We start from the raw sequence: 108,420 nt of genomic DNA, 5'->3' as shown, positions 1-108,420 counted from the left end.
TCCATTCCGGCCGGAATCTTCTCCATGAATGCCGGCGCCATAATTGCATGCGGAACATTCGGCGCGATGGATTCGGCCGCGATCTCGGGTCCAGTTTTCATAGATATAAAAGGACATTGGGGAAGCCTCCGTTTTCATCGAGGCTTCCCATTAAGAGCATTTCCGGCTGCGAAACTAGTTCAGCAAACGGATTTATTTTTCGGGCTCATCTTGTCACCCGCAAGGCCGCTTGTTGATCTATGGTGAAGCATCCACGGTGCCGCCGGAAGCCGCTGTAGAGATCATCGACCATGGCGGCCTCAGACGGGTAGAGGATATCGCCATAGGATAGCCCGGCCATCATCCCAATGAGGTCGGGAGCGTGTTCTGGATTATCCTGGAGGCATTGCTCGACCCTGGCATCCAGGATCGGCTTCCAGTTCCCGACATCAGCGGCGACGGAGCCGCTGGCCTCACGGCGAAGCCGCGCGAAGATAGTCCTGATATCGAGTTCCCGCATGGTATCCGAGTAGCCGAGGCCGCGCCGGCCGGCATCCATCATGAATCTTTCGAAATCGCTCTGGCCCGGCGTTCCTTGGATCACGTCCAGGAGATCGGGGAGCTTTGTCAGTGCCATGCCGCCAAGGCCAAGGATCACAGGAGAGAATAAGAGGAGGTCAGACCATACCATGATGATACCCTTTCATGTCGCGTCCATGTCGCGTCGAGTTGCCGGGACCGTTTTGGAACCGTTGGAAATCAAGGGGGACGTGTCGCAACGTGTCGCGGCACGAAATCGCCGAAACGGGAAATTCTTGCGGACTAAAGCTTTGAATTCGTTTGAAAAAATGCTGGCTGGGGAACCTGGATTCGAACCAGGACTAACGGAGTCAGAGTCCGTGGGTCTACCGTTAACCTATTCCCCAGCAGGCGCTGTCGCGCTGGTGGGCCGCCGAAGCAGCCGCGCGTGCCTTGTAGCCGCCGCCGGAAAATAGTCAAGCCTAAGCTGCGTTTCAATCACAGCGTTTCATAGGGGCAATTACGCCCGGGTGGCGCGCCGCACCCAATGATCCTCAGCTCTCCGTCCGGCTGTATTGCGAATGTTCGAAGAACAGCACCACGCCGAGCGCGATCAGCAGCGGGATGATCAGGTAAAACAGCCGGAACACCAGAAGTGCCGCCAACACGCCGACCGGGTCCATATCAGACAGGCCCGCGAGGAACACGACCTCGAACACGCCGAGCCCGCCCGGCGCGTGCGAGATCTGCGCAACCGAGAACGACACCAGGAACACGCCGAGAATGACAAAATAGCCGGGATTTCCGGCCGCCGGCAGAGCAAAGAAGATGATCGCCGCTGCTGCCAGAAGCTCGATCGGGCCGATCAGCAATTGCCGCGCCACGATCGGCAGCGCCGGATAGTGCAGCTGGAAGCCGGCGATTTTCAGCGGCTTCAGATGCAGCCAGCTGCCGAAGATGTAGGCGCTGATCAGGATCAGCAAAGCGATGCCGGCGGCGATCGCCAGGCCGTGGTGCGGGGCGCCGGAAAAGCGGTCGATGATCGCAGGCTCGAACACCAGCACCAGGCCGCCGACCAGAATGCTGGAGAGCACGAAGGTGATCCAGCAGATCGCCACCAGAATGCCGACGTCCTGGCCGGTCAGCCCCCTGGTGCCATAGGCGCGATAGCGGATCACGGCGCCCGAAAACACCGAGCCGCCAATGTTGTGCGACAGCGCATAGGTGGTGAAGGAGCAGAAGGTGACGAACAGCCACGAGACCTTTTTGCCGATATGCAAGAGCGCTATGTGGTCGTAGCCGGCAAGCGAGGCGTAGGCGACCACCGAGCTCAGCGCCGCCAGCACCCAGCCGCGCGTCGGGATGGCTGATATGCCGTCCCAGACATCGTCGATCGAGATGCCGCGCAACTCATGCCACAGCAACAACAGCGACCCGATGACCGCCGCGACACCGATGACCGGCCACAGATAGCGCTTCCAATTCGTGCCCCCCCAATTCATGGAGTTGTCGTCATGTGTTGCTGCCCATCGCCCAGGCGGGCGTTAAAACGTCCGCGATTCACCAATTCCCCCTCATTTCAGAAATGCCTCATTGAAGCCGGCTATTCAACCGGCAAGGGTGAGCAGCCGGTTCGCCAACGGCGAATTCGTCGTGCCAGTGGCAAGATGAAAAGGCTAGCGAACGCCGGGACGCTGCAAAGCAGCGGGGACGTGGCAGGACGCAGCCGGCAAAATTTGGCCCCTTGCTCTTGGTGATCCGGTCCGGCGCTGCTACTCTGGCGGCAACTTAAAATTTTTAAGCGCCTGCTGCGTCCGGTTTTCCGGTTCGCGCGGCGCCGGAAGGAACTGAAGTGGAAGACCACGACACCGGCGCTGGCGCGCCGGAAGTGGGCGTGTCCAGGGCTTCGCCGCCGTCAGGCGGGCCAAGCCCATCCGCCGGGCGGCCCCGCCAGGCGGGGCCTCAGTCCGGTAACGGACAGGCCGGCGAAGCCCAGCATCAGCGAGGCAAGGCGAGAAAGCGGCGCAAGCGCCGGCGTGGGCGCAAGGTTTTTGCGCGCGACGACAGCCCTCTCGCAACGGCCGCAGCGGTTGGTGCGCCGGCCTCCGTCGGCCCGGCCGCTCCAGCGCCGGTGCCTTTGCCCTCGGCGCCACAATCCCGACCGGAACAGCCAATGCATCGTCCGCCGATGCAGGAACTGCCGGTGTTTGCCGCGCTCGATCTCGGCACCAACAATTGCCGGCTTTTGGTCGCGGTGCCGCAGCGCCATGGCCAGTTCCGCGTCATCGACGCCTTCTCGCGCATCGTCAGGCTGGGCGAGGGGCTGACCGCCAATGGGCACCTGAGCCAGGCGGCGATGGACCGCGCCGTCGAGGCGCTGAAAATCTGCGGCGACAAATTGCGCAACCGCAAGATCAGGAAAGCCCGGCTGATCGCCACCGAAGCCTGCCGCACCGCCGATAATGGCGTCGAATTCCTGCAGCGCGTCGAGCACGAGGCCGGCTTGAAACTCGAGATCATCGACCGCCAGACCGAAGCGCGGCTTGCTGTCTCCGGCTGCGGCTCGCTGGTCGAGCGCGACACGCAAGGCGTGGTGCTGTTCGACATTGGCGGCGGCTCGTCCGAAATCGCGCTGATCGACCTCACCGGCCAGCGTTCGCCGCGGCTTGCCAACCACATCGTGTCGTGGACCTCGCTGCCGGTCGGCGTTGTCTCGTTGGCCGAACGCTTTGGCGGCCGCACGGTGACGCGCGAAATCTTTGCCGCCATGGTCGAGGATGTCGCGGTGCGGCTGAAGTCGTTCGACGGCCGCGATCGGCTGAGCCATGTGCTGGCCAGCCCGAAATTCCATCTGCTGGGCACATCCGGCACGGTGACGACGCTGGCCGGCGTCCATCTCGACCTCGAACGCTACGACCGGCGCCGCGTCGACGGGCTGTGGATGGACCGCGACAGCGTCGACCGCATGGTCGAAAAACTGGTCGGCTGGGATTTCCAGCAGCGCTGCGCCAACCCGTGCATCGGCGCCGATCGTGCCGACCTGGTGCTGGCCGGCTGTGCTATCCTGGAAGCCATCCGTGCGGTGTGGCCGTCGGAGCGGCTGCGCGTCGCCGACCGGGGCTTACGCGAAGGCATTTTGAGCGAGCTGATGGCCGATGACGGCGTCTGGCGCAACAGTGGGCGAGGCCGACAGTGACCAAGAAGCCGGAAAAGCCGGGCTCCGCCAGCATTCGTGTCCTCAAGACGCGGATCAAGAAGAAGAGCGGCCTGAAGGAATCGTCGCGCCGCTGGCTGCAGCGCCACATCAATGATCCCTATGTCCAGCGCTCCAAGGCCGACGGCTATCGCTCGCGCGCGGCCTACAAGCTGATCGAGATCGATGACAAGCATCATCTGCTGAAACCTGGCATGAAGGTCATCGATCTCGGTGCGGCCCCCGGCGGCTGGTGCCAGGTGGCGGCCGCGAGGACGAAATCGACGGCTGATAATCCACATGTCATCGGCATCGACTATCTCGAAATGGATGCGGTGCCGGGTGCGCCGGTGCTGCTGATGGATTTCCTCGACCCGGAAGCGCCGCAAAAGCTCGCCGAGGCGTTGGGCGGCGACCCCGATGTCGTGTTGTCGGACATGGCCGCGCCGACGACGGGTCATAAGCGAACCGACCACATCCGCACCATGCATCTGTGCGAGGTGGCCGCCGATTTCGCGCTGTCGGTGCTGAAGCCGGGCGGGCACTTTTTGGCCAAGACGTTTCAAGGCGGCGCCGAAAACGAGCTGCTGTCGATGCTCAAGAAGAACTTCCGCTCGGTGCACCACGTCAAGCCGCCGGCGTCGCGCGATGAGTCGGTGGAACTGTATTTGCTGGCGAAGGATTTTAAGGGCAGAGAGCCACCAGTGGCATCGTCATCCTAGGGCGAAGCAAGGAGCGAAGCGACGCAGCGCAGACCCTAGGATCCATGCCGTGACGTTAACGCGTTGAAAACGCGGCAGAATTCTGTGCCGCTGCATCCTTCGATCAAGATCACGGCTCGGCTTCCGGGTGATAGCGGCGGCCATAGTCGCTCAGCATCCTGGCATCGAGACGGTCGGTCTTGGCGCGCCGTCTCGTCGACTTCGCATAGTGGTGGGTGTGCGCCGGATTGTGCCGCGAGAACGGCACGCCGGCCTTGGCCAGCGCATGACGCAGCAGGCGGTCATGAACCCCTGTCGCCTCCATGACGACGAAGTCTCGACTGGGATGCAGGCCTGCCACATAGGCAGCGATCGCATCGGCCTGATTGTCGATGCGATGGTATTGACCGCTTGCCTCATCAAAAAAGTCCAACCACTGCTTTGAGATGTCGCAGCCGACATAGTTCTGCATTATCATGTCCACGCCTCTTCCTGTGGTGCGGGGTCTGCTTGGAACAGCCCCGTGCAACTGTTCAGGTTGATGGTTCACCGGTGGGAAGGGACCGAGCCATGCCACGGCCTGTCCTCAAAAAGGACGACCAGGATCCTGTCGGTCTCCTTCCCACCCCAAACATAGCATGGGAACAAAACACAGGATCCCTGGGTCTTCGCTCCGCTTCGCGTCGCTTCGCCCTAGGATGAACGAAGCGATGAGGGGCGCTCGCCCCTTACTTCCCAGCCGTGCTCACCGGCTCCAGCGTCTTCGGCGTCGTCAGCCGGCCATGTCCCGACACGGCATTGCCGGCATCCGGCGCCAGCCGCATGAATGACACGGACGCTGCCGCCGACACCGCCGCCACGATGAAGAAGGCGATGTGGAAATCGCCGAGCGCCAGCGGTCCGCCATGGAGCGAGGTCGAGACTTCCAGGATGCCGCCGGCCAGCGCCACGCCGAGCGCGATCGACAGTTGCTGGAACACCGCCGTGATCGGCGTTGCCTTGCTGGTGTCTTCAGCCGTCACCTCGGCATAGGAGAGCGCGTTGACGCCGGTGAAGAACATCGAGCGGATGAAGCCGCCGACCAGCAATATGGCCAGCATCAGCGCGTAAGGCGTCTCCGGCGTGAACAGGCCGTATATGGCGATCGATGCCGCGGCGATCAGCGAGCCCCAGATCAGCACCCGGCGGAAGCCGGCAAGCCGGAAGATCAGCGCGGTGACGAACTTCATGCCAATGGCGCCGATGGCCGAGACGAAGGTGATCATGCCCGACTGGAACGGCGTCAGCCCGAAGCCGATCTGGAACATCAGGGGCAACAGGAACGGCACCGCGCCGATGCCGATGCGAAACAGCGAGCCGCCGAGCACCGAGGAGCGGAACACCTGGTTGCGGAACAGTTCCAGCGCCAGCAGGGGATTCTTGGCGCGCCGCGCATGCAGCAGATAGAGCACGCCGGAAATCAGCCCGACCGCCACGGTGATGAGGCCGGTCGCCGGCGGCAGATAGGGCAGGGAGACCACCGACAGGCCGAAGACGACGCCGGAGGCCGCCAGCCCGCTCAGTACGAAACCGACGAAATCGAGCGGCGGCGTCTCCATCGAGTCGGTTTGCGGCAGAAAGCGCGTCGCCAGCCAGATGCCGATCAGGCCGATCGGCACGTTGATCAGAAAGATCCAGTGCCAGGTGAAATAGGTGGTGATGAAGCCGCCGATCGGTGGTCCCACAAGCGGGCCGACCAGCGCCGGCACCGTCAGCCACGACATGGCAGCAACCAGCTCGCTCTTCGGCGTCGCGCGCACCAGGACCAGCCGGCCGACCGGCGTCATCATGGCGCCGCCTATGCCTTGCAGGAAGCGCGAGACGACGAAGGCCGGCAGTGAATTGGAGATGGCGCAGCAGACCGAGCCGACGATGAACACGCCGATCGCGGCGCGAAAAATGGTCTTGGCGCCAAACCGGTCGGCCATCCAGCCGCTGATCGGAATGAAGATGGCCAGCGACACCAGATAGGCGGTCAGCGCCAGCTTGAGCGCGATCGGGCTGGTGTGGATGTCGACGGCGATCGCCGGCAGCGATGTCGCAATGACGGTCGAATCCATGTTTTCCATGAACAAGGCGACCGCCAGAATGAGCGGAATGATGCGGTTCAACGAACGCGTCCGAACTGGCCAAAAATTGCGTGCCGACCAATCCAGGCAATGAAAAGGCGGGGCAAGCGATACGAACCGGCGGTTATCACGCCTCAGGCGCGATGTCGCATTAATTTGCTGTCACTTTTGTGCGACCGCGCGCGGATAAGAGGCGTTGCTGCGTTTCTGCACAAAGGATGAAACTGGCGAAAATCGACGCTCTCCTGGGCAGGTCCGCCGAATAGGAGATGACCGGCTTTTCATCGGCGCCGCGACGTGTTACCAGCCAGCGCCAATCCTGAAAGGGAAGAAACGAGTCGGCGCTGTCCATTTCGGTCCAGCGCTTTTTTGTATTCTCCCAGCGCTTTTCGTATCCGAGGACTGGCCATGGCAAAAATCATCGAAACGTCCACCGGCGCGCTGGCGCTGACCTTTGACGACGTGCTGTTGCAGCCCGGTCATTCCGAGGTCATGCCCGGTGAGACCGACATCCGCACCCGCATCGCCACCGACATCGACCTCAACGTGCCGATCCTGTCGGCCGCCATGGACACCGTCACCGAGGCGCGGCTCGCCATCGCCATGGCGCAGGCCGGCGGCATCGGCGTCATCCACCGCAATTTCTCGCCGGCCGAACAGGCCGAGCAGGTGCGTCAGGTCAAGAAGTTCGAATCGGGCATGGTCATCAATCCGGTCACCATCGGCCCCGACGCCACGCTCGCCGACGCGCTGGCGCTGATGCGCACCTATTCCATCTCGGGCATTCCGGTTGTCGAGAATGGCGGCACCGGCGGCCAGAAGATCGGCCGCCTGGTCGGCATCCTGACCAACCGCGACGTGCGCTTCGCCTCCGATCCGGGGCAGAAAGTCTACGAATTGATGACCCGTGAGAACCTGATCACGGTCAAGGAGAATGTCGACCAGGACGAGGCCAAGCGGCTGCTGCACCAGCACCGCATCGAAAAGCTCGTCGTCGTGGACAAATCCGGCAATTGCGTCGGCCTGATCACCGTCAAGGACATCGAGAAGTCGCAGCTCAACCCGCACGCCACCAAGGATGCGCAGGGGCGCCTGCGGGCGGCGGCCGCCACCAGCGTCGGCGATGACGGCTTCGAGCGCGCCGAGCGGTTGATCGACGCCGGTGTCGACCTCCTGGTCATCGACACCGCGCATGGCCATTCGCAGCGCGTGCTCGATGCGGTGACGCGGGCCAAGAAGCTTTCCAATTCCGTGCGCATCCTGGCCGGCAACGTCGCCACCGCCGAAGGCACGCAGGCGCTGATCGACGCCGGCGCCGATGCCGTCAAGGTCGGCATCGGCCCGGGCTCGATCTGCACCACCCGCATCGTCGCCGGCGTCGGCGTGCCGCAGCTTTCGGCCATCATGTCGGCGGTCGAGAGGGCGCATAGATCCGGCGTGTCGGTCATCGCCGACGGCGGCATCAAATATTCGGGCGATCTGGCCAAGGCGCTTGCCGCCGGCGCCAGTGCGGCCATGATCGGCTCGCTGCTCGCCGGCACCGACGAAAGCCCGGGCGAGGTCTATCTGCACCAGGGCCGCTCCTTCAAGGCCTATCGCGGCATGGGGTCGGTCGGCGCCATGGCGCGCGGCTCGGCCGATCGCTACTTCCAGGCCGAAGTGCGCGACACGCTGAAACTGGTTCCGGAAGGCATTGAAGGGCAGGTGCCCTACAAGGGACCTGTGTCTGGCGTGCTGCACCAGCTTGCGGGCGGGCTAAAAGCCGCTATGGGTTATGTCGGTGGCCGCGACCTTGCCGATTTTCGCGAACGCGCCACCTTTGTGCGCATATCCAACGCCGGACTTCGTGAAAGCCACGCCCATGACGTCACGATTACCCGCGAAAGCCCGAACTATCCTGGCGGAGCCTGACCGGCAGCCAGAGCGGTACATGCTCTGGCGCCACCAGGCGACGATCGTGCTGCGGCTGGCGCGCCATGCCGGCGCGCTGTGCTTTGCCGCCGCGGCGGTTTTCATCATCATGACGCTGCTGGAATTCTTCTATTTCCGCCGGCTGAGCGGTGGCCTGCCGTCGCTCGACGTGCGCCTTGGCGGGTTCACGCCCGACGAGGGCATGGCCTGGCTGACGGCACTCGGCCGACGCGGCAGCGAGATCATCCTGGTCTGGCACTATTTGACTTTCGACCTTCTCTTCCCGGCGCTGCTGTCGCTGACCATGGTCAGCCTGATCCTGGCAACCGGGCGGCGGCTGAAGAGTTTTCGTGCCATGCCGGTGCAGCTTCAGGCACTGTTCGCGCTGGTCATCGTGCTGCCCTACACGTGCGCCGACTACGCCCAGAACATTGCGGTGGCGCGGCTTCTGTCCGATGCGCTGTCGGCCAACCCGGATTCTCTGTCTTTCGCCTCGTCGCTGATCGTCACCAAGTTCGCGCTGCTGGCGATCCCCGTCATCGTCATCGCGTTTTTGATCCTTGCCGCCCAGCGGCGCCCACAGGCATGAACGACAGAGCAGGCGCAACGCCATGAGCCAGACCGCGATTTTCTGGCCGATGCTGGCGCAGGTGTTGCTCGTCTATATCGTCTATGTCGTGATGGGCCGGCGCCGCTACGGCGCGGTCAAATCGGGCGAGGCCAAGGTCGGTCAATACAAGGTGCGCACGACCGAGCCCGGGTCGAGCGTCACGGTTGCCAACAATCTCATCAACCAGTTCGAACTGCCGGTGCTGTTCTATGTGCTGTGTCTGGCGCTGCACGCGACCAATGGCGTCAATTATCTGACCCTGGCCTTGATGTGGGTTTTCGTGATTTCCCGCTATGGCCACGCCTGGGTCCACCTCACCAGCAACAATCTGCGGTTTCGCAGCTGCGCCTTCTACGTCGGCGCGATCATTCTCTTGCTGGCATGGATCTGGTTCGCGCTACACCTGCTCGGAGCGGTGTAGGGCAGTTGTTTACCCTCCCCCTTGTGGGGAGGGTCGCTCCGCGGAGCGGAGCGGGGTGGGGGTCTACAAATCGAACACCGCGATCTTGCGCTTGTCGAACTTGATGCCGATTTCGCCGCGCACCAGCTTCAGCGCGGCTTCGCCGAACACCGTACGCCGCCATCCCTGCAGCGCCGGCACGTCTGCGGCTTCGCCTTCGGCGGCGATGCGGTCGATGTCGTCGCTGGACGCCAGCACTTTCGAGGCGACGCCTTCCTTCTCGGCGACGATCCGCAACAGCACTTTCAACAGCTCGGAGGCGGCATTGGAGCCCTCGGGCGGCTGAAAGCTCTTGGGCAGCTTCGGCATTTCTTCGCGGGGCAAAGCGAGCGCCGTGTTGACCGCGCCGAGCAGCGCCGTTGCCGTCGATGACCGTTCCCAGCCTTTCGGCGTGGTGCGCAGCTTGCCAAGGGCTGCCGCATCGCGCGGCGCCTGCTGGGCGACCTCGTATATGGCGTCGTCCTTGAGCACCCGGCCGCGCGGCACGTCACGCTCGCGCGCCTCGCGTTCGCGCCATGCCGCCACCGTCTGCACGATCGCCAGCTCCTGGGGCTTGCGCAGCCGCATCTTCAGCCGCTTCCAGGCGTCTTCGGGGTGCGGATCGTAGGTTTCGCGCGAAGTCAGCACCTCCATTTCCTCGTTCAGCCAATGGGCGCGGTTTTCCCGCTCCAGTTCGGCGCTGAGATGCTTGTAGACGTCGATCAGATGGGTGACGTCGGCCAAGGCATAATCGAGCTGCTTGTCGGACAGCGGCCGGTGGCGCCAGTCGGTGAAACGCGATGACTTGTCGAGCCGTGCGCCGGTGATGCGCTGCACCAGCTGATCGTAGGAGACGCTGTCGCCGAAGCCGCAGACCATGGCCGCGACCTGGGTGTCGAACACCGGATGCGGCACCAGATCGCCGAGATGGACGATGATTTCAATGTCCTGGCGCGCGGCGTGAAAAACCTTGACCACCGCTTCATTGGCCATCAGCCGGAAGAACGGGGCGAGGTTGATGTCGGGCGCCAACGGATCGATCAGCGCGGTGACGCCGGGCGCCGCCATCTGGATCAGGCACAGGATCGGCCAGAACGTCGTTTCGCGGATGAATTCGGTGTCGACGGTGACGAAATCCGACTTTTCGAAAGCGGCGAGAACGGACTCGAGCTCATTTTGGGTGGTGATGACGTGCATCAAATCGCTTTTTAGTAACGGGTAAGGTTCTCTTTCAATTTCAGCCGTGGGCGCTTTCGTCAAGCCGCCCGTCGGTCAAGTATCCGCCGATCCGTCGGAATCGCCATTCCTGCGCGCCAGCCGCGCGAACACAGTCGATGTGCGCAGCAGCGCTGTGAAGCGGCTGCGCTTGCCCGCCGGCACGCTGCCGCGCACCTGCATGCGGTAGAGAATGACGGCGATGAGGATGGCGTAGACCGCTGCACTGAAGACAAACAGGGCGCCCGGTCCGAAATGTTGCATCACTGCGGACGCCGCGAAGGGGCCACCAATGGCGCCGAAGGAATAGAACAGCATCAAGGCGGCGTTGATCAGCACGAACTCGCCCTTGTCGGCGCGGTCGTTGGAATGCGCCGCCGATAGCGAATAGAGCGGCATGGCGAAGCTGCCGAAGATGAAGACGATGATCAAATTGAGGGTCGGATCGGCGCCGGCGACGAAGACCAGCGCCAGCGCCGCGAACATGGCGCCGCATGTCGTGGCCAAAAGCACCGCGCGCCGATCCCAGCGGTCGGAGAGGTAGCCCAGCGGATACTGGATGAGGGCGCCGCCGAAGATGCCGACGCTGACGAAGGTGACGACATCGGCCACCGACATGCCGATCTGCTCGGCATAGACCGGCGACAGCGTGCGGAACGCGCTGTTGGTGACGCCGACGCAGATGCAGCCGAAGCAGCCGAGCGGCGAAATCCGCCAAACGCGGGCGAGATCGAGCTTGACGTCTTCCGGCGCCGTCGGGTTGGAGCGGTCGCCGAGCGACACCGGAACCAGCGACAGCGTGATCATCATCGACATGATGGCGAAGATGGCAAAGCCGCCGGGGCCGAAGATCGGGATCAGGAACTGCGCGCCGGTTACCGAGCCGATATCGACCATGCGGTAGATGGCGAGCACGCGCGCACGATCCTTGTTTTCGACGCCGGAGTTCAGCCAGGCTTCCATGACGGTGAACAGACCGGCAAAGCAGAAACCGCCGGCAAAGCGCACCGCGCACCACATCACCGGATCGATGATCAGCACCAGGAGCAGCGTACTGGCCGCGGCGATGGCGGCGAGCGCTGAAAACGTCCGGACATGGCCGACTGCCTTGAGGATGCGGGTGACTGCGAGGCAACCAAGCAGGAAGCCGGCGAAATAGAACGTGCCCATCAGGCCGATGTCGGAAGCCGAAAACCCTTCCTGCGCGCCGCGCAACGCGATCAGCGTGCCCTGCAGCCCGTTGCCGCCAAGCAGGATGCCGGCGGCGATGAGGAGCGGGATCAGCGGGCGGATGGAGGACATACGAAACCGTTGCTTAGGTGGTTCCACAGTTCTGAACCATCGATGTGGCCAATGCCAGTGGCTTATCCCGCCGCTAACAGGTGTGTGGCTTTCAGGTAGGGCCGTTCAGGCTTCGTGAGCCCTCGTCAAAGCTTCATCCGCTTGTGCGGCCGGGCGGGACGCCCTTCGGCCAAGCGAGCCGGCGGTCAGCAGGCTGAGGATGATGAACGGAATGCCGATGCCGAAGGCCGAACGGATGCCCCAATGGTCGGAGACGAAGCCGAGCAATGGCGGGCCGAGCAGGAAGGCGACGAAGGAGATCTGCGACAGCGCCGCGACATTGATTGCCGCGGAGCGGTCCGTGCGTTGGGCCGCCGCCGAGATCGCCAACGGAAAGAGCACGCTGCTGCCGATGCCAAGTAGCGCAAAGCCCAGCATCGATACGAGCGGGGCAGGCGAGAAGAAGACGAGCAGCACGCCCACCGCCATCGTCGCCAGCAGCACCCGCGCCACGACGCTCGGCGAGTGGCGGTCGACAAAGGAGTCGGCAAAGAAGCGCGTGCTCGCTTGCGAGAATGCAAACAGCGCCACTGTGAAGCCGGCGACGAAAGGGCCCGCATCGAACACGGTGCGCATGTAGATTGCCGACCAGTCGATGCTGGCGCCTTCCATCAGCATCGCCGACAGCGTCACCGCGACGAGGACGAGGATAGGCAGCGTCGGCCGCGCCAGCCTTGGCGCCGTCTCGTCATTGCCGGCGAAGCGGCTCGGCGCCGGTTCGTAACCGCCGAGAAACAGCGCGATTCCTGTCGCCACCATCGGTACGACAATCGCCAGGTGCAGTTGCGGCGATATGCCGAGATGCGCAAGCGCGGCGCCGAACAGGCCGGCGCCGAAAAAGCCAATGCTCCAGAACGAATGCGCCCGGTTCATGATCCGGCGCTTGAGCAGGAATTCGGTTCTGTCGGCCTCGACATTGAGAATGATCTCGACGCTGCCGATCATCAGGCCGACCGGAAACAGCATCAGGAATAGCGCAAGCGGCCCAGGCGCATGCACGGCAATGGCAAAGACGACCGACAAAAGCGGCACCAGTCCGAGCAGCGCGCGGCGGAAGCCGACGCCCTCCAGGATCGGCGCCGCCAGCGTCAGCGCGGTCAAGGTGCCAATCGGCGTCCCGATCAGGCTGAGCCCGAGCGTGCCGTCTCCTATGCCCATGGCATGTTTGATGTCGGGCAGCCGCGGGAAGATTTGGCCCATGGCGAACGAATAGATCGCAAAGCCGGCGTAGACCCGGTGTTGCGGAGCGAGGCGGAGGCCAAAGGTCATGACGATGCTTTCGGGGAAGAGAGCCGGAGATTGTCGTTGATATCCCCTTATCTTGCACAAACATGCAAATTGTGCAAGAACGTGCACAAAGAAAACAGGATCATGCAATGCTGACCGATGAGCGGCATCAAATCATTCGCGATCGCCTGGCCGTCGAGGGAAGGGTGCTGGCCGGCGAGCTGGCAGGCCGCTTCGGCGTTTCGGAAGACACGGTTCGCCGCGACCTCAGGGAGTTGGCCAAGGCCGGGCAGTGCCGCCGCGTCTATGGCGGCGCGGTCGCGGCCGCACCCTTCGCGGCCACGCCGGTCGGCCTGCGCGCCGGCCATGCGGTCGAAGAAAAGACGCGGCTGGCCCGCGCGACCGTGGCACTGCTTTCGCGCGGACAGACCCTGTTCATCGACAGCGGCTCGACCAATGCCGCGATCGCCAGGGCCATCCCGCGCGACCTCGATCTGACCGTCGCCACCAACTCGCTCGAAATTGCCTCCGTCCTGTCAAACCACGCTTTGGTCGAGCTGATTGTGCTTGGGGGACGGTTCGACCGCCACCTCGGCGCCTGCGTCGGCGCCGACACGCTTGCCGCTGTCGCGCAACTTGGCGCGGACCTGTTTGTTCTCGGATCCTGCGGTCTCGATGCGTCGCGCGGCGTCACGGCCTTCGATTCGGCTGAGGCCGAGGTAAAGCGGGCGATGGCCAAGAACAGCGCAGGCATCGTCATCGCTGTAACCAACGACAAGCTAGCCACAGCCGCACCCTACCGGGTCGCCAGGCCAGAGGCGATCCGCCACCTCGTGGTCGAAAAGACCGCGCCGGCCGCGATCCTCGCGGATTTCGAACGCCAGGGCGCCGAAATCCATTTGGCTTAAACGGAGCTCGGCGCGCGGGCAGTCCGGGACGCAGCATGGGCGACGAACACTTCGACATCTTCCTTTGAATAACCGAGAAGGGCTCCTTCAAGCCTCGCCAGATCATTCGATGTGAAGATGTCAAAGGCCTCTCCGCTGCGGCACATTCTGGAGATCAACAAGCTCAGTTTGCAGCGCCATTCCTCTGTCGGCAGGCAGTAGCGGCGATCTTCCACGGACGTCTCTGGATCAAAGTGGGTGAACTTCAGGATGCGGCCTTCGTCGACAAACGGTGCAAAGCCCGTGTCGCCAATATCTTCGGCGTCCATACCCGGCTCCGCCCCGAACAGGGCCATCGGCTTGTCGCCCTGAAGCATCAGTGCCAACTCGCGGCCATTATGTGGCCCGACGCCCGACGGGACTGTGCGTTTCGGCATGAAGCATCTCCAGATTGCTTGAGGACGGCACTGTCGCGAGAAACATGCCTGGCGGCAATGCGCCAAGCCTGGCAAAGACTTTATGCTGACGATCGCATAGGGCGGCGACCCAAACCCGGCTTGCCTTGACAAATCGGGCCTCCCATGCGCTTTTCGCGCAAATTTTGGACCGGGCTTTGATGCTCGACCCACAACCCAGCACCCCGGAATTTTGACATGACAATGCATCGTTACCGCAGCCACACCTGTGCCCAGTTGAGAAAGAGCGATGTCGGCTCTTCGGTTCGCCTGTCGGGCTGGGTGCATCGCGTGCGCGACCATGGCGGCCTGCTGTTCATCGATCTGCGCGACCATTACGGCCTGACCCAGATCGTCGCCGATCCGGATTCGCCCGCCTTCAAGGTGGCCGAGACGCTGCGTGGCGAATGGGTGATCCGCGTCGACGGCGAGGTCAAGGCGCGCCTGCCGGACACCACCAACGCCAACCTGCCGACCGGCGAGATCGAGATCTTTGCCCGCGAGATCGAGGTGCTGTCGGCAGCCAAGGAATTGCCGCTGCCGGTGTTCGGCGAGCCCGACTATCCCGAAGACATCCGCCTGAAGTACCGTTTTCTCGACCTGCGCCGCGAGACGCTGCACAGGAACATCGTGGCGCGCACGAAAATCATCGCCGAGATGCGCAAGCGTATGACCGATGTCGGCTTCACCGAATTCTCGACGCCGATCCTGACGGCCTCGTCGCCGGAAGGCGCGCGCGACTTCCTGGTGCCGTCGCGCATCCATCCCGGCACCTTTTACGCGCTGCCGCAGGCGCCGCAGCAGTACAAGCAACTGATCATGGTTTCGGGCTTCGACCGCTATTTCCAGATCGCGCCCTGCTTCCGCGACGAGGACCCGCGCGCCGACCGTCTGCCCGGCGAATTCTACCAGCTCGACCTCGAAATGAGCTTCGTCGAGCAGGACGACGTGCTGTCGACCATGGAACCGGTGATGCGCGGCGTCTTCGAGACCTTCGCCAACGGCAAGCCGGTGACGCAGACATTCCAGCGCATTCCTTACGATGTCGCCATGCGCAAATATGGCTCCGACAAGCCGGACCTGCGCAACCCGATCGAGATGCAGGCCGTCTCCGACCATTTTCGCGATTCCGGCTTCAAGGTCTTCGCCAACATTCTGGCCAACGATCCGAAGGCCGAAGTGTGGGGCATTCCGGCCAAGACCGGCGGCAGCCGCGCCTTCTGCGACCGCATGAACTCGTGGGCGCAGGGCGAGGGCCAGCCGGGACTGGGTTACATCTTCTGGCGCAAGGAAGGCGACAAGCTTGAAGGCGCCGGTCCGCTGGCCAAGAACATCGGCGAGGAGCGCACCGAGGCGATCCGCCAGCAGCTCGGCCTTGCCGATGGCGACGCCGCCTTCTTCGTCGCCGGCGATCCGAAGAAGTTCGTTACCTTCGCCGGTGCCGCGCGTACGCGTGCCGGCGAAGAACTGAACCTTGTCGACCGCGAGCGCTTCGAATTGTGCTGGATCGTCGACTTCCCGTTCTTCGAATGGAGCGAGGAGGAGAAGAAGATCGACTTCGCTCACAACCCGTTCTCGATGCCGCAAGGCGGTATCGACGCGCTCAACGGCGACGACCTGCTCGGCATCAAGGCCTTCCAGTACGACATGGTCTGCAACGGCTTCGAGATCGCCTCTGGCGGTATCCGCAACCATTTGCCGGAAACCATGGTCAAGGCGTTCGAGACGGTTGGCCTCGACCGCGCCACGGTGGAAGAACGCTTTGGTGGCCTCTACCGCGCCTTCCAGTATGGCGCCCCGCCGCATGGCGGCATGGCGGCCGGCGTCGACCGTGTCGTCATGCTGCTGGTCGGCGCCAAGAACCTGCGAGAGATCACCATGTTCCCGATGAACCAGCAGGCCTACGATTTGTTGATGAACGCGCCTTCGGAAGCCTCGCCGCAGCAGTTGCGTGATCTGTCGCTGCGTGTCGCGGCAGTGAAGAAGGACTGACGGCAGCGTTGAAGCCGCCCTTTCTCCCCGTCTCTATACGGGGAGAAATGTCCGACAGGACAATGAGGGGCAGCACGCATGCAGGCGATTGGCGAACGGCCTTAGCAGTTGGCGCCTTCTGACAACCGGTTCAGCATCGAACTACAATTTGCAGGCGTTGGCGCCGCCCCTCATCCGCCTGCCGGCACCTTCTCCCCGTATAGTGACGGGGAGAAGGGAGCGAACTTCGATCAGTCTTCGTTGGCCTTGACGTGGACGCCCAGCGTCTTGGTCAGGTCGGCCGGGTTGGACATGGCGCCGGCCATGATCAGCGCGAACGGCACCGCTGCCGGCGGCTCGGCCGAAATCTCGAGGCTCTTCGGATCGTCGAGGTACTTGCTCACCGCGGCCGTCACTTCGGCGGTCAGTTCGGGATTGTTGAGCTGCGCCATGCCGAACGGCACGATCGCCTTGGCCTGGTTGGCGATGTCCTTGCCCGACATGCCCTGCTGCTTGCCGACATACTCAAGCACTTTGCCGGTGAGCGAATCGTCATCGAAGCGGATCGATGCGCTGTTGAAGGAGAGCTGCTGCAACAGGCCGAGCAGGGCCATGCCTTGCGCCGAATTGTCAGCCCCTTCGGGCTGCGCCGCCATCTTCTTCTGCATCTCCTGCAGCGACTTGACGAAGTCGACCGTGTAGCCGCCGAGGCCGAAGGTCATGCCGAGCGTGCCGGCATTCTCGACCGAGATGTCGTATTTCGACAGGTCCATCTTGCCGTCGCTCGGCTGCCAGGTGCCGCCGATTTCGATATTGCCCGAGATGTTCTGGTAGCCGAGGGCCTCGATGGCTTCCTTGGATTTCGCATCGTCGACCAGGGTCAGGTCGGCGTTGAACTTTTCCGTGGTGGCGGAAAACTCCATCGCCTTGCCGTCGGCCGGCGGCGTGATCTGGACAGCAAGCCCATCCACCGAGAAGGCGGTCTTGTCGGCAACCTTGACCGTCAGGCTTTCGAGTTCGGCCGACTTGTAGATCATCATCGAGCCGAGCGGGCCTGTAGCGCCCTCAGCCGGGATGTTGGCGTCGTGGATGACGAAGGGGGTGAGGTTGAGCGTGACGCCGTCCTTGCTGTGCTCGAAGGCCGAAGTCGTGATGGTCGCGACATCGAAGCCGCCATTGGCTTCGGTCACGCCCTCGAGCTTGACGTCGCCGATCGGCAGCGCCTCCTTTTCGGCCGCCGGTTTGACCGACACGCCCTGCAGCACCATGCTGGAATTGTCGCCGGTAACGCCGGTCCAGGTGATATCGACGCCCTGGACGGCAAGTGCGGCCTTCAGTCGGTCGGCAACCGCCGTGTCTTGCGCAAAGGCGGCATTCAGCGGCAGCGTCAGCAAAAAGGTCGAAAAAGCAAGTTTCTTGAGTGTCGAACGTTGGATTGTCATCGCGAGTTCCCTGAGAGAGTCCTGAAAAAGTGTTTTCTCAATTCTACGCCATCACCATTCCGTGACGAACTGGACGGGAAAAAGGCGCTTTCCCGCAGAGTTGTCGAAAATCACGGCGAAAGGCAAATCGGAGCGGGAGCCTTCGCCCGATGCGGTGAATATGTCATGAAGGTCGGGCTCCCCTGCGTACCGTCTCCTGCCTTAGAGAAGGCGTGTAACAGATTGATGTTGGTTGGCAACAGCACTGCTACCGCTGCTGTTGCACAGGGACGGCAAGGGGGAACATGAAGTCCGTCACATCCATTGTCGGACCTTGAGCCGCCCTCGTAAGCCCAAAGGCTGCAAAGTGCGGATTTCCGCAGCCCCGCCTTGCCGCGAATCACCCGCTCGGCTAGTCCAGCCGCATGGGAAAAAGGATTTTGCCGCCTGAAAATGGCGGTGGTGACCACATCGAACCGGTCGATCTGAAGAAGGCGCTGGAAGAGCGCTATCTCGCCTATGCGCTGTCGACCATCATGCACCGGGCGCTGCCTGACGTGCGCGACGGGCTGAAGCCTGTGCATCGCCGCATCATGCATGCGATGCGGCTGCTCAGGCTCAACCCCGACCAGGGCTTTGCCAAATGCGCCCGCATCGTCGGCGACGTGATGGGCAAGTTCCATCCGCATGGCGACCAGTCGATCTACGACGCGCTGGTGCGCCTGGCGCAGGATTTCTCCATGCGCTATCCCCTCGTCGACGGGCAGGGCAATTTCGGCAATATCGACGGCGATAACGCCGCCGCCATGCGCTATACCGAGGCGCGCATGACCGAGGTGGCGAGCGATTTGCTTGCCGGCATCACCGAGGACGCCGTCGATTTCCGGCCAACCTACAACGAGGAGGACGAGGAGCCCGTAGTGCTTCCCGGCGCCTTCCCGAATCTGCTCGCCAACGGTTCCTCCGGCATTGCGGTCGGCATGGCTACCTCCATCCCGCCGCACAATGCCGCCGAGCTTTGCGACGCAGCGCTGCAGTTGATCGAGCAGCCGGACGCGCCGGTGACAAAGCTGATGGAGTTCGTCCAGGGGCCGGATTTCCCGACCGGCGGCATCATCGTCGACAGCCGCGCATCCATCCTGGAGGCCTATGAGACCGGCCGCGGCGGTTTTCGCGTGCGCGCCAAATGGGGCCAGGAGGATCAGGGCAGGGGCACCTGGAGCATCGTCGTCACTGAAATCCCCTACGGCATCCAGAAGGCCAGGCTGATCGAGAAGATCGCCGAGCTTTTGATCGCGCGCAAATTGCCGCTGCTTGAGGATGTCAGGGATGAAAGCGCCGAGGACGTCCGCATTGTGCTCGTACCGAAGAGCCGTTCGGTCGATCCCGGCATTCTGATGGAATCGCTGTTCAAGCTGACCGAGCTCGAAAGCCGGTTTCCCCTCAACATGAACGTTTTGTCGCGGGGCAAGGTGCCTAACGTCCTGTCGCTGAAGGGCGTGCTGAAGGAGTGGCTCGACCATCGGCGCGATGTGCTGATCCGCCGCTCGAAGCATCGGCTTGGCGAGATCGAGAAGCGGCTGGAAATCCTTGCCGGCTACCTGATCGCCTATCTCAACATCGACGAGGTCATCAGGATCATCCGCGAGGAGGATGAGCCCAAGCAGGTGATGATGGCCCGTTGGTCGCTCACCGACACCCAGGCCGAAGCCATCCTCAACATGCGGCTGCGGGCCCTGCGCAAGCTGGAAGAGTTCGAGATCCGCAAGGAGTTCGACGGTCTCACCACCGAGAAGAAGCAGATCGAGGCATTGCTCGCATCCGACGCCAAGCAATGGTCGACGATCAAATGGGAAGTCACGCAGGTTCGCGACAAGTTCGGCCCCGAGACCGAACTCGGCAAGCGCCGCACCCAGTTCGCCGACGCGCCGGAGCATGATCTGACCGACATTGCGCACGCCATGATCGAGCGCGAGCCGGTCACCGTGGTGGTCTCGGAAAAGGGCTGGCTGCGGGCGATGAAAGGCCATCTGGCCGACCATTCCACGCTCACCTTCAAGGAAGGCGACAGCCTCAAGCTCGCCTTCCATGCCCAGACCACCGACAAGATCCTGGTCTTCACCACCGGCGGAAAATTCTACACCATCGGCGCCGACCGGCTGCCGGGCGGCCGCGGCCATGGCGAACCGATCCGCATCATCGTCGACATGGACAACGACCAGGACATCGTCACCGCCTTCGTCCACGACCCGAAGCGCAAGCTGCTGCTCGTCTCCTACGATGCCAATGGTTTCGTCGTGCCGGAGGAGGAGGTCGTCGCCAACACCCGAAAGGGCAAGCAGGTGATGAACGTCAAGGCGCCCGACGAGGCCAAGGCCTGCGTCCCGGTGTCAGGCGATCATCTCGCCATTGTCGGCGAGAACCGCAAGATGCTGGTGTTTGCGCTCTCCGAAATTCCGGAGATGGGCCGCGGCAAGGGCGTTCGCCTGCAGAAATACAAGGATGGCGGTCTGCTCGACCTGAAACCTTTCACGCTGGCGAGCGGCCTGTCGTGGCAGGATTCCGCAGACCGCACCTTCGTCAGGTCGCGCGAGGAGCTGGCGGAATGGATCGGCGCGAGAGCGTCGGCCGGACGGATGGTGCCGAAGGGATTCCCGCGGACCGGGAAATTTGGTTGAATCTGCTGATCTCCCCCCAAGTGGGGGAGATGGCCGGCAGGCCAGAGGGGGGCGCTGTCCCGCCAGCGCATCAAATGGTCATGGCTCGCCACTCGGTCGCAACTCTTGGGTCTTCAATGTCGGGTGCCAGGCTGGCGATCCTTCGCGCCCCCCTCTGTCCTGCCGGACATCTCCCCCACAAGGGGGAGATTGGCAGCTTCACCAACCATTTGGACTATCGTCACGATTGCGGCACTATAACAGTGCATAAACGCCGTGTAGGCTGGGGAGAATTGACCGTTTGAAGGAAGCGAAGATCCAGAAGCCTGAGCGTCAGCAGCGCCTGTTCGGCCTGTCGACTCCGTTGCGATCAGCCGTTATTCCGCCGCTGTCGGCGGCGCGCTGGCTGTTGGTGCTGATCGTTGCCGCCGGCGTCTATTTCTTCCACGGGTTCCTGTTTCCCGTGCTGGCAGCCCTCGTCATTGCTTTTGCCAGCTGGCCGCTCTACCGCCGGCTGCTTGCCGGTGTCGGAGGCAACCGCACGGTCGCCGCGACGCTCGCCATCCTGTTCATCCTCGCCTTCCTGGTGGTGCCGATAGCGCTCGCCGGCACCTACGCCATCAACGAGGTCCGCGAATGGGTCGGCTGGGCGATCGAGACCAACAGGCACGGCGCGGTCACACCGCACTGGATCACCTCGCTGCCTGTCGTCGGCGAGTGGCTGAACGAACAGTGGATCGACAATTTCGGCCATCCCGGCGGCATCGGCGAGCTGATCCAGCTGGTCAGCGGCGCCAATATCGGCAGCATCTATCGCGGCGTGCTGGCTGCCGGCGGCAGCGCCTTCGGCCTGTTGCTGACGCTGCTGTTCATGATGATCGCGCTGTTCTTCGCCTACCGCGACGGCGAACACTTTGCCAGCCAGATCGACCGGCTCGGCGAACGCATCCTGCCGACGCGCTGGGAGCGGATTTCGCGCGTCGTGCCGGCGACCATTTCCTCGACCGTTACCGGCATGACCGTGATCGCCATCGGCGAGGGGCTGGTGCTCGGCATCGCCTACTGGCTGGCCGGGGTGCCGTCGCCGGTGACGCTGGGCGCATTGACCGGCGTGATGGCGCTGATCCCCGGTGGCGCGCCGCTGTCGTTTACGCTTGTGTCGATCTACCTCGCCGCCAGCGGCTCGCCGATGGCGGGTCTGGCGCTGTTCATCTGGGGCGCAGTGGAACTGTTCATCGTCGACAAGACCTTGCGCCCGAAGCTGGTCGGCGGGCCGATCAAGCTGCCCTTCCTGCCGACTTTTTTCGGCCTGATCGGCGGCGTAAAGACAATGGGCTTTCTCGGCCTGTTCATCGGCCCGGTGCTGATGGCGCTGCTCGTCGCGATCTGGCGCGAATGGCTGCGCGAGGTGGAACTGGCCGAAGACACCGTTCCCGACGCGGCGGCCGAGCTCGAAGGCGGGCCGCCGCAGATCGAGATTGTCGCCGGCCCGGCGAAGAAAAGTCAGGCTGGGTAAGCGACGGCGAGCGCTGCCCGGCGCTTGCGCCCTTCATGCAACTGCCACAGGGAATGGGCAACCAGCGTGACGATCAGGATCACGCCGCCGATCAAGCTGTTGCGCGACGGCGTCTCGGCAAAGATCATCCATATCCAGACCGGCGCCAAAACCGTTTCCAGGAGATAGAACATCGCCACTTCCGGGCCTGAAATGTATTTCGGCCCGTTGGCTAGGCAGAAGAAGGCGAACGGCATGATGACGGCGCCGTTGAAAACGATCCACCATGGCGCTTCCACCTGGAAACCGGTCCTGGAGACCATGAGCGCCGCCAGCCCGAACGGCAGCAGGACGCCGGTCAGCGCGGTGAATCCCATATCCCTGCCGCTGGCGCGTGAAACGGTGATTGCGCAGGCAATCGCCAAGGCCGAACACAGCGCCATCACATCGCCGAACAGATTTCCCGTGCCGACGGAATCGCCGACGATGATCGCGATGCCGACGATCATCAGCGCCATTGCCGCAAGCGTCAGCGGCTGCGGTCGCTCCTTCAGGAACAGCCACGACAGCAGCGCCGAGAACATGGTGGAGAAGGCCAGGATGAAAACCAGATTGGCGGTCGAGGTGTTGTAGACGGCAGTGATGAAGGCGATTGCGCCGAGCCCGTAGAGGGTGGCGACGACGAGCCCCGACCAGCCGGGTATCAGCTGCGGAGCATTCTTGCTGAACGAGCGCCAGATGGCCCATACGATCAGCCCCGCCACGAAGGTGCAGCCGGTGCGCAGCAAAAGGATCGTCCAGGCTTCGCCATGGGCGAGCCGGATCAGGGGAATGTCGATGGTCAGCGCCAGCCCGCCAAGCGCGGTGAGCAGAAGTCCTTTGGTTTGGGCATTGTGAGAGGACATGCAACGGCTTTCGCAATGATTTGAGCAGATGCCGGTCGGCGCAATCGCCCCGCCAACGGGCGGAAGACCAGCATCGTCTCGGCTGAAAATGTTTAGATCAGGATCTGGTAAGAAGAAAAATCAGCGCGTGACCGCTTCGTGGTCGTAGCGTTCCCAGCCCTTCGGGCCGAGATGCTCCTGCGGCATGAAGCGCATTTTATAGTTCATCTTGCGCGAGCCGTTGACCCAGTAGCCGAGATAGACATGGGGCAAGCCCATGGCCCGGGCGCGGGCGATATGGTCGAGGATCATGAAGGTGCCGAGCGAGCGGTCCTCGAACTCGGGATTGAAGTAGGAATAGACCATCGACAGGCCATCGGCCATCTTGTCGGTCAGCGCCACGGCGATCAGCTCGCCCTGGCCCTTGCCGGTGATAAATGTGTCGGGGCCGCGGCGCCGGTATTCGATCACCTTGGTGTCAACATGGGTATCCTCGACCATCATGGCGTAATCGAGCACCGTCATGTCGGACATGCCGCCGCGGCGGTGGCGGGCGTCGAGATAGCCGCGAAACAGCGAATACTGCTCGGTCGACGGCTGCGCGTCGTGCATGGCGCCGATGAGATCGGAATTGCGCTGGATCACCCGCTTCATGTTGCGGCTGGCGGTGAACTCCTGCGTCAGGATGCGCACCGAGACGCAGGCGCGGCAGGTCTCGCAGGCGGGACGGTAAGCGATGTTCTGCGAGCGCCGGAAACCGCCTTGCGTCAACAGGTCGTTCATCTCCGGCGCCTTGTCGCCGACCAGATGCGTGAACACCTTGCGTTCGAACTGGCCCTCAAGATACGGACACGGCGATGGCGCGGTCAGGAAGAACTGCGGCGACTGGGTCGGATGGTGCGTCATCGAACCTTGGGAACACTCCTGCGAATCGCTCTACCTTTGGCTTGGCTGGCGAAAAATTCAACAGGATTGTGAAGGCGGGGTTGAACGGACCCCTTCACATTTGCGCACAAATGCCTGTTGGCGTCGGTTGAACGCCGGTTCAACGGTCGCTGCGGCTGACGACGGTGCCAAGCAGCAGGTCGTGCAGTGTGCGCTTGCGATCGGAAAACAGCGTCACCAGGAGGACGAGCGGCGTCAGGATGACCGTGCTCGCCCAGAACAGCACCGAATGGACAACGGCGGTGAGGCCGTCGATACGGCTGCCGTCGAGACGATCGAGCCGAATGCCCATCATCTTCATGCCTGATGTGGCCTGGTAGCGACCGCCCAGCGTGTTCCAGATGTAGAGAATGGCGACCGCCGGCACGAGGATGGAATACAGCGCCCAGCCAAGACCGAATGTCAAAAGGCCAAGCACGGCCACCAGGATCGCGAACGGAATGGTGAGCAGCGCCACGATGCAATAGTCGATGATGAAGGCCAGGATGCGCCGCGTGCGCACACCGTCATAGGCCCTGACGTCGTCGAGCCTGCTGGTGATGATTTCGCCGTCAAGTACGCGCGCGTTCATGTCATGTCCTCGTAACAGGCGCCACGCTAGGGTGCGCCGCCACTGAAATGGTGAAGACCGCGGGCGGAATCAAGATCGGTTCGTCCATCGGTCCGGGTCGGCAGTGTGACGCGGTTGAGCCGATTGAATTTGGTGGACGGATGGCGTTAGCTTGCTGCGGCGCAACAAGACGCCGAGGGGACGGGGTTACATGGATTACGACATGCTGGTCATCGGCAGCGGCCCTTCCGGGCGCCGCGCCGCGGTGCAATCGGCAAAGCTCGGCAAATCGGTGCTGGTGGTCGACAGGGGCCGGCGCCTCGGCGGCGTCTCGGTGCACACCGGCACCATCCCGTCGAAGACGCTGCGCGAGACGGTGCTGAACCTGTCCGGCTGGCGCGAGCGGGGCTTTTACGGCCGCGGCTACCGGGTCAAGCAGGACATCTCCATCGCCGACCTGGTCGAGCGGCTGCACAAGACGCTCGACCACGAGGTCGAGGTGCTGCAGCACCAGTTTATGCGCAACGCCGTCAAAAGCGTCCGCGCCATGGCGAAATTCGTCGGCCCAAACAAGGTCAGCCTGACGGCAGACAATGGCGACTACTCGGAGGTTGGTTTCACCAATGCGCTGATCGCGGTCGGCACCAGGCCGCACCGGCCGCGCGACGTGCCTTTCGACAAGATCCGCGTCTTCGACAGCGATGAGATGCTGGAACTCGACCATCTGCCGCGCACGCTGACGGTGATCGGCGCCGGCGTCATCGGCGTTGAATATGCGACGATCTTTTCGGCGCTCGACGTGCCGGTGACGCTGGTGGAGCCGCGCAACACCATCCTCGATTTCGTCGACCGCGAGATCGTCGACGACTTCATCCACCAGATGCGCGACCGCGGCATGACCATTCGCCTCGGCAGTACGGTCAAGGAAATCGTCTCAAAACCCGACTATGCCGAAGTGACGCTCGCCGATGGCCGCACCATCCGCTCCGAGATCGTGCTTTACGCCGCCGGCCGCAGCGGCAATCTCGGCAGCCTCGGCCTCGACGTGGTCGGCATCGAGGCCGATTCCCGGGGCCGCATCAAGGTCGATCCGCAGACCTTCCAGACCAGTGCGCCCAACATCTATGCCACCGGCGACGTCATCGGTTTCCCCAGCCTTGCCTCGACATCGATGGAGCAAGGCAGGGTGGCCGCCTGCCACGCCTTCGGCGTGCAACTGCCACCGCCGCCGGAAACCTTCCCCTATGGCATCTACGCCGTGCCGGAAATCTCCACCGTTGGTCAGTCGGAGGAGCAGGTGCGTGAGAGCGGCGCTGCTTATGAAGTCGGTCTGGCGCGGTTCCGCGAAACCTCGCGCGGCCACATCATGGGCGTCAACTCCGGCTTTCTGAAGCTGCTGTTCTCGGTCGAAACGCGCCGCCTGCTCGGCGCCCACATCGTCGGCGAAGGCGCCACCGAACTGATCCATATCGGCCAGGCGGTGATCAACCTCGGCGGCACGGTTGATTTCTTCGTCAACAACACCTTCAACTATCCGACGCTGGCCGAAGCCTACAAGATCGCCGGGCTCGATGCCTGGAACCGGATGGGACAGGGCTAGGCGACGAGCATCTGCTCAGCCGTTCCGCCGGGCGCCGATGCGGTCTACCAAGGTCTCCTAGCCTGCCTGGCGTGCGACCAATGCTGGTCCCGCAAGCCATTGCCGGACGATGGCGGCATCCGGGTCGCCGATTTCGTGACCTGAAGGCACGATGCGCGCATCGACCTCGGCGCCATGTTTGTTGAGCAGCGTCACCAGTGGCGGCGCAAACGGCCCGTAGGTCTCGTCGGCGGCACCGGCGACAATCAGGACGCGCGTTCCGGTCAGATTGGTTGCCGGCGCATCGTCAAGCACGGGCATTGCTCTCAGCAACGCCGCTTTTCGGACGAGGCCGGAGTTGAGCAGCATCAGGCTGGAAACCAGATTGGCGCCGTTGGAATAGCCGAGGAAAGTCGCCCGGGCGAGGTCGAGCCCGTGGCGCTTTGCGGCCTCGCTTGCGAAGGCGGCAAAGTACGATGTTTCGGCACGGATGCTCGCCTGTTCGAAACTGGTCGGCGTGATCCGCTCGAACCAGCGGAAGCCGTCTTCTTGGCGGATGCGGCCACGCACCGCGACCAGCGTGGCGTTAGGGGCGATCTGCCTCGCAATCGGGACCATCGTCGTTTCGTCGACACCCGATCCGTGCAGTAAAAACAGGCTCTCGCCGCCGGCATTCTCCGGCTTGAGGAGGCGGTAGGGAAAGGCCAGATCCTGGTGCAGAAAGGCGTTCTCGTCGCTATATCGATGCACGCTCATATCTCGTTGTTTTCACGGAGACATTGGTCCTTTGCCAGCTTCAAAACGGAATATTTTCACGCTCCGCCAAATGTGATTGCAACAGGCTCATTTCAGACCGTTTCTGCGCCGATATGCTCCCTGCGGGAGGAATCGAAGCGGTGTGCGCCGATGGTCGCATCCCGGCATGAACAACGCGAGCATCCTTGCTCTCCTTTGAGGCCTTTTGTCGATGACCCTGCCAGTCCCGCCCGATCGCGCCCCGCGTATCGCCGATCGCGCTCCGCGTATCGCCGATCGCGCTCCGCGTATCCCCGATCGCGACACGCGCATTGACGTGTTCCGTGCGCTCGCACTCCTGACCATCTATATCGACCACGTGCCGGGCACCGTCTTCGAAACGCTGACCTACAAGAATTTCGGATTCTCGGACGCGGCGGAAGCCTTCGTGCTGATTTCCGGCATGTCGGTCGCACTCGCCTATGGCAACAAGTTCCAGCCGGGCGGCCGGCTACTGGCGACGTTGAAGATGTGGCGCCGGGCCGGCGTGCTTTACAGCGCCCACATCGTCACCACCATGGTTGTGATGGCGTTATTCTGCGCCGCGGCGGTGTTCGGCCGGCGGCCGGAACTGCTCAAGCTGATCAACATCGAGCCGCTGATGAAGAACACGCCGGAGGTCATGATCGGCATTGTCACGCTCGGCCACCAGCTTGGCTACAACAACATCCTGCCGGTCTATGCGGCGCTGCTGTTGATGGCGCCGCTCTTCCTGCTCTTCGTCAGCTACCGGCCGCTGCCGGCGCTGGTCTTTTCCGGCGCGCTGTGGCTCGTCGCCGGCCTCTGGCAGATCGCGCCGCCGAACTATCCCGAGCCCGGCTTCTGGTTCCTCAACCCGCTGTCCTGGCAATTCCTGTTCAACATCGGCCTTGCCGGCATGCTGCATGTCAGGCGCGGCGGCACAATTCCCGTCAATCGTTGGCTGGTGGGCGCCGCGGCGACCTATGTCGCGGCAGCGGCGGTCTGGGTGCACAGCCCGCTCTGGGGCGAGATAACGTGGTTTAACCTGCCCGTGGTGATCGGCGGCTTCGACAAGACGTTCCTGTCGCTGCCGCGGCTCCTGCACATATTGGCGGTGAGCTATCTGATCGTCGCCCTGCCGGCTTTCTCGAACCTGTTCCGTCTCAGCCCGGACCATCCGCTTGCCCTGCTCGGCAAGCGCTCCTTGCCGGTGTTCCTCGCCGGCACGCTGATCGCCATGGCGGCGCAGGTGATGAAGCTGATCAATCCGGGCGGCTTTGCCTATGACGTCTTGCTGATTTCGGCCGGCATCGCCATGCAATTCGCGCTCGCCTTCTATCTTGAGTGGCTGTCCGGCATCGGCTTGGGCAAAAAGCCGGTTCGCAAAGAAGCGCCAGCCGTTCACCAGACCTTCGGCATGCCCGCGATGCCAAGGCTAAGCCGGTGATCCCACATCAGCCGCCTAGCTAGCAGGCGAGGGGCCGGACGACCCCCGCACCACAAGATCGACCGGCAGCAATTGCCGGTGCTGCGAGCCGTCATTTTCGAGGATCGCCTTGACGGCCAGCCGGCCCATCTCGGCGATCGGCTGGGCGACAGTGGTTAGTGGCGGCTCGGAGTCGGCGCCTTCCGGCACGCCGTCGAAGCCGACGATTGACACATCGCCCGGCACGGCAATGTTACGCTCGCGCAGCCAGTCGAGCGCATGCAGCGCGATCTTGTCCGACATGGCCAGGATTGCCGTCGGCGTCTGCGGCAGCGCGAAAATATGATCGAGGCCGGCCCGCACGCTCGCCTCGTCATTGAGGGTTTCGTAGATTGGCACTTGCGAGACGTCGATGCCGAAGCGGGAGAGCTCGCCGAAATAGCCACGCAGACGGTCGCGTGTGCCCGAGTAGAGGGATGTCGTCTCGACTTGCTCCTGCGTGACGGGACCAAAGCCAGCGTCGGCAGATTCCAGGGCGAGTACGGCAAGGCTGCGATGGCCGAACTCGGCCAGATGGCGCGCCGCCAGACCCGCGCCGGCGACGTTGTCGACGCCGATCGCAGCGACCGCCTCATTTTCCGAATCGAGATCAAGCGCCACGAAAGGCAGTTTGCGTTCGCGCGCCAGTTCGACCAGCCGCGACCCACCCTCGATGCAGAACACGATGAAGCCGTCGACCAGGGCGCTCTGGATGTTCCAGGCGAGCTGCTCGCTGTTGGCGGCCGAGACCAGCGAAATTCCGGCGCCGGTGGCGTCGCAGGCCTGCGAAATGCTGGCCATCATGACGCGGGCAAAGGGATCGTCGAAGAAATAGGACAATGGTTCTGCCGTTGCCACGCCGATGGCGTTGACCTTGCCGGCGCGCAGCAGCCGGCCCTTGGGATCCGGGCCGGCATAGCCCATCGCTTCCGCCGCCGCCTTGACCCGCTCGCGGACCTCTTCGCGCACGATTTCCGGGCGAGCGAACACGTTGGACGCGGTACCGTGCGAGACCCCGGCCGCCTTGGCGATGTCGGCAAGCCGCACTGGTCTCGTCTTGCCGGAGGTCAATGCCGTCATTTTCGTCTCCTGAACCGGAGCCTGTTTAGCACTTTCGTTGGATCGGTTCAAATTTTCCCTTGATCGGACGGCGGAGAGAGTCTATATTTGAATCGATCCAAGGGATTCACCAAGTACAACTTGGATCGATTCAAGAGGAGGGTGCCATGCATCCCGTGAATTATCTGTTCGAAGACATCTATGGCAATGATTGGGGCATAGTCTCCGACGCCGGCACCCGCAAGCGCCGCGACAAGGTCGGGCCGTGGAGGCGTGACCTGCAATACCTTGTGAAACGCAAGCGCAGCTGATCGGCCCCGGCATTTTCGTGCCAGCTGATTGGATCGATTCAAGTGCTTAAAGAGGAGACGAACATGCATCCCGTGAAGCATCTGTTCGAAGACATTTATCGCAACTACTGGGGTATCTCGCCTGCCACGGAGCAGCCGGAAAGGCGGCGGCCGACCAAGTCTGCCAAGCGCAACCGCGACCTGCTGCCGCAAAACCGGCAGGATTAAGCCTCGTGTGATATCTGATGGGGCAGGGTTCTTGGCTCGTCAGGACCGTTGCCGCACGAGCGCCGAGGCCGCGATCACCAGCCAGCCCGCGATGAGCAAGGTGCCGCCGATCGGCGCCGACATTGGGAACAGCCGCGATCCCACGAAATCCCGTGCCAGCAGATCGCCGCAGAACAGAACAAGCCCGACGAGCAGCACCAGGCTGCCGATCCGCAAGATCCGGCTTGCGCCGGCGAGGCCGACGGCCAAAAACACCGGCGCATGCATGAGCAGGAAGGATGCCGCAGTGCCGACGAAGGCGCCGCCGAGATGCGCTGATGCCGCCGACAGCGCCACGCCCGCCGCGCCGGCAATGCCGCCGGCGAAAACGAGGATGCGCGCGCTGTTTGCTGGTGCTGACTCGGCGATGCTCATGTCTCGGGCTCCGTGATTGACGATAGGCGGCGCAACCTCTCTGTCAGGATTTTTCCGATATCGCCAGCATGTCGCGCGTGCGGCGCGCCTGGGCCAGCCAATTATACGCGGCACCGCCCGCCATCAGCACCGACGTGCCGAGAAACACCGCGCGCATGCCGAAATGGCCGCCGACGAAGCCTCCCAGCAGCGGACCCGCGACCTGGCCGACATATTGCGCCGAGATTGCCAGGCCCAGCACATTGCCGCCGACCCCATCGGGAACATTGTGGCGGATGACGCTGGTGATGCAGGGCAACAGCCCGCCCAGCACCAGACCCATAAGGAACCGCAGCCCGACCAACTGCCAGCTCTCGGTGACGAAGGCCTGCGGTATCAACAGCAGCGCCGAGACGGCCAGCGATGCGACGATGACGTTCCAGTGGCCGATGCGGTCGGCGAGCTTACCCAGCCGTGACGCCGACAGGATGGCGCCGAGTGCGGCCGCCGACATGACGACACCTGAGACCAGGGTCACCCGGCTTGCGTCCGCGACCAGTTGCTGGACGTAAACGGTGATGATCGGCTCGATCGACATGTTGGCGAAGGTGAACAGCATGCCGGTCGCCAGCATGGCCACGACAGGGCGTTTGTCGGGGATCTGCGCCCAACTTCCCTTTGGTTTCTCCTCGCGTTTTGCCTGTACTGGCGGGCGAGGCATCTCCTTTATCAGGAACGTCGTCGCCAGCGCCGCCAGGAAAATGACGCCGCCCGCGATGAGGAAGGTGGCGCGAATACCGATCAATGGCGGCAGCGCGCCGCCAAGCAACGGGCCGACCAGGGAGCCTGCGGTGATGCCGGCCGACAGCACGCCAAGCGCCCAGCCGGAGCGCTCCTTCGGCGTCTGCATGGCGACAAGGATCGTCGAGCCTGAGGAATAACCGCCGGCAAAGCCGATCAACAGGCGCAAAAGCACCAATTGCCAGACGGTCTGCACCATGCCGGTCAGCGACATGCAGATCGCCATGCCGAAACTGGCACGCACCAGCATCACCTTGCGGCCATAACGGTCACCCAGCCGTCCCCACAGTGGCGCGACAAGGGCGGCGGCAAGGAAGGTGGCGCCGAAAGCGATGCCGGACCATTGCACGATCGCCGCGTGGCCCACGGCGCCCAGCTGTTCGACATAGAGCGGCAGGAACGGCAGCAGCAACGTCATCGCCACAAGCGTGCTGAACGATCCGGCAAAGCACACGAACAGGTTGCGCCGCCAATGAATGTTGTAGGTGGAAGGCGCTTCGGCGGCCCGCGCTGCACTGTCCTGCGGCATGTCCTGTCCTGTCCGCTTGCTGCGGATACCATTTTGGGATACCAATTTGGCACCCTCATGGACGCAAAGCCCGGCTGCTGTCAATCAGGCGCCCTCAATGTGATCGGCAAGACCAATGGGCAAGGCCGATCGCCAGCAATGGAAGCAACTATGTCGCAGATGCAGATCGTCGAAAAAGCGCTTCGCGAGATGATCCTTGGCCTCGAGGTCGGTCCTGGCGAGCGGCTGACGGAGCGCTGGATCGAGAGCCGCTTCGGCGCCTCGCGCACGCCGGTCAGGGCAGCCCTGCTGCGGCTGGAGACGGAAGGGCTGATCTGCCGCGACGGGCGCGGTTGGACCGTGTCGCCGATCAACCTTGCCGAACTGGAACAGATCGCGGTGTACCGCGAAGCCGTCGAGGTCGCGGCGGTCAGGCTGACTTCGGCGCTGGCCGACAGGAGCGCAGCCGATGTCATCAAGGCGATGCTGGACTCCTGCGACACTGCCACGCCGCGCGAGGAATGGCACCGCGTCGGCATGGATTTCCATATCGAACTGGCGCGGCTCTCCGGCAACGAGTTCCTGTTCCGGGCCGTGCGCGATGCCATGACGCGCCTGTCGCGGGCGCGCTGGCTGGAGGTGCGCGACGAGGCAGCGCTCGGCCGCGCCTGGAGCGAGCATCACGCCATTCTGGCAGCGGTGCGGGCCGGCGATGCCGATGCGGCGGCGGCGCGACTTTCCGCCCATATCGCCGGCAGCCGCGCCCGCCTGGTGACGTCGTTGCACAATGACCGGCGCGGCCTGCGCGCCAGGGGTTTTGCCGTCGTCGCCGCTTGATACCGGTCACGAAAACGAAAGAACGCCGTCGCGATCCGCTTTCGGCCTCGCTTCGCGGACGCCGATGGCGTAAGAGGCGGCCATGGAAAACAACCGATTTGAAACACCCGTGACCGTTAAGTCGGGCACGGAGGGAAGCACTCAGCTCTTACGTACGGTGCGCGAGGCTTCCGATTACCTGCTCAACAGCTGGCCCGGCAAGCGCAGCCCCAAGCACCGCGAAGCGCTGCAGGCCTGCCATGACGCGCTGGCCGGCGACAAGCCGGCGATGATTGCAAGACGCGCCTTCATCGCCGCCGCGCGCGAGGTCAACGTCTTCGTCAGCGACAAGGCCCCGGCCTGATCACATCGGCCTGATCAGACCGGCATTTTGCCAGGATCCGGCCCGTTTCGCGGGCCGGTGATCCTGTCTTGCCTATTTTTCTGTCTCGGTGTCGGTTTTGGAACTTGCCTCGTTCTCAGGCTCGGCGCGCTCCTTGGCCGCGACCTTGGCGGCGAGCTTCTCCGCCTTCTTGGCGGCCTTCTGCCGGTCGCGCTCTTTGCGTTCCTGACCGTAATTCGGTGGTCGAGCCATATCGTTTCCTTTCGCTGTGCCTGATCCTGCCTAGAAGCATTGGCCGGCAAACACAACAGCGCCGCGAGGGCAGATGCCAGCGGTTGTGGACTTGCGTGATGGCGAACACAATGGTTTAGAAAAGGCTGCGGGACAGTTGCTGGAGCCGCCGCCGACCGATTTCGAATCAAAACGACCGATGGCCACGCTTCAAAGAAACGCACAGAAGCTGATCTACTATGCGCGCAACGCCATGCGCGACATCGCGCCGCCGGTTCTTTTCCGGCGCCGGCTCGGCCGGCTGCTCGATCAGGCCAGGCTTTCCGACGCATCGGTCCGCCAGCGGCTCAATTACTACAACACGCTGCGGGAGCCTTTTAGCCCCAGCCCCGAGGCCGTGCCGGTCAGCCGGCTGCCGTCGGACCGCAGCATGTACTATTACGATCTGAAGGAGTTCACCCGTTATTTCGACCCAGATCTGCGCATCGACCTGGAATTCGGCGACGTCATCGAAGTGCCGAAGATGCCGTCGATCGTCAAGGACCGGCCGATAGCGGGCGACAACGGCAACGGCGTCCTGTTCAAGCTGAACAAGTTCCGTCATTTCTACATGCCGGCCGACGATGTCGCCTTCGCCGACAAGCATCCGCTCGTCGTTTGGCGCGGCGAACTCAACAATCCGATCCGCACCTTGTTGCTGGATGCAGCCCGCAATCTGCCGTTCTGCGATGTCGGCACGCCGAGGGCGACAGCACCTGCGGAATACCGCAAGCCCTATCTCAGCATCGATCAGCAGCGCCGCTACCGCTACATCATCTCGCTCGAAGGCAATGATGTCGCGACCAATCTGAAATGGATCATGAGCTCGAACTCGCTCTGCCTGATGCCGCCGCCGACTTACGAGACCTGGTTCGCCGAGGGGCAGCTCGAGCCCGATGTCCATTATGTGCCGCTGGCGCCCGACTTCAGCGATCTGGCCGAGCGGGTGCATCATCTCGAGCAGCATCCGGCCGAGGCCCAGCGCATCGTTGCGGCGGCCAACGCCTATTGCCGCAAATTCGCCGACGAGCGGGCCGAGCAGGCGATCTGCCTGCTCGTGCTCTACAAATATTTCGTGCTCAGCGGCCAGATCGAGCCCGATCCGCAGGTCTGGCGGTTTATCGCGGGCTAGCGGCTTCCGGCGCCCTTAAGTCAGATGACGCTGCGGTCCATAACCAGATCGGCCGGGCCGAAGCGGTCCTTCGCCGTAAACTGCTGGTGCCAGTAGGGATAGAGCACCGGCGGCCGGCTGACGGCATCGAGACGCTGGCGTTCATCAAAGGACAGCGTCAGGCTTGCCGCGGCGAGATTGTCTTTCAACTGGGCCTCGTTGCGTGCGCCAATCACCAGCGAACTGACGGCCGGCCGGCCAAGCAGCCAGGCCAGCGCCACCTGGGCCGCCGAGACGCCGCGAGTGGCGCCGATGTCGACCAGCACGTCGACGATCCGCCACAGCCGGCCCTCGTCGCGGATCGGCGGTTCCGACCAGCCGCCGATCTGGCGCGCCGTCGGACTGTCGCGGCGGTATTTGCCCGACAGCAGGCCGCCGGCGAGCGGGCTCCACACCAGCACGCCAAGGCCCTGGTCGACCGAGATCGGCAAGAGCTCATACTCGGCCTCGCGTGCTTCCAGCGTGTAGTGGATCTGCTGGGTGACGAAACGCGGCTGGTGCTGGCTGTCGCTGATGCCGAGCGCCTTCATGACCTGCCAGCCGGAATAGTTGGAGCAGCCGACATAGCGGATTTTGCCCTGGGCAACCAGCGTGTCGAGCGCGGAGATGGTTTCCTCGAGCGGCGTCGCGCCGTCCCATTCGTGCAGGAAATAGATGTCGATGACATCGGTCCTGAGGCGCTTCAGGCTCTTCTCGCATTCGCGGATCAGATGATGGCGCGACAGGCCTTCGTCATTGGGGCCCTTGCCGATCCGCATGCGCGCCTTGGAGGCGATCAGCACGTCGTTCTTGCGCTTGCCGCCGAGCGCCTCGCCGATGATCTCTTCCGACAGACCGTTGGAATAGACATTGGCGGTGTCGATGAGATTGATGCCGGCATCGATGCAAGTGTCGATGATGCGCGAGGCCTCCGCGAGATCGGAATTGCCGACGGCGGCGAACGGCCCGCTGCCGCCGAAGGTCATGGTTCCCAAGGTCAGCGCCGAAACTTTCAAGCCGGAACGGCCAAGCGTGCGGTATTCCATGTCAGATCCTCGTAGTTTTGGGGGGGAGGCGGTTTTAGCAGGAAAGGGCGGGGAAGCCCGAAGGGGTCCGCTATTTGTAGGACAATTTGAGCGGCTTGTCGCCATCCCAGGGCGATGGATCGGCAATGCTCGCTGGTTTGCAGTGATGACCGGCTGGCCGGCGGCTTGCAATAAAACCGTCATTGGCGGCCTATATCGAGTCGGCTCAGGGTTTCATGCCAGCCGGCAAGCGGAGCAGTGGAAATGACCGAGTTGAAGCAGAATTCTCCGGCCAGGGATTGGCTGGAAGCCGAACTCGCCGACATGCTCGACGAGGACTATGAGCTTGAAATGTCGGAGCCGGCGCTGTCGCTGGAGATCTCCAAGATCTACAAGAACGCGCATCCGCCGTCGATCGACCGCATGCAGTATTTCCGCGACCTGATCGGCTTGCAGTCGGAACTGATCAAGCTGCAGTCCTGGGTCGCCTACCACAAGAAGAAGCTGGTGGTGGTTTTCGAAGGACGCGATTCCGCCGGCAAGGGCGGCGTCATCAAGCGCATCACCCAGCGCCTCAACCCGCGCATCTGCCGCGTCGTGGCGCTGCCGGCGCCGACCGAGCGCGAAAAATCGCAGTGGTATTTCCAGCGCTACGTGCCGCATCTGCCGGCCGGCGGCGAGATCGTGCTGTTCGACCGCTCCTGGTACAACCGCTCCGGCGTCGAGCGGGTGATGGGCTTTGCCGAACCCGATCAGGTCGAAGAGTTCTTCCGCGACGTGCCGGAGTTCGAGCGCATGTTGGTCCGCTCCGGCGTCACGCTGGTCAAATACTGGTTCTCGATCACCGACGAGGAACAGCAGATGCGCTTCATGATGCGCATCCACGACCCGATGAAGCAGTGGAAGCTGTCGCCGATGGACCTGCAGTCGCGCGTGCGCTGGGAGCAGTACACCAAGGCCAAGGAAGAGACGTTTGCCCGCACCAACATCCCAGAGGCACCGTGGTACATCGTCGAAGGCAACGACAAGAAGCGGGCGCGGCTGAACTGCATCGACCATCTCCTCAAACAACTGCCCTATGAGGACGTGCCGCACGAAGAAATCACGCTGCCCGAGCGGGTGTTCAACCCGGAGTACGAGCGCCAGGTCCTGCCGCGCGAGCTTTACGTGCCGGAGAAGTATTGAGCACTTTTCCTTCTCCCCGTTTCACGGGGAGAAGGTGCCCGAAGGGCGGATGAGGGGCAGCGCCGGCATCGACGAATTCACAGCCGTCGGACGCTGCTAACCTCCAAAAGCAGCGCTGCCCCTCATTGCCTGCCGGGCATTTCTCCCCGTAGAACGGGGAGAAAGAAGCCTGCGCCTATCACTTCGCCACTACACCCGCTTGATCGTCACATGCGTGGCGAGCGCTGTCGCCACCTGCTCGGTGCACTGGTAACCCAGCTTCAGCATATCCAGCCCGGCAAACAGGCTCTCGCCCCTCCCGAGCAACACCGGCGACACCGCCAGATGCAACTCGTCGATGAGCTTCTCTTGCAGATATTGCCGGATGGTGGAAACGCCGCCGCCGACGCGGACATCCTTGCCGCCGGCCGCGGCCTTTGCTTGTTCGAGCGCGGCGTGGATGCCGCCGGCAACGAAGTGGAAAACGGTGCCGCCTTCCATCACAATGGGGTCGCGCTTGTAGTGGGTCAGCACGAAGGTCGGCACGTGATAGGGCGGGTTGTCGCCCCACCAGCCTTTCCAGCTCTCGTCTGGCCATTCGCCGCGGATTGGGCCGAACATGTTGCGGCCGAGGATCCAGGCCCCGACATTGTCGAAGCTGCGGACAGTGAACCGGTCGTCCACATCGGTGGTGCCGCCATCCTTGCCGACCATCTCATGGAAGGTGCGGGTGCCGGTCATCCATTTGTGCAGATATTCGCCACCAACGCCGAGCGGATTTTGCAGGTCCTGGTCAGGACCGGCGCCGAAACCGTCGAGCGACAACGTGAAGGCATTGACGCGAAGTTTGGACATGGAGCCTCCCTTTCGGTGACCAGTTGTGATTTGCAATCAGTATTCAAACTGATTGCATTTTGCAACTAGTATTTTTAGAGGCAAGCCGATCTGTGGAATGCGCAGGGACCTCAAGCCGCCACGCGCTTCGGCATCACCGCAAACGGGCTGAGCCCAAGCCAGATCTGCATCTTGCCGGCGACGTCGAGATCGCCGGTCAGGCTGATCTTGTCGCGTTCCTTGTGAACTGTCGTCAGCCCCATCCAGATCGAGGTCATGGTGCACAGATCGGTCGAGACGTAGAGATCGACGTCGAAGCCCGGATCGTACCAGCAAAGATCGACCTCGCCCTGCTTTTCGACGATCAGCCACCACGATCGTTTTGACGCCGGCAGGTCATGGTACAGGAATTGTATCACAGTGCGCCCGTCCGGCAGCGGACTGGGGTTCAGATTGCGCCGCATGTCCCACATCAGCAGCGACGGATCGAGGTTTTTGAGCGACAGCCTGGCCTCGACCCATTTCTGGCCCCAAAACCCCATCGCCTCGACAACCGGGCGCAAATCCCGGCCCGCCTCGGTCAGCCGGTATTCGAACACGCCCTTCTCGGTCGCGATCTCGGTCCGCTCGACGATGCCTCCCGCTTCGAGATCCCTAAGCCGTTGCGACAGAAGGGTTGGCGACATTTTCGGCACGCCGCGGCGCAAATCGTTGAAGCGGGTCGATCCCGCCACCAGTTCGCGCAGCAGCACCATGGTCCAGCGTGTGCAGAGCAGCTCGGCGGCCATGGAGAGCGGGCAGAATTGCTTGTAACCGGCTTGTGTCATGTGGTGAGCTCCAAAAGATGTTGCCGGACCTTATTCAGAAAACCTGAGTTCAGCCAGTACAGAAGCTGTACTGGCACCCCGGTACAGTTCTGTGACTGGAGCGGTCCGGCGCCGCCATGCGAGGCAGCGGTCACGTCACCGGGCAGTCCGGTGCCGATCCATGAGGAGTTGGACAATGACCGCTTACGTGATCGCAGACATCAAGGTGAAGGACGACAAATGGGTGCCGGCCTATGCCGCTTCGGTGCATGACCTCGTCCACAAGCATGGCGGCAAGTATCTCGCCCGCAGCGGCAATGTGAAGACGCTGGAGGGCAAGCCGCTCGACACCAGCCTGATCGCCATCATGGCGTTTCCGTCGGCAAAGGCAGCCGAAGCCTTCACCAACGATCCGCAATACGCTCCGTTTGTGGCGGAGCGCCGGAAGGGCAGCGACAGCCGCTTCCAACTGATCGACGATACCGATCTCGCTGGAACGATCCCTTATTTGCCGAAGGCGTGAGGAAAAGCCGGAACCCGGTGTATCAGGGTTCCGGCTAACCCTTCAGCATTTGCGCCACTTCGGGCGCGAAGCAGGTGGACGGGTACTCTCACGCGATTTAGTCTTGAACTCGAAAGTCGGTAAACTGAGCAGGCGCGCACGTGACCATTATTTCACTCATTGCAAAACTGTTTGCCAACCGGAACCGCCCGCAGAATAGGCCAGCTCAAGTCCCAGAGCGGGTTTTCCGCAAAGAGGCGAAATTCAAGAAACATGGAAAATTCTTCCAGATCGGACCGACATATCGCGGCGGGTCCCATTGTCTTCAGCTGGAAAACGCCCAAGCTTTGGTGCCGCCACCCCGCATACTGCTCGGGCCGACGGAGTTTGGGGGATACGGCTTTCCTGAGTACCCGGAGACGCCCAGGCTACGGCCTGAAGCGACAGCCTATTGCAGGCCACCAAAAGACTTAGAAGATTTTCATTGTTACTGGCTTGTATCCGAGCGCCTGAAGGAAGTTCTGCAGTCAGTCGACCCCGATGGGGTCGTGTTTAACGACTGCGACGTATTCTATTTGAGCGGAAAGCCGATCGAACCAAAGCACTACCTTTGCGACATCGTTCGCAAGATTGATGCCGTTGATCTCGAATCGTCGAAGTTTAGGCTTTTGATCGGCGAGAATGGAGGCGTCCACTACGACCGCGCCGGAGGCGCGTGCTTCTATTTCAAGGAGGAGATTGTTGGCGATGCGCATATCTTCAAACAGAAGAACATGGGCATCGTCATTTGCACCGCCAAATTGAGAGAAGCCTGTGTCGAAGCAGGCATCAAGAAGCCCGACTTGTTCCAAGACATGTCGGTTTGCGGGCGTGGTCGGCTGGACTTCGAAACAAGAAATGTCAAAGAGAGTTATGTGCTGGAGTGAATTTATCCCTTCAGCATTTGCGCCACTTCCGGAGCGAAGTAAGTCAGGATGCCGTCGCAGCCGGCGCGCTTGAAGGCGAGCAGGCTCTCCAGCATTGCCTTTTCGCCGTCGATCCAGCCATTGGCGGCCGCCGCCTTGATCATCGAATATTCGCCTGACACCTGGTAGGCGAAGGTCGGCATCTGGAACTCGTCCTTCAGCCGGCGGATGATGTCGAGATAGGGCAGGCCGGGCTTGACCATCAGCATGTCGGCGCCCTCGGCGATATCCTGCTCGGCCTCGCGCACCGCTTCGTCGGAATTGGCGTGGTCGAGATAGTAGGTCTTCTTGTCGCCCTTGAGCAGGCCGGCGGTGCCGACCGCCTCGCGGTAGGGGCCGTAGAAGGCGGAGGCGAATTTCGTCGCATAGGACATGATCGCCACATCCGAAAAACCGTTGGCGTCGAGTGCGTCGCGGATGGCGCCGATGCGGCCGTCCATCATGTCGGACGGCGCGATGATGTCGGCGCCGGCCGCTGCCTGGATGACGGCCGCGGCGGTCACCTGTTCCACTGTCTCGTCATTGACGATGATGCCGTCGCGCAAGATGCCGTCATGGCCGTGCGAGGTGAACGGATCGAGCGCGGCATCGGTGATGATGCCGATCTCGGGCACTGCGTCCTTGATGGCGCGGGTGGCGCGGTTGATGATGTTTTCCGGGTCGAGGATGTGCGATCCCGTCTGGTCGCGCAGGCTGAGTTCAACATTGGGGAAGGTGGCGATCGCCGGAATGCCGAGCTTAGCGGCCCGCTCGGCCTCCTTGACGGCGAGGTCCAGCGACAGGCGGAAGACGCCGGGCATGGCGGCGATCGGCTCGCGCGTGTTCTTGCCGTCGATCACGAAGATCGGCCAGATCAGATCGTTCACCGTAAGCCGGTTTTCCTGCACCAGGCGGCGCGACCAGTCGGCCTTGCGCATGCGCCGCAAGCGGCGGCTGCCGGTGATCTCGTCGACGCTGCGTGCGCCGAGCTTTGCCGGCGCGAATTTGTTGCTCGTCGCGGGGGTGAATTTGTTCATCGCAAAAACTCCGGGTCGAGGCGGCTTTTACCACGAGGCCTTGCCGCTGACCAATGCGACACGATTGTGCCAGCCGATGACGCGGTGCTTACGGCTTTGGCGGCCACGCCAGTTCTGGGCCGGTTTTGAAGAACGACACATTGTTGGTGAAGGTGCTCTCCGGGGCGAGCCGGATCAGGCGCCCGTCCGGATGGCCGATGTCGGCGACATTGTCGATGAACCAGCGGTTCCAGGTCGCCTCCGGGCCGAGATATTTGTGCAGCAGCCGTTTGAAGCGGTTCGGCGCCATCGGCTCGATGGTGGCGGAGCCGCGCAGGCCGAGATGCAGCAGGATGCCGGCCTCATTGTCGAAATGGACGATCTCCACGGCGCAGCGCGGGTCACGTTCGAGGTGTTTGACAGCACTTGCCCCGGTCGAGCCGAGCAGCCAGATTGCAGCGTCCTCCCAGATGAACCACATCGGCGCGTTGCGCGGCGCGCCGTCAGGCGTCACGGTCGCCAGATTTGCCATCAGCGGGCGGCTGAGAACATCATCCGGGTCGAACTTTTTCGCATCTCCCAGCCATGGCTCGGCGCTGCGGTTTCAAGCGTCATGCGTTTGTCCCTGCATCAGAAGAAAGGCTGTTTCGCCCGGCAATTCTGCGCGCTTTTCTGCGGGGGGCAAAGCACGGTTGCGTTCCCTTGCGAAAATCCAAACCGCGCCCGCCGGTTGACGCACCCATGCGCCACCTTTAGCACTTCAGTCCCGCAGGCGCGGGGAGGGATTCTCTGACGATGGATTTTGGCGGCGGCGACGAGATCCGCTTCGAACGGTTGGGCAAGGCGGGCGTCGTCACGCTGACGCGGCCGCAGGCGCTCAATGCGCTGACACATCGCATGATCAAGGCGCTGGACAAGGCGCTCGACGCTTTTGAGCGCGATACCGGCGTCGATGTCGTCATCGTCAAGGCCGAGGGCAGGGCGTTTTGCGCCGGCGGCGACATCATGCACGTCTACGAGGCCCGCGCCGGAAAGCCGCCGGTCGAGTTCTTCGCCGACGAATACCGGCTCAACGCCCGCATCAACAGTTACAAAAAGCCCTATGTCGCGCTGATCGACGGGATCGTTATGGGCGGCGGCGTCGGCATCTCTTTCCACGGTTCGCAGCGTGTGCTGACCGAGAACGCCCAGTTCGCCATGCCCGAAGTCGGCATCGGTTTCTTCCCCGATGTCGGCGGCAGCCATCTTCTGCCCGACCTTGGCGGCAGCTTCGGCATGTATCTGGCGCTGACCGGCAACCGCATTCGCTATGGCGATGCGCTGTGGTCTGGCCTGGCCACCCACACCATCAAGGCCGCCGACCAGGCTGCCTTTCTCGATCGGCTCTGCGCCAATGGCGATCCGGAATCGGTGCTGCGCGGCTTTTTCGTGCCGGCCAGGCGGGAGACCGGCCAGCCGGTGCTGGAAGCCATTGCCCGGCATTTTTCCCAACCCTCGCTCGCCGAAATCCTCGAGAGCCTGGAGCGGGCGGCAGGCGCCGACGAGTTTGCCGCCAAGACGCTGGCCACCATCCGCACCCGCTCGCCGACCAGCCTCAATGTCGCGTGGCGCCAGATCAGCGCCGGGCTGACGCTGTCGATGGAAGCCTGCATGAAGATGGAGTTCCGCATCCTCAACCGCATGCTGGCCGGGCACGACTTCTATGAAGGCATCCGCGCCGTCCTCGTCGACAAGGGTTCGACGCCGCAATGGCGGCCGGCAAGCCTGGCCGAGGTTGACGCTGCTTCGGTGGACGCCTATTTCGCGCCGCTCGAACGGGAGCTCGAACTGTGAGCGAGGTCACGTCGCGGCGTATCGTGCTGCAGCCCTCGGGCGTCGAGATCATCTTCGCCTGGTTCCAGCGCGTCATAGCGGGCTACTGCCTGTTGTTCGGCATCCTGTACTGGATCCGGCTGATCGGCTTTTATCCCGGCCCGCTGTGGCGCTTCGACCTGATGCCGGTGCACTGGCAGGTCGTGGCGGTGATGCTGGCCGTGTTCTTCCCCTTCGCCGCCGCCGGCCTGTGGATGCTGGCGTCGTGGGGCCCGGTGATCTGGTTCATCTGTGCTGTCACCGAGACCATCATGTATGCCGGCTTCCCCGATCTGTACGGCCACCGGCCGCTGATCGTCTTCTCGCATGCCGCGGTCGCGCTGCTCTACATCGCCTTCCGCATCGTCATCTGGATGCGCAAGCGCCCCGCGCGCGCCTGAAACGCCGCCCCGCAGCCATTGGCTAAATCTTTAGGTTAATTATCCTTGCTCGGGTGACCGTTCGTTAAGCGTCTTGCGAAACCTATTACCGGTAAGCTCTTGTTAGCCCTAGCGTTTAAGTCGAATTTTATGAGTATTCGATAGTGTCGCAATCAAGGTGAAAAACAAAAAATCACCAGGGCGACAAACGAGAGGCAAAGACAATGATCAATTCGCGTCCGGCGGCGAAGACCGCCAACGTATCCGACGATCGCCGCGAGGCTATCCGTTCGCTTTACATGGAATCGCTGCAGCTGGTGGAGCGTCTGCATCGCCGTCTGCTTGACGTGATCAAGGACGAGTTCGACCGCAACGGCCGTTCCGACATCAATGCCATCCAGGCGCTGCTTCTGTTCAATATCGGCAATTCCGAACTGACCGCCGGCGAGCTGCGCTCGCGTGGCTACTATCTCGGCTCGAACGTCTCCTACAATCTGAAGAAGCTGGTCGATCTCGGCTTCATCAACCACCAGCGCTCGCGCATCGACCGCCGTTCGGTCCGCGTTTCGCTGACGCCGAAGGGCAATGAAGTGGCGGAAGTCGTCGCCGGTCTCTATGAGCGCCATGTCGGCTCGATCGAACAGGTCGGCGGCATCAACAGCGAAGAGTTCAAGCAGATGAACCGCGCGCTGCAGCGCCTCGACCGCTTCTGGAACGACACGATTGCCTACAGGATGTAATCAGCGGGCCATTGAATAGCAGCTGCGCCGGAAGAAGCGCGGCCGGAGGCAAGTCTCAGCCAACAGGCCGGTGCCGAAAAGCACCGGCCTTTTCTTTTTCGAGCCGCCTGCGCTTCCAATTCGGCGCAAAGCCACGTTGCCGCCATATTCGCGGTGGAAGCGAGGGGTGTGGGTATGCGGCGGCGAAAGCTGTTCGCGCGCCTGTAAGGTCGCATCGCCGTCCGCTTTTGACGGCCAGGTGACGCAGGTCATGGTTGGCTAATTGTTAACAGTGCCAACTTTAAAGTGCGGGCGATATCGCCCAACATCGAGCACGTAGCCGAACGCTGCAACAGCCAAACGCTACAAGCCAAACACGACAAGAATGTCTGGAACGTCCATGAGAACCAGCCGCCGCTTTTTCCTTTCTGGAGCCTCCGCGCTCGCCGTCGCCATGGTTGCCAATGCCGCCAGCGCGCAGGATGTCATCGACGATATCCTGAAATCTTCGGCCCGCGGCAATTGGGACGACCAGTTCGACGCCCGCGCCTCGGAAGGCGGCAAGGTCGCCTCGACGCTGCCGATCTTCAGCCTGCAGACGGTCGCCTTCACCGAACAGGCGGTGGCGCAGTATCAGAACATCGTCGCCCAGGGCGGCTGGGGCGAGGTGCCGGCGACCAAGAAGCTGCAGCTTGGCGTCGACGATCCGGACGTGGTGCCGCTGCGCAAGCGGCTGATGATTTCGGGCGACCTGGCGCAGAGCGCCGGCATTTCGACGTCGTTCGATTCCTACGTCGACGCCGCGGTCAAGCGCTTCCAGGCGCGCCATGGCCTGCCGGCCGACGGCGCCATGGGCAAATACACTTATGCGGCGATGAACGTTTCGGCGCAGATCCGCCTCGGTCAGCTGCAGACCAACCTGGAGCGCCTGCGCGAAAAGGCCGGCACGCTGGGCAGCCGTTATGTGCTGGTCGATATCCCGGCGGCACAGATCGAGGCGGTCGAGAACGATCGCGTCGTGCTGCGCCACACCGCAATCGTCGGCAAGATCGACCGCCAGACCCCGGTGGTCAATTCCAAGATCAACGAGATCATCGTCAATCCTTACTGGAACGCGCCGGTCTCGATCGTGCGCAAGGACATCATTCCGCTGATGCGGAAGAACCCCGACTATCTCAAGGACAGCCACATCCGGCTGTTTGCGCCTGATGGCAGCGAAGTCGATCCGATGACTGTCGACTGGTCGACGGATGATGCCGCAAAATACCGCTTCCGCCAGGATCCGGGTTCCGGCAACGCCATGGCCTCGGTGAAGATCAACTTCCCCAGCCCCGACGGCGTCTACATGCACGATACGCCGCAGCAAAGCCTGTTCGGCAAGATGATGCGCTTCGATTCCTCGGGCTGCGTGCGTGTCCAGAACGTGCGCGACCTCGTCACATGGGTCCTGCGCGACACACCCGGCTGGGACCGCCAGCATTTCGAGGCGACCATCAAGACCGGCGAGAACACGCCGGTGCAGGTCGTCAACCCGGTTCCGGTCCACTTCCTCTATGTGTCGGCCTGGTCGACGGGTCCGGGCGTCGTGCAGTTCCGCGACGACGTCTACGCGCTCGATGGCGCCAGCGAACTGCAGATCACCTCTTCGCTCTAAGCGGCTGATCTCCTTCAGGAAAGGCCACCGCAAGGTGGCCTTTTCCGTTCGACATCCCAACAGAAGAAGACTGGTGGCCGCCAGCCATGCAGGCCATGAACACTGCCGGACGTTGCGCCGCAGGCCCATCTGGACGGACTAACGGCAATTGCGCATGGTCCTCAAAACAGCCGGAATCGCGCCATGCAGGTCGCAATCTTCATCCTCGCCGTGCTGGTCTTCGTCGCTCTTTCCGGCGCACTGGTGCGGTTGGTTCGGGTGCCGCTGCCGGTGCTGCAGATTGCCATCGGCGCCGCGCTCGCCTGGCCGGTGAAAGGCATCCATGTCGAGATCGACCCCGAACTCTTCCTGCTGGTGTTCATCCCGCCGCTTTTGTTCGGCGATGCCTATGGAGCGCCCAAACGCGAGCTGATCGCGCTGCGCGGACCGATCCTCGATCTGGCCATCGGGCTGGTCTTCTTTACCATTGTCGGCTTCGGTTATGCCTTGCACTGGTTGGTGCCGAGCATCCCGCTGGTCGTCGCCTTCGCGCTCGCTGCCGTGCTGTCCCCGACCGACGCCGTGGCGGTGTCCTCGATCGTCGACAGAAGCCTGGTGCCGGCGCGGCTGATGCATATTCTGGAAGGCGAGGCGCTGCTCAACGACGCCTCGGGCCTGGTCATGTTCCGCTTCGCCGTCGCCGCCGCCGTGACCGGCAGCTTTTCCTTCGCCGATGCATCGCTGAGCTTCTTTTATGCCGTCGCCATCGGCATCCTGGCCGGCATCGCCGCGTTGTTCATCGCCGCCAGGCTCCTGCAGCTTCTGAATCGCATCGGCGGCGTTCCGGCCGAGGCGCAGGTTCTGGTCATGGTCCTGCTGCCCTTCATTGCCTATCTCGTCGCCGAACATCTGCATGCCTCAGGCATTCTGGCGGCGGTCACCGCCGGGCTTTTGACCGGCGGCTCCGGCGTCTTCCGCTTCCTCGGCGTCTCGGCGCGCATGCAGACGATCTCGCTGTGGACAACCTTGTCCTTCGTCTACAATGGCGCGCTGTTCATCGTGCTCGGCATGCAGCTTCCCGAAATCATTCGCCGCGTGCCGCCCGAACTGACTGGCCATTACCCGATCATCCAGCCGGTCGCGACGGTGATTGCGCTGACGCTGTGCCTGATCGCGCTGCGCTTCCTCTGGATCTGGGTCGGCGACATCGCGGCAGGCCTCAAGGCAAAATGGGGAAAGCGCAAGGCCGAGCCGTTCGGGATGCGTGTGCGGCTTGCCGGCTCGGTGGCGGGCGTGCGCGGCGCGATCACGCTGGCCGGCATCCTGTCGCTCCCGCTCGCCATGCCGGACGGCTCGCCTTTTCCCGCGCGCGACCTGGTGATCTTCCTCGCCGCCGGCGTCATCATCTGTTCGCTCGCCATCGCCAGCGTGGCGCTGCCGAAGATAGCGCGCGGGCTGGTCGAGCCGGGCGAGGATGGCAGCGCCATCGAGGAGCGTCTCGCCCGCATCGGCGCCGCCAAGGCGGCCATCGCCCGCGTCGAAAGCATGGCGGGCGCCAGCGACGACGACCAGGGCGAGGTGCCCGGCGCCAGGCTTGCCGCCGCCGAAAACATCGTCGCCGGCTACCGGCGCCGGATCGCCACTTCGGACGAGGCCGACGACGCCCGGGCAGAGGCCCGCGAAGCCGGGCGGCTGGAGCTCGAAATGCGGCTTGCCGGCATCGAGGCCGAGCGCATCGCCGTGCGCGACATGTTAAGCAGCGGCGCGATCAACGACCATACGGCGCGGGCGCTGTTTACCGAGATCACGCTCACCGAAGCCTTGCTGCAGGGGCGGCAGGAGCGAAAATAGCGGTTCAGGGCCGCTCTGGCGCAATCCGGCCAGCAAATTTCGCGCTGCAAACGTGGCGAGGCGAAAACAACTGTGTTAATGGCGCGGCAATGCATGTCGCCCGGAACCGTGCAGCGGTTTCGGGGCAGCGATATGCATAGATAGATGCCCCGAACCGAAGGATTTCAGGCCATGGCAACTGCAGCGGCAGCGTCGAACAAGTTCGAATCCTTCTTCGAAACCACGCTGGAAGATGCCGATCCGGAGATCTTCGGCTCGATCCGCAACGAGCTTGGCCGCCAGCGTCACGAGATCGAGCTGATCGCCTCGGAAAACATCGTTTCGCGCGCCGTGCTCGAGGCGCAGGGCTCGATCATGACCAACAAATACGCCGAGGGTTATCCGGGCAAGCGCTATTATGGCGGCTGCCAGTTCGTCGACGTCGCCGAGGAACTCGCTATCGAGCGCGCCAAAAAGCTGTTCGGCTGCAACTTCGCCAATGTGCAGCCGAATTCCGGCAGCCAGATGAACCAGGCGGTCTTCCTGGCGCTGCTGCAGCCGGGCGATACCTTCATGGGCCTCGACCTGAACTCCGGCGGCCACCTGACGCACGGCTCGCCCGTCAATATGAGCGGCAAATGGTTCAAGGTCGTTTCGTATGGCGTGCGCAAGGACGACCATCTGCTCGACATGGATGCGATCGAAAAGACCGCGCATGAGACCAAGCCGAAGCTGATCCTGGCCGGCGGCACCGCCTATTCGCGCATCTGGGACTGGAAGCGCTTTCGCGAGATCGCCGATGCGGTCGGCGCCTATCTGATGGTCGACATGGCCCATATCGCCGGCCTGGTTGCCGGCGGCGTGCATCCGTCACCGCTGCCGCACGCCCATGTCGTGACCACGACCACGCACAAATCGTTGCGAGGCCCGCGCGGCGGCATGATCTTGTGCAATGACGAGGACATCGCCAAGAAGATGAACTCGGCGGTTTTCCCCGGCCTGCAGGGCGGCCCGCTGATGCATGTCATCGCCGCCAAGGCGGTCGCCTTCGGCGAGGCGCTGAAGCCGAGCTTCAAACTCTATGCCGAGAGTGTCGCCGCCAACGCGAAGGCGCTGGCGTCGAGCCTCAAGGAAACCGGCCTCGACATCGTCTCCGGCGGCACAGACAACCATCTGATGCTGGTCGATCTCAGGCCCAAGAACGCCACCGGCAAGCGCGCCGAGGCAGCGCTCGGGCGCGCCAACATCACCTGCAACAAGAACGGCATCCCGTTCGATCCGGAAAAGCCTTTCGTCACCTCTGGCGTGCGTCTGGGCACGCCGGCCGGCACCACGCGCGGCTTCGGCCAGGCCGAGTTCCGCGAGATCGGCAAGCTGATCGCCGAAGTGCTGGACGGGCTGAAGGTCGCCAATTCCGACGAAGGCAATGCGGCGGTCGAGGCGGCGGTGAAGGCAAAGGTCGTGGCGCTGACCGATCGTTTCCCGCTCTATCCCTATCTCGGTTGACCACCAGCGGCGCTTCGTCTTTTATCCCGCGCTCTGCGCCGCTTGCTGTCCGGGCGGCGCGGCCTGTTGGAGATCTGACGATGCGCATGTTCCGTCCTGCCGTTCTGGCCTTCATCGGCTCGCTTGCCGCTTTCACCGCGTCAGGCGCGATAGCCCAGGAGCAGACGCAGCCGGGCACGGATATCCCGGCCACCAACACCTTTGGCAGGTGGACCACCATCATCGATGCGCTCGACACCGGCCAGGATTCGCACAAGACCTGTGCGGCCTCGACAGCCTTTGTCGACGGCAACGGCAATGCCGGCACGCTGACGCTTTCGATCTCGACTGGCGACGCCCTGCCGCCCGATGCCTATCCGGCGATCATGTTCACCATCGCCAACAAGGAGCTGCCGACCGGCAAGAAGATCGCCGCGACCTTTGGCGACCCCGGCGTCAAGGTTTCCGCGACCGTCTATTCCAATGATGCCGGCCGCCCGAGCTGGACCGTCGACAACCAGGCCAAGACCAGTCTCGCTTTGTTGCGGGCCATGCGCCAGGTCATCTCGCTCGATGTGACGTTCGGCAAGCAGGCTGTCGCCAGCATCCCGATGGATGGCTTCACCAAGGCCTACCGCAACCTCGGAACGTCCTGCGGCTTCCCGACCAAGGACGTCGCCCCCTGACATATCTGGCGCGGCTGGCAATTTTCCTCCCGCCTCGCTATCTCTGAGGGCGCGAGCGGCCGTTGCCGAACCTTTGCCGTCCCGGCAAAAACCTCTAAGCCTATCGTTCCGCCAGAATCGCCAACCCGAAGGCTCTCCATGCGCTGTCCCTATTGCCAGTCCGAAGATACGCAGGTGAAGGATTCGCGCCCCGCCGAGGATGGCGCCGCGATCCGCCGGCGGCGCGTTTGCCCCGATTGCGGTGGCCGTTTCACCACCTTCGAGCGCGTCCAGTTGCGCGACCTCGTGGTGGTCAAGAAGTCCGGCAGAAAGGTGCCGTTCGACCGCGACAAGCTCTTGCGTTCGGTGGAGATCGCGGTGCGCAAGCGCAATGTCGATCCCGAGCGCATCGACCGCGCCGTCACCGGCATCGTGCGCCAGCTCGAAAGCTCCGGCGAGACTGAAATCGCCTCGGGCGAGGTCGGCCGGCTCGTCATGGAAGCGCTGAAGTCGCTCGACGACGTCGCCTATGTCCGCTTCGCCTCTGTCTATCGCAATTTCCGTGAGGCCAAGGATTTCCACGATGTGCTGGGTGAGCTCAAAGGCGACGAGCTCAAGGGCGACGAGCTGAAGAGCGAAGAGGACGCCGGCTGAGCATGGCAACCCAAACGTCAGGGAAGGCCGATCAGCAGGCTCTCGATCGCGGTTTCATGGCGGCAGCGCTGAGACTCTCGCGCCGAAATGCCGGCCGCACCTCGACCAACCCTTCGGTCGGCACCATCATCGTTCGCGACGATGGCGCCGGGCCGATGATCGTCGGCACCGGCGTCACCGCTGTTGGCGGCCGGCCGCATGCCGAGACCGAGGCGCTGGCTGAAGCCGGCGAGTTGGCCCGCGGTGCCACCGCCTATGTCACGCTGGAGCCCTGCGCCCACCATGGCCGCACCCCGCCTTGCGCCAACGCGCTGGTCAATGCCGGAGTGGCGCGGGTCGTCGGCGCCGCCAGCGATCCCGATCCGCGCGTCTCCGGCAAAGGCTATGCCATCCTGCGCGCCGCCGGCATCGAAGTGGTCGAAAAGGTGCTGGCCGAGGAAGCCGCCGAGCAGATGGCCGGCTATTTGATTCGGTCCCTGAAAAAGCGCCCGGAAGTGATTCTGAAGCTTGCGCTTTCCAGCGACGGCAAGATCGGCAGGCACGGCGCCGGCCAGGTCGCGATCACCGGCGATATCGCCCGCCGCGAAGTCTATCTGATGCGCGCCGAAGCCGATGGCATACTGGTCGGCATCGGCACGGCGCTGGAGGATGATCCGGCGCTCACCGTGCGGCTGCCGGGGCTGGAGAACCGCTCGCCGGCGCGCATCGTGCTCGATCGCCAGATCAGGCTGCCGGAAGCCTCGAAGCTGGTCTCCGGCACCGACCGAGTGCCGCTCTATGTCGCCGCGAGCCTGGGGGCCGATCCGCTACGGCGGTCGGTGCTGGAGCGTGCCGGTGTGCGCTTCATCGGCACCGAAACCCATGAAGGCGGCGTGGCCTTGCCGGAACTGCTCGAGGATCTCGGCGCGCTCGGCATGGCCAGCGTTCTGGTCGAAGGCGGCGCCAAGGTGGCCAGCGCCTTCCTCGCCGAAGGACTGATCGACCGCATCGTGCTGTTCCAGGGGCCGGAAGCGATCGGCGAGGGCGGCATTGTATCGCCCGTCGACGCCAACCATATCCCGGCAGGCTTCCGCAAATTGCGCGAGATGCGCTTCGGGGAAGATGTCTATGCGGAATGGATAAGGGACCTCTAGGGATCAGCATCGATGTTTACCGGAATTGTCACCGATATCGGCACCGTCGCGGCCGTCAAGCCGCTGAGCGAAGGTGTCGGCCTGCGCATCGACACTGCCTATGATCCCGCGACCATCGCCATTGGCGCCTCGATCTCTTGCGGCGGCGTCTGCCTGACGGTCACGGCTTTGCCCGACGATGGCTCGAACGCCCGCTGGTTCGAGGTCGAAGCCTGGGAAGAGGCACTCAGGTTGACCACGGCGTCGGGCTGGAAATCAGGCACCAGGGTCAATCTGGAGCGGGCGCTGAAGATCGGCGACGAGCTCGGCGGCCACATCGTCTCCGGCCATGTCGATGGCATGGCCGAAATCGTCGAACGCAAGGACGAGGGCGATGCGGTGCGCTTTACGCTGGAGGCGCCGCGCGAACTGGCGAGATTCATCGCGCCAAAAGGCTCGGTCGCACTTGATGGCACCTCGCTTACCGTCAACAAGGTCGAAGGCACCCGTTTCGACGTGCTTTTGATCCATCATTCGCTGACCGTGACCACTTGGGGCGAGCGCAAGGTCGGCGACAAGGTCAACCTCGAGATCGACACCATGGCCCGCTACGCCGCGCGCCTAGTCGAGGCGGCGAAAGAGGGGCTTTGATGGCCGCAAGACTCACAATCGAACAGAAAAAGCGGCTTACGCGCGAAGCAATGGCCGATGTAGTCGGGGGTCGTGTAGTGGATCACGAAGCTGTTCTCGTCTGGGCTGAAAGCCTCTGCAGCGAGTGCCCGCTACCGACGCCCAGCCCAAAGACGCGCTAGGCCAGGCTTCGCCTCCAGCAATCTTCCGCTTGCGATCAAACCGGCTTCAGCCTAAGTCACCGGCTACCCCCGGAGACATTTATGGCTGGCACATCCCAACACGGCAAAGCGTTCATTCGCCCGAAGAAGAAGGCCCACCTTCTGATCATCGAGGCGCGCTTTCATGACGATCTTGCCGACGCGCTGCTCGACGGCGCGACGAGCGCGCTCGACGAAGCTAGCGCGACCTATGACGTCGTCACCGTTCCCGGTTCGCTGGAAATTCCAGCCGTGATCACTTTTGCGCTCGACGGCATGGGCGAGGGCGGCAAGGACTATGATGGTTTTGTCGCGCTCGGCACCATCATCCGCGGCGACACTTATCATTTCGACATCGTCGCCAATGAATCGAGTCGCGCGCTGATGGATCTCTCGGTCCAGGAAGCGATTGCGATCGGCAACGGCATCCTGACCACCGAGAACGACGCGCAGGCCTGGACGCGCGCCAAGCGCTCGGAGGGTGACAAGGGCGGCTTTGCCGCGCGCGCGGCGCTGACCATGATCGCGCTCAAAGAGAAGCTGGGAGCGCAATCGTGAGCGAACCCGCTTCGCCCGGCCAGCCCGCGATACGCCACGCCAACAAGCGTGGCGCCGCCCGTCTGGCCGCCGTGCAGGCGCTTTACCAGATGGACGTGGCCGGCAGCGGCGTCTTCGAGATCACCGCCGAATACGAGGCGTTCCGGCTCGGCAAGGAAGTCGACGGCGCGCTTTATCGCGAGGCCGACGCGCAGTGGTTCCGCGCCATCCTGGCCGGCGTCGTCGAGAACCAGACGACCATCGATCCGATTATACGCCAGGCGCTGACGGAAGACTGGCCGCTGTCCAGACTCGATTCGACGTTGCGCGCCATCCTGCGGGCTGGCGTCTACGAACTGATGAAGCGCGACGACGTGCCGGTGGCCGTCATCGTTTCGGAATATGTCGACATCGCCAAGGCCTTCTACGAGGAAGACGAGCCGAAGCTGACCAACGCCGTGCTCGACCGTGTGTCGCGCCGGGTGCGGGGCGAGGGGCGCGGCAAGGACGCATTGTGACCGGCACCGTCCCCGGCGCAGCAAGGGAAGCGCGCCGCACGGCGATCATCCTGGCGACGTCGCAGGCGATTATCGGTTCGGCCGCGCCGATTGCCATTTCCATGGGCGGGCTGGCCGGGCAATATCTGCTTGGCCCCGATAAGTCGCTGGCAACGGCGCCAATCACCGGCTTCAACATCGGCGTGGCGCTCGGCGCGTTGCCGGCCGCGGCCATCATCCGCTGGCTCGGCCAGCGCGGCGGCTTCATGACCGGCACCATCGTGACCGCGCTTGGCGGCGTCATCTCCACGCTGGCACTGTTCCACGCCAGCTTCTGGCTGTTCGCTTTCGCGCTGCTGGTGATCGGCGTCGGCGGCGCCTTCGTCCAGCAGTTCCGCTTCGCCGCCGCCGATAATGCTCCGCCCGAATTCAAGGCGCGCGCCATTTCCTTCGTGCTGGCCGGCGGCGTCATCACCGCGATCCTCGGGCCGCAGATCGTCATCTTCACCCGCGAATTGCTGGCGCCGGTGATGTTTGCCGGCTCGTTCGTGGCCATTCCGGTTCTGGCGGCGGCCGGCGCCATCATCCTGTCATTCCTGCGCATCCCGGCCAAGGCTCCCGGCCACGCGGAAGTCGCGTCAAGCGACGCCCGGCCGCTGTCCGATATCGTCACCCGGCCGCGTTTTGTCGCGGCGCTGTTTTGCGCCGTCGGCAGCTATGCGCTGATGAGTTTCGTCATGACCGGCGCGCCGCTGGCCATGGTCGGCTGCGGCCTGTCGACAGACGACGCCACGCTCGGCATTTCCTGGCATGTGATGGCGATGTTTGCGCCGAGCTTCTTCACCGGATCGCTGATCCATCGCTTCGGCGCCGAACGCATCGTCGCCACCGGCCTGGTCCTGCTCATCGGCTGCGCCGCGGTGGCATTGTCCGGCCTGCATTTGTGGCAGTTCTGGACGGCGCTGATCCTGCTTGGCCTCGGCTGGAATTTCGCCTTCATCGGCGCCACCTCCATGGTCGCCGACAGCTACCATCCGTCCGAAAAGAGCAAGGTGCAGGGCTTCCACGACTTCGTCCTGTTCGGCTCCGTCGCCTTCGCCTCGCTAATGTCGGGCGCCATCTACAATGCCTGGGGCTGGGAGATGCTGAACTGGCTGGTTTTCCCGGTCGTCGCCCTGTGTTTCGTCGCCCTTGGCGCGCTCAAACTGACCGGATCGCGCAAAGCCCGCGCCTGATCCGGTTCTATCTTTGGCTTGGCACGACCTGTCAGCATGGCGCCGACCGAATCGCGGCGACCGCACAAAATTATTGCGTCTGTACCCATTGTTATGAAACCGTGTGCCCCGACGGGGCGTTGAAGCCATGCTCATATGCGGCCACCGCATTTCGGTCCAAAGCAAGGGGTTTTCACAATGTTTTCAGTCAAGATTCTGGCCGGCGCGGCGTTGGCGCTCGGCATCACGGCCGCCTCCGCCAATGCCCAGGTGGTCGTCTCCTCGAAGATCGACACCGAGGGCGGCGTGCTCGGCAACATCATCCAGCTTGTGCTCAACGCCAACAACATCAAGACCACCGACCGCATCCAGCTCGGCGGCACGCCGGTGGTACGCAAGGCGATCACCGCCGGCGAGATCGACATCTATCCCGAGTACACCGGCAATGCCGCTTTCTTCTTCGAGAAGGCCGACGATCCGGTCTGGAAGGATGCCGCCAAGGCCTATGAGACCGCCAAGAAGCTCGACTATGACGCCAACAAGATCGTCTGGCTGTCGCCGTCACCGGCCAACAACACCTGGGCGATCGCGCTGCGCAAGGAGGTTGCCGAGACCAACAAGCTGGCGACCCTGACCGACTTCGGCAAATACGTCGCCGGCGGCGGCACGGTGGTTTTGGCGGCGTCGGCTGAGTTCGTCAATTCGGCGGCAGCCCTGCCGGCGTTCCAGACCACTTACGGCTTCACGCTGAAGCCGGAGCAGTTGATCACGCTTTCGGGCGGCGACACCGCCGCGACAATCGGTGCTGCCGCCAACCAGACCAACGGCGCCAACGCCGCCATGGTCTACGGCACCGACGGCGGCATCGCGCCGTCCGGCCTGGTCGTGCTCGCCGACGACAAGGGCGTGCAGCCGGTCTACCAGCCGGCGCCGATCATCCGCGAAGCGGTGCTGAAAGAGCATCCGGAGATCGAGACGCTGTTGAAGCCGGTGTTCGCCAAGCTCGACCTCGTCACGCTGCAGGAACTCAACGGCCGCGTCCAGGTCGGCGGCGAGCCGGTCAAGGGTGTCGCCGAGGACTTTTTGAAGAAGAACGGGTTTTTGAAGTAGTCAGCGCATAGCTGATCGTGACGCTGGTGCGAGACACCCCTCTCTGGAAGCTGCTGATCTCCCCCCTTGCGGGGGAGATGTCCGGCAGGACAGAGGGGGGTGCTGTCCCGCCGACCTCACAACCGGTAGCAGGTGCGTGCCTCGACAGGGTTGCTTCCGAACAGGCCGACGCTCGAGAGCTGACGATCCTTCACACCCCCCTCTGGCCTGCCGGCCATCTCCCCCGCAAGGGGGGAGATCGGACTTCGCGTCGGCTTGCACCGATCACCAGCGTAGTCTGCGCAACGTGGAAAATCGCTCCTCATGAGGGGCATCCATGACCCTGCGTTTCGACAAGCTCGGCATGGTTATCGCGGCGATCGTTGCCTATGCGGCGTTTCTGGCTCCGTTCGCCACCTTCCGCGCCAATCGTATCGTTCCCGGTCAGGCGCGCTCGATCCTGGAGGCGCTGCCGGCCACAGTCGGGCCGCTACTGCTGGCGATCGTCGTCGTGGCCGCAATTGTTGCCTTGCTGAAAACCCCGCTTGTCCTGCGCCTGGCCGCAAGCGTCGTGGCGCTCGCCGCCCTTGCCATCCTGATCGGTGTCGCCGGCACCTTCCTGACGCCGGCCGGCAACACCTTCGCCCGCATCTCGCCGGCTTCCGGGTTCTGGCTGTTGATCTTTGCCTTCACATTGTTGCTCGCCGACGTGCTGACCAGGCTCAATCTGTCGCCACCGGCCCGCGTCGGCGTGCTCGTCCTCGCGGCGCTGGCCATCGGCTTGTTGCTGATATCGGGGCAGTGGGACAGCCTGTCGATCCTCAAGGAATATGCAAACCGCGCCGATAGTTTCTGGGCCGAAGGCTCCAAGCACATCACGCTGGCGCTGGGGTCGCTGGCGGCGGCGGTGATCGTCGGCCTGCCGCTCGGCATCCTGTGCCACCGCGTCGAACGGTTGCGGGCCGGCGTGCTCAATGTGCTCAACATCGTCCAGACCATACCCTCGATCGCGCTGTTCGGCCTGCTGATCGCGCCGCTGGGCTGGGTCGCCGCGCATGTTCCGGGTGCCGCAGCGCTCGGTATCAGAGGCATCGGCACCGCGCCCGCCTTCGTGGCTTTGTTCCTCTATTCGCTGCTGCCGGTGGTGGCCAACACCGTGGTCGGGCTTGCCGGCGTACCCCGCGCGGCCAATGATGCAGCGCGCGGCATGGGCATGACCGATGGCCAGCGCCTGTTCGGCGTCGAGTTTCCGTTGGCCTTTCCGGTGATCCTCACCGGCATCCGCATCGTGCTGGTGCAGAACATCGGCCTGGCCACCATCGCCGCACTGATCGGCGGCGGCGGCTTTGGCGTCTTCGTCTTCCAGGGCGTCGGCCAGACCGCAATGGACCTGGTGCTGCTCGGCGCCGTGCCGACGGTGGCGCTGGCCTTCGCCGCGGCCATCATCCTCGACGCAGTAATCGAGATGACCGCCACCAGGCGCAGGGTTGAAACGGCATGATCGAGATCGAAGGCATTACCAAGCGCTATGACGCGACGACCGTGGTCGACGACGTGTCCATGGTCGTCGAGCCGCGTACGGTTTGCGTCATTGTCGGTACCTCCGGTTCCGGCAAGACGACGCTGCTGCGAATGATCAACCGGCTGGTCGAGCCGACCGCCGGCGTCATCAAGCTCGACGGCAACGACAACCGCACGCTGCCCGGCTACGAGCTGCGCCGCAGCATCGGCTACGCTATCCAGGGCCACGGCCTGTTCCCGCACCGCACCGTTGCGCAGAACATCGCCACCGTGCCGGTCCTGCTGGGCTGGGACAAGGACCGCATCAAGGCCCGCGTCGATGAGTTGATGACACTCTACCAGCTCGACCCCGAGGCCTATGGCCCGCGCTACCCGCACGAACTGTCCGGCGGGCAACAGCAGCGTGTCGGCGTCGCCCGCGCGCTCGCCGCCGAGCCCAATGTGCTTCTGATGGACGAACCGTTCGGCGCACTCGACCCGATCATCCGCACCAAGGCGCAGGAGGACCTGCTGGCAATCCAGAAGCGCTTCGGCACCACCATCATCCTCGTTACCCACGACATGGAGGAGGCGGTCCACATGGGCGACAAGATCGCCGTCATGGATGCCGGAAAGCTGGTGCAATACGCCAAGCCGGAAGAGATCCTGGCGCGGCCGGCGAACGCCTTCGTCGAAACCCTGGTCGGCGCCAGCGAAAAGCCGTTCCGGCTCTTGTCGCTCGGCCGCGTGCGCGACGCCGTGGAAAAGGGGACTGCCGAAGGCGAGGCGATCCCAGGCGACGCCAGCCAGCGCGACGCGCTGGCCGAGCTTCTGTGGTCGGGCCGGCCGGCGCTGCCGGTCAAGGGCGAAGACGGCAAGCTGCTCGGCCGCGTCACCGTCGACGGGCTGGTGAAGCGCGCGGCGAGGCCGGCATGAAAGGGGCCGGTCTAAAAGCCTGGCTGCCTTCGCTGCTCAGGCTTGCCCTGGTGGTGCTTCTCATAGCCTTCGTCACCAATCCCGGCTGGTTCGAGCCGCTGTTGAAGCCGCTGACCGAAAACAATGCGCCGGCGATCTACAATCAGGGCAGCCTGCTGACGCTGACCCTGCTGCATCTCAGGACCGTGCTGATCGCTACCGTCGCCGCAACCATCGTTGCCGTGGCGCTTGCCATCCTGGTGACCAGGCCGGCGGGCGCCGAATTCCTGCCGCTGTCGCGCAGTCTGGTGAACATCGGCCAGACCTTTCCGCCGGTGGCGGTGCTGGCGCTGGCGGTGCCCGCCGTCGGTTTCGGCGAGAAGCCGACGCTGATTGCGCTGTTTCTCTACGGCCTGCTGCCGATCTTCGAGAACGTGCTGACCGGCCTCACGACACTGCCCGGCAACATCATGGAGGCCGCGCGCGGCGCCGGCATGACGGGCTGGCAAAGGCTGATCAAGGTCGAATTGCCGCTGAGCGCGCCGATCATTCTGGGCGGCATAAGGCTGTCGGTGGTGATCAGCCTGGCCACGGCGACGATCGGTTCGACGGTTGCCGCCAAGACGCTGGGCGAGGTGATCATCGCCGGCCTGCTGTCCAACAATCTCGCCTTCGTCCTGCAAGGCGGCCTGATCGTCGCGGCGCTGGCGGTGCTGATCTATGACGGACTGTCCGCCATCGAGCGCTACACGGCGCGCAAGATGGGGCAGGAGACTGGCGACTGACCTTCGCTGGACTGCGGGCAAAGCATTGACTGACGCGGCGTCATTTCAATCGATCTAATAGCAGGGCATCGGCAATGGGAATGTTGTGGCCTAAACCTTTTGGCTGAAAGCGGGGCAAAAACCGAACAATATCTTGACGTTCCGAGCCCTGTTTCGCATACACCGCTGCGAAGGACGGATTCCGCCTAGGCTTATCCGCTCCCCGCACCAACGGCCCAGGGAGGGGTTCTTTTGGGCCATCAATCGAGGAAAATTCGGCAATGACCATCATTTCTGCCGTCATCGCCTGCGGCTTGCTTTCAATCCTTTACGCCATCTGGGCGACACGATCGGTTCTTGCAGCCGATCAGGGCAATGCACGCATGCAGGAAATCTCCGCCGCCATCCGCGAAGGCGCGCAGGCCTATCTGGCGCGCCAGTACACCACCATCGCCATCGTCGGCGTGGTGGTGCTCGTGCTCGCCTGGTGGCTGCTTTCGATCACCGCCGCGGTCGGCTTCCTGATCGGCGCCGTGCTTTCGGGCGCCGCCGGTTTCATCGGCATGCACGTCTCGGTGCGCGCCAATGTGCGCACCGCGCAGGCGGCGTCCAACAGCCTCGCCGCCGGTCTCGACATCGCCTTCAAGTCGGGCGCCATCACCGGTATGCTGGTGGCTGGCCTGGCGCTGCTCGGCGTGTCGATTTACTACTATATTCTGACCGGCCCGATGGGCCTGCAGCCCAATGACCGCATCGTCATCGATGCGCTGGTTTCGCTCGGCTTCGGCGCTTCGCTGATCTCGATCTTCGCCCGTCTGGGCGGCGGCATCTTCACCAAGGGCGCCGACGTCGGCGGCGATCTCGTGGGCAAGGTCGAAGCCGGTATTCCCGAAGACGATCCGCGCAACCCGGCCACCATCGCCGACAATGTCGGCGATAATGTCGGTGATTGCGCCGGCATGGCCGCCGACCTCTTCGAGACCTATGCGGTGACCGTCGTTGCCACCATGGTGCTGGCTGCCATCTTCTTCGGCGGAACCGCCGCTCTGGGTGCGGCGATGCTCTATCCGCTCGCCATCTGCGGCGCCTGTATCCTGACCTCGATCGTCGGCACCTTCTTCGTCAAGCTCGGTTCCAACGGCTCGATCATGGGCGCCCTCTACAAAGGCCTGATCGTCACCGGCCTGCTGTCGATCGTCGGTCTCGGTGTCGCTACCTCGGCAACCGTCGGCTGGGGCGAGGTCGGCACCGTCGCCGGCATGACCATCATCGGCAAGAACCTGTTCATCTGCGGCCTGATCGGTCTCGTTGTGACCGGTCTTATCGTGGTGATCACCGAATACTATACCGGCACCAACAAGCGCCCGGTGAACTCCATCGCCCAGGCCTCGGTGACCGGTCACGGCACCAACGTCATCCAGGGACTTGCGGTGTCGCTCGAATCGACCGCACTGCCGGCAATCGTCATCGTCGGCGGCATCATCTCGACCTACCAGCTCGCCGGCCTGTTCGGCACGGCGATCGCGGTCACCACCATGCTCGGCCTTGCCGGCATGATCGTCGCCCTCGACGCCTTCGGCCCGGTCACCGACAATGCCGGCGGCATTGCCGAAATGGCCGGCCTGCCCAAGGAAGTGCGCCACTCCACCGACGCGCTCGACGCGGTCGGCAACACCACCAAGGCGGTGACCAAGGGCTATGCCATCGGTTCGGCCGGTCTTGGCGCGCTGGTGCTGTTTGCGGCCTATTCGAACGATTTGAAGTTCTTTGCCGCCAATGGCGACAAATATCCATACTTCCAGGGCATGGGCGATGTCTCCTTCGACCTCTCCAATCCCTATGTTGTCGCCGGCCTGATCTTCGGCGGCCTGATCCCGTACCTGTTCGGCGGCATCGCCATGACGGCGGTCGGCCGCGCGGCGGGCGCCATCGTCGAGGAGGTGCGCAAGCAGTTCCGCGAGGACCCGGGCATCATGGCCGGCACCTCCAAGCCGAACTATGCCCGCGCCGTCGACCTTCTGACCAAGGCGGCGATCCGCGAAATGATCATCCCCTCGCTGCTGCCGGTGCTGGCGCCGCTCGTCGTCTATTTCGGCGTGCAGCTGATCTCGGGCTCCAAGGCGTCCGCCTTTGCGGCACTCGGCGCCTCGTTGCTCGGCGTCATCGTCAACGGCCTGTTCGTCGCCATCTCGATGACTTCGGGCGGCGGCGCCTGGGACAATGCCAAGAAGTCGTTCGAGGACGGTTTTGTCGACAAGGACGGCGTCAAGCACCTCAAGGGCTCCGAAGCGCACAAGGCTTCGGTCACCGGCGACACGGTTGGCGATCCCTACAAGGACACCGCCGGCCCGGCGGTCAACCCGGCAATCAAGATCACCAACATCGTGGCGCTTCTGCTGCTGGCCGTGCTCGCGCACGGCTAAGGCAACGCCACTGCTTCAGGAACAAACCCGCGGGAGCGATCCCGCGGGTTTTTTGTTTGAGATTCACGCTGGGGTCTGTTCAAACTTCACCCGGCTCGCTGCCGGCATCGCCACGCTTGCTGTAGCGATCGAGCAATTCGCTCACGCCGGGCTCGCGCTCAGGCATCGGCGCCAGGCCACGCAGGCGCCGCAGCTTGGCAAGGAAGGCGCCTCGCTTATACTTGCGGCGGAAGGCGCGGGCGCGGGGATGGATGCCAAGAGCCGCCATCAGCCTGCGCCTGAGATAACTCGATGCCGCCAAGCGAATGGGTTCGCCCGCGCAGCCAAGGATTTTCACGCGCAAGGCGTCCGGCGTCTGCATGGCGTCCAGAAGATCCTTCTGTTCCTGCGCATTGTCGCCGAGATAGGAACCCTTGCGTATGCCGGAATGCAGCTTGATCACCGTGAGGTGTGGCATCGTCGCGATCACCGCGCCTTTTCGCCATGCCCGAAACAGCCAGTCCTGCGAGCTTTCGCAAAAGCACTGGCTGGCGGGTCGCCAAAGTCCGAGCAGGCTGAACGAAGCGCGGCGAAACATGTGTGCCGAGCCAAATCCTTCCGTCGTTACCGGATCGTAAAAACCGTCCTTGCCCGACCCGAAGATCGAATTGACGAGATCGCCTGCCGCCGATGGCGGCCCAATGACGGCGCCGCGCGCCAGCACCACGTCGGCGCCTGTGGCGTCGATCCAGCCGGTCGTCGCCGCCAAATGGTCGGGAAACCACAGATCGTCGTGGTTGAGCAAGGCGACGAAGCGGCCACGCGCCCTGGCAAAGCCGATATTGTTGGGACCGGACTGTTCGCCGAAATTGACGGGAAGATCGATGTAGACGATGCGGGCATCGTCAAATTCAGCGACAACGGCCGCCGTATCCGGCCTGCAATCGTCCCCGATGACCAAGGCTTCCCAGTCTTGCAACGTCTGGCGCATGACGCTGGTCAATGCCTGCCGCAGCGCTGCCGGCCGGTTGTGCGTCGCGATCACGATCGAGACCAGCGGTTCGCCGCCGGCCTGGTCGCGCTGCGCCGATGCTTCCACGCTACACCAGTCTGTAGGGAATGTGGTCGGTGTCTGGCGGCAGGCGCCAATGGTCGGGCTGATCGTAGGCATAGGCCTTGTCGACGAGATTGAGCAGCACCGCCGTCTCCGCTCCGAGCGAGACAACACCATGCCATATGCCGGGCGGAATGATGACGACCGCCGGGCGCAGCGGGCCGATAATCTTGTGCCAGACGGCGCCGAAGGTCGGCGAGGCCTTGCGTCCGTCAAACAGCGAAATGCGAACGCTGCCGACGCAGCAGAACAGCCGGTCGGTCGTCACCGCATGGGCATGCCAGCCCGTCACCGCGCCGGGATACAAGGTGCGTTGGAAGACCTGGCCGACCGGCTCCGAATCGAGCTCCCACTCCTCGCGAAAGATCTCGGTCAGATAGCCGGTGGAGGTTGCGACCGGCCTGATCTCCTTGACCCTCACGCCATCGATCGTCACCTGCTCGATGGGCATCCAGTCAGGCGTGACCACTTGGCTGTCAGCCGTTCCGGTCGCCATCCAGCCTGTCGGTTTTGTCCGGGTTTTTTCCGGCACGGATGCTCCTCCCAATTCAGCGTGATGCGCCATTGGCCAGCACGGTCTGATACGAATTTGACCGGTCGCTGGCAAGTACGCGTCAAGGTTTGCTGATGGGTTTCGATCTCACGGCACTTGATGTTTTGATGCAATCGGAGGGCCGCATTGCCCAAAACATCGTTCCGTTCTGCCCAAGCCCGGACCGTTCGCCTGCTTTAATACCCCGGCCATGGCCAGGACATTGCGATCGACGCGGTGTCTGCTCGCCCTCGCGGCGATTTCGGGCAGGGAAAGGCATTTCGGCAGGAAAAGACATGGACATGTTTTTGATGACGGCTTCGCTTGCGCTGGCTGGAATTATTGCCGGCATCTACGTCTCGGGCGTAATCCATGATTTTCGCATCGATGATCTTACCGCCGGCCAGTACATGGCCATGCATCAGATGCGCGACCGGACGTTTACCCGCGTGATGCCGTTCGTCAGGCTGACGACGCTGGTGCTGATCGCGGCGATGGCGATGTTTGCGGTCGATGCCGGCCTGCCGCGCATCCTGACCATCGTCGCCGCGGCGCTGGTGGTGCTCGACATTGGCTTCACCGTCAGCCGTCAGGTGCCGCTCAACAAACAGGTGCAGAGCTGGACGCCGGTGACCATCCCCGATGATTGGGCGCAGACGCGCGACAGCTGGGCGGCCAACCACAATTTGCGCCTTGTGCTTGGACTGGCCGAATACGCCTGCCTGTTTGCCGCGGTCATCCTGACGCTCAGCCGGTGATTCAGTTTTTACGGAACGCCGCGGCATGGGTCGGCACTTCTGCCGGCCGCCGCCGTTGAAAACAGGAGTATTGCCATGCTGCATCACGCTTCATTCAACGCCCGCGATCCGCAGGCCGTCGCCAGCGTCCTTGCCGAAATGCTTGTCGCCACCGCGGTTCGTGCGCCGTCGCCGCCATTTCCTGAGGGCGCATGGTTTGTCTGCCTCGGCGACGATTTCGGCTCGCTGATCGAAATCCTGCCGTGCGGCACGGTTCTGGACCAGCAAGCGCCGCTCGGCATCGGCTTCGACCCGAACATGCGCCTGCGCTCCGGCTCGCATGTGCTGCTCAGCACGCCCAATTCGACCGAAACCATCCAGGGCATTGCCGCCCGCATGGGCTGGCATAGCGAGCTGATCGATGCCCGCCTGTTCAAGGTGCTCAAGGTCTGGGTCGAGGACGAAACTGGTCGAATTCCTGACGCCCGAGATCGCACCGCTATACCGCGCGACATTCGCCTGGGGCGGCATGGCGACACTCGACGCCAAGCTGCGCGAGCTGGAGAGCCAGATGGCGGCAGCGCTTGCCGCCAAGGCGGCGAACCAGTCGGGCCGCAAGGATGAGCAACTGGCCGATACGATGAGTCCGTGAGCCCCGACGCCTTCCGATGAGAGCTCCTGGACGGCCGCCGAGGTCAACCGGCGCCGGTGTTGTCGCCGGCTTCCGCCTTCAGCCAGTTGATGAACGATCTGGCAGGCTCCCAGGCGGAGATGGACGGGTGGACGACGACGTAGTGGTTCCAGTTCGTCGGTATGTCCGTCGTCAGGAGGCGGACGAGCCTGCCGGTCCGCAAATCGCTCTCGACCAGCGACTTCCTCGCGATAGCGACGCCCAGACCGCTCGCCGCCGCTTCGACCGCCAACAAGGTGCCATTCAGATTCATGCCGTCGCCAACCGTATCCAGCGGCAGATTGTTTCTCTCGAACCAGTGGCGCCAATTGGCGCCGCTCTCGTCATTTTCGGCCGTCGTGTCGAGGATGCGGAACAGTCGCAGCACATCGTGCTGGTCTCTGACCGGGCCGTTGGCGGCGAGATAGTCGGGACTGACGACAGGAAAGATCGCATCTGCCATCAGCCATTCGGTCTCGACGGCCGGATAGTGTCCGCCGCCGAAACGCAATGCGATGTCGACTGTTCGCTGCGAAAGGTCGACGACTGCAAGATCCGCATTGATGTCGATCTCTGTTTCGGGATGCTTTTTGCGAAACCTGTGCAGGCGCGGGGCCAGCCAGCGTACGGCATGCGAAGGAATGGCAGTGACCCTCAGCCTCGTGCGCTCGTTGCGCGCGACACTCGCGACCGTGCTCTGGATTTCCAGCAATGCGCGTCGCACGCCCGCGGACAATCGTTCGCCTTCAAGCGTTAGTTCGACGCGGCGGACATGGCGGGTGAACAGAAGCACGCCGAGATCGGCTTCGAGATCGGCGATGCGGTGGCTGAGCGCGCTTGGCGTAACATTCAGCTCATCGCCGGCGCGCTTGAAGCTGCCCAGCCGGGCAATGACCTCGAAAGCACGAATGGATTCCAGTTGTGGAAGCCGTCTTGTCATTTGCCGTTACCCGATCCTGCCCATGGGTTCCTTAGCATGAATGAACAAAGCTCATCCATAGCTTCGTAAATAGTCTTTTGTCCAAGTGCGCAAATCATTGTAGCCATCCAGTGCCCCCCGATTGCCGCCGTCGGATGAGAGGCCGTTCATGGAACGAGCCTCGACTACGAACGACAGTGAAATGAAGACAATCGCTTGGGAGTACCCCATGACTATTCGACCCCCCGAGTTTGCGTATGCGCGCTTTTCGACCGCCATGTGGCCGCGAGCGGAATGGCGAAACGTCTATTGCGACCTGTTGCGCCGGATGGTGACCGACATGGATTTTAACGTCACGGAGGAAAAGCTCTCCGTCGACGCGACCATCCTGCGGCTGCCGGGCGTCGGCATTGCCGATTCGAGGACCACCGCCTTCCGCACCATCCGTTCCAGCGCCATGGCCAAGGGGACCGATGACTACATTTTCTTCATGTGTCTGGAGGGCGCTGCCACCTTCTCGCATCTCGGCCGCGAGGCCAGCATCGAGGCCGGCCAGGCAATCCTTCTGTCCTCCTCTGATCCGCATGTGATCGAGCGGGCGATGTCGCGTCATCTCTTCATCACCATCCCCAAGGCAGCGCTCGGGCCCATGGCTGCGAATGCGGATGCCGCCCTGATGACGCCGATGTCATGCGTGGGCGAAAAGTTCTTGCTGCTGACCAGCTATGTCCGTCTGCTGATGCAGGAGCCGAACCTGGCCGCGTCCGAATTGCGCTGGCTTGCCGCCAAGCACATACAGGACCTTGTCGCGGTCGTGATCGGGGCAACGCAGGACGCCACTGAGGTCGCCGCAGGCCGCGGCATACGCGCCGCGCGGCTGCGCGCCATCAAAGCCGATATCGAAAGCAATCTGGCTTCCGGCGATGTCGGGTCCGACGCGCTGGCCGGGCGCCACCGCGTCAGCGCGCGCTATATCAGAAAGCTGTTCGAGGGTGAGGGTACCTCGCTGTCGCAGTTCGTGCTTGGCCGGCGGCTGGCGCTGGTTTGCAGCAAGCTATCCGACCTGCGCCTGGCACACCGCACCATCGGCGCCATCGCCTTCGACGCCGGCTTCGGCGATCTCTCGACCTTCAACCACGCCTTCCGCCGGCATTTTGGCATGACGCCTTCGGAAGCGCGGCAGAGTGCGGCTGTGCACCGCGCCTCGCTGGAGCCCGGCGGCCGAACAGGCCACGCGCGGCAAAGCGCGACGGGTGTTGCGGCCGCATGACCTCAAAACAAAAGCCCGCAGGATCGCTCCCGCGGGCTTTTGGTCGCCTGAGATGGTGTCGCTTCGGGGGAAGCAAAAATCTGAGGAAGGCGGTCGCTTCTTAGGCGCCGCCGCCAGGAATGGGGGGCGCCAGCTTGCTGGCGCCTTTGATGATCTGGCTGAGGAAGTTCTGGTCCTTGCCGCCGGTCGGCGTGGTGCGCGAGATGAAGTCGAAAATCTTGCCGTCCTTCAGACCGTAATTGGCAATCTGGGTGACGCGCCCGTCCTCGCCAAAATAGACCGCGAGCACTTTCTGGTCAACCAGGCGCGGCTTGTCGAAAGCGACATAGCGCTTGCGCGTCTGCGAAATGTAATAGAACGCCTCATTGTCGAAGGTGGCTTTCGTCGATGGCGTGCCGAGCGCCAGAAGCACCTGTTCGCGGCTGGAGCCCACCGGCACCGAATCGACCGCCTGCTGGTCGATAACATAGCCCTGCGTCAGCGTCTCGCTAGGGTTAAGGTCGCCGAACATCTTGGACGAATTGCAGCCCGACAGCGCGGAAGCCACCAGCACCAGCGAAACCGCGGCGGTGGCCCCAGGCAGAAAAGTCGACTTGAATTTCAGCGCGCGCAACAACAACTCCATTAGCTGGCCGCAACTTGCGCTGGGCGGCAAAACCGGTAAACCAGCTTGCTTGCCGATGCAACAAGGCCCATTCAAACAATCGGTCCCCAGGAGACCACCCTCAATGTTCCAGCGCCTTTTTGGCCGCGAACGCAACGCCAACCGCGCTATCACCGAGGCGCTTTACGCACAAATCGTGGCGGCGGCGCGGCAGACCGTGTTTTATTCCCACTGGAATGTGCCGGATACGCCGCTCGGCCGTTTCGAGATGCTGTCGCTGCATATGTTCCTGTTTCAGCACCGGCTGCGCGGCGAAGAGGGCGTCGCGCATGAGGTCGCGCAGGTGCTGATCGACGAGTTCTTTCTCGATGTCGAGCATTCGCTGCGGGAACTGGGCGTTGGCGATGTCGGCGTGCCCAAGCGCATGAAGAGGCTGGCCAAAATGTTCTACGGCCGTACCGCCGCCTATGACGACGCGCTGGAACGCAGCGACCGCGACGCGCTTGCTGCCGCCCTGGCGCGCAATGTCAGACCCGATGCCGGCGCCTGGCCGCAAGCCCTGCCGCTGGCGTCCTATGTAATCGATGCCGCAAGGCAGCTTGAAGCACAGCCGTCCGAATCGGTCGTTTCCGGTGCCGTGGCGTTTCCCGTCGCGAAAGCGGAGTAAGGAGGGGAGACCAAGATGAAACATGTGGACACGCCTAGCCCGGTCTCATTCGCGGCCAATGTCGGCCGCCTGCCGCACAAAGGTTTGCAGGTGGTGATCGACGCCGACGCCGCGCAGCGCGTAATGCTTGGGCGCGAGCACGAGCTGCTTTCTGTCGAAAACTACCGTGCTGAGCTTTTGGTGGCGCCGTGGAAGCGCAATGGCGTCAAGGTCAGCGGCCGCGTCGAGGCTGATATCACCCAGGCCTGCATCGTCACCCTTGAGCCGGTCGCGGCCCATATCGACGAAGAGGTCGAGGCGCTGTTCCTGCCGGAGCAATCCAAGCTCGGACGGCAAGGGTTCGAAGGCGGCGGCGAGATCCTGCTCGACGCCGACGGGCCAGACGGCCCGGAAACATTCTCCGGCGACACGATCGACGTCGGCGCGCTCGCCGAACAGTTCTTCGGGCTGGCGATCGATCCTTATCCGCGCAAGGCAGGCGCCTCGCTCGATGCCGCCGGCCCGAACGAGCCCGTCGAGAATGAATTCCAGCAAAAGCTGCGATCCTTGCTTGGAAAATCCTAAAACACGAAGCGATCGGAGAAAAGCCGGTTGTGCGGGAGCCCAAAACCGCTATTTTCGCCGAACCTTCGCGAGCCCCCGAATTTCGCGAGTTTAGTATTTCTTTCGCGGGCCATGTGCCCTGGCCCAAGCTAGTGAGATAAAGACCGCGTGATCAGGATTTCCATCGATGCCATGGGTGGCGATCACGGGCCAAACGTGGTCATCCCGGCACTCATGACGGTCGCCGTCAGGCGTCCCGACATCCGCTTCGTCATATATGGGCGCGAGGAATTGGTGCGCCCCGAACTCGCCAAATTCCCCAAACTGGCCGAGGTCAGCGAGTTCCACCATTGCGAAGTCGCGGTCAGGATGGACGACAAGCCGAGCCAGGCGCTGCGCCACGGCCGCTGGAAGTCGTCGATGTGGAAGGCTGTCGAAGCAGTCAAGAGTGGCAGCGCGCAGGCCTGCATTTCGGCCGGCAATACCGGCGCGCTGATGGCGATGTCGAAATTCTGCCTGCGCACGATGGCGACCATCGACCGTCCGGCGATCGCGGCGATCTGGCCCACGATGCGCGGCGAGAGCGTGGTGCTGGATGTCGGCGCCACCATCGGCGCCGATGCGCACCAGCTGATCGACTTTGCCATTCTCGGCACCGGCATGGCGCGCTCGGTGTTCGGCATCGACCGGCCGAAAGTCGGCCTGCTCAATGTCGGCGTCGAGGAGATCAAGGGACAGGAAGAGGTCAAGGAAGCCGGGCGCATGCTGCGCGAGGCCAACATGGCCTCGATGAATTATCATGGCTTCGTCGAGGGTGACGACATCGGCAAGGGCACGGTCGACGTGGTCGTCACCGAAGGATTTGCCGGCAACATCGCGCTCAAGACGGCAGAAGGCACTGTGCGCCAGATCTCAGGCTATCTGCGCGCCGCGATGAACCGCACGCTGATGGCCAGGATCGGCTATGTCTTCGCCAAGGGCGCTTTTGACCGCCTGCGCGAAAAGCTCGATCCGGGCCGCTCCAATGGCGGCGTTTTCCTGGGTCTGAACGGCATCGTGGTAAAGAGCCATGGCGGCGCCGATTCGGACGGTTTCGCGGCGGCCATCGAGCTTGGCTACGATATGGTGCGCAACAATCTGATCGACCGCATCGAGGCCGATCTCGACCTGTTCCATGCGCGCAACCCGCATGCCCAGGCAAGCAGGAAATCCGACGCCACCGTCGACGAAAAGGAATAGGAAAGAGCTTTGATCAGATCAGTCGTGCGCGGCACCGGTGCTGCGCTGCCCCGCCGCATCATGAAGAATGCCGATTTCGAAGGCATGGTCGAGACCTCGGACGAGTGGATCGCCCAGCGCACCGGCATCCGCCAGCGCCATATCGCCGCCGATGACGAGACGACGGCATCCCTGGGCGAGGCGGCGGCGCGCGCAGCGCTCGACAATGCTGGTCTTAAGCCTGCCGACATCGACCTGATCGTGCTGGCGACCTCGACGCCCAACAACACCTTTCCGGCGACCGCCGTCGAGATCCAGAACCGGCTCGGCATGCATCACGGCTTTGCCTTCGACCTGCAGGCGGTGTGCTCGGGCTTCGTCTATGCGGTGACCACCGCCGACCTCTACATCAGAGGCGGCCTCGCCAAGCGCGTGCTGGTGATCGGCGCGGAGACCTTTTCGCGCATCCTCGACTGGAGCGACCGCTCGACCTGCGTCTTGTTCGGCGACGGCGCCGGCGCGCTGGTGCTGGAAGCGGATGAGGGCACCGGCGGCATTGCCGACCGTGGCGTGCTGGCGATGAGCCTGCGCTCCGACGGCGCCCACAAGGACAAGCTTTTCGTCGATGGCGGTCCCTCGACCACCGGCACGGTCGGCCATCTCAGGATGGAAGGCCGCGAGGTGTTCAAGCACGCCGTCGGCATGATCACCGACGTTATCGAGGCGACGTTTTCGCAGGCCGGCATAACCGCCGACGACCTCGACTGGTTCGTGCCGCATCAGGCCAATAAACGCATTATTGACGCTTCGGCCAAGAAGCTCGGGATTGCTGAGCAAAAGGTGGTGGTCACCGTCGATTTGCACGGTAACACCTCGGCTGCTTCCGTGCCGCTGGCGCTTTCGGTGGCTGTCGCCGACGGTCGCATCAAGAAGGGTGATCTCGTGCTCCTGGAAGCGATGGGCGGCGGCTTCACCTGGGGCGCGGTTCTCGTTCGCTGGTAAGTGCCGAACGGTCCGGTTTCGGTCCTTGACCTTGCCGGATCAATTACTTAGGCTCTGCCTTTACCTGTATCGATTTATGGTTTTTGAACTGATGGGACGGTCGCATGGGGGGAAAGACACTTACGCGCGCCGACCTTGCCGAAGCTGTTTACCGTAAGGTCGGCTTGTCACGCACTGAATCGGCAGAACTCGTCGAAGCGGTGCTGGACGAAATCTGTGAAGCCATCGTACGCGGCGAGACGGTGAAGCTGTCGTCCTTCGCCACCTTCCACGTCCGTTCCAAGAACGAACGCATCGGCCGCAATCCCAAGACCGGCGAGGAAGTGCCGATCCTGCCGCGCCGGGTGATGACCTTCAAGTCGTCGAACGTGCTGAAAAGCCGTATCCTGCGCTCGCACCAGAACAGCAAGGCCAAGGGCGGCAAATAGGTTCTGCCGCAGGCTTCGGTTGAAAACGCCGGGCCGTTTTGACGCCGGGCTTGAATATTGTTTCATAAACCGCTGAAATGATACCCGATTCGGCAGACTGGGCCGGATCGCCGTCCAGCGTGAGGATTTCGCCCATGGACAAGAGCCCCGACGCTTTCCGCACCATCAGCGAGGTCGCGGAGGATCTCGATCTGCCGCAGCACGTGCTGCGCTTCTGGGAAACCCGTTTCAACCAGATCAAGCCGATGAAGCGCGGCGGCGGCCGCCGCTACTACCGGCCGCAGGATGTCGAACTGATCAAGGGCATCCGCCACATGCTCTACGACCAGGGTTACACGATCAAGGGCGTGCAGAAACTGCTGCGCGAGAACGGCAACCATTTCCTGGTCGCCATCGGCAATGGCGACATGGCTGCCGTCGAAGCGATCTCGCAGCGCAGGCAGGCCGATCAGGTGCCGCTGACGCCAGCCGCCCAGCCGCGCGGCATGGATGACGAGATGCTGGTCGGTCAGCCCAAGGTAAAACCCAGCCGCCGCTTTTTCGGCCTGGGCAAGACCGAGGAGGAAGGTCCGGTCCAGCCCGGCGCATCGAAACTGTCGCGCGACAACCGGGCCTTGCTGCAGGAGGCGCTGTTTGACCTCCTGGAGTGCAAGCGCCTGCTCGACCAGGTGCGCTAACCTTTCCGCTGTCTCGGGCAAGCAGACCGGAACCGGTTCTGCGGCCATGCGTTTGGCCTTCTCTCAAAAAGAAGGAAAACAATCATGGTATCGCTTTCGACCCTCTCCGATCTCGATCTCGAAAAGCAGGTCGCGACCCTTTCCAAAGAGCTCGCCGCGTTGCGCAAAGTCGTGGCCAAACGCGGCGGTGCTTACTACGAGGACGGGCGCGATGCCGCTTCGGACTATTATGGGCAGCTTGCCGACCTTGTCAGCGATGCGTTGCCGGCGATCAGGAAGCAGGGCAGGGCGATCGAAAAGACGGCGCGCGATCGTCCGGCAACAGCCGCTGCTGTTGGGTTGGTCGTGGTCGGCCTTCTCGCCAGCCTGTTGCTCAGCCGGCGCTAAAACAATTCACGAAAACAAAAAGAAAATGGCGGCCGTCCCGCGGACGACCGCCATTTCCCTGATCTGCGGCCGATTACTTGGCGAGCTTGATCTTGGCCTGCGGCGAAACCTGCGCGGTCTGGCTGCACTTGCCATAGACAGTGCCATTCTTGTCCGTGGCGTCGGTATAGGTGCCTTTGCACTCGATCGAGAGCACCAGGCAATGACCGGAGCCCTTGCAAACCGCGCCGCCGTCGCCCGTGGGATGCGTGCCGTTGGCGAAAGCCGAGGTCGGAACGGAAGCCGAACCGAAGGCCGAGACCATGAGGGCCGCGGCGAGCGTGATGCGCTTGAAGTTGGTCATTTGAGCATTTCCTTCTCTGGATCGAGGATCGCCACCATGGCGTCCTTCTGTGTTGGGATCGCCTTCTCGGCGTCCATGCCGGTTAGTGCGGCCTCCAAAGCAAAGGTTCATGCGTGGTTCGAATTTTCTTCGCCTTTTTTTGCGACGTCGATTTTTAGCCTTCGCCAACGGACGGCGCCTGGCGGGGCGGGCATCGATCATGCATTTCGCGTGAAGGGCGCTGACGTAGCAGCGCGGCATCCCATGCGAAGGTCACACGGTGGCGTGCCCAAATGGCCAGCCAAGACCGAGTCCGCCCCCAGCTCTTGTCAGGTGGCGGCAGCAGTCATTGCCGCCACTTGGCACCGCGCTTTCTGCCACTCCCGGCTGCGACTATAACGCCAGTCCAAAGGTACCGGCGGAGGAGACGGGCGTGGTCGCAAATTACATCGACGAGTTCATCATGTTCTGCGCTGGGTTGTGGATGACAGGCGTTGGTTTTGGGCTGCTCCAAAGTCCTTTTCAGGCCCAGCAAGGTCAGCAGCCATGGTGGCTGCAGGTCGCGAAGCATTTCAAATGGATGGGGCCGCTTTTGATTTTGATCGCAATAGTGCTCGCGTTCGCGGCGCCGTCCTAGCGGGTTCCGACGGCATTGAGAGACCCGGGGTGTCCTGCAGCTGGCTACCGCTGTGTTGTCGGCCTTGCGCCTGATACGTTCGTTGGGTGCGCTGTGGTTGCTCGCATTCTGGCGCATGGGCGCCATCGAATCCTGCCTTCAGCTTTTCCACGTGTCGCCTGGCAAAAATCAACGGGAAGGCGGCCTTGACGAGGACTCCAGGGCCAGCCTTCCCGTTGGGCAAGTCGGCCGTGTCAGGCCTTCTTGGCCTCCACCTTGTGGTGGTGGCGGTGGTGATGGTGATGGCGGTGATGCTTGTTGTGATGATGATGATGGTGGTGATGCTTCTTGTGCAGCGGTGCTGCGTCGGCGCTGCTGGCGCCGATGAGGGGCAGAGAGACAGCCAGGGCAAAAGCCAGCCCGAGAGCCGACAGGAGGGACTTCTTCATGACTTCGTTTCCTTTTCTGCGCGGGCTGAATTTGGCCGTCACCGAGCAAGATCGGTGCCGGTGAACCCCGCAGTCATGACTATCGCCTCCGAACTTTTCGACAGTTTTTCCGGACTGTAGAATTTTGTTTCTGGATTGTGTCTGGCGGCTTCGTCGGCAACTTACATCGGCGGAATGACGCCGTTGGTGCCGACAACGACCCGGCCCGCGGTCAGCTTGCCGTCGCTGCCGCGCTCGGCGTTGACGAACACCACAGCGCCAGGCTTGAGGTCGGCGGGCGTCGCCGGCGCGAAGGTCACCACCGGCGTCGTCTGCGGGATCGCGATCTGCTTTTTCTGGCCATTGTCGTAGGTCAGCGTCACCGTGCGACCTGCAATCTCGGTGACATCGGCGACCGTGCCGTTGGTCATCCGGCTGTTGGGCTCGAGATCCCACGGGCGGTCGCCTTCGCCGGCGCCCTTCAGCGCGGCCGGGAAGATCACCACCTCAAGCGCGCCGCTGCCGCCATCGGCCTTCGAAACAGAGGCAATGCCGAGGAAATCGCCTTGCTTGATATCCCCGGCATCCGCCTTGGCGACGCCGGAAATCTTCCACCCTTCAGCCAGCGCGATGGCGTCGGTAGCGCCTTCGCGGGTCTTCACCGTCAGCGTCGCTCCGGCAAAGGCGGTCACCGTGCCGCGAATGCGCACGGCCTCGGCGGCTTGCGACGCGACCATGCTCGCGCCGGCGAGGCCTGAAATCGTGGCGAGCACGATGGCTGATGTCTTGAATGTCATGGATCTGATCCTCTTGGGAAAAGCTGGCCCGATGCGGCTGCCAGCAACATCAGGCTAACGCGCGAGCGGCGCAAAACCCCTGAACACTTCGGCGTGCGGCCCTTCAAAAGAACTTGATTGGGAGATCGGGGCGGAGATCCTATATGTGCCCTGGCGCCTGCGGTTTTGACGCCGGTTCACGATGCTGTGACGGTCGGTTTGGGCCTTGGCAAATCGCCGTCAAGCGGGCATTGTCCCGGCTCTCAGGCAACACCCTATCATTTGATCCAAAACTCTTTAGCCCCATGGAGTTGCCAATGCCCCAAACTGCAAAACACGAACCCTTCTCCAGGCTGGCGGCCGATGTTGCGGCCGATGTAGCGCTTGAGCACCCCGGCCTCAAAGCCATCCGGGAGACAAAGGGATACAGTATTGAAGAGCTTTCCCTGACCTGCGGTCTGTCGACCAGCGAGATTGCCGACATAGAGAGCGGCAAGGACACCGATCCGACAAAACTTCGCCGGATCGCCGCAGCATTGCAATTGCCGGAAACGGCCCTGATCGATGCCCCGGCGCCCACGGCGCCTGTGGAAAACCGGTCCGTTTCATAAACAACGGCCAAGCGTCGTTCAACAAGCCCGCCATGGTTTGCCCTGGCGGGCTTGTTGCATTCGCCCAACGGCGAATGTCACTTCTTGCTCGGATCGTCCGCCGGGTTGACGTAGGTGATCGCGAACGGCCCCTCGCCATGAACCTGGACGATCGTAGCGCTTGTCGTCCAGGCGTAATGGTTCATTCCCTGTGGGGCTACGCCGAAGCCGCCGGCGGTCAGTTCGATGCCTTTGGTCTCGTCGAGCTTGTCGCCCATGCCGATATGAAAATTGCCGGAAATCACCGTCACATATTCCGAGGTGGGATGGTTGTGCGCGGCAATCCTGTAGCCGGCCGGCAGCTTCAACCGCAGCACGTAGATGCCATCCTTCGAGGGGTCCCCGGCGATGACAGCCATGTCCGCGCCGGCGGGCAGGACAGCAGGAGCAGGGCCCCATTCGATGGCGTCCGCGTTTATCGGCATGTCGTCGGCAAGCAGCGGCGCCGTCCCGACAAGCAGCAGCGCCAGAGCCGAGGCGAGCTTGAGCATGATGATCTCTCCGGTTGGTCGTGGGAGCACAGCATCAGCGCCGGCCCCATTGCGACCTACCAAGGCAGCAGCCCGAACACATCTCCCGCGCGGGGGATGCGCCTTCCATTGCCGACATGCGGCGCGACCCGCCCGGCCTGGTACCGCTGCAGCCGTCGAGGGGGCGGGGAGGTTGCCGCCGACCGAGCGTGAAGCTATCCAGTGTGAACGCTAACCGCATTTTCGAATGGGACAATGCCGAGATGAGCCTTGAATCCGTGCGCGCCTTCCTGGCTGCCCATGCGCCCGATGTCGAAGTGCTCGTCACCGAAGCGAGTTCGGCGACGGTGGCGCTGGCGGCTGAGGCGCATGGCGTGGAGCCGGCGCAGATCGCCAAGACCATCTGCCTGCGCGTTGGCGGTGAGACCATGCTGATCGTGGCCGGCGGCACGTCTAGGCTCGACAACCGCAAATTCAAGGACCGTTTCGGCGGCAAGCCGCGCATGCTTGACGCCGACGAGGTTGTCGCGATTACTAGCCATCCCGTCGGCGGCGTCTGCCCATTCGGCCTGCCGGCGCCGCTGCCGGTCTATTGCGACGTCTCGCTGCGCGCCTTCGATGAAGTCGTGCCCGCGGCCGGCGCCACCAACGCCGCGGTGCGGCTGAGCCCTGAGCGCATGGCACAGATTGTCGGCGCCGAATGGGTCGATGTGTGCCAAGGATGAATGTTGGTGATTTGAGAAGCAGGACCTTTGGGGGCAAGTCCTGTCTAAAAATGGTCGGAGTGGCCGGATTCGAACCGACGACCCCTTGACCCCCAGTCAAGTGCGCTACCGGGCTGCGCTACACTCCGGACCGCGCAAAGCCATATATTTTCAAGGGTTATGGTGCAAGCGCTAAAACGGCGCGCCGGACCTGAAAGTCGCCAGGCATTCGGCCTTGTCGCCGCAACGGCAAGGCGATATGGCTCGCCCAATATCGATACGAAGGATTGCGTGTGGCAAATTCCTGTTTTTTTCTGGCGGCCGACGCCAAGTATTTTCCGTATGCATGCTTGGCGGCGCGCAGAATTCTGGATGTTTCGGGAGACGCAACGCCAGGCTTCATCCTGCATTTCGGCGCACGTGATGCCGATATGCGTGTTGCTGAACGCCTGCTGAAGAATCGCCTCCGCATAATGGACGTATCGGCGCTTTTTGCGGACGCCGGCCATACTTTCCGGCCAAGCAATGTCGGCACCTTTGTTCGGCTCTTCGCCGACCAACTGCCTCAGTTCGCGGACTATGACCGCATCGCCCATGTCGATTGTGATGTCCTGTTCAATCGAGATATCGGCGACCTGGTGGGCCAGACACTTCATGCTCCGTTGCTGGCCGCTCACGATGATTACATGTATTTCCGCCCGGGCTATCGGGACAAACTGTCGATGCAGCCGGGGGCGCCTTATTTCAACGCCGGCATCATCGTCTTCAACATGCCGCCGGTGCGTCAACAGGGACTTTTGCACCGCGCCAGGGATGTCGCCGTTGCCGGGCAGATGAACGATCAGAACGCGCTGAACATCGTCTTCGAGGGTAAGTGGCAGACGATGCACCCGAACTGGAATTTGATGTCCAACGATACGAAGGAATTCCGCTTCGCCCAAGCCTATGCGCGGCATTTCGCCGGCGGCAAGCCATGGGGGAGCCAGGTCGACGTGGAGCCCGAGGCGCTTGCCGTCTGGCGCGATCTGGCAAGGGATACGCCGTGGCTTGAGCCCTTCCGGCAGCGTATTCCCTTCGAGCGGGGCGTCATGAGGCGGTTCGCCCGCAGGTTCGACGGCATGATGGGGATGTTGCCGAACAAGGATCGGTATCGGCGGCGAGCACGGTATGACGGCAGCAAGGTGCATAAGATATATGCCGAGCATGCTGACGCCGGGGCGATGGCTGTGCAGTTTCCGGAAGTACTCGGCGGATTCGACTGAGAGCCGAAACGAGCACTGACGGCTGAGGAATCAGGCAGCGGGTGGTGTGACATGTCGCAAAAATCGTGTTTCTTTTTCGCCGCAGACCAGAAATTCTTCCCCTTTGCCTGTCTGGCGGCACGCCGCGCGCTGGACGTCTCCGCCCCCGTCGACGGCTTTATTCTGCACACCGGTATTATTCCCGCCGAAGACCGGGCTATCGGCGAGCGCTTGCTCGGGGGGAGGATCGGCATCATCGACGTAACGAAGTTCATGGAGGCGACGAACTTCAATCGTGGAACGCATCCCACGCTTGCGACCTACATCAGGCTGTTCGCCGATCAATTGCCTCAATTCGAGCCATACGACCGCATCGCCTATTCCGACGCCGATGTGCTTTTCAACCGATCGATAGAAGACCTCTGCAACACCCCGCTCAACGCTCCGCTGCTGGCCGCACACGACGAGCAGACCTATTTCGACGCAAAGTATCGACAGCATTTGCCGATGCAGCCAGGGGCGCCGAAGTTCAATGCCGGCGTGCTGGTGTTCAACATGCCGCTGGTCAGGCAGGAGGGGCTTCTGGAGCGTACCCGGCAGTTGGCCTCCGAGCAGGTTTACGGAATGGATCAAGGTGCGTTGAACGTGGCTTTCGAGGGCAGGTGGCAGACGATGCACCCGTTCTGGAACGTGATGACCAACTACACCAGCCAGATCCCTTTCACCCGCTGCTACGCCCGCCACTTCGCCTGGGGCAAACCTTGGGACCGTCCACCCATCGGGGTCGAGGTCGAGGCCATGGCGATCTATCGCGATCTGGCGAAAGGCACGCCCTGGGCCGGCCGTTTCAGCAGCAACTGGCCGGTCAAGAGAGGCATATTGAAAAACCTCGGCCGCAAGTTCGACGCCATCAGCGGGATTTTGCTGAACGACGAGAAGCGCAAGCGACGGGCGCGGTTCGACGCCGAAAAGGTCAGCGCTATCTTCGCCGATCACGCCGACAAATCGATGCTGGCAGTGCAATACCCCGAGCGGGTTGCCGGCATCGCGAGATAGAGGAAATCCCGACAATCCGTCAGCAGGGCGGGGTCTTCCGAACTCGGCGGCGTTTCCGTCGGTTTAGCTTGCCGCCACCGCCCGCAACCCGCGCTGATGCCTGTATTCCAGCGCGATCGCGCCCCAGATCAGGCCGAGCAGCAGGTAGACATGGCGCCAGTGGTCGATGTCGATGAAGGTGCCGAGCCCGATATTGCCGATGAAAGCGACGTAGGCGCAGAGCAGATAGGGCTGCCATGGCCGGTCGCGCAAAAGGATGCGGAAGCCGGCCGCGATCGTCCACAGCGTCAGCGACAGGAACGAGACGAAGCCGAGCCAGCCATAATCCATCAGCGTCTTCAGCCAGATGTCGTGCGTGTCTTCGCCGAAAATGGTGCCGAATACCAGCGGGCCGATGCCGAGCGGATGTTCGAGCGCCATCTCGAAGCCGATCGTGTAGCGGGCAAAGCGGCCAAGGCGCGCCGTGTCGTAGCTCTGTTCGAGCTGGGCGCGGCTGGAAAACATCTCGCCGACGCCGGGCAGCTGCAGGATGACGATCATGGCGACCACCAGCAGGGTGACGGCGGCAATGCTCATGATGATGACGCGCAGCCGGAACTTGCCGCTGTTGCTTTGCAGGAACAGGGCGCCGGTGAGCAGGATGGCCGAGACGGCGAACATGCCCCAGGCGCCGCGCGAGAAGGAGAAGAAAATGCCGGCGGTGATGATCAGCAGCGGCACCGCCAGAAGCGGCATGCGCGTGATCGAGCCGGTCAACAGGAGATAGAGCAGATAGATGCCGGGCAGCACCAGGAATGGTCCGAACACGTTCGGATCCTGGAAGGCGCCCTGGGCGCGGTCGTATCTGGTGAAGATTTCAGCGCCGGGGAAAGCGTGGAAATAGCCGGCAATGCCGAGCAGCGAGGTCACCACCGCGGAGACGACATAGGCGATGAAGATCAGCCGGTAGAGGCCGGGCTGCACCGCCGTCACCGACGAGAAGAACACCGCGGTGAACGCAAGAAACAGCGAGACGGCGAGATAGAGCGGTGTGTTGGCGAGATCGGCCATCTGCGTCATGGCAATCATGCCGCCGATGTTCATCGTGATCAGCAGCACGAGCAGCGGCACGGCGGCGCGCGATATGCGCAGGCCAAACAGCACCCACACCCCGATCAGCCCGACCATGAAAAGATCGTAGGGCGCCGGCTCGTCGATGACGAAGCCTGACAGGAAGACGCCGAAAAACACCGCGCCCGACGATATCAGCGCGATCAGCTTGGCATTGACCGCAGCCTGCGGCAAATCATGGGAAATCGCGCTCAATAGGCGTTTTCCGTATTGAGCAGCCGCAGCGGCGTCATGAGCAGGATGCGCAGATCGAACAGCATCGACCAGTTCTCGATGTAATAGAGGTCGTATTCCGTGCGCATGCGGATCTTCTCATTGGTGTCCATCTCGCCGCGCCAGCCATTGATCTGTGCCCAGCCGGTGACGCCGGGCTTGACCTTGTGGCGGGCGAAATAGCCGTCGACCACCTCATTGTAGAGAAGGTTGTGCGACTGCGCGGCAATCGCATGCGGGCGCGGGCCAACCAGTGACAGCGTGCCGAACAGCGAGTTGAAGAACTGCGGCAGCTCGTCGATCGAGCTCTTGCGGATGAAGCGGCCGACGCGGGTGACGCGCGGATCGTTCTTGGTCACCGTCTGCTTGGCGGTCGGGTCCGACCGGTCGGTATACATGGAGCGGAATTTGTAGACTTCGACGATCTCGTTGTTGAAGCCGTGCCGCTTCTGCTTGAACAGCACCGGACCCTTGCTGTCGAGCTTGATGGCGATGGCCGTCGCCAGCATCACCGGTGAGAACAGGACAATGCCGATCAGCGAGAAGACGATGTCGAAGGCGCGCTTGGCGACCGAATCCCAGTCGTTGATCGGCCTGTCGAAGATATCGAGCATCGGCACCGAGCCGATGTAGGAATAGGCGCGCGGGCGAAACTGCAAAGCGTTCGAATGCGCCGAGAGCCGGATGTCGACCGGCAGCACCCAGAGCTTCTTCAGCAGCTGCAGCACGCGCGTTTCGGCAGTCAGCGGCAGCGACACGATCAGCATGTCGATGCGCGCGATGCGAGCGAATTCCATCAGCTCCGAAATGGTGCCGAGCTTGGGATAGCCGGCCACGATCGGCGGCGAGCGCTTGTCGCCGCGGTCATCGAAGATGCCGCAGATGCGGATGTCGTTGTCTGGCTGCTTCTCGACCGAGCGGATCAGCATCTCGGCCGCCTTGCCGCCGCCGACGATGACGGCGCGGCGTTCCATGCGGCCGTTGCGCGCCCAGCGCCGGATCAGCTTCGACATCACCAGCCTGAGGCCGAACAGCAGAAGCAGGCCGACGACAAACCAGGTGCCGAACAGCAGACGCGAATAATCCTCCGACATTTTCATGATGAAGGCCGTCAACGCCATCAGCGCGAAGGTGCCGGCCCAGACCATCAGCACGCGGCCGAGATTGGAGATCGGTCGCATCAAGGCGGAGATCTGGTAGCAATCGCTGACGTCGAGCAGCACCACGGCCACGAATGACGCCGCGGCAATGGTCAGCGGATATTGCCAGGCGAGATAGTTGAAGAAGCCGACAAAGTGGAAGTAGAGCGCGAGCCCCGACAGGAACAGCAAGCCGAATTCGACGATGCGCAATACGCCGCTGACCATGACCGGCGACATCGTATCGCGCCGGTATTGCGAGGCGACCTGGCGGGCAACACTGTTCATGCCGCCGGGCGTGGGGCTCTCGGCAGGACTGTCGAATTTGCGCACCGCATCGGCCGAAAAGCGGCGCGTGGGGTCGGTCTCGTTCATCGGGTTTCCCACAAGCTTCCGCGATGACGATAGCAGAAAGAGAGCTAAAAAAACCTTGAGAACAACTTGTGGTTTTGGACGGTCGTCTATCTGTTGAGCGCGGCGAAATAGGCCTTTTCGATTTCGGCGGCCATCACATCGGCGCCGAATCGCGCCCTGAGCCTGGCGGTGTTGGGCATGACGCGCCGGTAGGCGTCGAGATCGCGCAGCGCTTCACCCACCTTGTCGCCGAGTTGGCGCGGATCGGGACGGATCAGGGCAGGGGATCCCTCACCGAAGATTTCGGGAATGCCGCCGACGGCCGTGGCGATCATCGGCCTGCCGGCGGCCAGCGTCTCCAGCACGATATAGGGCATGGCTTCCGCGCGCGACGGCACAACCACGAGGTCGGCCAGTGCAAAGGCCTCCCTGGCTGGCATAGGCGGCAAGAAGCGGACCTGTTTTCCGAGGCCCAGCCGTTTCACCTGCGCATGGTAGCGCGGCAGGTCGTCGCCATCGCCGACCATGACCGCGGTCAAGCGGCGCTCAAGCTGGGACCCGGCCAGCACCAGCGCGTCGATGAAAATGTCAGGCCCTTTGAGGTCGCGCATCATGCCGATGTAGAGCAGGTCGGCCGCGTCGGGCTGTGCGACCACCGGTTCGAACTCGGCGGCGCGCAGGCCGTTATAGACCAGCGTGTTCGGGATAGGCGGTTCGCCGACCTTCCTGCGATAGGTGCGCCGCTCATAGTCGGAGACGAACAGCAGGCAGTCGGTGAAGCGCGCCATGAAGCGCTCGAGCGCGAAGAACAGCTTCCCGGTCGTCGTCGTTTCATCATAGTGGAGGGAGCCGCCATGCGGCGAATAGAGGCGGGCTACGCGAGACCTAGATACCCGCAACAATGAGCCGAACAGACGGGCATAGGCGCCACCTTTGGCGCCATGTCCGTGCAACACGTCCGGCTGCAATTCCTTGATGATCCTGTAAGTGCGCCAGGCCGAGGCGAAGTCGCCCGGCCCGACATGGCGCTGCATCGGCGTGCGATGGATGCCGAGCGCCAGGCTGTCCTTCATCTGGTCGAACAGGCGTTCCTCGTGTTCGCCGCCGGTGGTCGAATCGCAGACGATGCCGACAACATGTCCGGCGGCGAGCTGGGCCTCCGTCAGGTCGCGCACATGCCGGAAGATCCCGCCGACGGGTGAGCGAAAGCAGTGGACGATCCTGAGCTGGTCCGCCACGTTGATGTCAGAACAGGCGTTCGCGAACGTAGACCGTGTCGCCCGGCAGCAGCGGATCGGAGGTAACCACCCGGCCTGTCATCACCTTGCCGTTGATGTCGCGGGTGATGTCGACGCTTTCCTGGTTGGCGCGCGGCGAGAAACCGCCGGCAATCGCGATGGCCTTCTGCACGGTGAGGCCCGGCACGTAGGAATACTGGCCGGCGGCGCCCACTTCGCCCATGACGAAGATCGGCCGGTAGCGATCGATCTCGACCGACACGTCGGGGTCGCGCAGATAGCCTTGGCGCAGTTTGTCGGCGAGCGCTTTTTCCAGCTGCTGGGCCGTGTGGCCGCGCGCCGGCACCGCGCCGACCAGCGGGAAGGACATGTAGCCGGACTGATCGACACTGTAGGTGTTGGTCAGACCGTCCTGTTCGAACACGGTGACGCGGACACGGTCGCCGGCGCCGAGCCGATAGGGCTGGTCGAGTACCTCGTGGAAGGCCGCCGGCGTCGGCCGGTAGCTGGAGCAGCCGGCGAGCATCGACACGGCCAGCAGAGCGCGAAACAGACCAGCAGCGCTTTTCATGATCGGACACACACCTTCGTCGCTATGGCCGCCAGGACACGGCGGCAAACCTTAAGGATCTGGGTTCGTTATCATCCTGTTAGGGTTAATGGCCGGTAAAGGGACGCGGCCGATTTGGCGCCAATCGACAAAAAGCCGTATAGTTTTGCTGGCTTTGTTTACCGGATGTCAGCAAACCCTAACAGCTGCTTACCGCGATCTTAACGGCTGAGTTACCATAGTTGTTTACGCTACCATCTAGCCTCATGTTCCGGAGCAGGAATGCATGTCCGACCAGTCCGCGGCCGCAGATGTCGATGTCGACCTGAGACAGCTCTTCGCCAGCCTGGCGCGGAACTGGCTGCGCATTCTTGTGATCACGCTTCTCGTCACTGGTCTCGCCTTCGCGTTCGCGTGGCTTGCCACGCCGCATTACAAGGCGACGACGCAGCTGAAAATCCAGTTGAGCGAATCGGCCTATACGCGGCCTGCCGGTACCAATGAAGACGACAAACCTGTGCTCGATGCGGAAGGTGTAGCAACCGAGGTTCAGGTCATTTCCTCGTCCGACATTCTCAATAAGGTGGCTGGCAATCTGCATCTGGGCGACAAGCCCGAGTTCAACGATGCGCTCGGCATGTCGCCGGTAGCCCGACTTCTTGTCATTGCCGGACTGAAAAGTGATCCGGCAGAGATTCCGCTCGAAGAGCGCGTGCTGACTAAAATGCGCGACAAGCTAAACGTCTATGGCGTGGAGAAGACGCGTGCCATCGCCGTCGAATTTTCCTCGGAAGACCGCCAGCTTGCCGCCGATATTCCGAATGCCATCGCCAAGGCCTACATGGCCTATCAGGCGGATGCCAAGACCACGTCGAACGCGGCCGCGACCGCCTTCCTCGGGCCGGAGATCGAGGAGCTGCAGAAGCAGGTCAGGGATGCAGAGGCCAAGGTCGCGGCCTTCCGCTCCGCTCAGTCGGACCTGTTGATGGCTGGCAACAATTCGGTGCTGGCGACCCAGCAATTGTCCGAACTATCGAGCGAGCTGTCGCGTGTGCGCGCCAGCCGCGCCTCGGCTGAGGCAACGGCCGAAAGGGTGCGCCAGGCTTTGCAGAATGGCGGTTCGCTGGACGCTGTACCCGAAGTGCTGTCTTCCGATCTGATCCAGCGGCTGCGTGAGCGTCAGATCGAGCTCAGAACCAACATCGCCGATCTTTCCACCACCTTGCTCGACAACCATCCCCGCCTGCGGGCGATGAGGTCGCAGCTTGCCGATCTCGACGGCCAGATCCGCAACGAAGCGCAAAAAATCATGCGCGGGTTGCTGACGCAGGCGCAGACCGCCCAGGCGCGCGAAAACCAGCTGATATCCGACGTCAACAAGCTGAAAGCGGCGTCGTCGCGCGCCGGCGAGGAGCAGGTCCAGCTGGATGCGCTGCAGCGTGAGGCGAACGTCCGGCGCCAGCAGCTTGAATCCTATATGGCGAGCTTCCGCGAAGTGTCCTCGCGCAAGAATTACCTGCCGGTCGATGCCAGCGTGTTTTCCGAGGCGCGCGTGCCGTCGGAACCCTATTTCCCCAAGCTCGTGCCGATCGTCGGCGCCGCCTTAGTCGGCTCGCTGCTGCTGATGTCGGTCATCACGCTGCTGCAGGAGCTGTTTTCCGGCCGCGCCATGCGTCCGGCCCCAGGGGCGCGCTTCGAGCGTATCGAGCAGGTTGCGATGTCGGCAATGTCGGCGCCGGTCGTCCACCCGGAACCGGCTCCTGAGGTCGTGGAAGTGGACGATCAGCCGACGACCGTGGAGTCTGAACTGGTGCCAGAGCCCGAGCCGGCTCCTTCAGTGCTGGAAGGAGCAGCGGCTGCCGGTTCCGAACCGCAAGCCGAACCTGTCCGCTCCAGCCTTGGCGAGATCGATGTCGAGAAGGCGGCGGAAAAGCTGATCGCCAGCGGTGCTGCGCGCGCCATCTTCGTGTCGCCCGAAGGCGATGAGGCGGCTGCATCGGCAGTGCTGGTAGCGCGCGAAGTCTCCGACGCTGGCCTGCGCGTGCTGCTGCTCGATCTCACGGCGTCAGGTGCCGCCTCGCGGCCGATGCTGGACAGCGGACTTTTCCCCGGCATCACCAATCTGCTGGCTTCGGAAGCGCAGTTCAGCGACGTCATCCACGCCGACCTCTATTCGGACTGCCATGTCGTTCCCGTCGGCACCGCCGATCCGGTTCGCGCCATGCGCGCCGCCGACCGGCTGCCGATCATCATGCAGTCGCTGACCACCGCCTATGATCTGGTCATCGTCGAATGCGGACCGGCCGATGCGCAAGGCATCAGCCGACTGGTCGGCGACAGCACCGAGGTCTTCATGTCCATGCTGCAGGCGGACGATGAGGTGGCGCAGGCCGCCGTCGAGCTGATCGAAAGCGGCTATCCCGACCTCACTCTGGTGACGCCGATCGGCCACGAGACGCCGGGTAACCCCGTGCCGGGACGACGTAGCGCCGCCTGAGACATCAGACAATTCGACTTAGGCGGCGCTACTACGGATCGGCTCGTCCATCGCCCGCCGGCTCCCGAAAAACCAAGCCTGTCAGTCGGCGCCGGGATCTACCCCAACTCCAGGGTCGTCACGCCAAATATTCGGCGCGAGTCGACCTTCGGAGGCGGGCCCTTGTACATGCGCGTGGTGGTGAAGGTCGGCCTGAAACCAATTGCTGAAAGCGCCGTGGTGAAATCGAAATTTTCGGCAGGAACGTCGATATGCAGGTCGCCACCTTCGCATGCGGCAGCCAGACTGCCCATGAGCTGCATCGCCGTCTCGGTGTCGTCGGCAAACAGCGGGCCGATCTTGTAACCCGAACGGCAGGGACGAGCCACGGCGTAGCCTATGGTGCCGAGTGAACTGATCGCGGCGAACCCGCAATGCGGCGGCTGCGCCCAGCGGTGCAGGAAGGCTCGTCGAGGCGCGGGGAAACAGCGGGCGTCATAGACGATGATGTCGGGCACGAGTTGCGTGGTTATCATGCGCACCCCTTCGCTTCGGACGGGCGGGGTCGCGATACGGCCGCTGAAGCGGATGGTTTCGTACGCCGAGCTGAATCCCGTGCGGCGATAATTCGCCAGCTGCGCGGCGACCCCGTCGAGGCCGACCGTTCGGCCGGCCAGCCTGGCCATGCCCGCATTCCAGACTGCTTTGCCATGGCCTTTGCCGCGCATGTCTGGTCGGCAGATGTAGAGACCGATGAAACCGAAGTTGCCGCCATAGGCGACAGCCGAGATGGCGGCGGTCATCTCGTTGTCGACAAAAGCGCCGATGAACCCTTCAGGATCGGTTGGCCGGAACGCCGCGGCATCGTCAAGGCCAGGGTTCCAGCCTTCAGCCGCCGCCCAGTCGATGAGAACGGTCAGTTCCGGCGGAGACAATGCGCGGACGGTAGGCTTCATAGCGTTCACTCCGCGGCGACCACCCCCGGCGAGAAGGATTTCAGCACGCCGCGATAGGGCTTGGCCAGCGGACTGGCATAGGAGCCGCGCTTCGAGGTCGACAGGCCCAATGCGATCAGCGCCTCGGCCTGTTTGAGGGCGGCGCCGACGCCGTCGATGACGGGCAGGTCGAACTCTTGCTGCAACCGGTGTGCCAGGTCGGCCATGCCGGCGCAGCCGAGCACGATGGCCTCGGCGCGGTCTTCCGCTATGGCGCGGGCGATCTCGGCGCGCAGTTTCTCGACAGCGCCGGAAGCAGCGTCTTCAAGCGAGAGTACGGGAATGTCGGCGGCGCGCACGCGGGCACGCCCGGCCATGCCATAGCGCTGCACCAGCCCCTCGACAGGGACACGCGAGCGTTCGGTGGTCGTCACCACTGTGAAGCGCTGGGCAATGTAGGAGGCGACACTGAGTGCGGCCTCGCAGATGCCGATGACCGGAATGGAGGCCATGGCGCGTGCCGCATCCAGGCCGGTATCGTCGAAGCAGGCGATGATGGCGGCCTGAGCCCCGGCACGTTCGCCGGCGGCGATCTCCATCAAAAGGCCGGGCACGGCCAATGCCTCGTCATAATAGCCCTCGATCGAGGCCGGGCCCATCGAGGAGGTGACCGCGATCACCTCGGTCCCGGCGCCGGCAACGCCGCGCGCCGCCGCCGCGATCGTCTCGGTCATGCTCGCCGTCGTGTTGGGGTTCACCACCAGTATCTGCACAATCAAACCCTGGCCCGCCTGCGGCCAACATAGAGGATGGCGCCCAGTGTGGCCAGGATCACCAGGAAGGAGAACACGGTGGTCACCGTGCCCAGCGCGTAGAGCACCGGCGTCGTGACATTGGTGGTCATGCCGTAGATCTCGAGCGGCAGCGTGTTGAAGGTGCCCGACGTCATCAGCGTGCGGGCGAACTCGTCATAGGACAGCGTGAAGCCGAACAGGCCGACGCCGATCAGGCTCGGCGCGATCATCGGCAGCACGACATGGGCGAAGGTCTGCCAGGAGTTGGCGCCCAGGTCACGCGCGGCTTCCTCATAGGCGGGCGAGAAGCGGTTGAAGACGGCGAACATGATGAGCACGCCGAAGGGCAAGGTCCAGGTCAGGTGCGCGCCGAAGGCCGATGTGTACCAGGCTGGGCGGAAGCCGACCTGCTGGAAGACGACGCCGATGCCGAGCGAAATGATGATCGAGGGTACTACGAGGCTGGCGACCGCCAGGTAGAACAAAGCGGTGGCGCCACGAAATTTTTGCCGGAAAGCGAGCCCCGCCAGCAGCGACACGACGACGGTGACGATCATCACCATAAGGCCGAGCACGAGCGAGCGCTTGAAGCTGCCGCCGAAATCGCCGACCGCCTGGCGCTCGAACAGATTGGCGAACCAGTGCAGCGACACGCCATTGAGCGGGAAGGTGAGGCCGCCGGTCTCGCCTTGGAAAGAAAGGATCAGGATCGCCGACAGCGGGCCGTAGAGGAACAGCACGAACAGAGTGAAGAAGACCGCAAGCACATAGAATTCGAGGGTGCGTTTTTCGTGGCTCACCTCAAAGCTCCTTGCGGATGTCGACGATGCGCAGGATGCCCGCGACCATCAACAGTACCAACACCAGCAACACCACGGCATTGGCGGCGGCTGCGGGATACTGCAGCAGCGACATCTGGTTCTTCATCATCAGTGCGACCGACGCGCTCTGGCCGCCCGACATCACCTGCACAGTGGAGAAATCGGCCATCACCAGCGTGACGACGAAGATGGTGCCGATCGCCATGCCGGGCTTGGCCAGCGGGATGACGACGTTCCACAAGACCTGCCAGCCGGACGCGCCGGCATCGCGCGCGGCCTCGACCAGCGAGCGGTCGATGCGCATCAACGTGTTGAAGATCGGCGTTACCATGAACAGCGTGTAGAGATGCACCATGGCCAGCACCACGGCGAATTCCGAATAGAGCAGCCATTCGATGGGTTTTGGCACCAGCCCCAATTGCACCAGCGTCGAGTTGATCAACCCGTTGCGGCCAAGCACCGGGATCCACGAGATCATGCGGATGATGTTGGAGGTCAGGAACGGCACCGTGCAGACAAGGAACAGCACCATCTGCATGGCGGTGGTGCGGATATGGAAGGCGAGGAAATAGGCGACCCAGAAGCCGATGAACAAGGTCAGAGCCCAGACGATGGCAGCGAATTTGATGGTGTTGAGATAGGTCTTCCAGGTGACCCATGATCCCAGCACGTCGGAATAGTTCGTCGTCAGGAAATCCGGATACATGGCGGCGAAGTCGTAGTCCCAGAAGGAGACGACGACGATCATGATGATTGGCAAGAGCAGGAACGCACCGAGGATGAGCGCCAGCGGCGCCGATTGGAGGTAGGGCGTGACGGCACTGATGGAGAAGCGGCGGTGTCTGGCGGGCTTGGCTGCTGCGATGGCGGGGCTTTCGAGCGCGACTGTCATTGGGAAAATCCTCCGTGTGATCGCGATGACTTGCGATCCTTCGCGCCCCCCTCTGTCCTGCCGGACATCTCCCCCACGAGCGGGGAGATCGAACTCTCATAACGGCCTTCGCCAAACTCCAACGTTGCTAACGAAGAGCCGGCCATGACGCTGCCAATCTCCCCCCAAGTGGGGGAGATGTCCGGCAGGACAGAGGGGGGCGCGAAGGATCGCAACATCACAGTGAACGCGTCCGCTCTACGCCGCGATGAACTCGTTCCAGCGCTTCACCATGTAGCGGTCCTCGTCCATGACCGAGTTCCAGCAGGCGACTTTGCCCATACGCTCTTCGAACGAGCCGCCGTCGCGCACGGCGCCGGCCTTTTCCATGACGGTGCCGTCCGGCGCCTTGATCTCGCCCTTGGCCGGCTTGCCTTCGATCCAGTAGCCCCATTCGTCCTCGGACATGAACTTCTTGGCCGAGACCATATTGGCGGAATAGTAGCCCTGGCGGTTGAGATAGCCGCCGACCCAGCCCGACGTATACCAGTTGATGTATTCGTAGGCCGCGTCGAGCTCGGCGCCTTTCAGATGGGCGGCAAGTCCAAGGCCGCCGCCCCATGAACGATAGCCTTCCTTGAGCGGCTGGAAGCGGCAGGCGATGCCCTTGGAGCGGACGGCGGCGACGGCCGGCGACCACATCGACTGGATGACCACCTCGCCCGATGCCATCAGGTTGACGCTCTCGTCGAACGACTTCCAGAAGGCGCGGAACTGGCCGGCCTGCTTGGCCTTGATGAGGAAGTCGATCGTCTTGTCGATCTCTTCCTTGGTCATGTTGCCCTTGTCAGCATATTCGATGCTGCCTGTGGCCTCCATGATCATGGCCGCATCCATGATGCCGATGGACGGGATGTTGAGGATCGCGGTCTTGCCCTTGAAGGCCGGGTCCATGATGTCGGCCCAGGTGGTGATGTCGCGGCCGACGAGGTCGGGCCGGATGCCTAGCGTATCGGCGTTGTAGATCGTCGGCACCATGGTGAACCACTTGGTCGGCGCCTTGGCGAAGGTCTTTGAGTCCTGCGCTTCGACATAGCCGACCGTGTGCGGCGCGGTGCCCTGGGCAATGATGCTGTCGGGCGTCAGCTTGCCGGTTTTGAACAACGGCACCAGTTCGTCGTAGTATTTCAGCTTACTGACATCCATCGGCTGCAGCACGCCGCTCGGGAACACCTTCTTGCAGATCCAGTATTCGATGTCGGCGATGTCATAGCTGTCGGGCTGGGTCACGGCGCGCTGGGCGGCCGCGTCCGAATCGGTCGCCGTCATTTCCAGCGTGATGCCGAGGTCGGCCTTGCACTTGTCGGCGATCGCGTTCAGGTTCGACACGCCGGTGCCGAACTGGCGCAGCGTGATGTTGGACTGCGCCCAGATGGTCGGGAAGCCTGTAATGGCGCCCGAGCCTGCGGCGAGGCCGACGGCGGCCGCACCTGTCTTGAGCAACGAACGGCGCGAAATTCCGGTCTTTGTTTCTACTGTTTTTGTCATTCCTATTCCCCTGTTTTGTTTTGCTTCGTTGAATTCATGAATGAAGGCGGCCGAGGACGATGGCGTCCTCGGAATCCCAGGCGAGCGGTACGGCGTCGCCAAGGGCGACGGGTTTGGCGAAGAAGTCGGAATCGTCGATGATAACGGTGAAATCGTCGATGCCGCCGCCGGTGACCGACAGCTTCACCGTGGCGCCGCGATATTCGATGTTGGAGACGATGCCGGTGAAGCCGAGGCCGGGAGAGGGTGCTTCGCCGATGCGCACATGGTCGGTGCGGATGGCGATGTCGATCGGCGTGCCCACCTCCTGGCCCGCCTCCCGGCCTTGCCCGCGGGCGGCGAGCGAGGCGCCACCATTGACGTCGAAGACGACCATGCCGTCGCGCGCGCCGGTAACCCGGCCGGAGATGACATTGTGGTCACCCATGAAGCGCGCGACGAAGGCGGTGGCCGGCCTTTCGAACACATCTCGCGGCGGCGCCGCCTGTTCGATGCGGCCGTCATTCATCACCACGATCAGGTCCGCCAAGGCCATGGCCTCTTCCTGGCTGTGGGTGACGTGGACGAAAGTGATGCCAAGCGAGGTCTGCAATTTCTTCAGCTCGGCGCGCATGCGTATCTTCAGGAACGGGTCGAGTGCCGACAGCGGCTCGTCGAGCAGCAGCGCCTCGGGATCGGTGATCAGAGCGCGGGCGAGTGCAACACGCTGCTGCTGGCCGCCGGAAAGCTGCGCCGGCCGGCGCGTCGCATAGGCCTCCATCTGCATCAGCTTGAGCATGTCGAGCGCCTTGGCACGGCGCTGCTCCTTGTCGACGCCCTTCATCTTCAGGCTGAAGGCGACATTGTCGACAAGGTCGAGATGCGGAAACAGCGCATAGGACTGGAACATCATCGCCGTGCCACGCTTTGCCGGCGGCAGGTCGGTGACGACAATGTTGCCGAGGCGGACATCGCCCGACGAAATGCTTTCGTGGCCGGCGATCATGCGCAGCGTCGAGGTCTTGCCGCAGCCGGAGGGGCCAAGCAGGCAGCAATAGGTGCCTGCCGGTATTTTCAGGCTGATGGCCTCGACGGCAGTCGTCGTTCCGTACACTTTCGAAACGGAGACGATGTCGATCTCGGCGGCTTTGGACATTCAGGCTTCCCCGTTTGGTCGCATTAACCAATGCATTATGCGTGCCAATCGGCGGCAATCGGCCCAAGCGTTTGAATCGACAGCGAAATCGGGGTTCTTGCCCACTGCCTAGCCGGTAGGCTATCTTGTGCATTGCACAAATTATGGGCGATTGTGCGCGATCTGCACAAGAATCGTATGCAATCTTTTTTGGCTTCGTGTCCACTTTGCCTCTCGTGCGCAGGCGACGAGTCGCGCTAGGAGAGGCTGGGAACCATCATCGCCATGAACATTGCCGATCAGATCCATTCCGCCGACAGCGCCAACCAGGATCGCGCCCAGGCGATTCGCGACAATCTGCGGGACGCCATCGTCGACCGTCGGCTGACGCCCGGCACCAAGCTGTCGGAAGGCGAGGTCGGCACGCTGTTCGACGTCTCGCGCACCGTCGCGCGCGCGGCGCTGCAGATGCTGTCCTTCGAGGGGCTGGTGCGTACCGAGCGCAACCGTGGCGCCTTCGTCGCCAACCCTTCGCCCGAGGAAGCGCGCCAGGTGTTCGCATCGCGCCGGCTGATCGAGCCGGGCATAGCCATTGCCGCCTGTGGGCGGGTCACAGCCACCGATATCGCTGCGTTCCGCGCGCAGCTCGACGAGGAAGGCCGCTTCATCGCCGAGCGCGGCCCAACCGCCCGGCGCTCCGAAATCAAGGCGTCGGGCGATTTCCATCTGCTGCTCGCCTCCGTCGCCGGCAATGCCATCCTGCAGCGCTTCATGGAGGAGCTGGTGGCGCGTTCGTCGCTGGTCATCGCCCTTTACGGACGATCCGGCGTGTCGGCCTGCGGACACAGTGAGCACACGGAAATGGTCGGCGCGCTGGAAAGCGGCGATTGCGGGTTGGTGAGCCGGCTGATGCTGCACCATATCGACCACATCGAGGCAGATCTCGACCTGCGGGTCAGGGCCGGCCCGGCGCTCCGCGAAGCGCTGAATTTCTGAACGCTAGTTTTCGTCGTCCGTGGGAGCGGGCGCTGCCTGTCCGGCGGCCTTGCGGCGCAGCATCTTGGTCAGCTTCCAGACCGTCGGGTTGTTCTTGATGAAGGCTTTCGCCCGTGCGCCCTGCCGCAGCGCCGACGCCAGGGCGCGTCCCTTCAGCGTCAGGGGCGCCAGCACCTCGAAATGCTGGGTCTCGATATCGCACCAGAGCCGCTTGTAGGGCTCGTCGCCGACCGAGAAATCATAGACATCGAAGCCTGTTTGGCAGGCTTCCTCGATGATGTCGAAGAAAAGGAAATCGCCGGGGCTGGTGTGGCCGAGATCGTCCTCGGCGATGGCGCCGAATTCGCAGATCAGGCGTTTGCCCGAGCGGCTCGAGCCGGTGATTGCACGCAGCTTGCCGGCCACTTCGAGCCCATGCAGCACAAAGGCCGGTTTCTCCTCGGCCAGCGCGCCGGCGAAGAGGGCACGGAAGAAAGCCCGCACCTCCGGCTCGCCGAAGACATTGGCGATGCCCATCTTGGCGAAGCGGAACTCCTTCATCTCGAAGAAAGCGTCGAGCAGCCGGTTCACGTCTTCGGGTGTCTGCGCCTCGATGCGGCGATGAACGCCGACCGCCTCGAATTTTCGTGTCTGCGAACGGTGCTTCTTGCGCTTGCGCTTGCCGCCCACACGCGACAGCAGCGCATCGAAACCACCGTCGAGATTGACGGCGAGCGACAGGTTTGGGCTCGGAAAGTTGGAGAACGCCACCAGCGGATTGGCAACGCCATCGAGGTCGGGCAGAAGCCTTTCCAAGGCAACGAGATCGATGTCGGGACGCGCCTTGCCGATCGCCGTCACCAGCCTGCGGATCCCCCCAGCATCTGCCTTTGCCAGCCATGCCGGATCGGCGGCGGCGAAATTGCCGTTGGCATGGCGCCCGCCCATGAAGCGGGCGACGCGGAATGGACCAGTTCGCGTGATTTCCAGTGCCAGTGCAAAGACCGGCCTGTCCTCGATTGTCAGCGTGGCAATGACGGCATCGGGATTAGCCTGCGCCGTCCAGGCACGAACCCAGTCCGCGCTTTGCGCCGGCGCAAACAGCGCCGAACGGCAGAATTCGCCGTAAGAGGCGAGCGCGGCAGCATCTGCGATCGACACCGACAGACTGGTCTGGTCGGCAGCCGGCGTGCGCGCAGACGCCTTGCTTGCGGCGAGCCGATTGCCGTCAAATGACGCGGTGGCGTCAACCATACCTCAATCCTTAAGGCGTATTCGTCGCGATCAGGAGTTCGCGTCGGCGCGTTCCGTGCTTGGATCGAGCCTAGGCGCAAAAGGTGAATGAATGATCGACGGTGGTGAGGCAGTTCGGAAACTGGCGCTTAATATCGCCCGCTTTACCGGCCTTGCACCGCTGGCCAAGCCGTTTGTCGGCGGCATTGGCGCCATCCTCATGTTGCATCGGGTCACCGCCACGCCGGAGAAGCCGGACGGCGTTAACCGCCACCTCAACATCGCCCCGCGATTCCTCGACGCTCTCGTCGCCGACATGAAGTCGAGGGGCTATGCCTTCGTCACCCTCGACGAGGCGATCGAGCGCATCAAGGCCGGCGGCAAGGACGGCCAGTTCGCCACCATCACCGCCGACGACGCCTATCGCGACAACATGACCGAAGCGCTGCCAGTGCTGGAAAAGCACGACGCGCCGATCACCATCTATGTCGCGCCGGGTCTGATCGACGGCAGCGCCGATTTATGGTGGGACGTGGTCGAGGATATCGTCAACGCGCGGGAGCGTTTGACGCTGGCGACGCCGAAGGGGCCGGTGACCATCGACTGCTCGACCCACGGCAAGAAACTCCACGCCAATGCGCGTCTGCATGCCTATCTGACGCTCGAGGTGCGCGAGGAGGATCAGCGCGCTGTGCTGCGCGATCTGGCGCGCTCGAACGGCATCGACCTCGATGGCTTGCGCCCAAGCACGCTGATGACTTGGGACGATATCCGCGCCGTGGCCGGGCACAGGCTGGTGACGATCGGCGCGCATACGGTCAACCACCGCAATCTGAAGCGGCTCGACGAAGGCGATGCGCGCCATGAGATCGTCGACGTCAGGCGCCAACTGCAGGCGCAGCTCGGCGAAGACCCCCGTCATCTCGCTTACCCCTATGGTTACGCCAGCGCTGTCGGCTGCCGCGAAGTGGGCTTTGCCCGCGACGCCGGCTTCGCCTCGGCGGTGACCACTCGCCACGGCGTGCTGCACGCCGAGCACGCCGGCTTCCTGCACGCGCTGCCGCGCATTTCGATCAACGGCCGCTACCAGAGCGTCGCCCATATCCGCACCATGTTGTCGGGCTTAACGACGCCGCTGGCCAATGCCGGCAAAATGGTGGTCACCATCTAACCTGGGGCGGGCTCTTCAGCCTTTCGGCGGCGGCTCCAGGATCAGCCATTTGATGATGCCCATCGCAGGCAGCACCCAGAACAGGCCGCTGAACAGGAAGAACAGGAAGTGCACCAGCGGGCTGGATTGCGACAGCTGCGCGACCGCTATGATCGACGCGACCAGCGCATAGATGATGACCAGCGCCACCAGCAGGAAAGTTCCGATCAGCTTTTTCAGGCGGATGGGCATGAGCGTTCTCGTTGATCGCCTCCGCTTAGGCCCAACCGCGCGCCTGTGCAACCCGGGAGATGCGGCGCGACGGCGTGCCGCGCCGTCCGGTCTTGTCAGCCGGGTTGCGATGGTTCACCAATCCGCCACGTCAACCTGCCGGGACCAACCATGGCCGCCATATCAGCCGCCGCGCCTTACATTGACCGCGATCGCGACTTGAAAAATCGGGCGCTGGTGCGCGGCTGGCTGTATGTCGTGCTTCTGGTGCTGTTTGCGCTGGTGCTGGTCGGCGGCGCCACCAGGCTCACCAATTCCGGCCTGTCGATCACCGAGTGGAAGCCGATCCACGGTGTGATACCGCCGCTCAATGACGCGGAGTGGCAGGAGGAATTCCAGCTTTATCAAAAGATTCCGCAATATGCCGAGCTCAACAAGGGCATGAGCCTGGACGCCTTCAAATCGATCTTCTGGTGGGAATGGGCGCACCGCATCCTGGCGCGCAGTGTCGGCCTGGTCTTCGGCCTGCCGTTGCTGGTCTTGTGGGCGACGCGCCGCATCGAGCGCGGCCTTGGGCCAAAGCTGGTCGGTATTCTGCTGCTTGGTGGCCTGCAAGGCGCCATCGGCTGGTGGATGGTGGCCTCCGGCCTGGTCGACCGCGTCTCCGTCAGCCAGTACCGGCTGGCGACGCATTTGACGCTTGCCGCCCTGATCTTCACTGCCACCATGGTGGTCGCGCGCGGGCTGGCGCCGCATTCGGAGCCTGCCGCCGGCCGGTCGACGCAAAGACTGGCCGGTTTCATCGTGCTGCTGGCGCTGGTCCAGATCTATCTCGGCGGGCTGGTCGCAGGGCTCGACGCCGGCCTGAGCTACAACACCTGGCCGCTGATGGACGGCAAGATCATCCCCGGCGAGCTGCTGCTGCTCGAACCGGCCTGGCGCAATTTCTTCGAGAACCCGAAGACGGTGCAGTTCGTCCACCGGCTCGGCGCCTATACGGTCTTTGCCATCGCGCTCTGGCATATGATAGCGACGCGCCGGCGGCTGCCGGGCACGACACACGCACGCCGCGCAACGCTGCTGTTTCTGCTGGTGCTGGTGCAGGCCTCGATCGGCATCGGCACGCTGCTGATGCAGGTGCCGCTGCACATGGCGCTGACCCATCAGGCCTTCGCGCTGGTCCTGCTGGGATTTGCCGCCGCCCACTGGCGCGGCAACAAGGGCGCCTATCCACTGCCAACGCGGCCGCCCATGAACGCAGGTACATCGTCTACGGTGTCTTGGCCGTCGCAATAATCTATTTCGCGAACGAACTGCCTCGCTACGTCTAAAGCGCGAGGCTGCGCCGGTCAGAAGCTGAGCCGCACCTTTCGGATCACTCCCGCAACCGACAGCTCGCGGTTCTCGTCGACCGCATTCTCGTCCTCATGATGCCATGCGGCCGACAGGCAGCCATAGGCGATGGCATGGTCGAGAATGGCAGCCGGCGTCTGGCCGAGTATCCTGGCGAAGATCTCAGCCATATGCGCGATGCGCTCGGGATCGAGGCAGAGGTCGTCGCGCCCCAGTGGGTTGTAGAACAGATTGGCGGCGTCGAAGCCGGGATCGCCGAGCACGCCCTTCGGGTCGATCGCCAGCCAGCCGCGCGCACCGTGCAAAATGTTGTCGTGATGCAGGTCGCCATGCAGCGGCTTGACCGCATGCGGGGCATCGAGCAGCCGGTCCGCGATTTCGGCGGCCTCGATATAGAGGCTGTGCTCTCCGGCGTCGCGATCGGCTCCGGCCTTTTTGAACAGGCTGGCAAACCGTGTCCGCAGCGGCTGCAGGTCCGGCGGGGCAGGGTGTCTTGAGGGCGAGAACAGTCTCCCCATCAACTCGGCCGCGATTGCGGTCGCGGCGTTGTCGCCTTCTTTGGCCAGAACGTCGGAAAGCAGGGTGTCGCCGGCATATTCGAGCAGCATGCGGTGGCCGTCCCGGCCAAGCAGCCGCACCGCGCCTTCGCCGCGCCGCCATGCGAGATAGTGCTCGCCGCGCAACTCGTCCTCGACATCGTCGAATGGTTTGAGCGCCTTGACGATGGCCGGCGAGCCGTCCTCACGCCGCACCTTCCAGATGCGGCTCGAAAACGTCTCCGCAATGAGCTCGGGCGCGCTGATCTTCCAGCGCTTTGGAAATGCAGGCGCGTCCATTCAGAGCGTGATGCCGAAAAGTGTTAAGCGGTTTTCGGGCAACATGCTCTCTCCAACTGAATTAAAGGCCGAGCATCAGATCCATGTTCTGAACGGCAGCACCCGAGGCGCCCTTTCCGAGATTGTCATAGACCGCAATCAGCAGCGCCTGCGCCCTGTCGTCATTGGCAAAGACATAGACCTTCATGCGGTTGGTGCCGTTATAGACCTCGGGATTGATCTCGGGCAGGCGCTCCACGTGCTCGTAAGGAGCTACCTCGACCACGCCGCCCTTGATGGCGGCAAAATGGTCGGCGATTGCCGCGTGCAGTTCGGCGCCGACCGGCACATGGTCGAGCCCGCCGAGCTGCAGCGGCACCACTGTGATCATGCCTTGGGCGAAATTGCCGACCGCCGGCTGCATGATCGGATCGTGCGACAGCTTCGCATAGGTGCGCAGCTCCGGCACATGCTTGTGCTGCAGGGTCAGCCCATAGACCTGGAATTCAGAGGCATCCTCGCCCTTGGCGACATAGTCCTCGATCATCGGCCGGCCGCCGCCCGAATAGCCCGAAATGCCATTGACGGTGATCGGGAAATCCGCCGGCAGCAGGCCGGCGGCGACCAGCGGCCGCAGTGTCGCGATCGGTCCTTGCGGCCAGCAGCCGGGATTGGCGACGCGTTTTGCATTGGCGATGATCTTGGCCTGGCCCTTTTCCATCTCGGCAAAGCCATATTCCCAGCCCTCGGCTACGCGATGCGCCGTGGAGGCGTCGATCACCTTGGTGGTGTCGTTGGCAATCAGCGATACGCTTTCCTTGGCAGCCGCATCCGGCAGGCACAGGATGGCGACATCGGCTGCATTGAGGAACTCGGCGCGCGCCGCCGTTTCCTTGCGGCGCTCGGCCGGGATCGAGATGATCTCGAGGTCGCCGCGCTCGGCCAGCAGCGCCCGGATCTGCAGGCCGGTGGTGCCGTGTTCGCCATCGATGAAGATTTTCGGTTTCATGTGCCCGTCAATTCCCTGCTAATTCAGGCCTATATGCCCTGGCCATGGTTTGCCGCGCCATGGTTGCCGCTGTTCAGCTCTTCCGCCCGCGCTTTTCGCTCGGCCACCAGGCCGAGATAGTGCATGGCCACCATCGAGCCGGCGATCGCCGTTATATCGGCGTGATCATAGGCCGGCGCAACCTCGACGACGTCGGCGCCGACAATATCGACTTGGCCGAGCTGGCGCAGCGTCGACAGGATTTTCGCCGAGGACGGTCCGCCGGCAACCGGCGTGCCGGTGCCGGGCGCAAAGGCCGGGTCGAGGCAGTCGATGTCGAAGGTGAGATAGGTCTTCCTGCCGCCGGTGCGGTCGACGATCGCATAGGCGATGTCGGAAGCCCGCATCTCCTCGATCTCGTGACCGTAAAGGATCTTGATGCCGAACGTATCGGGGGCATGCGTGCGGATGCCGATCTGGATCGAACGATCAGGATCGATGATGCCCTCATTGACGGCGCGCCCGACGAACGAACCGTGGTCGATGCGCTTGCCATCGTCAGGCCAGGTGTCCTGATGCGCGTCGAACTGCACCAGCGCCAGCGGCCCATGGATGGCGGCATGCGCCTTGAGCAGCGGCCAGGTGACGAAATGGTCGCCGCCGAGCGACAACAGGAAGGCACCCGATTTCAGGATCTTGGCCGCCTCGCGCTCGATCGTGCCTGGTGTCTTCTGGTGATTGCCCGAATCGAGCAGGCAATCGCCATAGTCGATGACGGCGAGATGCTCGAACAGGTCGCGCGAGAACGGATATTGCGGGTCGTTGTCGAGGATCGCCGAGGCGCGGCGGATCGCCTGCGGCCCGAAGCGCGCGCCCGGCCGGTTGGTGACGGCGGCATCGAACGGAATGCCCCACACGACGGCGTCCGCGCCCTTTGCATCCTTGGTGTATTTGCGCCGCATGAACGAGAGCGCGCCGGCATAGGTCGGCTCGAAGGAAGGCCCCGTCTTGGAGCGGGCGGTGAACGCGTTGTCGATGGTCTGGTTCGCCATTACGGGTCCTTCTTTGTTCATCGGGCTGCCACAACTACAGAACCGGCACGCAAGATGCCAGTCACAGCTTGGCGAAGGACTTGTATCGCCAAGGTGCAAGGCCCGGCGGCTTCCTCTCCGGCGGCTGCGGCGATGAACTGGCGGTGCAGGCCGGCATGCCGGCCGAGACCACGGTTTCTGGGCCGAACGCGGCGCCACCATCATCCAGACCGACGAACCGAAGGCTGCCATTGGCTGGCTGGGGGCCAACGGGTTTAGGGTGCCTTATGTGGATGAGGCGAAGCCGGCCGAGCCGCGAATACGGCGAGTATCAATTAGTAATCGTACGTCGGCGCCATCACCCCACCCGGCGCTGCGCGCCGACCTCCCCATCGAGGGGAGGTAGGGCGTTGGCGCTTTAGATTCCGACAGTCGTAGCGATTGCGAGGCATGCAAGGCTGCCGCGACCTCCTACCTCCCCTCGATGGGGAGGTCGCGCCGAAGGCGCGGGTGGGGTGACAGCGCCGCCCGCAAAATCTTCACGCCGCTTTCGCCACCCCATCCAATTCCCTTAGCACATCGGCCGACAGCTCCAGTTCCGCCGCCGCCAGGTTCTCTCTCAAATGCCCGATCGACGACGTCCCCGGGATCAGCAGGATGTTCGGCGAGCGGCGCAGCAGCCAGGCGAGCGCAACCTGCAAGGGTGTGGCGCCGAGCCGCGCGGCCACATCCGACAAGGTCGACGACTGCAGCGGGCTGAAACCGCCGAGCGGGAAGAACGGCGTGTAGGCGATACCGGCGCGCGCCAGTTCATCGATCAACCCGTCGTCGTCGCGATGCGCCAGATTGTACTGGTTCTGCACGCAGACGATCTCGGCGATCCCACGGCCTTCCTCGACCTGCGCTGGGGTGACGTTGCTCAGGCCGATATGGCGCACCAGACCCTTGCGCTGCAGTTCGGCAAGCGCGGTCAACTGCGGCTCGATCGAGCCCTCGGCGGGACCCATCACCCCGAACATGATGCGCAGATTGACGACATCCAGCACCTCAAGACCGAGATTCCTGAGATTATCGTGCACGGCCTGCTCAAGTTCCTTGGCGGAATAGGCAGGCAGCCATGAGCCGTCGCTGCCGCGCCGCGCCCCGATCTTTGTGACGATGACGAGGTCTTGCGGATAGGGCGCCAGCGCTTCGCGGATCAGCTGGTTGGTGACATGCGGGCCATAATAGTCGCTGGTGTCGATGTGGTTGACCCCGGAGGCCACCGCTTCGCGCAGCACTGCAATGGCCGCGTCATGATTCTTCGGCGGACCGAAAACGTGCGGGCCGGCAAGTTGCATGGCGCCGTAGCCGAGCCGTTTCACGGTGTGGCTGCCGAGGGTGAATGTGCCGGATTTTTGGATGGTGGACATGGTCGGTCTCCTTTGAGGAGGCGAAGATAGACGCTGCTCAACCTCGGGATAATAAGGTACAATCCGTACAGCTTGTGCGGAATGGCGAACAATGATGGATCTTGGCGATCTGAATGCTTTCGTGACGGTGGCGCGTGCCGGCGGTTTTCGCGAAGGGGCTCGCGCCGGCGGCGGCAGCGCGTCGGGCCTGAGCGAAGCGGTGCGCCGCCTGGAGACGCAGCTCGGCGTCAGGCTGTTCAACCGCACCACACGCAGCGTTGTTCCAACCGACGCAGGCCTCAGCCTCTTGGGAAGGCTTGGCCCGGCGCTGTCGGAGGTGGAGGCGGCCCTCGACGTGGTCAATGGCTTTCGCGACAGGCCGGCCGGTTCGCTGCGCCTCAACGTCCCGGTCAGCGCCGCGCGGCTGATATTGCCCGACATCGTTCCGGGCTTCCTCGCCGCCTATCCCGGCATTCGGCTGGAGGTCATCGCCGATGAGAACTTCGTCGACGTGTTGGCGGCCGGCTGCGACGCCGGCATCCGCTATGACGAGCGACTGGAGCAGGATATGATCGCGGTGCCGATCGGACCGCGCGTCCAGCGCTTCGCCACTGGCGCCAGCCCCGCCTATCTCGAGCGCCATGGGCGGCCGCAGCACCCGAGCGACCTGCTTGGCCATGCTTGTCTGCGCGGTCGTTTTGCCAGCGGTGCGATGCTGCCGTGGGAATTCGAGCGCGACGGCGAGGTGGTGCGGGTCGACACGACGGGGCCGTTGATCGTGCGGATCGGCGGGGCGAGCGATCTTGCCGTCCATGCGGCCATTGCCGGCAGCGGCATCGTCGCTCTCTTCGAGGGCTGGCTTCGCCCTCACTTCGAAAGCGGCGCCCTGGAGCCCGTGCTCGAACCTTGGTGGCAGAGTTTTCCCGGACCATTTCTGTACTATCCCGGACGGCGTCTGGTTCCAGCGCCGCTACGGGCGTTTATCGATTACATCAAGGCCGGCAAGTTCTGAGACTTGAACCGAGGCCGGCGCCATCACCCCACCCGGCGCTTCGCGCCGACCTCCCCATCGAGGGGAGGTAGGGTGCCGCGCTTTTATGGTCGAACTGGTTTGCTAGCCGCTGGACCATCGTGGATTGTCCGGGCGGCAAAACTGCCGCGACCTCCTACCTCCCCTCGATGGGGAGGTCGGCGCGAAGCGCCGGGTGGGGTGACTGCCGAGACCCAAAAGAAAAGGCCGCCCGGAGGCGGCCTTTCGATGTCTGGAACGTCGCAGCGCTTAGCGCTTCGAGAACTGGAAGGAACGACGGGCCTTCGCCTTGCCGTACTTCTTGCGCTCGACGACGCGGCTGTCGCGGGTCAGGAAGCCGCCCTTCTTGAGCACGGCGCGCAGTGCCGGCTCATAGTAGGTCAGCGCCTTGGAGATGCCGTGACGAACGGCACCGGCCTGGCCGGACAGGCCGCCGCCGATGACGGTGGCGACGATGTCGTACTGGCCGGCGCGGTTGGAAGCGATGATCGGCTGGTTGAGGATCATCTGCAGGACCGGACGCGCGAAATAGGTCGCGAATTCCTTGTCGTTGACGACGATCTTGCCCGAACCCGGCTTCACCCAGACGCGGGCGATGGCGTTCTTGCGCTTGCCGGTGGCATAGGCGCGGCCCGACTTGTCGAGCTTCTGGACATGCACGGGTGCTGCCGGCTGGGTGTTGGTGTTGCCGGTGGCGGCGCCCAATTCTGCGAGCGAGGAAAGCTCAGCCATCTTATGCAACCTTCTTGTTCTTGGCGTTCAGCGCGCCGACGTCGAGGGTGACGGGCTGCTGGGCGACATGCGGATGTTCCGCGCCTGCATAGACGCGGAGGTTCTTCATCTGGCGACGGCCGAGCGGCCCGCGCGGGATCATGCGTTCGACGGCCTTCTCGACGACACGCTCGGGGAAACGGCCCTCGAGCAGCTGGCGCGCGGTGCGCTCCTTGATGCCGCCGGGGTGACCGGTGTGCCAGTAATAGACCTTGTCGGTGAACTTCTTGCCGGTGAACACCACCTTGTCGGCATTGATGACGATGACGTTATCGCCGTCGTCGACATGCGGGGTGAAGGTGGGCTTGTGCTTGCCGCGAAGATGATTGGCGATGACAGTGGCGAGACGGCCGACGACGAGACCCTCGGCGTCGATCAGCACCCACTTCTTCACCACATCCGCAGGCTTCTGCGAAAAGGTTGCCATGGATTTCTGCTTTCGATTTTGACCTTCCGAAGAAGGCGTTTCTTGTTGCTTGGATTGGCGACAAGGCACTTGCCCGCCGCCAATAACAAAACGGCGGCCTTTGCGGGCCGCTGCTTCGTGACGGCTTATAGGCGAGGGGAGTGGGCACGTCAAGGCGCAGGAAACGCACGTCTGCTCGCAAAGTGTAATAAAAACAAAGGTTTGACCAAAAGGTATTATTTTACCACATCGGCGGCGCGCTTCGGCGGGATCGAATAGGTGCCGGTCGCATGCGCTACCGTGTGTTCCCTCGGTCCGCCGACGATGTCGATATCGAACACCATCAGGCTCTTGCCCAGCTTCAGGACGCGGCAATGGCCGTCGATCGGGCCGGCCTCGGCCTTGCGGACGAAATTGATGTTGAGGTTGACGGTAACCGAAAGCGCATCCGGCCCGGCATGGCTGAGCACGCAGACATAGCCGCCAATGTCGGCCAGCGTGAACAGCGAGGGCCCGGACACCGTGCCGCCGGGCCGCAAATGCCGCTCGTCGGCATTGAGCCGCACCGTGCAGCCGCCCGGAAACACATCGAGCGCCTCATACGACGTGAACTCGTCGTTGAGCTGCGGGTAGACGCTGGCCATCAGCGCATTGACTTCAGCCGCCGTCAGCACCGGCTTGAGATTATCCTGGGCGGGCATGTCGGTCTCTCGTTCTATGCCGGGCCTGTATGAACGCAATGATGCGCTTCTGGCAACACCTTGGCGCAAGCGATGGGTGTTGATGAAACTCGATCCGATATTAGATAGTCTGGCGGCGCCCGGCGGAATCGCGGAGACCCTTGTCATGGCCGAAATCCTTTCGATCAAACCTGTTGCCATAGACGGGCCGGTCATCGCCGGGCTGGACAAGGGCGTGCTGCGCCTGACGCTCGCCAATCCGCCCGCCAATGCCTTGTCGCTTTCCGTCATGGCGGCATTGAGCGCCGAGCTCGACCGTGCCAAGGCCAACAAATCGGTCCGCGTCATCGTCTTGGCGGCCGCCGGGAAAGTCTTCTGCGCCGGTCACGATCTCAAGGAAATGACTGCGCGCCGCGCCGACGCCGACAAGGGCAAGGGGTTTTTCGAGCAGACATTTTCGGCTTGCGCGGCGTTGATGCAGCAGATCGTGCGCCATCCGCTCCCGATCATCGCCGAAGTCGATGGCCTAGCCACCGCTGCGGGGCTGCAACTGGTTTGCAGTTGCGACCTCGCCATTGCCTCGCATGAAGCGACCTTCTGCACGCCGGGCGTCAATATCGGCCTGTTTTGTTCGACGCCGATGGTGGCGCTGTCCCGCAACGTGTCTCACAAGCACGCCATGGAAATGCTGCTCACCGGCGAGACCATCGATGCCGCAACCGCCAAGGAATTCGGCCTGGTCAACCGCGTTGTGCCGCGCGAATACCTGAATCAGATCGTCACCAAATACGCGCAAACCATTGCCTCCAAATCATCTCTGGTGGTCAAGACCGGCAAGGAAGCCTTTTACGCGCAGGCCGAGATGGGGTTGGCGGACGCGTATGCCTATACCGGCCGCGTCATGGTCGAGAACATGCTGGCCCGCGACGCCGAGGAAGGCATCGGCGCCTTCATCGGCAAGCGCAAACCGGAATGGACGGACGAATAGGTTTTCGATCCATGGAACCGCGCATCTCCATCATCACCATCGCCACCGACGATCTCGAGCGCGCCGTGCGCTTTTACGAAGGCATGGGCTTGAAGCGCCACGCCGGCATCACCGATGGCGCCGCCTTCTTCCAGATGGGCGGCGCCATTCTCGGCCTGTTCCCGAGGCCAAGCGCCGAGGAGGATTCAGGCATTGCCTTCGCCGCAGCACCGTCGGCGGTCTACCTCGCCTACAACACCCGCTCCGATGCCGAAGTCGACGACGTGCTGGCGGCCGCCGAGAAGGCCGGCGGCACAATCGTCAAGCCGGCCGGCCGTGCCTTCTGGGGCGGCTGGTACGGCTATTTCGCCGATGCCGACGGCCATGTCTGGGAAGTGGCGCACAATCCGGCCTTCCCGATCGCGGATGACGGCACCATCTCGCTGCCGGACTGAGCGTCCGCATGGGCTATCGCAAGCAACTGACCCGGCTTAAGGCGCCCTATCTCAAACGCATCCTGATTGACCCCGAGCGCGTGGAAGATTGGGACAAGTATCCCTGGAACCTGCCGCTGTTCCGCGGCCGCGAATTCGAGCTCGAATTCACCACGCCGATCACCATCATTGTCGGCGAAAACGGCACCGGCAAATCGACGCTGCTGGAAGCGATCGGCGCGGTGGCCGGTTACGACGAAGCCGGCGGCGGCAAGGGCTACATGCCCGTCGACCACTCCGGCGCCATCGACGAGAGTGGTGCAGCGCTTGCCGACACGTTGCGCGGCCACTGGCTGCCGAAGGTCACAGCGGGTTGGTTCTTCCGCGCCGAATCTTTTTACACGGTTGCCCGCTATCTCGATCAGGCGGCGCTGGAATCTGGCGGGGCGCCGCCGGATTTCCTGTCCTGGTCGCATGGTGAAGGGTTCATCCGCTTCTTCGAGGAGCGCTGCCGCCGGCAAGGTATCTACATCCTCGACGAGCCCGAAAGCGCGCTGTCGCCATCGCGGCAGATCGAGCTGCTGAAGATGCTGCGGCGCATGGACCGGTCCGGCACGGCTCAAGTGATCATGGCGACGCACTCGCCGCTGCTGATGGCCTGTCCGGGCGCGCGGCTGTTCCGCATCAGCCGCTTCGGCCTCGACCCCACAGATTTCACCGATACCGATCATTTTCGCATGATGCGCGACTTCTGCACGGACCCGCAGTCCTTTATGGAGGAAGCACTGAGGGAGACCGACGAGTGAATCACGATAGCTACGACAATGCCTATATCGGCGGCATCCTCAATTCTGTGAAGACCATCGCCATGGTCGGCGCGTCGGCCAACGATGTCAGGCCGAGCTTTTTCGTGCTGAAATATCTGCTGGCCAAGGGCTTTTCGGTGTTTCCGATCAATCCGGGGCAGGCCGGCAAGGAAATCCTCGGCCGCATGACCTATGCCAGCCTTGCCGATCTGCCGGAGCCGGTCGACATGGTCGACATCTTTCGCGCCTCTGCATCGGTGCCCGGCATTGTCGATGAGGTGCTGAAGCTCGACCCCTTGCCGAAGGTGATCTGGATGCAGCTTGGCGTGCGCGACGACGAGGCGGCCGCGCGTGCCGAGGCGGCCGGTATCAAGGTGGTGATGAACCGCTGCCCGAAGATCGAATATGGCAAGCTGTCGGGCGAGATCGGCTGGACCGGCGTCAACTCCGGTGTGCTGTCGTCGAAGAAGCCGCTGATGCGGTCGGGATTCCAGAGTTTCGGTGTGCGCCAGAAGTAAGGCAGTGAATGGTGAATGGTGAATAGAAGGATTTTCCTGGAAGCCGGGTAAAGCCGCATATGAGCGGCTTGCAATCAAGGTGGGACTGGCCGACTTTGCGACCACCATTTATCGCTCACCATTCATCATTTCACCATTCACACGTTTACCGCTCAGGGAGGTTTTCGATGACCCGCACGCCCGGTTTCAACACGCTCGCCGTCCATGCCGGCGCCAAGCCCGACCCGGCAACGGGCGCACGCGCCACGCCGATCTACCAGACGACCTCCTTTGTGTTCGACGATGCCGACCATGCCGCCTCGCTGTTCGGGCTGAAGGCCTTCGGCAACATCTACACCCGCATCATGAACCCGACCCAGGCGGTGCTGGAAGAGCGGATCGCGGCGCTCGAAGGCGGCACGGCTGCACTTGCCGTTGCTTCCGGCCATGCCGCACAGGTGATCGTGTTCCACAATCTCATGCGGCCTGGCGATAATTTCGTCGCCGCCACAAGGCTTTACGGTGGTTCGATCAATCAGTTCGGCCATGCCTTCAAGAATTTCGGCTGGGAGGTGCGTTGGGCCGACACCAACGACATCTCCACTTTCGAAAGCCAGATCGATGGCAAGACCAAGGCGATCTTCATCGAGAGCCTGGCCAATCCCGGCGGCACCTTCGTCGACATCGAGAAGATCGGCGACATCGCCCGCAAGCACGGCTTGCCGCTCATCGTCGACAACACGCTGGCCTCGCCCTATCTGGTGCGGCCGATCGAGCATGGCGCCGACATCGTCGTCCATTCGCTGACCAAGTTCATCGGCGGCCACGGCAATTCGATCGGCGGCGCCATCGTCGATGGCGGCACGTTCGACTGGTCGAAATCCGGCAAATATCCGATGCTGTCGGAGCCGCGCCCCGAATATGGCGGCCTTGTCCTGCACGAAACCTTCGGCAATTTCGCTTTCGCCATCGCCGCGCGCGTGCTTGGCCTGCGTGACATCGGCCCGGCGATTTCGCCGTTCAATGCCTTCCTGATCCTGACCGGGCTGGAGACCTTGCCGCTCAGGATGCAGCGCCATTGCGACAATGCGATCACCGTAGCCGGCTGGCTGTCCAACCACCCCAAGGTCGCCTGGGTCAACTATCCCGGCCTGCCCAGCGACAAGAACAACGCGCTGCAGAAGAAATACTCGCCGCAAGGCGCCGGTGCTGTCTTCACCTTCGGCCTGAAGGGCGGCTACGAGGCCGGCATCAAGTTCGTCGAGGCGCTCGAACTGTTCTCGCACCTCGCCAATGTCGGCGACACCAAGTCGCTGGTCATCCATCCGGCATCGACCACGCATCGCCAGCTTTCCGACGAGCAGAAGGTCAAGGCGGGTGCGGGACCGGACACGGTCCGGCTTTCCGTCGGCATCGAGGATGTCAACGACATCGTCGCCGACCTGGAACAGGCTTTGGCCAAGGTTTGATTTTTTTAGTGAGTAGTGAGTAGTGAGTAGTAGTCGGTATTCACTAGTTAGCAGTGATTAGTGATCAGCCACCCGCTCGAGGGAGCGCTTTCCGCTCACTACTCACTACTAACTACTAACTACTCACTACTCACTAGTCACTACTCACTGCACTACTCACTAGTCACTAATCTGTTGGAGGCAAACCCTGTCCGCGCATTACTTGGCAATATCGACCGACAGCGTCGACGCCGAACATGGCGCCCCGGCGCCGGATCGTCTGATTGCGGGCGATCCGAAGTTCCGCACCTGGAATGTCGAGGAGCGCGATGGCCGCCTCTATGCCGGCATCTGGGAAGCGACGCCGGGCAAATGGCGCATCGAATATGACGAATGGGAGTTCTGCCACATCCTGTCCGGCGTCTCGGTGGTTGCCGAGGATGGCGGCGAGGCGCGCACGGTGCGCGCCGGCGACAGCTTCGTGCTCAGGCCAGGCTTCAGGGGCAGCTGGGAAGTGCTTGAAACGACCCGCAAGGAGTATGTGATCAAGCTCTGACGCTCGCGGCGCAAGGGTTCTGGCCCAGCGATCCGATCTCGACATAGTGTATGACTAAGTCATACACTATGCTATAGTGTGGGGATCGGAAGGATGCGACCATGCGAACGACCCAACCGCTGACCATCACCCTGCCGCACGACCTCGCGCAGATGGTGAAGGATAAGGTTTCCTCAGGCAAATACGCCAGCGAAAGCGAAGTTATCCGCGATGGCTTGCGCACCCTGGTAGCGCGCGACTCGGCCATGCAGCGTTGGCTACTGGAGGAAGTGGTGCCGACCCTTGAGGATGCTCGCGCGCATCCCGAGCGCCTTTTGACGGCCGAAGAGGTACGCAAGAACCTTTCGGACTACGCTCGAAAAGTCACTGCCAGGCCGCGCACCGGTGCATGAAATATCGGGTGAGGTTTCACGCCGCGGCACAGCAAGACATTGCGGAGTTGCTGACCGAACTGGCGCCAAGGGCGGGCGTCGATACGGCGCTGAACTTCGTCGGACGTATTGTCGACTTGCCTGAGTTTTGAAACGTTTCCCGAGCGGGGAACACGTCATGACGAGATTGCTCCTGGCTTGCGCACCGTTGGCTGGCGCCGTCGCGCTACCATTGCATTTGAATTCACCGGTGACACGGTGATCATACTGCGGATTCTCTACGCAGGGCGTACGCTTGAGCTTCCCGGCGAGGATTGAGCCAAGGGGCTGGTTGCCGCCTGCGTAGAACCCCCATCCTCGCGTCAGAACCCGACGGCGAGCTTTTCCAGCCCATGAAAATGATAGGTGTCGCGGAAGCGCGGCTGCTCCGCAAGATGGAGTTGCGGCTGCCGCTCGAACAGGGTTTTCAGCGACACCTGCAATTCCAGCCGCGCCAGCGGCGCACCAATACAGAAATGGATACCGGCGCCGAACGAGACATTCTTCTGGTCTGGTCGGC

General features: G+C 63.1%; 117 protein-coding genes, 2 tRNA genes and 1 pseudogene (1 of these 120 cut by a window edge). 66 read left to right on the top strand and 54 right to left on the bottom strand.

Features of this window, described 5'->3' with window-relative positions:
• Positions 1-205 precede the first annotated feature (205 nt).
• From NLY43_RS04300 to NLY43_RS04290, 3 genes are all read right to left on the bottom strand, one after another.
• Entirely contained in the window at positions 206-670 is a 465-nt protein-coding gene (locus NLY43_RS04300) for a hypothetical protein (RefSeq protein WP_023711561.1), read from the bottom strand.
• A gap of 161 nt (positions 671-831) precedes the next feature.
• Positions 832-905, bottom strand: a tRNA-Gln gene (locus NLY43_RS04295).
• 147 nt (positions 906-1,052) lie between these two features.
• Complete coding sequence (locus NLY43_RS04290) at positions 1,053-2,000, bottom strand: lysylphosphatidylglycerol synthase domain-containing protein (RefSeq protein ID WP_023682434.1); 948 nt, start codon at positions 1,998-2,000, stop codon at positions 1,053-1,055.
• A 350-nt stretch (positions 2,001-2,350) separates the two neighbouring features.
• On the opposite strand from NLY43_RS04290, the gene NLY43_RS04285 reads away from it, so the two are divergent.
• Positions 2,351-3,694, top strand: coding sequence for a Ppx/GppA phosphatase family protein (locus NLY43_RS04285; RefSeq protein WP_023711560.1), 1,344 nt, complete (start codon positions 2,351-2,353; stop codon positions 3,692-3,694).
• Positions 3,691-4,413, top strand: coding sequence for an RlmE family RNA methyltransferase (locus tag NLY43_RS04280; RefSeq protein WP_023711559.1), 723 nt, complete (start codon positions 3,691-3,693; stop codon positions 4,411-4,413). Before NLY43_RS04285 ends, NLY43_RS04280 begins: the two co-directional genes overlap by 4 nt.
• A 109-nt stretch (positions 4,414-4,522) precedes the next feature.
• On the opposite strand, the gene NLY43_RS04275 is transcribed toward NLY43_RS04280, so the two are convergent.
• From NLY43_RS04275 to NLY43_RS04265, 3 genes are all read right to left on the bottom strand, one after another.
• Positions 4,523-4,870, bottom strand: coding sequence for an IS110 family transposase (locus NLY43_RS04275; protein ID WP_023711558.1), 348 nt, complete (start codon positions 4,868-4,870; stop codon positions 4,523-4,525).
• Positions 4,871-5,120: 250 nt separating this feature from the next.
• Positions 5,121-6,542 (bottom strand): MFS transporter, encoded by a 1,422-nt coding sequence (locus tag NLY43_RS04270; RefSeq protein WP_023711557.1) that lies wholly within the window; start codon positions 6,540-6,542, stop codon positions 5,121-5,123.
• 109 nt (positions 6,543-6,651) lie between these two features.
• On the bottom strand, positions 6,652-6,852 hold the full coding sequence (locus NLY43_RS04265) for a hypothetical protein (protein WP_023711556.1): 201 nt from the start codon (positions 6,850-6,852) through the stop codon (positions 6,652-6,654).
• Positions 6,853-6,908: 56 nt separating this feature from the next.
• Between NLY43_RS04265 and guaB the strand changes: the two genes are divergently transcribed.
• Genes guaB through NLY43_RS04250 form a run of 3 tightly spaced genes read left to right on the top strand, consistent with a single transcriptional unit; the run spans position 6,909 to position 9,442 of the window.
• Complete coding sequence (gene guaB / locus NLY43_RS04260) at positions 6,909-8,411, top strand: IMP dehydrogenase (RefSeq protein ID WP_023711555.1); 1,503 nt, start codon at positions 6,909-6,911, stop codon at positions 8,409-8,411.
• Positions 8,412-8,430: 19 nt separating this feature from the next.
• On the top strand, positions 8,431-9,000 hold the full coding sequence (locus tag NLY43_RS04255; protein WP_023673033.1) for a hypothetical protein: 570 nt from the start codon (positions 8,431-8,433) through the stop codon (positions 8,998-9,000).
• Positions 9,001-9,022: 22 nt separating this feature from the next.
• Positions 9,023-9,442: an MAPEG family protein gene (locus NLY43_RS04250; protein ID WP_023711554.1), complete on the top strand. Its 420-nt coding sequence runs from the start codon at positions 9,023-9,025 to the stop codon at positions 9,440-9,442.
• Positions 9,443-9,505: 63 nt separating this feature from the next.
• On the opposite strand, the gene rnd is transcribed toward NLY43_RS04250, so the two are convergent.
• The 3 genes from rnd to NLY43_RS04235 form a co-directional block, all read right to left on the bottom strand.
• Positions 9,506-10,657 (bottom strand): ribonuclease D, encoded by a 1,152-nt coding sequence (rnd, locus tag NLY43_RS04245; protein WP_023708785.1) that lies wholly within the window; start codon positions 10,655-10,657, stop codon positions 9,506-9,508.
• A 75-nt stretch (positions 10,658-10,732) separates the two neighbouring features.
• The gene (locus NLY43_RS04240; RefSeq protein ID WP_023711553.1) at positions 10,733-11,977 is read right to left on the bottom strand and encodes an MFS transporter; all 1,245 of its coding nucleotides are present in this window, start codon (positions 11,975-11,977) and stop codon (positions 10,733-10,735) included.
• Positions 11,978-12,082: 105 nt separating this feature from the next.
• Complete coding sequence (locus NLY43_RS04235) at positions 12,083-13,285, bottom strand: MFS transporter (protein ID WP_023711552.1); 1,203 nt, start codon at positions 13,283-13,285, stop codon at positions 12,083-12,085.
• A 107-nt stretch (positions 13,286-13,392) separates the two neighbouring features.
• Between NLY43_RS04235 and NLY43_RS04230 the strand changes: the two genes are divergently transcribed.
• Positions 13,393-14,151: a DeoR/GlpR family DNA-binding transcription regulator gene (locus NLY43_RS04230; protein WP_023689527.1), complete on the top strand. Its 759-nt coding sequence runs from the start codon at positions 13,393-13,395 to the stop codon at positions 14,149-14,151.
• Here the strand turns inward: NLY43_RS04230 and NLY43_RS04225 are convergent.
• A complete protein-coding gene (locus tag NLY43_RS04225; protein WP_023682422.1) occupies positions 14,148-14,567 on the bottom strand; it encodes a hypothetical protein in 420 nt (139 codons plus the stop codon). The two genes, NLY43_RS04230 and NLY43_RS04225, sit on opposite strands and share 4 nt — an antisense overlap.
• 222 nt (positions 14,568-14,789) lie before the next feature.
• On the opposite strand from NLY43_RS04225, the gene aspS reads away from it, so the two are divergent.
• Entirely contained in the window at positions 14,790-16,577 is a 1,788-nt protein-coding gene (gene aspS, locus NLY43_RS04220) for an aspartate--tRNA ligase (protein WP_023682421.1), read from the top strand.
• A 230-nt stretch (positions 16,578-16,807) separates the two neighbouring features.
• On the opposite strand, the gene NLY43_RS04215 is transcribed toward aspS, so the two are convergent.
• A complete protein-coding gene (locus tag NLY43_RS04215; RefSeq protein WP_023682420.1) occupies positions 16,808-17,998 on the bottom strand; it encodes an aq_1923 C-terminal domain in 1,191 nt (396 codons plus the stop codon).
• Positions 17,999-18,402: 404 nt separating this feature from the next.
• Between NLY43_RS04215 and parC the strand changes: the two genes are divergently transcribed.
• Positions 18,403-20,655, top strand: coding sequence for a DNA topoisomerase IV subunit A (parC, locus tag NLY43_RS04210; RefSeq protein WP_023673024.1), 2,253 nt, complete (start codon positions 18,403-18,405; stop codon positions 20,653-20,655).
• Between the two features lie 280 nt (positions 20,656-20,935).
• Positions 20,936-22,150 carry an AI-2E family transporter gene (locus NLY43_RS04205; protein WP_023682419.1) on the top strand — a complete coding sequence of 405 codons (1,215 nt, stop codon included), beginning with the start codon at positions 20,936-20,938 and terminating at the stop codon, positions 22,148-22,150.
• Here the strand turns inward: NLY43_RS04205 and NLY43_RS04200 are convergent.
• From NLY43_RS04200 to NLY43_RS04190, 3 genes are all read right to left on the bottom strand, one after another.
• Positions 22,138-23,034: a DMT family transporter gene (locus NLY43_RS04200; RefSeq protein ID WP_023682418.1), complete on the bottom strand. Its 897-nt coding sequence runs from the start codon at positions 23,032-23,034 to the stop codon at positions 22,138-22,140. The genes NLY43_RS04205 and NLY43_RS04200 overlap by 13 nt on opposite strands.
• A gap of 120 nt (positions 23,035-23,154) precedes the next feature.
• Entirely contained in the window at positions 23,155-23,919 is a 765-nt protein-coding gene (locus NLY43_RS04195; RefSeq protein ID WP_023711551.1) for an arginyltransferase, read from the bottom strand.
• Between the two features lie 139 nt (positions 23,920-24,058).
• Complete coding sequence (locus tag NLY43_RS04190) at positions 24,059-24,529, bottom strand: RDD family protein (protein WP_023682416.1); 471 nt, start codon at positions 24,527-24,529, stop codon at positions 24,059-24,061.
• 190 nt (positions 24,530-24,719) lie between these two features.
• Between NLY43_RS04190 and sthA the strand changes: the two genes are divergently transcribed.
• Positions 24,720-26,108: a Si-specific NAD(P)(+) transhydrogenase gene (gene sthA, locus NLY43_RS04185; protein WP_023682415.1), complete on the top strand. Its 1,389-nt coding sequence runs from the start codon at positions 24,720-24,722 to the stop codon at positions 26,106-26,108.
• A 57-nt stretch (positions 26,109-26,165) separates the two neighbouring features.
• On the opposite strand, the gene NLY43_RS04180 is transcribed toward sthA, so the two are convergent.
• A complete protein-coding gene (locus tag NLY43_RS04180) occupies positions 26,166-26,837 on the bottom strand; it encodes an alpha/beta hydrolase (RefSeq protein ID WP_245260287.1) in 672 nt (223 codons plus the stop codon).
• Between the two features lie 217 nt (positions 26,838-27,054).
• Here NLY43_RS04180 and NLY43_RS04175 point away from each other — a divergent pair, with 217 nt between their 5' ends.
• Entirely contained in the window at positions 27,055-28,290 is a 1,236-nt protein-coding gene (locus tag NLY43_RS04175; RefSeq protein WP_023711549.1) for an OpgC family protein, read from the top strand.
• Between the two features lie 15 nt (positions 28,291-28,305).
• Here the strand turns inward: NLY43_RS04175 and NLY43_RS04170 are convergent, their stop codons facing one another.
• Positions 28,306-29,388 (bottom strand): LacI family DNA-binding transcriptional regulator, encoded by a 1,083-nt coding sequence (locus NLY43_RS04170; protein ID WP_023711548.1) that lies wholly within the window; start codon positions 29,386-29,388, stop codon positions 28,306-28,308.
• A 146-nt stretch (positions 29,389-29,534) separates the two neighbouring features.
• On the opposite strand from NLY43_RS04170, the gene NLY43_RS04165 reads away from it, so the two are divergent.
• Together NLY43_RS04165 and NLY43_RS04160 are read left to right on the top strand one after the other, a co-directional pair.
• Complete coding sequence (locus NLY43_RS04165; protein WP_023711547.1) at positions 29,535-29,678, top strand: hypothetical protein; 144 nt, start codon at positions 29,535-29,537, stop codon at positions 29,676-29,678.
• 63 nt (positions 29,679-29,741) lie between these two features.
• Positions 29,742-29,885: a hypothetical protein gene (locus NLY43_RS04160; protein ID WP_023673014.1), complete on the top strand. Its 144-nt coding sequence runs from the start codon at positions 29,742-29,744 to the stop codon at positions 29,883-29,885.
• Positions 29,886-29,924: 39 nt separating this feature from the next.
• Here the strand turns inward: NLY43_RS04160 and NLY43_RS04155 are convergent, their stop codons facing one another.
• Positions 29,925-30,299, bottom strand: a complete 375-nt coding sequence (locus NLY43_RS04155; protein WP_023711546.1) for a DUF423 domain-containing protein — start codon at positions 30,297-30,299, stop codon at positions 29,925-29,927.
• Between the two features lie 43 nt (positions 30,300-30,342).
• Positions 30,343-31,608, bottom strand: a complete 1,266-nt coding sequence (locus NLY43_RS04150) for a multidrug efflux MFS transporter (protein ID WP_023711545.1) — start codon at positions 31,606-31,608, stop codon at positions 30,343-30,345.
• 150 nt (positions 31,609-31,758) lie between these two features.
• On the opposite strand from NLY43_RS04150, the gene NLY43_RS04145 reads away from it, so the two are divergent.
• Positions 31,759-32,424, top strand: coding sequence for a GntR family transcriptional regulator (locus NLY43_RS04145; RefSeq protein WP_023693245.1), 666 nt, complete (start codon positions 31,759-31,761; stop codon positions 32,422-32,424).
• Positions 32,425-32,506: 82 nt separating this feature from the next.
• Positions 32,507-32,767 carry a DUF982 domain-containing protein gene (locus NLY43_RS04140; protein ID WP_023682408.1) on the top strand — a complete coding sequence of 87 codons (261 nt, stop codon included), beginning with the start codon at positions 32,507-32,509 and terminating at the stop codon, positions 32,765-32,767.
• Positions 32,768-32,839: 72 nt separating this feature from the next.
• On the opposite strand, the gene NLY43_RS04135 is transcribed toward NLY43_RS04140, so the two are convergent.
• Positions 32,840-32,998, bottom strand: coding sequence for a hypothetical protein (locus NLY43_RS04135; protein WP_023673009.1), 159 nt, complete (start codon positions 32,996-32,998; stop codon positions 32,840-32,842).
• Between the two features lie 178 nt (positions 32,999-33,176).
• On the opposite strand from NLY43_RS04135, the gene NLY43_RS04130 reads away from it, so the two are divergent.
• Entirely contained in the window at positions 33,177-34,148 is a 972-nt protein-coding gene (locus NLY43_RS04130) for a glycosyl transferase family 90 (protein WP_023700560.1), read from the top strand.
• A 20-nt stretch (positions 34,149-34,168) separates the two neighbouring features.
• Here NLY43_RS04130 and NLY43_RS04125 read toward each other — a convergent pair whose 3' ends face one another.
• Positions 34,169-35,212, bottom strand: a complete 1,044-nt coding sequence (locus tag NLY43_RS04125; RefSeq protein WP_023700559.1) for an aldo/keto reductase — start codon at positions 35,210-35,212, stop codon at positions 34,169-34,171.
• Between the two features lie 243 nt (positions 35,213-35,455).
• Between NLY43_RS04125 and ppk2 the strand changes: the two genes are divergently transcribed.
• Positions 35,456-36,376 (top strand): polyphosphate kinase 2, encoded by a 921-nt coding sequence (ppk2, locus tag NLY43_RS04120; protein WP_023682405.1) that lies wholly within the window; start codon positions 35,456-35,458, stop codon positions 36,374-36,376.
• A gap of 189 nt (positions 36,377-36,565) precedes the next feature.
• Here ppk2 and NLY43_RS04115 read toward each other — a convergent pair whose 3' ends face one another.
• Positions 36,566-37,210 carry a dihydrofolate reductase family protein gene (locus NLY43_RS04115; RefSeq protein ID WP_023697456.1) on the bottom strand — a complete coding sequence of 215 codons (645 nt, stop codon included), beginning with the start codon at positions 37,208-37,210 and terminating at the stop codon, positions 36,566-36,568.
• Between the two features lie 110 nt (positions 37,211-37,320).
• Positions 37,321-38,016 carry a winged helix-turn-helix transcriptional regulator gene (locus tag NLY43_RS04110; RefSeq protein WP_023697455.1) on the bottom strand — a complete coding sequence of 232 codons (696 nt, stop codon included), beginning with the start codon at positions 38,014-38,016 and terminating at the stop codon, positions 37,321-37,323.
• Positions 38,017-38,191: 175 nt separating this feature from the next.
• Here NLY43_RS04110 and NLY43_RS04105 point away from each other — a divergent pair, with 175 nt between their 5' ends.
• Positions 38,192-38,518: a DUF1330 domain-containing protein gene (locus NLY43_RS04105; protein ID WP_023673003.1), complete on the top strand. Its 327-nt coding sequence runs from the start codon at positions 38,192-38,194 to the stop codon at positions 38,516-38,518.
• A 140-nt stretch (positions 38,519-38,658) separates the two neighbouring features.
• Positions 38,659-39,423, top strand: a complete 765-nt coding sequence (locus tag NLY43_RS04100) for an imm11 family protein (RefSeq protein WP_023713510.1) — start codon at positions 38,659-38,661, stop codon at positions 39,421-39,423.
• Between the two features lie 2 nt (positions 39,424-39,425).
• Here the strand turns inward: NLY43_RS04100 and hemB are convergent, their stop codons facing one another.
• Both hemB and NLY43_RS04090 read right to left on the bottom strand, forming a co-directional pair.
• Positions 39,426-40,478 carry a porphobilinogen synthase gene (gene hemB / locus NLY43_RS04095; RefSeq protein ID WP_023673001.1) on the bottom strand — a complete coding sequence of 351 codons (1,053 nt, stop codon included), beginning with the start codon at positions 40,476-40,478 and terminating at the stop codon, positions 39,426-39,428.
• A gap of 88 nt (positions 40,479-40,566) precedes the next feature.
• Positions 40,567-40,989, bottom strand: coding sequence for a pyridoxamine 5'-phosphate oxidase family protein (locus NLY43_RS04090; RefSeq protein WP_023673000.1), 423 nt, complete (start codon positions 40,987-40,989; stop codon positions 40,567-40,569).
• 263 nt (positions 40,990-41,252) lie between these two features.
• Between NLY43_RS04090 and NLY43_RS04085 the strand changes: the two genes are divergently transcribed.
• The 3 genes from NLY43_RS04085 to ldtR all read left to right on the top strand — a co-directional run bounded on the left by NLY43_RS04085 (position 41,253) and on the right by ldtR (position 43,428).
• The gene (locus tag NLY43_RS04085; protein WP_023672999.1) at positions 41,253-42,290 is read left to right on the top strand and encodes an enoyl-CoA hydratase/isomerase family protein; all 1,038 of its coding nucleotides are present in this window, start codon (positions 41,253-41,255) and stop codon (positions 42,288-42,290) included.
• Positions 42,287-42,709 (top strand): DUF6163 family protein, encoded by a 423-nt coding sequence (locus tag NLY43_RS04080; protein ID WP_023672998.1) that lies wholly within the window; start codon positions 42,287-42,289, stop codon positions 42,707-42,709. The genes NLY43_RS04085 and NLY43_RS04080 overlap by 4 nt, the downstream gene beginning before the upstream one ends.
• Positions 42,710-42,912: 203 nt before the next feature.
• The gene (gene ldtR / locus NLY43_RS04075) at positions 42,913-43,428 is read left to right on the top strand and encodes a transcriptional regulator LdtR (RefSeq protein WP_023672997.1); all 516 of its coding nucleotides are present in this window, start codon (positions 42,913-42,915) and stop codon (positions 43,426-43,428) included.
• Here the strand turns inward: ldtR and NLY43_RS04070 are convergent, their stop codons facing one another.
• Positions 43,429-43,680, bottom strand: a complete 252-nt coding sequence (locus NLY43_RS04070; protein ID WP_023711543.1) for a hypothetical protein — start codon at positions 43,678-43,680, stop codon at positions 43,429-43,431.
• A gap of 127 nt (positions 43,681-43,807) precedes the next feature.
• Between NLY43_RS04070 and NLY43_RS04065 the strand changes: the two genes are divergently transcribed.
• The 15 genes from NLY43_RS04065 (at position 43,808) to NLY43_RS03995 (ending at position 60,555) form a co-directional block, all read left to right on the top strand.
• Positions 43,808-45,061 carry a L,D-transpeptidase family protein gene (locus NLY43_RS04065; RefSeq protein ID WP_023711542.1) on the top strand — a complete coding sequence of 418 codons (1,254 nt, stop codon included), beginning with the start codon at positions 43,808-43,810 and terminating at the stop codon, positions 45,059-45,061.
• Between the two features lie 183 nt (positions 45,062-45,244).
• The gene (locus NLY43_RS04060) at positions 45,245-46,891 is read left to right on the top strand and encodes a Na+/H+ antiporter (protein WP_023700554.1); all 1,647 of its coding nucleotides are present in this window, start codon (positions 45,245-45,247) and stop codon (positions 46,889-46,891) included.
• A gap of 171 nt (positions 46,892-47,062) precedes the next feature.
• Positions 47,063-48,376: a serine hydroxymethyltransferase gene (gene glyA / locus NLY43_RS04055; RefSeq protein ID WP_023669349.1), complete on the top strand. Its 1,314-nt coding sequence runs from the start codon at positions 47,063-47,065 to the stop codon at positions 48,374-48,376.
• Between the two features lie 80 nt (positions 48,377-48,456).
• The gene (locus NLY43_RS04050; RefSeq protein WP_023689508.1) at positions 48,457-49,041 is read left to right on the top strand and encodes an invasion associated locus B family protein; all 585 of its coding nucleotides are present in this window, start codon (positions 48,457-48,459) and stop codon (positions 49,039-49,041) included.
• 138 nt (positions 49,042-49,179) lie between these two features.
• Positions 49,180-49,674, top strand: coding sequence for a transcriptional regulator NrdR (nrdR, locus tag NLY43_RS04045; RefSeq protein ID WP_023669351.1), 495 nt, complete (start codon positions 49,180-49,182; stop codon positions 49,672-49,674).
• Between the two features lie 2 nt (positions 49,675-49,676).
• Entirely contained in the window at positions 49,677-50,807 is a 1,131-nt protein-coding gene (gene ribD / locus NLY43_RS04040; protein WP_023711541.1) for a bifunctional diaminohydroxyphosphoribosylaminopyrimidine deaminase/5-amino-6-(5-phosphoribosylamino)uracil reductase RibD, read from the top strand.
• Positions 50,808-50,819: 12 nt separating this feature from the next.
• Positions 50,820-51,437 (top strand): riboflavin synthase, encoded by a 618-nt coding sequence (locus tag NLY43_RS04035; RefSeq protein WP_023682392.1) that lies wholly within the window; start codon positions 50,820-50,822, stop codon positions 51,435-51,437.
• A gap of 242 nt (positions 51,438-51,679) precedes the next feature.
• Complete coding sequence (gene ribH / locus NLY43_RS04030; protein ID WP_023682391.1) at positions 51,680-52,174, top strand: 6,7-dimethyl-8-ribityllumazine synthase; 495 nt, start codon at positions 51,680-51,682, stop codon at positions 52,172-52,174.
• Positions 52,171-52,671, top strand: a complete 501-nt coding sequence (gene nusB, locus NLY43_RS04025) for a transcription antitermination factor NusB (RefSeq protein WP_023682390.1) — start codon at positions 52,171-52,173, stop codon at positions 52,669-52,671. The genes ribH and nusB overlap by 4 nt, the downstream gene beginning before the upstream one ends.
• Positions 52,668-53,885: an MFS transporter gene (locus NLY43_RS04020; RefSeq protein ID WP_023682389.1), complete on the top strand. Its 1,218-nt coding sequence runs from the start codon at positions 52,668-52,670 to the stop codon at positions 53,883-53,885. The genes nusB and NLY43_RS04020 overlap by 4 nt, the downstream gene beginning before the upstream one ends.
• 177 nt (positions 53,886-54,062) lie before the next feature.
• Positions 54,063-54,974, top strand: a complete 912-nt coding sequence (gene osmF, locus NLY43_RS04015; protein WP_023689505.1) for a glycine betaine ABC transporter substrate-binding protein OsmF — start codon at positions 54,063-54,065, stop codon at positions 54,972-54,974.
• Positions 54,975-55,290: 316 nt separating this feature from the next.
• The gene (locus tag NLY43_RS04010; protein WP_023689504.1) at positions 55,291-56,454 is read left to right on the top strand and encodes an ABC transporter permease; all 1,164 of its coding nucleotides are present in this window, start codon (positions 55,291-55,293) and stop codon (positions 56,452-56,454) included.
• Positions 56,451-57,389, top strand: a complete 939-nt coding sequence (locus NLY43_RS04005; RefSeq protein WP_023689503.1) for an ABC transporter ATP-binding protein — start codon at positions 56,451-56,453, stop codon at positions 57,387-57,389. Before NLY43_RS04010 ends, NLY43_RS04005 begins: the two co-directional genes overlap by 4 nt.
• Positions 57,386-58,153, top strand: coding sequence for an ABC transporter permease (locus tag NLY43_RS04000; protein ID WP_023689502.1), 768 nt, complete (start codon positions 57,386-57,388; stop codon positions 58,151-58,153). Before NLY43_RS04005 ends, NLY43_RS04000 begins: the two co-directional genes overlap by 4 nt.
• Positions 58,154-58,413: 260 nt before the next feature.
• The gene (locus tag NLY43_RS03995) at positions 58,414-60,555 is read left to right on the top strand and encodes a sodium-translocating pyrophosphatase (RefSeq protein WP_023689501.1); all 2,142 of its coding nucleotides are present in this window, start codon (positions 58,414-58,416) and stop codon (positions 60,553-60,555) included.
• A 79-nt stretch (positions 60,556-60,634) separates the two neighbouring features.
• Here NLY43_RS03995 and NLY43_RS03990 read toward each other — a convergent pair whose 3' ends face one another.
• Positions 60,635-61,633, bottom strand: coding sequence for a glycosyltransferase family 2 protein (locus NLY43_RS03990; RefSeq protein WP_023700548.1), 999 nt, complete (start codon positions 61,631-61,633; stop codon positions 60,635-60,637).
• A gap of 1 nt (position 61,634) precedes the next feature.
• Positions 61,635-62,180, bottom strand: coding sequence for a dTDP-4-dehydrorhamnose 3,5-epimerase family protein (locus NLY43_RS03985; RefSeq protein WP_245264036.1), 546 nt, complete (start codon positions 62,178-62,180; stop codon positions 61,635-61,637).
• A gap of 296 nt (positions 62,181-62,476) precedes the next feature.
• Between NLY43_RS03985 and NLY43_RS03980 the strand changes: the two genes are divergently transcribed.
• Together NLY43_RS03980 and NLY43_RS03975 are read left to right on the top strand one after the other, a co-directional pair.
• Positions 62,477-62,938, top strand: a complete 462-nt coding sequence (locus tag NLY43_RS03980) for an anthrone oxygenase family protein (RefSeq protein WP_023700546.1) — start codon at positions 62,477-62,479, stop codon at positions 62,936-62,938.
• Positions 62,939-63,013: 75 nt separating this feature from the next.
• Positions 63,014-63,541, top strand: a complete 528-nt coding sequence (locus NLY43_RS03975; protein ID WP_023700545.1) for a hypothetical protein — start codon at positions 63,014-63,016, stop codon at positions 63,539-63,541.
• Between the two features lie 71 nt (positions 63,542-63,612).
• Here the strand turns inward: NLY43_RS03975 and NLY43_RS03970 are convergent, their stop codons facing one another.
• Entirely contained in the window at positions 63,613-64,527 is a 915-nt protein-coding gene (locus NLY43_RS03970; protein ID WP_023700544.1) for a LysR substrate-binding domain-containing protein, read from the bottom strand.
• Between the two features lie 208 nt (positions 64,528-64,735).
• On the opposite strand from NLY43_RS03970, the gene NLY43_RS03965 reads away from it, so the two are divergent.
• Positions 64,736-65,776 carry a helix-turn-helix domain-containing protein gene (locus NLY43_RS03965; RefSeq protein WP_198032064.1) on the top strand — a complete coding sequence of 347 codons (1,041 nt, stop codon included), beginning with the start codon at positions 64,736-64,738 and terminating at the stop codon, positions 65,774-65,776.
• A gap of 100 nt (positions 65,777-65,876) precedes the next feature.
• On the opposite strand, the gene NLY43_RS03960 is transcribed toward NLY43_RS03965, so the two are convergent.
• Positions 65,877-66,389, bottom strand: a complete 513-nt coding sequence (locus NLY43_RS03960; protein ID WP_023669368.1) for an outer membrane protein assembly factor BamE — start codon at positions 66,387-66,389, stop codon at positions 65,877-65,879.
• A gap of 115 nt (positions 66,390-66,504) precedes the next feature.
• On the opposite strand from NLY43_RS03960, the gene NLY43_RS03955 reads away from it, so the two are divergent.
• The 7 genes from NLY43_RS03955 to NLY43_RS03925 all read left to right on the top strand — a co-directional run bounded on the left by NLY43_RS03955 (position 66,505) and on the right by NLY43_RS03925 (position 71,302).
• Positions 66,505-67,047, top strand: a complete 543-nt coding sequence (locus NLY43_RS03955) for a ubiquinol-cytochrome C chaperone family protein (protein WP_023700541.1) — start codon at positions 66,505-66,507, stop codon at positions 67,045-67,047.
• 15 nt (positions 67,048-67,062) lie between these two features.
• Positions 67,063-67,611, top strand: a complete 549-nt coding sequence (locus tag NLY43_RS03950; RefSeq protein WP_023711539.1) for a YceD family protein — start codon at positions 67,063-67,065, stop codon at positions 67,609-67,611.
• Positions 67,612-67,758: 147 nt separating this feature from the next.
• Positions 67,759-68,829, top strand: a complete 1,071-nt coding sequence (plsX, locus tag NLY43_RS03945; protein WP_023700539.1) for a phosphate acyltransferase PlsX — start codon at positions 67,759-67,761, stop codon at positions 68,827-68,829.
• A gap of 9 nt (positions 68,830-68,838) precedes the next feature.
• Positions 68,839-69,810 (top strand): beta-ketoacyl-ACP synthase III, encoded by a 972-nt coding sequence (locus NLY43_RS03940; RefSeq protein ID WP_023711538.1) that lies wholly within the window; start codon positions 68,839-68,841, stop codon positions 69,808-69,810.
• A 104-nt stretch (positions 69,811-69,914) separates the two neighbouring features.
• Complete coding sequence (locus tag NLY43_RS03935; protein ID WP_006201891.1) at positions 69,915-70,238, top strand: integration host factor subunit alpha; 324 nt, start codon at positions 69,915-69,917, stop codon at positions 70,236-70,238.
• A 134-nt stretch (positions 70,239-70,372) separates the two neighbouring features.
• Complete coding sequence (locus NLY43_RS03930; RefSeq protein WP_023669374.1) at positions 70,373-70,915, top strand: MerR family transcriptional regulator; 543 nt, start codon at positions 70,373-70,375, stop codon at positions 70,913-70,915.
• Positions 70,916-70,999: 84 nt separating this feature from the next.
• Positions 71,000-71,302, top strand: a complete 303-nt coding sequence (locus NLY43_RS03925) for a hypothetical protein (RefSeq protein WP_023669375.1) — start codon at positions 71,000-71,002, stop codon at positions 71,300-71,302.
• 73 nt (positions 71,303-71,375) lie between these two features.
• Here NLY43_RS03925 and NLY43_RS03920 read toward each other — a convergent pair whose 3' ends face one another.
• Positions 71,376-71,645: a hypothetical protein gene (locus tag NLY43_RS03920; protein WP_023700538.1), complete on the bottom strand. Its 270-nt coding sequence runs from the start codon at positions 71,643-71,645 to the stop codon at positions 71,376-71,378.
• 412 nt (positions 71,646-72,057) lie between these two features.
• Between NLY43_RS03920 and NLY43_RS03915 the strand changes: the two genes are divergently transcribed.
• Positions 72,058-72,261 carry a hypothetical protein gene (locus NLY43_RS03915; RefSeq protein ID WP_023697438.1) on the top strand — a complete coding sequence of 68 codons (204 nt, stop codon included), beginning with the start codon at positions 72,058-72,060 and terminating at the stop codon, positions 72,259-72,261.
• Between the two features lie 233 nt (positions 72,262-72,494).
• Here the strand turns inward: NLY43_RS03915 and NLY43_RS03910 are convergent, their stop codons facing one another.
• Positions 72,495-72,689 carry a hypothetical protein gene (locus NLY43_RS03910; protein WP_032996888.1) on the bottom strand — a complete coding sequence of 65 codons (195 nt, stop codon included), beginning with the start codon at positions 72,687-72,689 and terminating at the stop codon, positions 72,495-72,497.
• A 161-nt stretch (positions 72,690-72,850) separates the two neighbouring features.
• The gene (locus NLY43_RS03905; RefSeq protein WP_023700536.1) at positions 72,851-73,465 is read right to left on the bottom strand and encodes a hypothetical protein; all 615 of its coding nucleotides are present in this window, start codon (positions 73,463-73,465) and stop codon (positions 72,851-72,853) included.
• A 296-nt stretch (positions 73,466-73,761) separates the two neighbouring features.
• Here NLY43_RS03905 and NLY43_RS03900 point away from each other — a divergent pair, with 296 nt between their 5' ends.
• On the top strand, positions 73,762-74,055 hold the full coding sequence (locus NLY43_RS03900) for a helix-turn-helix domain-containing protein (RefSeq protein WP_023682373.1): 294 nt from the start codon (positions 73,762-73,764) through the stop codon (positions 74,053-74,055).
• Between the two features lie 77 nt (positions 74,056-74,132).
• On the opposite strand, the gene NLY43_RS03895 is transcribed toward NLY43_RS03900, so the two are convergent.
• Positions 74,133-74,585 carry a cupin domain-containing protein gene (locus tag NLY43_RS03895; protein WP_023700535.1) on the bottom strand — a complete coding sequence of 151 codons (453 nt, stop codon included), beginning with the start codon at positions 74,583-74,585 and terminating at the stop codon, positions 74,133-74,135.
• Between the two features lie 242 nt (positions 74,586-74,827).
• Between NLY43_RS03895 and NLY43_RS03890 the strand changes: the two genes are divergently transcribed.
• Complete coding sequence (locus NLY43_RS03890; protein ID WP_023700534.1) at positions 74,828-75,289, top strand: YbaK/EbsC family protein; 462 nt, start codon at positions 74,828-74,830, stop codon at positions 75,287-75,289.
• Between the two features lie 51 nt (positions 75,290-75,340).
• Here NLY43_RS03890 and NLY43_RS03885 read toward each other — a convergent pair.
• Positions 75,341-75,417: transfer RNA gene (locus NLY43_RS03885), tRNA-Pro, on the bottom strand.
• A gap of 144 nt (positions 75,418-75,561) precedes the next feature.
• Between NLY43_RS03885 and NLY43_RS03880 the strand changes: the two genes are divergently transcribed.
• The gene (locus tag NLY43_RS03880) at positions 75,562-76,530 is read left to right on the top strand and encodes a glycosyltransferase family 8 protein (RefSeq protein WP_023713507.1); all 969 of its coding nucleotides are present in this window, start codon (positions 75,562-75,564) and stop codon (positions 76,528-76,530) included.
• Positions 76,531-76,581: 51 nt separating this feature from the next.
• Positions 76,582-77,565: a glycosyltransferase family 8 protein gene (locus NLY43_RS03875; RefSeq protein WP_023700532.1), complete on the top strand. Its 984-nt coding sequence runs from the start codon at positions 76,582-76,584 to the stop codon at positions 77,563-77,565.
• Between the two features lie 63 nt (positions 77,566-77,628).
• On the opposite strand, the gene NLY43_RS03870 is transcribed toward NLY43_RS03875, so the two are convergent.
• From NLY43_RS03870 to NLY43_RS03855, 4 genes are all read right to left on the bottom strand, one after another.
• A complete protein-coding gene (locus NLY43_RS03870) occupies positions 77,629-78,870 on the bottom strand; it encodes an O-antigen ligase family protein (protein ID WP_023711535.1) in 1,242 nt (413 codons plus the stop codon).
• On the bottom strand, positions 78,867-80,402 hold the full coding sequence (locus NLY43_RS03865; RefSeq protein WP_023711534.1) for an undecaprenyl-phosphate glucose phosphotransferase: 1,536 nt from the start codon (positions 80,400-80,402) through the stop codon (positions 78,867-78,869). The genes NLY43_RS03870 and NLY43_RS03865 overlap by 4 nt, the downstream gene beginning before the upstream one ends.
• A gap of 86 nt (positions 80,403-80,488) precedes the next feature.
• A complete protein-coding gene (locus NLY43_RS03860; RefSeq protein ID WP_023711533.1) occupies positions 80,489-81,619 on the bottom strand; it encodes a glycosyltransferase in 1,131 nt (376 codons plus the stop codon).
• 7 nt (positions 81,620-81,626) lie between these two features.
• Positions 81,627-82,190, bottom strand: coding sequence for a polysaccharide biosynthesis/export family protein (locus NLY43_RS03855; RefSeq protein WP_023669390.1), 564 nt, complete (start codon positions 82,188-82,190; stop codon positions 81,627-81,629).
• Positions 82,191-82,455: 265 nt separating this feature from the next.
• On the opposite strand from NLY43_RS03855, the gene NLY43_RS03850 reads away from it, so the two are divergent.
• The gene (locus NLY43_RS03850) at positions 82,456-84,666 is read left to right on the top strand and encodes a GumC family protein (protein WP_023711532.1); all 2,211 of its coding nucleotides are present in this window, start codon (positions 82,456-82,458) and stop codon (positions 84,664-84,666) included.
• A 98-nt stretch (positions 84,667-84,764) separates the two neighbouring features.
• Here NLY43_RS03850 and NLY43_RS03845 read toward each other — a convergent pair whose 3' ends face one another.
• From NLY43_RS03845 to NLY43_RS03820, 6 genes are all read right to left on the bottom strand, one after another.
• A complete protein-coding gene (locus NLY43_RS03845; protein ID WP_023669392.1) occupies positions 84,765-85,601 on the bottom strand; it encodes a GNAT family N-acetyltransferase in 837 nt (278 codons plus the stop codon).
• 5 nt (positions 85,602-85,606) lie between these two features.
• The gene (locus NLY43_RS03840) at positions 85,607-86,353 is read right to left on the bottom strand and encodes an aspartate/glutamate racemase family protein (RefSeq protein ID WP_023669393.1); all 747 of its coding nucleotides are present in this window, start codon (positions 86,351-86,353) and stop codon (positions 85,607-85,609) included.
• 2 nt (positions 86,354-86,355) lie between these two features.
• Positions 86,356-87,174: an ABC transporter permease gene (locus tag NLY43_RS03835; protein ID WP_023669394.1), complete on the bottom strand. Its 819-nt coding sequence runs from the start codon at positions 87,172-87,174 to the stop codon at positions 86,356-86,358.
• Between the two features lies 1 nt (position 87,175).
• Positions 87,176-88,087: an ABC transporter permease gene (locus NLY43_RS03830; RefSeq protein WP_023700525.1), complete on the bottom strand. Its 912-nt coding sequence runs from the start codon at positions 88,085-88,087 to the stop codon at positions 87,176-87,178.
• A 237-nt stretch (positions 88,088-88,324) separates the two neighbouring features.
• Complete coding sequence (locus tag NLY43_RS03825) at positions 88,325-89,614, bottom strand: ABC transporter substrate-binding protein (RefSeq protein ID WP_023700524.1); 1,290 nt, start codon at positions 89,612-89,614, stop codon at positions 88,325-88,327.
• A gap of 34 nt (positions 89,615-89,648) precedes the next feature.
• Positions 89,649-90,749, bottom strand: coding sequence for an ABC transporter ATP-binding protein (locus tag NLY43_RS03820; protein ID WP_023689478.1), 1,101 nt, complete (start codon positions 90,747-90,749; stop codon positions 89,649-89,651).
• A gap of 264 nt (positions 90,750-91,013) precedes the next feature.
• Here NLY43_RS03820 and NLY43_RS03815 point away from each other — a divergent pair, with 264 nt between their 5' ends.
• Entirely contained in the window at positions 91,014-91,724 is a 711-nt protein-coding gene (locus NLY43_RS03815; protein WP_023669398.1) for a GntR family transcriptional regulator, read from the top strand.
• 3 nt (positions 91,725-91,727) lie between these two features.
• On the opposite strand, the gene NLY43_RS03810 is transcribed toward NLY43_RS03815, so the two are convergent.
• Positions 91,728-92,957, bottom strand: coding sequence for a GNAT family N-acetyltransferase (locus NLY43_RS03810; protein WP_023669399.1), 1,230 nt, complete (start codon positions 92,955-92,957; stop codon positions 91,728-91,730).
• Positions 92,958-93,048: 91 nt separating this feature from the next.
• Between NLY43_RS03810 and NLY43_RS03805 the strand changes: the two genes are divergently transcribed.
• Positions 93,049-94,107 carry a polysaccharide deacetylase family protein gene (locus NLY43_RS03805; RefSeq protein ID WP_023711531.1) on the top strand — a complete coding sequence of 353 codons (1,059 nt, stop codon included), beginning with the start codon at positions 93,049-93,051 and terminating at the stop codon, positions 94,105-94,107.
• A 15-nt stretch (positions 94,108-94,122) separates the two neighbouring features.
• Here NLY43_RS03805 and NLY43_RS03800 read toward each other — a convergent pair whose 3' ends face one another.
• Entirely contained in the window at positions 94,123-94,338 is a 216-nt protein-coding gene (locus NLY43_RS03800) for a DUF2842 domain-containing protein (protein ID WP_023669401.1), read from the bottom strand.
• 150 nt (positions 94,339-94,488) lie between these two features.
• Here NLY43_RS03800 and NLY43_RS03795 point away from each other — a divergent pair, with 150 nt between their 5' ends.
• Positions 94,489-95,613: a COX15/CtaA family protein gene (locus NLY43_RS03795; protein ID WP_023669402.1), complete on the top strand. Its 1,125-nt coding sequence runs from the start codon at positions 94,489-94,491 to the stop codon at positions 95,611-95,613.
• Between the two features lie 53 nt (positions 95,614-95,666).
• Here NLY43_RS03795 and NLY43_RS03790 read toward each other — a convergent pair whose 3' ends face one another.
• The 3 genes from NLY43_RS03790 to speB form a co-directional block, all read right to left on the bottom strand.
• The gene (locus NLY43_RS03790) at positions 95,667-96,506 is read right to left on the bottom strand and encodes an aminoglycoside phosphotransferase family protein (RefSeq protein ID WP_023711530.1); all 840 of its coding nucleotides are present in this window, start codon (positions 96,504-96,506) and stop codon (positions 95,667-95,669) included.
• Positions 96,507-96,567: 61 nt separating this feature from the next.
• Positions 96,568-97,494: an N-acetyl-gamma-glutamyl-phosphate reductase gene (gene argC / locus NLY43_RS03785; RefSeq protein WP_023700521.1), complete on the bottom strand. Its 927-nt coding sequence runs from the start codon at positions 97,492-97,494 to the stop codon at positions 96,568-96,570.
• Positions 97,495-97,523: 29 nt separating this feature from the next.
• Positions 97,524-98,525 carry an agmatinase gene (speB, locus tag NLY43_RS03780; RefSeq protein WP_023669405.1) on the bottom strand — a complete coding sequence of 334 codons (1,002 nt, stop codon included), beginning with the start codon at positions 98,523-98,525 and terminating at the stop codon, positions 97,524-97,526.
• 98 nt (positions 98,526-98,623) lie between these two features.
• On the opposite strand from speB, the pseudogene NLY43_RS03775 reads away from it, so the two are divergent.
• A pseudogene (locus NLY43_RS03775) lies at positions 98,624-98,843 on the top strand (glycerophosphodiester phosphodiesterase family protein); the annotation flags it as partial.
• Positions 98,844-99,043: 200 nt separating this feature from the next.
• Here NLY43_RS03775 and NLY43_RS03770 read toward each other — a convergent pair.
• On the bottom strand, positions 99,044-99,916 hold the full coding sequence (locus NLY43_RS03770; protein WP_023689475.1) for an aldo/keto reductase family oxidoreductase: 873 nt from the start codon (positions 99,914-99,916) through the stop codon (positions 99,044-99,046).
• A gap of 91 nt (positions 99,917-100,007) precedes the next feature.
• On the opposite strand from NLY43_RS03770, the gene NLY43_RS03765 reads away from it, so the two are divergent.
• Positions 100,008-100,907, top strand: coding sequence for a LysR family transcriptional regulator (locus NLY43_RS03765; protein ID WP_023693291.1), 900 nt, complete (start codon positions 100,008-100,010; stop codon positions 100,905-100,907).
• Positions 100,908-101,174: 267 nt separating this feature from the next.
• Here the strand turns inward: NLY43_RS03765 and rpsI are convergent, their stop codons facing one another.
• The 3 genes from rpsI to NLY43_RS03750 form a co-directional block, all read right to left on the bottom strand.
• Entirely contained in the window at positions 101,175-101,657 is a 483-nt protein-coding gene (rpsI, locus tag NLY43_RS03760; RefSeq protein ID WP_023669408.1) for a 30S ribosomal protein S9, read from the bottom strand.
• Between the two features lies 1 nt (position 101,658).
• A complete protein-coding gene (gene rplM, locus NLY43_RS03755) occupies positions 101,659-102,123 on the bottom strand; it encodes a 50S ribosomal protein L13 (protein ID WP_023711529.1) in 465 nt (154 codons plus the stop codon).
• Between the two features lie 215 nt (positions 102,124-102,338).
• Complete coding sequence (locus NLY43_RS03750) at positions 102,339-102,803, bottom strand: PaaI family thioesterase (RefSeq protein ID WP_023711528.1); 465 nt, start codon at positions 102,801-102,803, stop codon at positions 102,339-102,341.
• Between the two features lie 145 nt (positions 102,804-102,948).
• Between NLY43_RS03750 and NLY43_RS03745 the strand changes: the two genes are divergently transcribed.
• The 8 genes from NLY43_RS03745 to NLY43_RS03710 all read left to right on the top strand — a co-directional run bounded on the left by NLY43_RS03745 (position 102,949) and on the right by NLY43_RS03710 (position 108,013).
• A complete protein-coding gene (locus tag NLY43_RS03745) occupies positions 102,949-103,770 on the top strand; it encodes an enoyl-CoA hydratase (RefSeq protein WP_023689473.1) in 822 nt (273 codons plus the stop codon).
• 11 nt (positions 103,771-103,781) lie between these two features.
• The gene (locus NLY43_RS03740; RefSeq protein ID WP_023711527.1) at positions 103,782-104,204 is read left to right on the top strand and encodes a VOC family protein; all 423 of its coding nucleotides are present in this window, start codon (positions 103,782-103,784) and stop codon (positions 104,202-104,204) included.
• Positions 104,205-104,212: 8 nt separating this feature from the next.
• The gene (locus NLY43_RS03735) at positions 104,213-104,989 is read left to right on the top strand and encodes an AAA family ATPase (protein ID WP_023711526.1); all 777 of its coding nucleotides are present in this window, start codon (positions 104,213-104,215) and stop codon (positions 104,987-104,989) included.
• Positions 104,986-105,507 carry a CoA-binding protein gene (locus NLY43_RS03730; RefSeq protein ID WP_023711525.1) on the top strand — a complete coding sequence of 174 codons (522 nt, stop codon included), beginning with the start codon at positions 104,986-104,988 and terminating at the stop codon, positions 105,505-105,507. The genes NLY43_RS03735 and NLY43_RS03730 overlap by 4 nt, the downstream gene beginning before the upstream one ends.
• A 167-nt stretch (positions 105,508-105,674) precedes the next feature.
• On the top strand, positions 105,675-106,955 hold the full coding sequence (locus tag NLY43_RS03725) for an O-acetylhomoserine aminocarboxypropyltransferase (RefSeq protein ID WP_023711524.1): 1,281 nt from the start codon (positions 105,675-105,677) through the stop codon (positions 106,953-106,955).
• Between the two features lie 202 nt (positions 106,956-107,157).
• Positions 107,158-107,490 carry a cupin domain-containing protein gene (locus NLY43_RS03720; RefSeq protein ID WP_488505273.1) on the top strand — a complete coding sequence of 111 codons (333 nt, stop codon included), beginning with the start codon at positions 107,158-107,160 and terminating at the stop codon, positions 107,488-107,490.
• 101 nt (positions 107,491-107,591) lie between these two features.
• Positions 107,592-107,882: a ribbon-helix-helix domain-containing protein gene (locus tag NLY43_RS03715; RefSeq protein ID WP_023711523.1), complete on the top strand. Its 291-nt coding sequence runs from the start codon at positions 107,592-107,594 to the stop codon at positions 107,880-107,882.
• A gap of 8 nt (positions 107,883-107,890) precedes the next feature.
• Positions 107,891-108,013, top strand: a complete 123-nt coding sequence (locus NLY43_RS03710) for a hypothetical protein (protein ID WP_280800301.1) — start codon at positions 107,891-107,893, stop codon at positions 108,011-108,013.
• 210 nt (positions 108,014-108,223) lie between these two features.
• Here the strand turns inward: NLY43_RS03710 and NLY43_RS03705 are convergent, their stop codons facing one another.
• On the bottom strand, positions 108,224-108,420 hold the 3' end of the coding sequence (locus NLY43_RS03705; protein WP_023711521.1) for a cytochrome P450. 1,051 nt of this gene lie beyond the right edge of the window; the window shows 197 of its 1,248 coding nt (coding positions 1,052-1,248); its start codon lies beyond the right edge, outside the window — the gene reads right to left on this strand; it ends in the stop codon at positions 108,224-108,226.

The sequence above is a fragment of the Mesorhizobium sp. C416B genome (assembly GCF_030323165.1).
Taxonomy (GTDB): Bacteria; Pseudomonadota; Alphaproteobacteria; order Rhizobiales; family Rhizobiaceae; genus Mesorhizobium.
The sequence above is the reverse complement of the archived record's forward strand: the minus strand, read 5'-3'. Positions and strand labels throughout refer to the sequence as shown.

What these genes read in the sequence shown, in the direction of transcription:
- NLY43_RS03725 (WP_023711524.1), top strand. Translation starts at nt 105,675, where the DNA reads ATGACCCGCACGCCCGGTTTCAACACGCTCGCCGTCCATGCCGGCGCC.
- NLY43_RS03735 (WP_023711526.1), top strand. Translation starts at nt 104,213, where the DNA reads ATGGGCTATCGCAAGCAACTGACCCGGCTTAAGGCGCCCTATCTCAAA.
- guaB (WP_023711555.1), top strand. Translation starts at nt 6,909, where the DNA reads ATGGCAAAAATCATCGAAACGTCCACCGGCGCGCTGGCGCTGACCTTT.
- NLY43_RS04155 (WP_023711546.1), bottom strand. Translation starts at nt 30,299, where the DNA reads ATGAGCATCGCCGAGTCAGCACCAGCAAACAGCGCGCGCATCCTCGTT.
- NLY43_RS04065 (WP_023711542.1), top strand. Translation starts at nt 43,808, where the DNA reads ATGAGAACCAGCCGCCGCTTTTTCCTTTCTGGAGCCTCCGCGCTCGCC.
- NLY43_RS03890 (WP_023700534.1), top strand. Translation starts at nt 74,828, where the DNA reads ATGAGCCTTGAATCCGTGCGCGCCTTCCTGGCTGCCCATGCGCCCGAT.
- NLY43_RS04265 (WP_023711556.1), bottom strand. Translation starts at nt 6,852, where the DNA reads ATGGACAGCGCCGACTCGTTTCTTCCCTTTCAGGATTGGCGCTGGCTG.
- NLY43_RS03965 (WP_198032064.1), top strand. Translation starts at nt 64,736, where the DNA reads ATGACTATTCGACCCCCCGAGTTTGCGTATGCGCGCTTTTCGACCGCC.
- NLY43_RS03770 (WP_023689475.1), bottom strand. Translation starts at nt 99,916, where the DNA reads ATGTCCACCATCCAAAAATCCGGCACATTCACCCTCGGCAGCCACACC.
- NLY43_RS04255 (WP_023673033.1), top strand. Translation starts at nt 8,431, where the DNA reads ATGCTCTGGCGCCACCAGGCGACGATCGTGCTGCGGCTGGCGCGCCAT.
- NLY43_RS03995 (WP_023689501.1), top strand. Translation starts at nt 58,414, where the DNA reads ATGACCATCATTTCTGCCGTCATCGCCTGCGGCTTGCTTTCAATCCTT.
- NLY43_RS03975 (WP_023700545.1), top strand. Translation starts at nt 63,014, where the DNA reads ATGCTGCATCACGCTTCATTCAACGCCCGCGATCCGCAGGCCGTCGCC.
- NLY43_RS04225 (WP_023682422.1), bottom strand. Translation starts at nt 14,567, where the DNA reads ATGCCGAAACGCACAGTCCCGTCGGGCGTCGGGCCACATAATGGCCGC.
- NLY43_RS04110 (WP_023697455.1), bottom strand. Translation starts at nt 38,016, where the DNA reads ATGACACAAGCCGGTTACAAGCAATTCTGCCCGCTCTCCATGGCCGCC.
- NLY43_RS03950 (WP_023711539.1), top strand. Translation starts at nt 67,063, where the DNA reads ATGAAACATGTGGACACGCCTAGCCCGGTCTCATTCGCGGCCAATGTC.
- NLY43_RS04070 (WP_023711543.1), bottom strand. Translation starts at nt 43,680, where the DNA reads ATGACCTGCGTCACCTGGCCGTCAAAAGCGGACGGCGATGCGACCTTA.
- NLY43_RS03765 (WP_023693291.1), top strand. Translation starts at nt 100,008, where the DNA reads ATGATGGATCTTGGCGATCTGAATGCTTTCGTGACGGTGGCGCGTGCC.
- NLY43_RS03875 (WP_023700532.1), top strand. Translation starts at nt 76,582, where the DNA reads ATGTCGCAAAAATCGTGTTTCTTTTTCGCCGCAGACCAGAAATTCTTC.
- argC (WP_023700521.1), bottom strand. Translation starts at nt 97,494, where the DNA reads ATGAAACCGAAAATCTTCATCGATGGCGAACACGGCACCACCGGCCTG.
- NLY43_RS04300 (WP_023711561.1), bottom strand. Translation starts at nt 670, where the DNA reads ATGGTATGGTCTGACCTCCTCTTATTCTCTCCTGTGATCCTTGGCCTT.
- NLY43_RS04150 (WP_023711545.1), bottom strand. Translation starts at nt 31,608, where the DNA reads ATGCCGCAGGACAGTGCAGCGCGGGCCGCCGAAGCGCCTTCCACCTAC.
- osmF (WP_023689505.1), top strand. Translation starts at nt 54,063, where the DNA reads ATGTTTTCAGTCAAGATTCTGGCCGGCGCGGCGTTGGCGCTCGGCATC.
- NLY43_RS04170 (WP_023711548.1), bottom strand. Translation starts at nt 29,388, where the DNA reads ATGACGGCATTGACCTCCGGCAAGACGAGACCAGTGCGGCTTGCCGAC.
- NLY43_RS03745 (WP_023689473.1), top strand. Translation starts at nt 102,949, where the DNA reads ATGGCCGAAATCCTTTCGATCAAACCTGTTGCCATAGACGGGCCGGTC.
- speB (WP_023669405.1), bottom strand. Translation starts at nt 98,525, where the DNA reads ATGGCGAACCAGACCATCGACAACGCGTTCACCGCCCGCTCCAAGACG.
- NLY43_RS04135 (WP_023673009.1), bottom strand. Translation starts at nt 32,998, where the DNA reads ATGGCTCGACCACCGAATTACGGTCAGGAACGCAAAGAGCGCGACCGG.
- NLY43_RS03925 (WP_023669375.1), top strand. Translation starts at nt 71,000, where the DNA reads ATGGTATCGCTTTCGACCCTCTCCGATCTCGATCTCGAAAAGCAGGTC.
- NLY43_RS04085 (WP_023672999.1), top strand. Translation starts at nt 41,253, where the DNA reads ATGGATTTTGGCGGCGGCGACGAGATCCGCTTCGAACGGTTGGGCAAG.
- rplM (WP_023711529.1), bottom strand. Translation starts at nt 102,123, where the DNA reads ATGGCAACCTTTTCGCAGAAGCCTGCGGATGTGGTGAAGAAGTGGGTG.
- ppk2 (WP_023682405.1), top strand. Translation starts at nt 35,456, where the DNA reads ATGACCGAGTTGAAGCAGAATTCTCCGGCCAGGGATTGGCTGGAAGCC.
- ldtR (WP_023672997.1), top strand. Translation starts at nt 42,913, where the DNA reads ATGATCAATTCGCGTCCGGCGGCGAAGACCGCCAACGTATCCGACGAT.
- NLY43_RS04005 (WP_023689503.1), top strand. Translation starts at nt 56,451, where the DNA reads ATGATCGAGATCGAAGGCATTACCAAGCGCTATGACGCGACGACCGTG.
- NLY43_RS04035 (WP_023682392.1), top strand. Translation starts at nt 50,820, where the DNA reads ATGTTTACCGGAATTGTCACCGATATCGGCACCGTCGCGGCCGTCAAG.
- sthA (WP_023682415.1), top strand. Translation starts at nt 24,720, where the DNA reads ATGGATTACGACATGCTGGTCATCGGCAGCGGCCCTTCCGGGCGCCGC.
- NLY43_RS03805 (WP_023711531.1), top strand. Translation starts at nt 93,049, where the DNA reads ATGATCGACGGTGGTGAGGCAGTTCGGAAACTGGCGCTTAATATCGCC.
- hemB (WP_023673001.1), bottom strand. Translation starts at nt 40,478, where the DNA reads ATGAACAAATTCACCCCCGCGACGAGCAACAAATTCGCGCCGGCAAAG.
- NLY43_RS04190 (WP_023682416.1), bottom strand. Translation starts at nt 24,529, where the DNA reads ATGAACGCGCGCGTACTTGACGGCGAAATCATCACCAGCAGGCTCGAC.
- NLY43_RS04175 (WP_023711549.1), top strand. Translation starts at nt 27,055, where the DNA reads ATGACCCTGCCAGTCCCGCCCGATCGCGCCCCGCGTATCGCCGATCGC.
- ribH (WP_023682391.1), top strand. Translation starts at nt 51,680, where the DNA reads ATGGCTGGCACATCCCAACACGGCAAAGCGTTCATTCGCCCGAAGAAG.
- NLY43_RS03935 (WP_006201891.1), top strand. Translation starts at nt 69,915, where the DNA reads ATGGGGGGAAAGACACTTACGCGCGCCGACCTTGCCGAAGCTGTTTAC.
- NLY43_RS04105 (WP_023673003.1), top strand. Translation starts at nt 38,192, where the DNA reads ATGACCGCTTACGTGATCGCAGACATCAAGGTGAAGGACGACAAATGG.
- glyA (WP_023669349.1), top strand. Translation starts at nt 47,063, where the DNA reads ATGGCAACTGCAGCGGCAGCGTCGAACAAGTTCGAATCCTTCTTCGAA.
- rnd (WP_023708785.1), bottom strand. Translation starts at nt 10,657, where the DNA reads ATGCACGTCATCACCACCCAAAATGAGCTCGAGTCCGTTCTCGCCGCT.
- NLY43_RS03750 (WP_023711528.1), bottom strand. Translation starts at nt 102,803, where the DNA reads ATGCCCGCCCAGGATAATCTCAAGCCGGTGCTGACGGCGGCTGAAGTC.
- NLY43_RS04010 (WP_023689504.1), top strand. Translation starts at nt 55,291, where the DNA reads ATGACCCTGCGTTTCGACAAGCTCGGCATGGTTATCGCGGCGATCGTT.
- NLY43_RS03980 (WP_023700546.1), top strand. Translation starts at nt 62,477, where the DNA reads ATGGACATGTTTTTGATGACGGCTTCGCTTGCGCTGGCTGGAATTATT.
- NLY43_RS04140 (WP_023682408.1), top strand. Translation starts at nt 32,507, where the DNA reads ATGGAAAACAACCGATTTGAAACACCCGTGACCGTTAAGTCGGGCACG.
- NLY43_RS03815 (WP_023669398.1), top strand. Translation starts at nt 91,014, where the DNA reads ATGAACATTGCCGATCAGATCCATTCCGCCGACAGCGCCAACCAGGAT.
- NLY43_RS04230 (WP_023689527.1), top strand. Translation starts at nt 13,393, where the DNA reads ATGCTGACCGATGAGCGGCATCAAATCATTCGCGATCGCCTGGCCGTC.
- NLY43_RS03920 (WP_023700538.1), bottom strand. Translation starts at nt 71,645, where the DNA reads ATGACCAACTTCAAGCGCATCACGCTCGCCGCGGCCCTCATGGTCTCG.
- NLY43_RS03795 (WP_023669402.1), top strand. Translation starts at nt 94,489, where the DNA reads ATGGCCGCCATATCAGCCGCCGCGCCTTACATTGACCGCGATCGCGAC.
- NLY43_RS03800 (WP_023669401.1), bottom strand. Translation starts at nt 94,338, where the DNA reads ATGCCCATCCGCCTGAAAAAGCTGATCGGAACTTTCCTGCTGGTGGCG.
- NLY43_RS04145 (WP_023693245.1), top strand. Translation starts at nt 31,759, where the DNA reads ATGTCGCAGATGCAGATCGTCGAAAAAGCGCTTCGCGAGATGATCCTT.
- NLY43_RS04130 (WP_023700560.1), top strand. Translation starts at nt 33,177, where the DNA reads ATGGCCACGCTTCAAAGAAACGCACAGAAGCTGATCTACTATGCGCGC.
- NLY43_RS03830 (WP_023700525.1), bottom strand. Translation starts at nt 88,087, where the DNA reads ATGACAGTCGCGCTCGAAAGCCCCGCCATCGCAGCAGCCAAGCCCGCC.
- NLY43_RS03895 (WP_023700535.1), bottom strand. Translation starts at nt 74,585, where the DNA reads ATGCTCAAGCTCGCCTCGGCTCTGGCGCTGCTGCTTGTCGGGACGGCG.
- NLY43_RS03740 (WP_023711527.1), top strand. Translation starts at nt 103,782, where the DNA reads ATGGAACCGCGCATCTCCATCATCACCATCGCCACCGACGATCTCGAG.
- NLY43_RS03820 (WP_023689478.1), bottom strand. Translation starts at nt 90,749, where the DNA reads ATGTCCAAAGCCGCCGAGATCGACATCGTCTCCGTTTCGAAAGTGTAC.
- NLY43_RS04250 (WP_023711554.1), top strand. Translation starts at nt 9,023, where the DNA reads ATGAGCCAGACCGCGATTTTCTGGCCGATGCTGGCGCAGGTGTTGCTC.
- NLY43_RS03910 (WP_032996888.1), bottom strand. Translation starts at nt 72,689, where the DNA reads ATGAAGAAGTCCCTCCTGTCGGCTCTCGGGCTGGCTTTTGCCCTGGCT.
- NLY43_RS03900 (WP_023682373.1), top strand. Translation starts at nt 73,762, where the DNA reads ATGCCCCAAACTGCAAAACACGAACCCTTCTCCAGGCTGGCGGCCGAT.
- ribD (WP_023711541.1), top strand. Translation starts at nt 49,677, where the DNA reads ATGGCAACCCAAACGTCAGGGAAGGCCGATCAGCAGGCTCTCGATCGC.
- NLY43_RS04060 (WP_023700554.1), top strand. Translation starts at nt 45,245, where the DNA reads ATGCAGGTCGCAATCTTCATCCTCGCCGTGCTGGTCTTCGTCGCTCTT.
- NLY43_RS03825 (WP_023700524.1), bottom strand. Translation starts at nt 89,614, where the DNA reads ATGACAAAAACAGTAGAAACAAAGACCGGAATTTCGCGCCGTTCGTTG.
- NLY43_RS04195 (WP_023711551.1), bottom strand. Translation starts at nt 23,919, where the DNA reads ATGACGCACCATCCGACCCAGTCGCCGCAGTTCTTCCTGACCGCGCCA.
- NLY43_RS03855 (WP_023669390.1), bottom strand. Translation starts at nt 82,190, where the DNA reads ATGAAAAGCGCTGCTGGTCTGTTTCGCGCTCTGCTGGCCGTGTCGATG.
- NLY43_RS03715 (WP_023711523.1), top strand. Translation starts at nt 107,592, where the DNA reads ATGCGAACGACCCAACCGCTGACCATCACCCTGCCGCACGACCTCGCG.
- NLY43_RS03850 (WP_023711532.1), top strand. Translation starts at nt 82,456, where the DNA reads ATGTCCGACCAGTCCGCGGCCGCAGATGTCGATGTCGACCTGAGACAG.
- NLY43_RS03845 (WP_023669392.1), bottom strand. Translation starts at nt 85,601, where the DNA reads ATGAAGCCTACCGTCCGCGCATTGTCTCCGCCGGAACTGACCGTTCTC.
- NLY43_RS03970 (WP_023700544.1), bottom strand. Translation starts at nt 64,527, where the DNA reads ATGACAAGACGGCTTCCACAACTGGAATCCATTCGTGCTTTCGAGGTC.
- NLY43_RS04090 (WP_023673000.1), bottom strand. Translation starts at nt 40,989, where the DNA reads ATGGCAAATCTGGCGACCGTGACGCCTGACGGCGCGCCGCGCAACGCG.
- NLY43_RS03930 (WP_023669374.1), top strand. Translation starts at nt 70,373, where the DNA reads ATGGACAAGAGCCCCGACGCTTTCCGCACCATCAGCGAGGTCGCGGAG.
- NLY43_RS04290 (WP_023682434.1), bottom strand. Translation starts at nt 2,000, where the DNA reads ATGAATTGGGGGGGCACGAATTGGAAGCGCTATCTGTGGCCGGTCATC.
- NLY43_RS04165 (WP_023711547.1), top strand. Translation starts at nt 29,535, where the DNA reads ATGCATCCCGTGAATTATCTGTTCGAAGACATCTATGGCAATGATTGG.
- NLY43_RS04125 (WP_023700559.1), bottom strand. Translation starts at nt 35,212, where the DNA reads ATGGAATACCGCACGCTTGGCCGTTCCGGCTTGAAAGTTTCGGCGCTG.
- parC (WP_023673024.1), top strand. Translation starts at nt 18,403, where the DNA reads ATGGGAAAAAGGATTTTGCCGCCTGAAAATGGCGGTGGTGACCACATC.
- NLY43_RS04050 (WP_023689508.1), top strand. Translation starts at nt 48,457, where the DNA reads ATGCGCATGTTCCGTCCTGCCGTTCTGGCCTTCATCGGCTCGCTTGCC.
- NLY43_RS03810 (WP_023669399.1), bottom strand. Translation starts at nt 92,957, where the DNA reads ATGGTTGACGCCACCGCGTCATTTGACGGCAATCGGCTCGCCGCAAGC.
- NLY43_RS04235 (WP_023711552.1), bottom strand. Translation starts at nt 13,285, where the DNA reads ATGACCTTTGGCCTCCGCCTCGCTCCGCAACACCGGGTCTACGCCGGC.
- nrdR (WP_023669351.1), top strand. Translation starts at nt 49,180, where the DNA reads ATGCGCTGTCCCTATTGCCAGTCCGAAGATACGCAGGTGAAGGATTCG.
- NLY43_RS03865 (WP_023711534.1), bottom strand. Translation starts at nt 80,402, where the DNA reads ATGAACGAGACCGACCCCACGCGCCGCTTTTCGGCCGATGCGGTGCGC.
- NLY43_RS04215 (WP_023682420.1), bottom strand. Translation starts at nt 17,998, where the DNA reads ATGACAATCCAACGTTCGACACTCAAGAAACTTGCTTTTTCGACCTTT.
- NLY43_RS04200 (WP_023682418.1), bottom strand. Translation starts at nt 23,034, where the DNA reads ATGTCCTCTCACAATGCCCAAACCAAAGGACTTCTGCTCACCGCGCTT.
- NLY43_RS03905 (WP_023700536.1), bottom strand. Translation starts at nt 73,465, where the DNA reads ATGACATTCAAGACATCAGCCATCGTGCTCGCCACGATTTCAGGCCTC.
- NLY43_RS04115 (WP_023697456.1), bottom strand. Translation starts at nt 37,210, where the DNA reads ATGTCCAAACTTCGCGTCAATGCCTTCACGTTGTCGCTCGACGGTTTC.
- NLY43_RS03955 (WP_023700541.1), top strand. Translation starts at nt 66,505, where the DNA reads ATGTTCCAGCGCCTTTTTGGCCGCGAACGCAACGCCAACCGCGCTATC.
- rpsI (WP_023669408.1), bottom strand. Translation starts at nt 101,657, where the DNA reads ATGGCTGAGCTTTCCTCGCTCGCAGAATTGGGCGCCGCCACCGGCAAC.
- NLY43_RS04275 (WP_023711558.1), bottom strand. Translation starts at nt 4,870, where the DNA reads ATGATAATGCAGAACTATGTCGGCTGCGACATCTCAAAGCAGTGGTTG.
- NLY43_RS04160 (WP_023673014.1), top strand. Translation starts at nt 29,742, where the DNA reads ATGCATCCCGTGAAGCATCTGTTCGAAGACATTTATCGCAACTACTGG.
- NLY43_RS04000 (WP_023689502.1), top strand. Translation starts at nt 57,386, where the DNA reads ATGAAAGGGGCCGGTCTAAAAGCCTGGCTGCCTTCGCTGCTCAGGCTT.
- NLY43_RS03790 (WP_023711530.1), bottom strand. Translation starts at nt 96,506, where the DNA reads ATGGACGCGCCTGCATTTCCAAAGCGCTGGAAGATCAGCGCGCCCGAG.
- aspS (WP_023682421.1), top strand. Translation starts at nt 14,790, where the DNA reads ATGCATCGTTACCGCAGCCACACCTGTGCCCAGTTGAGAAAGAGCGAT.
- NLY43_RS04240 (WP_023711553.1), bottom strand. Translation starts at nt 11,977, where the DNA reads ATGTCCTCCATCCGCCCGCTGATCCCGCTCCTCATCGCCGCCGGCATC.